This is a genomic window from Burkholderia sp. MSMB1835, assembly GCF_001526365.1.
Classification (GTDB): Bacteria; Pseudomonadota; Gammaproteobacteria; order Burkholderiales; family Burkholderiaceae; genus Burkholderia.
This window is the reverse complement of the sequence record NZ_LOYP01000045.1, coordinates 1-112153: the sequence shown is the minus strand read 5'-3', so window position 1 is coordinate 112153 and position 112153 is coordinate 1. Positions and strand designations below refer to the sequence as shown.

General features: G+C 68.3%; 110 protein-coding genes, 1 tRNA gene, 1 other RNA gene, 1 pseudogene and 1 riboswitch (1 of these 114 cut by a window edge). Of the genes and pseudogenes, 57 read left to right on the top strand and 56 right to left on the bottom strand.

From position 1 onward, the window contains the following. From nadB to radC, 4 genes are all read right to left on the bottom strand, one after another. Positions 1–27: the beginning of an L-aspartate oxidase gene (nadB, locus tag WS96_RS20700; protein WP_059782253.1), read on the bottom strand. It extends 1560 nt beyond the left edge of the window; the window shows 27 of its 1587 coding nt (coding positions 1–27); the start codon lies at positions 25–27; its stop codon lies beyond the left edge, outside the window. Between the two features lie 162 nt (positions 28–189). Continuing rightward, a complete protein-coding gene (gene rpmG, locus WS96_RS20695) occupies positions 190–357 on the bottom strand; it encodes a 50S ribosomal protein L33 (RefSeq protein WP_006478046.1) in 168 nt (55 codons plus the stop codon). Positions 358–374: 17 nt separating this feature from the next. Continuing rightward, positions 375–608, bottom strand: a complete 234-nt coding sequence (rpmB, locus tag WS96_RS20690; RefSeq protein ID WP_004186391.1) for a 50S ribosomal protein L28 — start codon at positions 606–608, stop codon at positions 375–377. A gap of 237 nt (positions 609–845) precedes the next feature. Next, a complete protein-coding gene (radC, locus tag WS96_RS20685) occupies positions 846–1619 on the bottom strand; it encodes a RadC family protein (RefSeq protein ID WP_059834981.1) in 774 nt (257 codons plus the stop codon). 135 nt (positions 1620–1754) lie between these two features. On the opposite strand from radC, the gene WS96_RS20680 reads away from it, so the two are divergent. From WS96_RS20680 to WS96_RS20645, 8 genes are all read left to right on the top strand, one after another. Beyond that, the gene (locus WS96_RS20680) at positions 1755–2210 is read left to right on the top strand and encodes an FKBP-type peptidyl-prolyl cis-trans isomerase (protein WP_034208176.1); all 456 of its coding nucleotides are present in this window, start codon (positions 1755–1757) and stop codon (positions 2208–2210) included. A gap of 2 nt (positions 2211–2212) precedes the next feature. Beyond that, the gene (ispH, locus tag WS96_RS20675) at positions 2213–3193 is read left to right on the top strand and encodes a 4-hydroxy-3-methylbut-2-enyl diphosphate reductase (protein WP_006488968.1); all 981 of its coding nucleotides are present in this window, start codon (positions 2213–2215) and stop codon (positions 3191–3193) included. Positions 3194–3396: 203 nt separating this feature from the next. Then, positions 3397–4107 (top strand): amino acid-binding protein, encoded by a 711-nt coding sequence (locus WS96_RS20670; RefSeq protein ID WP_179949965.1) that lies wholly within the window; start codon positions 3397–3399, stop codon positions 4105–4107. Between the two features lie 211 nt (positions 4108–4318). Further along, positions 4319–5269, top strand: coding sequence for a branched-chain amino acid ABC transporter permease (locus WS96_RS20665; RefSeq protein ID WP_034208173.1), 951 nt, complete (start codon positions 4319–4321; stop codon positions 5267–5269). A gap of 19 nt (positions 5270–5288) precedes the next feature. Further along, entirely contained in the window at positions 5289–6458 is a 1170-nt protein-coding gene (locus WS96_RS20660) for an ABC transporter permease subunit (protein ID WP_059834977.1), read from the top strand. A 23-nt stretch (positions 6459–6481) separates the two neighbouring features. Beyond that, positions 6482–7258 (top strand): ABC transporter ATP-binding protein, encoded by a 777-nt coding sequence (locus WS96_RS20655; RefSeq protein WP_034178806.1) that lies wholly within the window; start codon positions 6482–6484, stop codon positions 7256–7258. Then, positions 7258–7974 carry an ABC transporter ATP-binding protein gene (locus WS96_RS20650; protein ID WP_006750046.1) on the top strand — a complete coding sequence of 239 codons (717 nt, stop codon included), beginning with the start codon at positions 7258–7260 and terminating at the stop codon, positions 7972–7974. The genes WS96_RS20655 and WS96_RS20650 overlap by 1 nt, the downstream gene beginning before the upstream one ends. Positions 7975–8293: 319 nt before the next feature. Next, positions 8294–8965 (top strand): DUF2278 family protein, encoded by a 672-nt coding sequence (locus WS96_RS20645; RefSeq protein ID WP_059834975.1) that lies wholly within the window; start codon positions 8294–8296, stop codon positions 8963–8965. A gap of 28 nt (positions 8966–8993) precedes the next feature. Here WS96_RS20645 and WS96_RS20640 read toward each other — a convergent pair whose 3' ends face one another. The 3 genes from WS96_RS20640 to WS96_RS20630 all read right to left on the bottom strand — a co-directional run bounded on the left by WS96_RS20640 (position 8994) and on the right by WS96_RS20630 (position 11971). After that, on the bottom strand, positions 8994–9449 hold the full coding sequence (locus WS96_RS20640) for a GNAT family acetyltransferase (RefSeq protein WP_034208170.1): 456 nt from the start codon (positions 9447–9449) through the stop codon (positions 8994–8996). 13 nt (positions 9450–9462) lie between these two features. Next, on the bottom strand, positions 9463–10647 hold the full coding sequence (locus tag WS96_RS20635; protein WP_059834973.1) for an acetylornithine transaminase: 1185 nt from the start codon (positions 10645–10647) through the stop codon (positions 9463–9465). A 292-nt stretch (positions 10648–10939) separates the two neighbouring features. Further along, entirely contained in the window at positions 10940–11971 is a 1032-nt protein-coding gene (locus WS96_RS20630; protein ID WP_059504744.1) for a CDP-6-deoxy-delta-3,4-glucoseen reductase, read from the bottom strand. 107 nt (positions 11972–12078) lie between these two features. On the opposite strand from WS96_RS20630, the gene WS96_RS20625 reads away from it, so the two are divergent. Next, positions 12079–13116 carry an NAD-dependent epimerase/dehydratase family protein gene (locus WS96_RS20625; RefSeq protein ID WP_059834971.1) on the top strand — a complete coding sequence of 346 codons (1038 nt, stop codon included), beginning with the start codon at positions 12079–12081 and terminating at the stop codon, positions 13114–13116. On the opposite strand, the gene WS96_RS20620 is transcribed toward WS96_RS20625, so the two are convergent. Continuing rightward, positions 13099–13287 (bottom strand): hypothetical protein, encoded by a 189-nt coding sequence (locus WS96_RS20620; RefSeq protein ID WP_059834969.1) that lies wholly within the window; start codon positions 13285–13287, stop codon positions 13099–13101. The genes WS96_RS20625 and WS96_RS20620 overlap by 18 nt on opposite strands. A gap of 105 nt (positions 13288–13392) precedes the next feature. Beyond that, positions 13393–14109, bottom strand: a complete 717-nt coding sequence (locus WS96_RS20615) for a 16S rRNA pseudouridine(516) synthase (protein WP_059834967.1) — start codon at positions 14107–14109, stop codon at positions 13393–13395. 114 nt (positions 14110–14223) lie between these two features. On the opposite strand from WS96_RS20615, the gene copC reads away from it, so the two are divergent. From copC to WS96_RS20595, 4 genes are all read left to right on the top strand, one after another. Next, positions 14224–14598 (top strand): copper homeostasis periplasmic binding protein CopC, encoded by a 375-nt coding sequence (gene copC / locus WS96_RS20610; protein ID WP_059834965.1) that lies wholly within the window; start codon positions 14224–14226, stop codon positions 14596–14598. Between the two features lie 65 nt (positions 14599–14663). Further along, positions 14664–15164 (top strand): DinB family protein, encoded by a 501-nt coding sequence (locus WS96_RS20605; RefSeq protein ID WP_059834963.1) that lies wholly within the window; start codon positions 14664–14666, stop codon positions 15162–15164. Positions 15165–15343: 179 nt separating this feature from the next. Further along, positions 15344–16117, top strand: coding sequence for an SDR family oxidoreductase (locus WS96_RS20600; RefSeq protein ID WP_027785181.1), 774 nt, complete (start codon positions 15344–15346; stop codon positions 16115–16117). A gap of 199 nt (positions 16118–16316) precedes the next feature. Continuing rightward, on the top strand, positions 16317–17246 hold the full coding sequence (locus tag WS96_RS20595; RefSeq protein ID WP_059834961.1) for a LysR family transcriptional regulator: 930 nt from the start codon (positions 16317–16319) through the stop codon (positions 17244–17246). 108 nt (positions 17247–17354) lie between these two features. Here WS96_RS20595 and WS96_RS20590 read toward each other — a convergent pair whose 3' ends face one another. After that, on the bottom strand, positions 17355–18242 hold the full coding sequence (locus WS96_RS20590) for a LysR substrate-binding domain-containing protein (RefSeq protein ID WP_059834959.1): 888 nt from the start codon (positions 18240–18242) through the stop codon (positions 17355–17357). Between the two features lie 112 nt (positions 18243–18354). Between WS96_RS20590 and WS96_RS20585 the strand changes: the two genes are divergently transcribed. After that, positions 18355–19245 (top strand): alpha/beta fold hydrolase, encoded by an 891-nt coding sequence (locus tag WS96_RS20585; RefSeq protein ID WP_059834957.1) that lies wholly within the window; start codon positions 18355–18357, stop codon positions 19243–19245. A gap of 30 nt (positions 19246–19275) precedes the next feature. Here the strand turns inward: WS96_RS20585 and WS96_RS20580 are convergent, their stop codons facing one another. Together WS96_RS20580 and WS96_RS20575 are read right to left on the bottom strand one after the other, a co-directional pair. Further along, a complete protein-coding gene (locus tag WS96_RS20580; protein ID WP_059834955.1) occupies positions 19276–20175 on the bottom strand; it encodes an SDR family oxidoreductase in 900 nt (299 codons plus the stop codon). A 44-nt stretch (positions 20176–20219) separates the two neighbouring features. Further along, a complete protein-coding gene (locus WS96_RS20575; RefSeq protein WP_059834954.1) occupies positions 20220–20957 on the bottom strand; it encodes an SDR family oxidoreductase in 738 nt (245 codons plus the stop codon). A 121-nt stretch (positions 20958–21078) separates the two neighbouring features. On the opposite strand from WS96_RS20575, the gene WS96_RS20570 reads away from it, so the two are divergent. Continuing rightward, on the top strand, positions 21079–21981 hold the full coding sequence (locus WS96_RS20570; protein ID WP_034208157.1) for a LysR family transcriptional regulator: 903 nt from the start codon (positions 21079–21081) through the stop codon (positions 21979–21981). Between the two features lie 35 nt (positions 21982–22016). Here the strand turns inward: WS96_RS20570 and WS96_RS34105 are convergent, their stop codons facing one another. The 4 genes from WS96_RS34105 to WS96_RS20555 all read right to left on the bottom strand — a co-directional run bounded on the left by WS96_RS34105 (position 22017) and on the right by WS96_RS20555 (position 24681). Next, entirely contained in the window at positions 22017–22184 is a 168-nt protein-coding gene (locus WS96_RS34105) for a hypothetical protein (protein WP_179949964.1), read from the bottom strand. Between the two features lie 147 nt (positions 22185–22331). Beyond that, a tRNA-Leu gene (locus WS96_RS20565) sits at positions 22332–22416 on the bottom strand. Positions 22417–22511: 95 nt separating this feature from the next. Beyond that, positions 22512–23669 (bottom strand): ABC transporter substrate-binding protein, encoded by a 1158-nt coding sequence (locus tag WS96_RS20560; RefSeq protein ID WP_059834952.1) that lies wholly within the window; start codon positions 23667–23669, stop codon positions 22512–22514. A gap of 70 nt (positions 23670–23739) precedes the next feature. Continuing rightward, entirely contained in the window at positions 23740–24681 is a 942-nt protein-coding gene (locus WS96_RS20555) for a CysB family HTH-type transcriptional regulator (protein WP_006478072.1), read from the bottom strand. A 214-nt stretch (positions 24682–24895) separates the two neighbouring features. Here WS96_RS20555 and WS96_RS20550 point away from each other — a divergent pair, with 214 nt between their 5' ends. The 6 genes from WS96_RS20550 to cobA all read left to right on the top strand — a co-directional run bounded on the left by WS96_RS20550 (position 24896) and on the right by cobA (position 31079). Beyond that, positions 24896–26575 (top strand): nitrite/sulfite reductase, encoded by a 1680-nt coding sequence (locus WS96_RS20550; protein ID WP_059834950.1) that lies wholly within the window; start codon positions 24896–24898, stop codon positions 26573–26575. A 25-nt stretch (positions 26576–26600) separates the two neighbouring features. Further along, positions 26601–27143, top strand: a complete 543-nt coding sequence (locus WS96_RS20545; RefSeq protein WP_059834948.1) for a DUF934 domain-containing protein — start codon at positions 26601–26603, stop codon at positions 27141–27143. Continuing rightward, positions 27140–27892, top strand: coding sequence for a phosphoadenylyl-sulfate reductase (locus WS96_RS20540; protein WP_059834946.1), 753 nt, complete (start codon positions 27140–27142; stop codon positions 27890–27892). The genes WS96_RS20545 and WS96_RS20540 overlap by 4 nt, the downstream gene beginning before the upstream one ends. A 75-nt stretch (positions 27893–27967) precedes the next feature. Next, the gene (gene cysD, locus WS96_RS20535) at positions 27968–28930 is read left to right on the top strand and encodes a sulfate adenylyltransferase subunit CysD (RefSeq protein ID WP_006478076.1); all 963 of its coding nucleotides are present in this window, start codon (positions 27968–27970) and stop codon (positions 28928–28930) included. 22 nt (positions 28931–28952) lie between these two features. Continuing rightward, positions 28953–30269, top strand: coding sequence for a sulfate adenylyltransferase subunit 1 (locus WS96_RS20530; protein WP_034208152.1), 1317 nt, complete (start codon positions 28953–28955; stop codon positions 30267–30269). 60 nt (positions 30270–30329) lie between these two features. Further along, a complete protein-coding gene (gene cobA, locus WS96_RS20525; RefSeq protein WP_059504776.1) occupies positions 30330–31079 on the top strand; it encodes a uroporphyrinogen-III C-methyltransferase in 750 nt (249 codons plus the stop codon). Between the two features lie 81 nt (positions 31080–31160). Here the strand turns inward: cobA and WS96_RS20520 are convergent, their stop codons facing one another. From WS96_RS20520 to lptF, 3 genes are read right to left on the bottom strand one after another with little or no spacing between them, the layout of a single operon-like run. Continuing rightward, entirely contained in the window at positions 31161–31544 is a 384-nt protein-coding gene (locus tag WS96_RS20520; RefSeq protein WP_034208150.1) for a sirohydrochlorin chelatase, read from the bottom strand. A gap of 27 nt (positions 31545–31571) precedes the next feature. Further along, positions 31572–32720: an LPS export ABC transporter permease LptG gene (gene lptG / locus WS96_RS20515; protein ID WP_034208149.1), complete on the bottom strand. Its 1149-nt coding sequence runs from the start codon at positions 32718–32720 to the stop codon at positions 31572–31574. Between the two features lie 3 nt (positions 32721–32723). Further along, entirely contained in the window at positions 32724–33818 is a 1095-nt protein-coding gene (lptF, locus tag WS96_RS20510; RefSeq protein WP_059834944.1) for an LPS export ABC transporter permease LptF, read from the bottom strand. Positions 33819–33940: 122 nt separating this feature from the next. Here lptF and WS96_RS20505 point away from each other — a divergent pair, with 122 nt between their 5' ends. The 3 genes from WS96_RS20505 to WS96_RS20495 are packed head-to-tail and all read left to right on the top strand — an operon-like array spanning position 33941 to position 36681. Beyond that, entirely contained in the window at positions 33941–35452 is a 1512-nt protein-coding gene (locus tag WS96_RS20505) for a leucyl aminopeptidase (RefSeq protein ID WP_034208147.1), read from the top strand. A 34-nt stretch (positions 35453–35486) separates the two neighbouring features. Beyond that, positions 35487–35903, top strand: coding sequence for a DNA polymerase III subunit chi (locus WS96_RS20500; RefSeq protein WP_006484796.1), 417 nt, complete (start codon positions 35487–35489; stop codon positions 35901–35903). A gap of 25 nt (positions 35904–35928) precedes the next feature. After that, entirely contained in the window at positions 35929–36681 is a 753-nt protein-coding gene (locus WS96_RS20495) for a DUF2486 family protein (RefSeq protein WP_059834942.1), read from the top strand. 164 nt (positions 36682–36845) lie between these two features. On the opposite strand, the gene WS96_RS20490 is transcribed toward WS96_RS20495, so the two are convergent. Further along, positions 36846–37172: a c-type cytochrome gene (locus WS96_RS20490; protein WP_059834939.1), complete on the bottom strand. Its 327-nt coding sequence runs from the start codon at positions 37170–37172 to the stop codon at positions 36846–36848. A gap of 126 nt (positions 37173–37298) precedes the next feature. Continuing rightward, positions 37299–38972, bottom strand: coding sequence for a dihydroxy-acid dehydratase (ilvD, locus tag WS96_RS20485; RefSeq protein WP_059834937.1), 1674 nt, complete (start codon positions 38970–38972; stop codon positions 37299–37301). Between the two features lie 134 nt (positions 38973–39106). On the opposite strand from ilvD, the gene WS96_RS20480 reads away from it, so the two are divergent. Together WS96_RS20480 and lgt are read left to right on the top strand one after the other, a co-directional pair. Further along, positions 39107–40021: a LysR substrate-binding domain-containing protein gene (locus WS96_RS20480; protein ID WP_034208142.1), complete on the top strand. Its 915-nt coding sequence runs from the start codon at positions 39107–39109 to the stop codon at positions 40019–40021. An 89-nt stretch (positions 40022–40110) separates the two neighbouring features. Next, positions 40111–41007, top strand: a complete 897-nt coding sequence (gene lgt / locus WS96_RS20475) for a prolipoprotein diacylglyceryl transferase (RefSeq protein ID WP_034208141.1) — start codon at positions 40111–40113, stop codon at positions 41005–41007. Positions 41008–41131: 124 nt separating this feature from the next. Here lgt and WS96_RS20470 read toward each other — a convergent pair whose 3' ends face one another. The 5 genes from WS96_RS20470 to WS96_RS20450 form a co-directional block, all read right to left on the bottom strand. After that, positions 41132–41872 carry an SIMPL domain-containing protein gene (locus WS96_RS20470; RefSeq protein ID WP_011545975.1) on the bottom strand — a complete coding sequence of 247 codons (741 nt, stop codon included), beginning with the start codon at positions 41870–41872 and terminating at the stop codon, positions 41132–41134. 180 nt (positions 41873–42052) lie between these two features. Beyond that, positions 42053–42514, bottom strand: a complete 462-nt coding sequence (locus WS96_RS20465) for an EVE domain-containing protein (RefSeq protein ID WP_034208139.1) — start codon at positions 42512–42514, stop codon at positions 42053–42055. Positions 42515–42583: 69 nt separating this feature from the next. Continuing rightward, a non-coding RNA gene (ssrS, locus tag WS96_RS20460) (6S RNA) lies at positions 42584–42765 on the bottom strand. 81 nt (positions 42766–42846) lie between these two features. Further along, a complete protein-coding gene (locus tag WS96_RS20455; RefSeq protein ID WP_006478091.1) occupies positions 42847–43161 on the bottom strand; it encodes a cell division protein ZapA in 315 nt (104 codons plus the stop codon). Continuing rightward, a complete protein-coding gene (locus tag WS96_RS20450) occupies positions 43158–43508 on the bottom strand; it encodes an ATPase (protein ID WP_034208138.1) in 351 nt (116 codons plus the stop codon). Before WS96_RS20450 ends, WS96_RS20455 begins: the two co-directional genes overlap by 4 nt. A 154-nt stretch (positions 43509–43662) precedes the next feature. After that, positions 43663–43910, top strand: a riboswitch (cobalamin riboswitch). A 160-nt stretch (positions 43911–44070) separates the two neighbouring features. Between WS96_RS20450 and WS96_RS20445 the strand changes: the two genes are divergently transcribed. From WS96_RS20445 to cobC, 5 genes are all read left to right on the top strand, one after another. Then, the gene (locus WS96_RS20445) at positions 44071–45069 is read left to right on the top strand and encodes a FecCD family ABC transporter permease (RefSeq protein WP_059835001.1); all 999 of its coding nucleotides are present in this window, start codon (positions 44071–44073) and stop codon (positions 45067–45069) included. Continuing rightward, complete coding sequence (locus WS96_RS20440) at positions 45066–45884, top strand: ABC transporter ATP-binding protein (protein WP_059834935.1); 819 nt, start codon at positions 45066–45068, stop codon at positions 45882–45884. Before WS96_RS20445 ends, WS96_RS20440 begins: the two co-directional genes overlap by 4 nt. Before the next feature lie 61 nt (positions 45885–45945). Beyond that, complete coding sequence (gene cobT / locus WS96_RS20435) at positions 45946–47001, top strand: nicotinate-nucleotide--dimethylbenzimidazole phosphoribosyltransferase (RefSeq protein WP_059834933.1); 1056 nt, start codon at positions 45946–45948, stop codon at positions 46999–47001. A gap of 13 nt (positions 47002–47014) precedes the next feature. Further along, entirely contained in the window at positions 47015–47767 is a 753-nt protein-coding gene (locus tag WS96_RS20430) for an adenosylcobinamide-GDP ribazoletransferase (protein ID WP_059834931.1), read from the top strand. Further along, positions 47752–48336 carry an alpha-ribazole phosphatase gene (cobC, locus tag WS96_RS20425; RefSeq protein ID WP_059834929.1) on the top strand — a complete coding sequence of 195 codons (585 nt, stop codon included), beginning with the start codon at positions 47752–47754 and terminating at the stop codon, positions 48334–48336. The genes WS96_RS20430 and cobC overlap by 16 nt, the downstream gene beginning before the upstream one ends. Before the next feature lie 103 nt (positions 48337–48439). Here cobC and WS96_RS20420 read toward each other — a convergent pair whose 3' ends face one another. Genes WS96_RS20420 through cobU form a run of 4 tightly spaced genes read right to left on the bottom strand, consistent with a single transcriptional unit; the run spans position 48440 to position 51858 of the window. Continuing rightward, the gene (locus WS96_RS20420) at positions 48440–49357 is read right to left on the bottom strand and encodes a cobalamin-binding protein (protein WP_059834927.1); all 918 of its coding nucleotides are present in this window, start codon (positions 49355–49357) and stop codon (positions 48440–48442) included. Then, positions 49354–50373: a threonine-phosphate decarboxylase CobD gene (cobD, locus tag WS96_RS20415; protein WP_059834925.1), complete on the bottom strand. Its 1020-nt coding sequence runs from the start codon at positions 50371–50373 to the stop codon at positions 49354–49356. The genes WS96_RS20420 and cobD overlap by 4 nt, the downstream gene beginning before the upstream one ends. Next, a complete protein-coding gene (cbiB, locus tag WS96_RS20410) occupies positions 50366–51310 on the bottom strand; it encodes an adenosylcobinamide-phosphate synthase CbiB (protein WP_059834923.1) in 945 nt (314 codons plus the stop codon). The genes cobD and cbiB overlap by 8 nt, the downstream gene beginning before the upstream one ends. Beyond that, the gene (gene cobU / locus WS96_RS20405) at positions 51304–51858 is read right to left on the bottom strand and encodes a bifunctional adenosylcobinamide kinase/adenosylcobinamide-phosphate guanylyltransferase (RefSeq protein WP_059834922.1); all 555 of its coding nucleotides are present in this window, start codon (positions 51856–51858) and stop codon (positions 51304–51306) included. Before cobU ends, cbiB begins: the two co-directional genes overlap by 7 nt. A gap of 75 nt (positions 51859–51933) precedes the next feature. Here cobU and WS96_RS20400 point away from each other — a divergent pair, with 75 nt between their 5' ends. The 4 genes from WS96_RS20400 to WS96_RS20390 all read left to right on the top strand — a co-directional run bounded on the left by WS96_RS20400 (position 51934) and on the right by WS96_RS20390 (position 55025). Then, on the top strand, positions 51934–53436 hold the full coding sequence (locus WS96_RS20400) for a cobyric acid synthase (protein ID WP_059834920.1): 1503 nt from the start codon (positions 51934–51936) through the stop codon (positions 53434–53436). Between the two features lie 82 nt (positions 53437–53518). Then, the gene (locus tag WS96_RS34100; protein ID WP_162838115.1) at positions 53519–53656 is read left to right on the top strand and encodes a hypothetical protein; all 138 of its coding nucleotides are present in this window, start codon (positions 53519–53521) and stop codon (positions 53654–53656) included. Positions 53657–53804: 148 nt separating this feature from the next. Next, positions 53805–54218, top strand: coding sequence for a DoxX family protein (locus WS96_RS20395; protein WP_059834918.1), 414 nt, complete (start codon positions 53805–53807; stop codon positions 54216–54218). A gap of 147 nt (positions 54219–54365) precedes the next feature. Then, positions 54366–55025, top strand: coding sequence for a ParA family protein (locus WS96_RS20390; RefSeq protein WP_059834916.1), 660 nt, complete (start codon positions 54366–54368; stop codon positions 55023–55025). Between the two features lie 189 nt (positions 55026–55214). Here the strand turns inward: WS96_RS20390 and panD are convergent, their stop codons facing one another. The 4 genes from panD to WS96_RS20370 all read right to left on the bottom strand — a co-directional run bounded on the left by panD (position 55215) and on the right by WS96_RS20370 (position 57810). After that, positions 55215–55601: an aspartate 1-decarboxylase gene (gene panD / locus WS96_RS20385; RefSeq protein WP_059834914.1), complete on the bottom strand. Its 387-nt coding sequence runs from the start codon at positions 55599–55601 to the stop codon at positions 55215–55217. 44 nt (positions 55602–55645) lie between these two features. Continuing rightward, on the bottom strand, positions 55646–56485 hold the full coding sequence (gene panC, locus WS96_RS20380) for a pantoate--beta-alanine ligase (protein WP_059834913.1): 840 nt from the start codon (positions 56483–56485) through the stop codon (positions 55646–55648). Positions 56486–56744: 259 nt separating this feature from the next. Further along, positions 56745–57617, bottom strand: coding sequence for a segregation and condensation protein A (locus WS96_RS20375; RefSeq protein ID WP_012329011.1), 873 nt, complete (start codon positions 57615–57617; stop codon positions 56745–56747). 4 nt (positions 57618–57621) lie between these two features. Beyond that, positions 57622–57810, bottom strand: coding sequence for a DUF3460 family protein (locus WS96_RS20370; RefSeq protein ID WP_009692996.1), 189 nt, complete (start codon positions 57808–57810; stop codon positions 57622–57624). A gap of 255 nt (positions 57811–58065) precedes the next feature. Between WS96_RS20370 and WS96_RS20365 the strand changes: the two genes are divergently transcribed. Both WS96_RS20365 and WS96_RS20360 read left to right on the top strand, forming a co-directional pair. Beyond that, positions 58066–59880: an autotransporter assembly complex protein TamA gene (locus WS96_RS20365; protein WP_059834911.1), complete on the top strand. Its 1815-nt coding sequence runs from the start codon at positions 58066–58068 to the stop codon at positions 59878–59880. A gap of 40 nt (positions 59881–59920) precedes the next feature. Then, entirely contained in the window at positions 59921–63964 is a 4044-nt protein-coding gene (locus WS96_RS20360) for a translocation/assembly module TamB domain-containing protein (RefSeq protein ID WP_059834998.1), read from the top strand. Positions 63965–64055: 91 nt separating this feature from the next. Here WS96_RS20360 and metG read toward each other — a convergent pair whose 3' ends face one another. Continuing rightward, positions 64056–66212, bottom strand: a complete 2157-nt coding sequence (metG, locus tag WS96_RS20355) for a methionine--tRNA ligase (protein ID WP_059834909.1) — start codon at positions 66210–66212, stop codon at positions 64056–64058. 379 nt (positions 66213–66591) lie between these two features. Then, entirely contained in the window at positions 66592–67239 is a 648-nt protein-coding gene (locus WS96_RS20350) for an OmpA family protein (protein ID WP_006485420.1), read from the bottom strand. Between the two features lie 352 nt (positions 67240–67591). On the opposite strand from WS96_RS20350, the gene apbC reads away from it, so the two are divergent. From apbC to WS96_RS20325, 5 genes are all read left to right on the top strand, one after another. Beyond that, positions 67592–68683, top strand: coding sequence for an iron-sulfur cluster carrier protein ApbC (gene apbC, locus WS96_RS20345; RefSeq protein WP_059824954.1), 1092 nt, complete (start codon positions 67592–67594; stop codon positions 68681–68683). Between the two features lie 133 nt (positions 68684–68816). After that, complete coding sequence (gene sodC / locus WS96_RS20340) at positions 68817–69353, top strand: superoxide dismutase [Cu-Zn] (RefSeq protein ID WP_034208121.1); 537 nt, start codon at positions 68817–68819, stop codon at positions 69351–69353. Between the two features lie 195 nt (positions 69354–69548). Then, positions 69549–70118 (top strand): dCTP deaminase, encoded by a 570-nt coding sequence (gene dcd / locus WS96_RS20335; RefSeq protein WP_006398615.1) that lies wholly within the window; start codon positions 69549–69551, stop codon positions 70116–70118. A gap of 81 nt (positions 70119–70199) precedes the next feature. Next, a complete protein-coding gene (locus WS96_RS20330) occupies positions 70200–72479 on the top strand; it encodes an arginine/lysine/ornithine decarboxylase (protein WP_059782305.1) in 2280 nt (759 codons plus the stop codon). Further along, positions 72479–73291 (top strand): lysozyme inhibitor LprI family protein, encoded by an 813-nt coding sequence (locus WS96_RS20325; RefSeq protein ID WP_059834907.1) that lies wholly within the window; start codon positions 72479–72481, stop codon positions 73289–73291. The genes WS96_RS20330 and WS96_RS20325 overlap by 1 nt, the downstream gene beginning before the upstream one ends. 87 nt (positions 73292–73378) lie before the next feature. Here WS96_RS20325 and WS96_RS20320 read toward each other — a convergent pair whose 3' ends face one another. The 3 genes from WS96_RS20320 to WS96_RS20310 form a co-directional block, all read right to left on the bottom strand. Further along, on the bottom strand, positions 73379–74062 hold the full coding sequence (locus WS96_RS20320) for an HAD family hydrolase (RefSeq protein WP_059834905.1): 684 nt from the start codon (positions 74060–74062) through the stop codon (positions 73379–73381). Positions 74063–74157: 95 nt separating this feature from the next. After that, the gene (argH, locus tag WS96_RS20315) at positions 74158–75567 is read right to left on the bottom strand and encodes an argininosuccinate lyase (protein ID WP_059834904.1); all 1410 of its coding nucleotides are present in this window, start codon (positions 75565–75567) and stop codon (positions 74158–74160) included. A 105-nt stretch (positions 75568–75672) separates the two neighbouring features. After that, positions 75673–76482 (bottom strand): helix-turn-helix transcriptional regulator, encoded by an 810-nt coding sequence (locus tag WS96_RS20310; protein WP_059834902.1) that lies wholly within the window; start codon positions 76480–76482, stop codon positions 75673–75675. A 232-nt stretch (positions 76483–76714) separates the two neighbouring features. Here WS96_RS20310 and WS96_RS20305 point away from each other — a divergent pair, with 232 nt between their 5' ends. Then, positions 76715–77467 (top strand): class I SAM-dependent methyltransferase, encoded by a 753-nt coding sequence (locus WS96_RS20305; RefSeq protein ID WP_059834900.1) that lies wholly within the window; start codon positions 76715–76717, stop codon positions 77465–77467. A gap of 118 nt (positions 77468–77585) precedes the next feature. On the opposite strand, the gene ppc is transcribed toward WS96_RS20305, so the two are convergent. Further along, positions 77586–80615 carry a phosphoenolpyruvate carboxylase gene (gene ppc / locus WS96_RS20300; RefSeq protein WP_059834898.1) on the bottom strand — a complete coding sequence of 1010 codons (3030 nt, stop codon included), beginning with the start codon at positions 80613–80615 and terminating at the stop codon, positions 77586–77588. 207 nt (positions 80616–80822) lie between these two features. Here ppc and hemC point away from each other — a divergent pair, with 207 nt between their 5' ends. From hemC to WS96_RS20285, 3 genes are read left to right on the top strand one after another with little or no spacing between them, the layout of a single operon-like run. Next, positions 80823–81827, top strand: a complete 1005-nt coding sequence (hemC, locus tag WS96_RS20295) for a hydroxymethylbilane synthase (RefSeq protein WP_059834896.1) — start codon at positions 80823–80825, stop codon at positions 81825–81827. After that, on the top strand, positions 81827–83797 hold the full coding sequence (gene hemDX, locus WS96_RS20290) for a fused uroporphyrinogen-III synthase HemD/membrane protein HemX (RefSeq protein WP_059834894.1): 1971 nt from the start codon (positions 81827–81829) through the stop codon (positions 83795–83797). The genes hemC and hemDX overlap by 1 nt, the downstream gene beginning before the upstream one ends. Before the next feature lie 2 nt (positions 83798–83799). Then, entirely contained in the window at positions 83800–84987 is a 1188-nt protein-coding gene (locus WS96_RS20285) for a heme biosynthesis protein HemY (protein WP_059834892.1), read from the top strand. A gap of 94 nt (positions 84988–85081) precedes the next feature. Here the strand turns inward: WS96_RS20285 and WS96_RS20280 are convergent, their stop codons facing one another. From WS96_RS20280 to WS96_RS20260, 5 genes are all read right to left on the bottom strand, one after another. Next, entirely contained in the window at positions 85082–85447 is a 366-nt protein-coding gene (locus WS96_RS20280) for a DUF4180 domain-containing protein (protein ID WP_082720314.1), read from the bottom strand. Between the two features lie 130 nt (positions 85448–85577). Continuing rightward, positions 85578–85991, bottom strand: a complete 414-nt coding sequence (locus tag WS96_RS20275) for a helix-turn-helix domain-containing protein (protein ID WP_059834888.1) — start codon at positions 85989–85991, stop codon at positions 85578–85580. Positions 85992–86246: 255 nt separating this feature from the next. Beyond that, positions 86247–87551, bottom strand: a complete 1305-nt coding sequence (locus tag WS96_RS20270) for an MFS transporter (RefSeq protein WP_034208110.1) — start codon at positions 87549–87551, stop codon at positions 86247–86249. Positions 87552–87697: 146 nt separating this feature from the next. Next, a complete protein-coding gene (locus WS96_RS20265; protein WP_059834886.1) occupies positions 87698–88456 on the bottom strand; it encodes an SDR family oxidoreductase in 759 nt (252 codons plus the stop codon). A 204-nt stretch (positions 88457–88660) separates the two neighbouring features. Continuing rightward, the gene (locus WS96_RS20260) at positions 88661–90100 is read right to left on the bottom strand and encodes an aldehyde dehydrogenase family protein (RefSeq protein WP_059834884.1); all 1440 of its coding nucleotides are present in this window, start codon (positions 90098–90100) and stop codon (positions 88661–88663) included. A 291-nt stretch (positions 90101–90391) separates the two neighbouring features. On the opposite strand from WS96_RS20260, the gene ppa reads away from it, so the two are divergent. Continuing rightward, on the top strand, positions 90392–90919 hold the full coding sequence (ppa, locus tag WS96_RS20255) for an inorganic diphosphatase (protein ID WP_006489643.1): 528 nt from the start codon (positions 90392–90394) through the stop codon (positions 90917–90919). Between the two features lie 54 nt (positions 90920–90973). Here the strand turns inward: ppa and WS96_RS20250 are convergent, their stop codons facing one another. Both WS96_RS20250 and WS96_RS20245 read right to left on the bottom strand, forming a co-directional pair. Continuing rightward, positions 90974–91819 carry a GIY-YIG nuclease family protein gene (locus tag WS96_RS20250; RefSeq protein WP_059834882.1) on the bottom strand — a complete coding sequence of 282 codons (846 nt, stop codon included), beginning with the start codon at positions 91817–91819 and terminating at the stop codon, positions 90974–90976. A gap of 49 nt (positions 91820–91868) precedes the next feature. Next, a complete protein-coding gene (locus WS96_RS20245; protein ID WP_059834879.1) occupies positions 91869–92903 on the bottom strand; it encodes a helix-turn-helix transcriptional regulator in 1035 nt (344 codons plus the stop codon). A gap of 152 nt (positions 92904–93055) precedes the next feature. Here WS96_RS20245 and WS96_RS20240 point away from each other — a divergent pair, with 152 nt between their 5' ends. Next, positions 93056–95302, top strand: coding sequence for a glycoside hydrolase family 3 C-terminal domain-containing protein (locus WS96_RS20240; RefSeq protein ID WP_059834877.1), 2247 nt, complete (start codon positions 93056–93058; stop codon positions 95300–95302). Between the two features lie 71 nt (positions 95303–95373). On the opposite strand, the gene WS96_RS20235 is transcribed toward WS96_RS20240, so the two are convergent. Continuing rightward, positions 95374–96552, bottom strand: coding sequence for a GNAT family N-acetyltransferase (locus tag WS96_RS20235; protein ID WP_059834875.1), 1179 nt, complete (start codon positions 96550–96552; stop codon positions 95374–95376). A gap of 109 nt (positions 96553–96661) precedes the next feature. Here WS96_RS20235 and WS96_RS20230 point away from each other — a divergent pair, with 109 nt between their 5' ends. Continuing rightward, positions 96662–98383 (top strand): NAD+ synthase, encoded by a 1722-nt coding sequence (locus WS96_RS20230; RefSeq protein ID WP_059834873.1) that lies wholly within the window; start codon positions 96662–96664, stop codon positions 98381–98383. A gap of 83 nt (positions 98384–98466) precedes the next feature. Then, complete coding sequence (locus tag WS96_RS20225; RefSeq protein ID WP_006398637.1) at positions 98467–98805, top strand: P-II family nitrogen regulator; 339 nt, start codon at positions 98467–98469, stop codon at positions 98803–98805. A 176-nt stretch (positions 98806–98981) separates the two neighbouring features. Here the strand turns inward: WS96_RS20225 and WS96_RS20220 are convergent, their stop codons facing one another. Next, on the bottom strand, positions 98982–100061 hold the full coding sequence (locus tag WS96_RS20220) for a porin (protein ID WP_059834997.1): 1080 nt from the start codon (positions 100059–100061) through the stop codon (positions 98982–98984). A 362-nt stretch (positions 100062–100423) separates the two neighbouring features. Here WS96_RS20220 and WS96_RS34095 point away from each other — a divergent pair, with 362 nt between their 5' ends. Beyond that, entirely contained in the window at positions 100424–100573 is a 150-nt protein-coding gene (locus tag WS96_RS34095; RefSeq protein ID WP_179949963.1) for a hypothetical protein, read from the top strand. A 30-nt stretch (positions 100574–100603) separates the two neighbouring features. On the opposite strand, the gene WS96_RS20215 is transcribed toward WS96_RS34095, so the two are convergent. Then, entirely contained in the window at positions 100604–101530 is a 927-nt protein-coding gene (locus WS96_RS20215; protein WP_082720316.1) for a LysR family transcriptional regulator, read from the bottom strand. A 136-nt stretch (positions 101531–101666) separates the two neighbouring features. Here WS96_RS20215 and WS96_RS20210 point away from each other — a divergent pair, with 136 nt between their 5' ends. Further along, on the top strand, positions 101667–102164 hold the full coding sequence (locus WS96_RS20210) for a GNAT family N-acetyltransferase (protein ID WP_059834869.1): 498 nt from the start codon (positions 101667–101669) through the stop codon (positions 102162–102164). A gap of 66 nt (positions 102165–102230) precedes the next feature. Here the strand turns inward: WS96_RS20210 and WS96_RS20205 are convergent, their stop codons facing one another. The 4 genes from WS96_RS20205 to WS96_RS20190 all read right to left on the bottom strand — a co-directional run bounded on the left by WS96_RS20205 (position 102231) and on the right by WS96_RS20190 (position 105440). Continuing rightward, positions 102231–103010, bottom strand: a complete 780-nt coding sequence (locus WS96_RS20205) for an ABC transporter ATP-binding protein (RefSeq protein ID WP_034208098.1) — start codon at positions 103008–103010, stop codon at positions 102231–102233. A gap of 18 nt (positions 103011–103028) precedes the next feature. Then, on the bottom strand, positions 103029–103742 hold the full coding sequence (locus WS96_RS20200; protein WP_034208097.1) for an ABC transporter permease: 714 nt from the start codon (positions 103740–103742) through the stop codon (positions 103029–103031). Next, a complete protein-coding gene (locus tag WS96_RS20195; protein ID WP_034208096.1) occupies positions 103739–104428 on the bottom strand; it encodes an ABC transporter permease in 690 nt (229 codons plus the stop codon). Before WS96_RS20195 ends, WS96_RS20200 begins: the two co-directional genes overlap by 4 nt. A gap of 229 nt (positions 104429–104657) precedes the next feature. Further along, complete coding sequence (locus WS96_RS20190) at positions 104658–105440, bottom strand: ABC transporter substrate-binding protein (RefSeq protein WP_059834995.1); 783 nt, start codon at positions 105438–105440, stop codon at positions 104658–104660. 364 nt (positions 105441–105804) lie between these two features. Here WS96_RS20190 and WS96_RS20185 point away from each other — a divergent pair, with 364 nt between their 5' ends. Continuing rightward, a complete protein-coding gene (locus WS96_RS20185) occupies positions 105805–106515 on the top strand; it encodes a pirin family protein (RefSeq protein WP_059834867.1) in 711 nt (236 codons plus the stop codon). Between the two features lie 67 nt (positions 106516–106582). Here WS96_RS20185 and WS96_RS20180 read toward each other — a convergent pair whose 3' ends face one another. Continuing rightward, the gene (locus tag WS96_RS20180; RefSeq protein WP_034208093.1) at positions 106583–107137 is read right to left on the bottom strand and encodes a periplasmic heavy metal sensor; all 555 of its coding nucleotides are present in this window, start codon (positions 107135–107137) and stop codon (positions 106583–106585) included. 224 nt (positions 107138–107361) lie between these two features. Here WS96_RS20180 and WS96_RS20175 point away from each other — a divergent pair, with 224 nt between their 5' ends. Beyond that, positions 107362–108087: a response regulator gene (locus tag WS96_RS20175; RefSeq protein WP_006493394.1), complete on the top strand. Its 726-nt coding sequence runs from the start codon at positions 107362–107364 to the stop codon at positions 108085–108087. Further along, a complete protein-coding gene (locus WS96_RS20170) occupies positions 108071–109390 on the top strand; it encodes an ATP-binding protein (protein ID WP_059504872.1) in 1320 nt (439 codons plus the stop codon). The genes WS96_RS20175 and WS96_RS20170 overlap by 17 nt, the downstream gene beginning before the upstream one ends. Positions 109391–109432: 42 nt before the next feature. On the opposite strand, the gene WS96_RS20165 is transcribed toward WS96_RS20170, so the two are convergent. After that, positions 109433–109699: a double-stranded DNA-specific endonuclease gene (locus WS96_RS20165; RefSeq protein WP_011545926.1), complete on the bottom strand. Its 267-nt coding sequence runs from the start codon at positions 109697–109699 to the stop codon at positions 109433–109435. A gap of 508 nt (positions 109700–110207) precedes the next feature. Here WS96_RS20165 and WS96_RS20160 point away from each other — a divergent pair. Together WS96_RS20160 and WS96_RS33770 are read left to right on the top strand one after the other, a co-directional pair. Next, positions 110208–111965, top strand: coding sequence for an ABC transporter permease (locus WS96_RS20160; RefSeq protein ID WP_059504874.1), 1758 nt, complete (start codon positions 110208–110210; stop codon positions 111963–111965). 22 nt (positions 111966–111987) lie between these two features. Further along, positions 111988–112153, top strand: a pseudogene (locus WS96_RS33770) (nitrate/sulfonate/bicarbonate ABC transporter ATP-binding protein); the annotation flags it as partial.

The following is a 112153-nucleotide window of genomic DNA, read 5'->3' as shown; positions in this document are numbered from 1 at the left end:
GCCGACGATCGCCACGTCGAATTTCATGCTGCATCTCCATCGTTACGCTTTTGATCTTGTGCGTTCCGGCGGCCGTGGCCGCGGAAAGGGGAGAGCATACCGCGTCGGGAGCCTGAGCGTGCGCGCAAAACAAAAAGCCCCGCAGGTGCGGGGCTTTTCGGTCGCCGTCAGGCTGGCAGAAACCGGAGATTACTTGATCTTGGTTTCTTTGTATTCCACATGCTTGCGGACGACGGGATCGAACTTCTTGATCGCCATCTTTTCCGGCATGTTGCGCTTGTTCTTCGTGGTCGTGTAGAAGTGACCCGTACCAGCGGTCGACTCGAGCTTGATCTTGTCGCGGGCGCCTTTTGCCATGATTGTGCTCCTTGGGCTTAGGCTTCGCCGCGTGCGCGCAGGTCAGCGAGCACGGAATCGATGCCGTTCTTGTCGATCAGGCGCAGGCCGGCGTTCGAGACGCGCAGGCGCACCCAGCGGTTTTCGCTCTCTACCCAGAACCGGCGGTTTTGCAGGTTCGGCAGGAAGCGACGCTTCGTCTTGTTGTTGGCGTGGGAAACGTTGTTGCCGCTCATCGGCGCTTTCCCAGTTACTTGGCATACGCGTGCCATGAGAGCACTCCTAATACGCTAAATTCGGGGTTCGATCGCCGGTGAAGGTTCCATCGCACCGCCACGTGATCCATGGCTGCACTCAGAACGCCGTAGCCCTTACAGACAAGGCCCTTCGATGGCTAGAACTGGTTGGAAAAAAGACAGACGGCGATTCTAGCAGAAAAAGCTCAGAAAAATCAAACCTAATTTCGCTTCGCCGTTGCGGCGCCTCGGGACGGGCCGCCGCGCCACAGTCTACAGCCAACCGGCCCGCGCGAACGAAAAAGTATCGCTGACGCCGACGACGATGTGATCGAGCAGCCGCACGTCGACGAGTTCGAGCGCGTCTTTCAGCACGCGGGTCAGGCGGCGGTCTTCCGCGCTCGGCTGCACCGCGCCCGACGGATGGTTGTGCGCGACGATCAGCGCCGCGGCGTTCCGTTTCATCGCGCGGCGCACGATCTCGCGCGGATAGACGGCCATGCGCGTGAGCGAGCCGCGCGCGATTTCCTCCATGTCGATCAGGCCGTTGCGCGCGTCGAGATAGACCGCCATGAATACTTCGTACTGGCGCGTGCCGATCTTCAGTCGCAGGCAATCCTCGACGGCGCCGGGCGAGTCGATCTGCATCCGTTCTTCCGCTTTCTCCACCAGCATGCGCCGCGCGATCTCGGTGACCGCGACGAGGCGCGCGGAGCGTGCGGGGCCGATGCCGGGGTGCGCTTCGAAATCGTCGGTGGTCGCTTCGAGCAGCCCGTGCAACGTGCCGAACTGCTCGACCAGCCTGCGGGCGGTGACGAATACGTCGTGCCCGGGCTTGCCGGTGCCGAGCAGCAGCGCGATCAGCTCGTCGTCGGTCAGCGCGGCCGGCCCGCGTTCCACCAGCCGTTCGCGCGGCCGCTCCGGCCGCCAGTCGCCCGGGCGGCGCCTGCGCCGGTGGATCGGGATGACGCGGCCGGGCGGATCGGCCGGCGCGTCGGCGGTGTCGCGGCATTCGGCCGACGGCGCGATGAGGCGGGGTGACGGCATGATCGGAACTCCATTGGCGGCGGGCGGCGGGTGCAACGTCGTCGCACTTTCCGCCTTGCACGCTCAGGTGACTTACAATATTGGTTTTGCGCCGGGCCATTCGGCCGTATCGGGCGCCGACTGAACGAGTAATTCATGAGCCTCATCGATTTATCCGAAGTGAAGCCCGGTTCCCACGTCACGTTGCATTACCGGCTGGCACTGGCCGACGGCGCCGACATCGTCAACACCTTCTCGGACAAGCCGGCCACGCTGTTGCTGGGCGCGGGGCAACTGGCGCCGTCGCTGGAACAGATTCTGCTCGGGCTCCGGGTCGGCGACCACTCGACTTTTCAGCTAGCCCCCGATCAGGGGTTCGGCCCCCGCAATCCCGACATGCTCCAGCGCGTGACGCTGTCGACGCTGCGCGAGAACGGAATGGTCGGCGACGATTTCACGCCCGGCGAACTCATCGAGTTCAATGCACCGGATGGCGGTCGCTACGCGGGGGTGCTGAAGGAGGTCGGCGAGACCTCGGCGCTGTTCGACTTCAATCATCCGCTCGCGGGCCAGGCGCTCACGTTCGAAGTGAAAATCATCGGAATCCTGTAATCATGAGTACCACCGACACGCTGTCCGGACAGACCGTCGCCGCCGACGCCGAAATCCTGCTGGCCCAGCCGCGCGGCTTCTGCGCAGGCGTCGACCGCGCGATCGAGATCGTCGAGCGCGCCATCGCGATGCACGGCGCGCCGATCTACGTGCGTCACGAAATCGTCCACAACAAGTACGTGGTCGAGGATCTGAAGAAGAAGGGCGCGATCTTCGTCGAGGAACTCGAGGAAGTGCCGGCCGGCAACACCGTGATCTTCAGTGCGCACGGCGTGTCGAAAGCCGTGCGCGACGAGGCCGACGTGCGCGGACTGCGCATTTACGACGCCACCTGCCCGCTCGTCACGAAGGTGCACGTCGAGGTCGCGAAGATGCGCCAGGACGGCGTCGACATCGTCATGATCGGGCACAAGGGCCATCCCGAAGTCGAAGGCACGATGGGCCAGGTCGAGCGCGGCATGCACCTCGTCGAAAGCGTCGAGGACGTGCAGAAGCTCGAGCTCGCCGATCCCGAGCGCATCGCGCTCGTCACGCAGACCACGCTGTCCGTCGACGACGCGGCCGAGATCATCGGCGCGCTGAAGGCGAAGTATCCGAAGATCCGCGAACCGAAGAAGCAGGACATCTGCTACGCGACGCAGAACCGCCAGGACGCGGTGAAGTTCATGGCGCCGCAATGCGACGTCGTGATCGTGGTCGGCAGCCCGAACAGTTCGAACTCGAGCCGGCTGCGCGAAGTGGCGGAAAAGCGCGGCGTGGCCGCGTACATGGTCGATGCGCCCGACCAGATCGATCCGGCATGGGTCGCCGGCAAGCGCCGCATCGGCGTGACGGCCGGCGCGTCGGCGCCCGAGGTGCTCGCCCAGGCCGTGATCGCACGGCTGCGCGAACTCGGCGTGCGCAACGTCCGCGCACTCGACGGCATCGAGGAAAACGTGTCGTTTCCGCTGCCGCGCGGGTTGAACCTGCCGCCCGCCGCCTGATTGCCGCATCGCACCCGCGGAACACCGAAGCGCGCCTCCCGGCGCGCTTTTTTTCGTGCGTCGAAATTGCGATCGCAACCACGATTCCCGATCGTGGTGCAACCCGGTTGCTCCGGCCGCGTCCAATCGTGTCTCAAAATTGGTTGCAATGCAGGAAAACCCCATCGAATCAGGAATATTGGCGTCCTATAAATGGAGTTACAATGCGCCCGTTTTCAAGCCGGAATGGCTTTGAAATCGGGTTTTGGCAAGGCGCGGGAGACCATTCAATGCATGTGAAGTTGGCTTACGCCGTGTCCGTCGCCGCACCGGTTGCAATCCTTGCCGGCTGTAGCAAAAAGAGCGACGACGGGGCGAGCAGGGAGGCTGCGGGGTTCGCGGCACCATCGGCCAGCGGCGGGCGCGTCGCCGGAAGCGGACGGGGAGCGCCATCGGCGCGCCGTCTCGCGCAACTGGGCAGGGACACGGAATACGGGGCACGTTTGACGATCGATGAAATCCACGCGCCTGGCCCGACGAGCGGGCCGGCAGCGGGCATGCAGGCTGTGTCGCGGCAAGCGGCCGGTCGACGAATGCCGGGCGATCGCGGCGTTGCCGGCAGCGTGCCGAGGCCACTGTCCCCCCTTCGATTCGATTCGACGAAACGGCGTGCCGCCGCGACCGCCCGTGTCGGGGCGCGCCGCCTGGTTCGTACGATGGATTCCGATGCAGTCCTGACGGAAGTCGGGCGCGATTGCCGCAACGCCTTGCCGGGCGACGCGGCGCGGAATCCGCTCCGTCCGGGCGCGATGCTTGCGTGGCATCGGACGGGCCAAGGCACGGAGGCCGGGCAACCGGACGACGGCCGTCTCGGCATGCTGCCCCACGACTTCAAGGAGGCCACGAACACCGTCCTCGATGTCGTGACGATTTAGCGACGGGACTCATGACGGCACCGAAACAGTGCGGTGCCGTTTTTGTATCCGCTCCGGCGGCAGGCCCGGCCGTACAGGCCAGGCGGCGCGCGCCGGGACGATCCACCCTTACCGGTATCGACTAGTACCCGCAGTGTCGCCGAGAAGGCGCGATTCCTCGCTTACCCGCGGGGCGCAACGTCCTCCGGCAGCATGGGCCAAGGAGCTTTAAATGGATATTTTCGTCCAGCAGGTTCTCAACGGGCTGGTGCTCGGCAGTGTGTACGCCATCATCGCGTTGGGATACACGATGGTGTACGGCATTCTCGGCATCATCAACTTCGCGCACGGCGACGTGCTGATGATCGGCGCGATGGTTGCGCTGTCGGCCATCACCGTGCTGCAGAACCACTTTCCCGGACTCGGCAACGTCGCGACGCTGACGATCGGCCTGGGCATCGCCGCGGTCGTCTGTGCGTTCGTCGGCTTCACGATCGAGCGCGTCGCGTACCGGCCGCTGCGCCGCGCGCCGCGCCTCGCGCCGCTGATCACCGCGATCGGCGTGTCGATCCTGCTGCAGACGGCCGCGATGATCATCTGGTCGCGCAACCCGTTGCCGTTCCCGCAATTGCTGCCGACCGACCCGATCAACGTGATCAAGGCGACCGACACGACGCCCGGCGCCGTGATCTCGGTCACCGAAATCGTGATCATCGCTGTCGCGTTCATCGTGATGGGCGGCCTGCTGCTGCTCGTGCACAAGACCAAGCTCGGCCGCGCGATGCGTGCGATCGCGGAAAGCCCGAACACCGCGAGCCTGATGGGCGTGAACCCGAACTTCGTGATCTCGGCCACCTTCATGATCGGCTCCGCGCTCGCCGCGCTGGCCGGCGTGATGATCGCGTCCGAATACGGCAACGTGCACTTCTACATGGGCTTCATCCCCGGCATGAAGGCGTTCACCGCGGCGGTGCTCGGCGGGATCGGCAACCTCGGCGGCGCGATGGTCGGCGGCGTGCTGCTCGGCCTGATCGAGCAACTCGGGGCCGGCTACATCGGCAACCTCACGGGCGGCGTATTCGGCAGCAACTACCAGGACGTGTTCGCCTTCATCGTGCTGATCGTCGTGCTGGTGTTCCGTCCGTCGGGCCTGCTGGGCGAACGGGTCGCGGATCGCGCGTAACGGAAGGGGAGCAAACAACATGACATCCATTCAACCGATCGAATCGTCGACGTCGCTCGTCGAAGAGCGCAACACCGCCAAGACCGTCGTCATCGGCCTTCTCACCGCGGTCCTCGTGATCACCGCGCCGATCGTGATCGGCTCGGCCGGCGGCAACTACTGGGTCCGCGTGCTCGACTTCGCGATGCTGTACGTGATGCTCGCGCTGGGCCTGAACGTGGTGGTCGGCTTCGCCGGCCTGCTCGACCTCGGCTACATCGCGTTCTACGCGGTGGGCGCGTACACGGCGGCACTGCTGAGCTCGCCGCACCTGACCTCGCAATTCGAGTGGATCGCGGCGCTCGCGCCGAACGGCCTGCACGTGCCGTTCCTGATCATCGTGCCGATCGCGATGGCGCTCGCGGCGACCTTCGGGATCCTGCTCGGCGCGCCGACGCTGCGCCTGCGCGGCGACTATCTGGCGATCGTGACGCTCGGCTTCGGTGAAATCGTCCGGATCTTCATGAACAACCTCGACCGTCCGGTGAACATCACCAACGGCCCGAAGGGGATCACGGGCATCGACCCGGTGCACGTCGGCGGCTTCAACCTGTCGCAGACGCATACGCTGTTCGGCTTCCAGCTGCCGTCGGTCTACATGTACTACTACCTGTTCGTGCTCTGCTCGCTGCTGGTGATCTGGGTGTGTACGCGTCTGCAGCACTCGCGTATCGGCCGTGCGTGGGCAGCGATCCGCGAAGACGAGATCGCGGCGAAGGCGATGGGCATCAACACCCGTAACGTGAAGCTGCTCGCGTTCGCGATGGGCGCGTCGTTCGGCGGCCTGTCGGGCTCGATGTTCGGCGCGTTCCAGGGCTTCGTGTCGCCCGAGTCGTTCACGTTCTGGGAATCAATCGTCGTGCTCGCCTGCGTGGTGCTCGGCGGCATGGGCCATATCCCGGGCGTGATCCTGGGTGCGGTGCTGCTCGCGATCTTCCCGGAATTCCTGCGCTCGACGATGAGCCCGCTGCAGCACGCGCTGTTCGGTCATGACGTCGTCGATACCGAAGTGATCCGTCAGGCGCTGTACGGCCTCGCGATGGTGATCATCATGCTGTACCGCTCGGAAGGCCTGTGGCCCGCGCCGAAGCATGAGGACAAGATCGCGAAACTGGCGAAGCGCAACAGCAAGAAGCCGGTGCGCGCTTAACCGACGGACAAGGGGATACACACATGAGCGACAAGCAAATCCGACTGTCCGTACAGGGCGTGAACAAGCGTTTCGGCGGCCTGCAGGCGCTGTCCGACGTCGGCCTGCAGATCAAGGAAGGCGAGATCTACGGCCTGATCGGGCCGAACGGCGCCGGCAAGACGACGTTCTTCAACGTGATCACGGGCCTCTACACGCCGGACTCCGGCGACTTCAAGCTGGACGGCCAGAACTACACGCCGACGGCCGTGCACCAGGTGGCCAAGGCCGGCATCGCGCGCACGTTCCAGAACATCCGCCTGTTCGGCGGGATGACGGCGCTCGAGAACGTGATGGTGGGCCGCCACGTGCGCACCAAGCACGGGCTGCTCGGCGCGGTGTTCCAGACGCCGGCCGAACGCCAGGAAGAGCGCGAGATCAAGGAACGCGCGATCGAGCTGCTCGAATACGTCGGCGTGCTGCAGTACGCCGACTACACGTCGCGCAACCTGTCGTACGGTCACCAGCGTCGTCTGGAAATCGCACGGGCCCTCGCGACCGATCCGAAGCTGCTCGCGCTCGACGAGCCGGCCGCCGGGATGAACGCGACCGAGAAGGTCGAACTCACGCGCCTGCTCGACAAGATCCGCTCGGACGGCCGCACGATCCTGCTGATCGAGCACGACGTGAAGCTCGTGATGGGGCTGTGCAACCGGATGACGGTGCTCGATTACGGCAAGGTGATCGCCGAGGGTCTGCCGCAGGACGTGCAGAAGAATCCGAAGGTGATTGAGGCATATCTCGGCGCAGGGGTGCACTGATGGCAGCGGCAATGTTGAAAATCAAGGGCTTGCAGGTCAACTACGGCGGCATTCAGGCCGTCAAGGGCGTTGACATGGAAGTCCGTCAGGGCGAGCTCGTGACGCTGATCGGTGCGAACGGCGCCGGCAAGACCACGACGATGAAGGCGATCACCGGCCTGAAGCCGTACTCGGCGGGCGACATCGAGTACGACGGCAAGTCGATCAAGGGCGTGCCGTCGCACGAACTGCTCAAGCGGGGCCTCGCGATGGTGCCGGAAGGCCGCGGGATCTTCGCGCGGATGTCGATCATCGAGAACATGCAGATGGGCGCGTACCTGCGCAACGACAACGAGCAGATCAAGAAGGACGTCGACCGGATGTTCGGCTTCTTCCCGCGCCTGAAGGAACGGGCGACGCAGCTCGCGGGCACGCTGTCGGGCGGCGAGCAGCAGATGCTGGCGATGTCGCGCGCGATTCTCTCCAAGCCGAAGCTGCTGCTGCTCGACGAGCCGTCGATGGGCCTGTCGCCGATCATGGTCGAGAAGATCTTCGAAGTGGTGCGCGAGATCTCGAAGGAAGGCATCACGGTGCTGCTGGTCGAGCAGAACGCACGCCTCGCGCTGCAGGCGGCCGACCGCGGCTACGTGATGGATTCGGGCACGGTCACGATGGAAGGCGACGCGAAGCAGATGCTCGACGATCCGAAGGTGCGGGCTGCGTATCTCGGCGAATGAATGAGCGGGCCTGGCGCGGCGGCGGATGCCGGCGCGCCGCGCAAGGGCTGTCGAAAGGCTGTCACGGGTTGCCGTGACAGCCTTTTTTTCGTCCGGCGTGTCCGGCGGCGAACTGTGCATCGCGGATGCGACTCCATTCATCGGGTAGCGAGGCCGGCGACGCGGTGCGGGACACGGCAGCGTGTCGGTTTGCCGGCAGCCGTCCGCGACCGGCCATCCGCGACCGGCCGTCCGCCACCGGCCGTCCGCCATCGGCCGTCCGCAAACCGACACGCGGGCGGCGTAACATGGTCGATCCATCGCGATACGGAGAGCACGCATGAGTCTGGACTACGGTTTCGTGAAGGCGAAGGTGACGTCGGTGGCGCAGCTGAAGGGCTCGCCGCACGGCAGCGAGATCCAGTATCACATCCACCTGACGCTCGCGTTGCCGAGCGGCGACTGGGATGTCGCGATCAACGTCGGCACCAACGATGCGGACGACCTGCTGAACTACAAGCTCGTCTACGATTTCCATCATCCGATCACGGCGACGCTGGCGGCCGCGGCCGAAGGCTATACGGACCTCACCGGGCACACCGCGCTACCTGCGCTCGACTATCTGCGCAGCGACATCCTGAACGAGACGGGGGCATGGCGCGCGAGCGCCGTGATGGACGGCACCGAGCACGCGGAGCCGATTCCGTCGCTGCTGCGGCTCGTCAATGCCGCCCAGTCGCAAGGGCTCGACGTGGTCGTGTTCGGCCGCACGTATGCGCAAGGCAACGGCATCCACGACACGCACATGAACCAGGGCTCGACCGGCTCGAACTACCTGCACCGTGCGGGCAACGACCGCAACGACCACAACGACGTGTGGCAGGACGGCGCGCTGATCGTGCGCGTGAGCGACACGCAGTGGGCCGCGTATTTCGCGGCGTTCGAGCAGCAGGCCGTGCCGACCGACGCGCTCGGCAATCCGCTGCCGGGCGCGGGGTCGATCACGCGCTGAGCCAGCCGTGCCGCGGCCGGCGGCCGCGTTACGCGGCGGGCAGCGTCTTGCCGAACGAGATGCGTTCCTCGACGCGATAGCCGAGCGCCGCGTAGAAGCGGCATGCATCGTCGTTGCCGGGCAGTACCTGCAGGTTGATCTTCAGGCAGCCGCGCGCGGCGAGCGCGCGCTCCGCATGCGCGATCAGCGCGCGGCCGACGCCGAGCCGGCGTACGTCGTTCGCGACGCCGAACGAATAGAGCCAGCCGCGATGTCCGTCGAAACCGGCCATCAGCGTGCCGACGACGCGCGCCCCGCTGGTCGCGACGAAGAACAGCTCCGGCTGCGTCGCGAGCTTCAGCTCGATCGATCGTAGCGGATCGCGGTGCGGCGGCGCACCGGCTTCGTCGTACTGCGGGAACGCGTCGCGCCATACCGCGAGGACGGCATCGGTGTCGGCGCGTTCGAACGGGCGGATCACGACAGCATCGGCGGCGGCATCCATCGCGGCGGTCTCCTTACAGCGTGTCGAGGATCGACCGCAGCATCGCCATCATCCGGTCGATTTCTTCGGTCGTCACGTTCAGCGCGGGCATGAAGCGCAGCAGGTTCGGCCGCGCGGCATTCAGCAGCAGGCCGTCGGGCTGCATGTCGCGCGCCTTCTCGACGATCTGCGGGCCGATGTCCTTGCCGAGCAGCAGCGCGCGCAGCAGGCCTTCGCCGCGTTCGCCCTCAAAGCCGCGCTCCTCCGACAGCTCGAGCAGCTTGCGCTTCAGATATTCGCCGCGCTCGCGCACGCCTTCGAGGAAGCCGGGCGCGACGAGCTGCGAGATGACCGAATAACCGACCGCCGTCATCAGCGGGTTGCCGTTGTACGTGCCGCCCTGGTCGCCGGCCTCGAACACCGCGACATCGGCCTTCGACAGCAGCGCCGCGAGCGGCACGCCGCTGCCGATGCCCTTGCCGAGCGTCATGACGTCCGGCTCGATATCGGCGAGTTCGTACGCGAACAGCGTGCCCGCGCGACCGCAGCCGCTCTGCACTTCGTCGACGATCAGCAGCAGGTTGTGCTGTTTCGTCAGCGCGCGCAGCTCGCGCATGAATTCGCGCGTGGCCGGAATCACGCCGCCTTCGCCCTGGATCGGTTCGAGCATCACCGCGACGGTCTTGTCGGTGATCAGCTTCTCGACCGAGTTGATGTTGTTCAGTTCGGCCTTCGGGAAGCCCGGCACCTGCGGCGCGTAGATCGTGTCCCAGCCCGGCTTGCCGCTCGCCGACATCGTCGCGAGCGTGCGGCCGTGGAAGCTGTGATCGAACGTGATGATCTCGTACGCGCCGTTCCTGAACTTGCGGCCCCACTTGCGCGCGAGCTTGATCGCGCCTTCGTTCGCTTCCGCGCCGCTGTTCGTGAAGAACACCTTGTCGAACACGCTGTGCTGCGTGAGCAGCGCCGCGAGCTTCGCCATCGGCTCGTTGTAGAACGCCGGCGACGGGTTCAGCAGCTTGTCGGCCTGCGTTTTCAGTGCGTCGACGACACCGTCGTTGCAATGGCCGAGGCTGTTGACGGCCCAGCCCTGGATGAAGTCCAGATAGCGCTTGCCCGTGTGATCGTAGAGCCACGAACCCTTGCCGTGCGTAAACACGATGTCGGGGCGGTTCGTGATGTACATCAGCGAGTCGATCGGATAATCGTTCAGGGGCATGGCGGCAGACTCCAGCGGGCGTTGAAAGGAAACGGGCAATAAAAAAGCCACGGAAGGCCGTGGCTGGTGGGTCGAACAGCTTGTGCGTAACCGGTGAAGCGGAGGAGGGTTACGCGCGAGTCCGTGACGAGCCGGCGGCATCCGGGCGGAGCGGCGAGCGGCGACGTCGGAGAGCGGACAGGAAGCGGTTCATGTGCGCAAGCATAAGGCATCCCGCGCCCCACTGTAAACCGCCGCGATGCCACGAATGTGACACGGGCGGCGCGCAGCGGGGCGCGGGCGCGCCCGGCGCTCAGACCGGATGCGCGAGATCGGCGGCGCTCGTGAACGAGTCCGCGTAGAACTCGTCGGCCGGCAGCGCGTGGTGCTGCGTGAAGTCGCGCTGCGCGGATTCGACCATCACCGGCGCGCCGCACGCGTACACCTGGTGGCCCGACAGATCGGGCAGGTCCTCGATCACCGCGCGATGGACGAAGCCCGTGCGGCCCGTCCACTGGTCGGCATCGTCCGGCTCGGAGAGCACCGGCACGTACTTGAAGTTCGGGATGTCGCGCGCCCACTGCTCGGCGAGTTCGGCGAGGTAGATGTCCTTCTTGCGGCGCGCGCCCCAGTAGAGCGTCATCGGGCGCGTGATGCCCGAGTGCTTCACGTGCTCGATGATCGCCTTGATCGGCGCGAAGCCGGTGCCCGACGCGAGCAGCACGATCGGCTTGTCGGAATCCTCGCGCAGGAAGAACGTGCCGAGCGGGCCTTCGAAGCGCAGGATGTCGCGCTCCTTCATCGCACCGAACACGTGATCGGTGAACTTGCCGCCCGGCATGTGGCGGATGTGCAGCTCGATCGGGCCTTCCTCGTGCGGCGCGTTCGCCATCGAGTAGCTGCGGCGCGAGCCGTCCTTCAGGATGAATTCGACGTACTGGCCCGCGAGGTACTGCAGGCGTTCGTTGGCCGGCAACTGCAGCTTCACGACCATCACGTCGTCCGCCTTGCGTTCGAGCGCGGCGATCCGGCACGGCAGCTTCTTGACCTGCACGCCGTCGACGCCGGCGATCTCGCGCACGTCGATCTCGAGATCGCATTGCGCCTTCGAGCAGCACAGCAGCGCGAGGCCGCGCGTGCGTTCGTCGTTGGACAGCGCCGACGCGGCATGCGGGCCCTGTTCGATCTGGCCCGACACGATCTGGCCCTTGCAGGAGCCGCACGCGCCGTTCTTGCAGCCGTACGGCAGATGGACGTTCTGGCGTAGCGCGGCCGCCAGCACGGTTTCGTCCGACTCGACCTGGAATTGCCGGCCGCTTTGCTTGAGAGTGACGTTGAATGCCATAGAACCAAACTAGAACAAAATGGGGGGACCGTGCGTGTCGCGCACGGCAGCTACAATGCAAAACCGTTGCGCGTCGCGCAACGGCGGCTACTGATTTCGCAACCAACATGATCGCGACACGAATCCTGCGCCGGCCGCGCGTACTGATCGTCGGCTGCGGCGACGTCGGCATGCGCTGCGTCGCGCAATGGCGTGACGCGCGCCGCAATCTGCGCATCTTCGCGCTGACGAGCCACCCGGCCCGCCGCGACGAACTGCGCGCCGTGGGCGCGACGCCGATCGTCGGCGATCTCGATCGCCCGGCGACGCTCGGCCGCCTCGCGGGCCTCGCCCGCACGATCCTGCATCTCGCGCCGCCGCAATCCGACGGCCGCGACGACCGGCGCACGCGTGCGCTGATCGCCGCAACGTCCATGCCCGCGCGTCGGCCGGCGCCGCCGCCGGCACCGGCGGCCGGCCGGCTCCGAACGCTGCGCAGCGCGGCGCGACAGGCCGGCGCGCCCGTTCGGGCAGCGCGTATTGTACCCGACGGTCTTCGCGCGCCGAGGCTCGTCTACGCCAGTACGACGGGCGTCTACGGCGATTGCGGCGGCGCGCGCATCGACGAAACGCAACCCCTGCGCCCCGCGAACCCGCGCGCGTTCCGGCGCGTGTCGGCCGAGCGGCAACTGCGCGCGGCGACGGTGCGCGGCGCGTTGTCGGCGCGCATCGTGCGCATTCCCGGCATCTATGCGGCGAACCGCCTGCCGCTCGCGCGGCTCGAGCGCGGCACGCCAGCGCTCGAGCCGGCCGACGACGTGTACACGAACCACATCCACGCGGACGATCTCGCGGCGATCCTGCGCCGTGCGGCCGAGCGCGGCAAGCCGGCGCGCGTCGTGCACGCGTCGGACGACACCGAACTGCGGATGGGGGAGTATTTCGACCGGGTCGCGCAGGCGCTCGGCCTGCCGAGGCCGCCGCGCGTCAGCCGCGCGGACGCGGAGCGCCTGCTCGAGCCGACGCTGCTGTCGTTCATGCGCGAGTCGCGGCGCTTGTCCAACGCACGGCTCAAGGCCGAATTGTGCGTGACGTTGCGCTATCCGACCGTAGACGATTTCCTTCAAACGCTCGCGCCGGGCAGCGCGTCAGGTAAGCGCCGGTAACGCCTCGATCAGCAGGAAGCACAGCAGCGCACCGATCAGCGCGCCGATCAGGTTCGGATGATACTTGTGCTTCAGATGCATCGTGACCAGCAGGCCGCCGATCGCGATGACGCCGATGACCGCGAACGCGATCATCACCGACGACAGTTCGAAAGAATGGTTGATGTTCATGATGTCCCCCCTGCATCGCTGCTCTTGCAGCTTGTGATTTCAGTATAGCGGGGGAACCTGCGGCTCAGGGGCGGTCGGATGCCGAACGGTCGTGCGGATTTTCCCTTACAGGGTTTGGACGGGATTGCGCAGCGCGGCAAGGTCGGCTTCGGCGAGCCACCGCCATGCGCCGGGTGCGAGATCGCCCGGCAGCGCGAAGCCGCCGATGCTTTCGCGATGCAGCGACTCGACGCGGTTGCTCGCCGCCGCGACCATCCGCTTGACCTGGTGGTACTTGCCTTCGAGCACGGTCAGCGCGAGCGAGCGCGTGTCGCGGGCGGCGGCGGCGACGGCCGCGATCGGCTTCGGCTCGCCATGCAATTGCACGCCGGTGCGCAGCGCCTGCAGTTGCGTGTCGTCGAGCGGGTGGCGTACGGTCGCGACGTAGGTCTTCGGCACCTTGCGCTTCGGCGACGTGTACGCGTGCACGAACTGGCCGTCGTCGGACAGCAGCAGCAGGCCGGTCGTGTCCTGGTCGAGCCGGCCGACGCACTGCACGCCGCGTGCGACGAGCGGCGCGGGCAACAGGCTGAACACGCTCGCATGGTGCTGCGGATCGCGCGAACACTCGTAGCCGGCCGGCTTGTTGAGCGCGAGATACGCGCGCGCATGGAACGGCCATGCCGTATCGTCGACCTCGAACACGAGGCCGTCGGTATCGAAGCTGGCGTCCGGGTCGGTCGCGGCCGCGCCGGCGACGGCGACGCGGCCTGCTTCGATCAGGCCGCGGCACTGGCGGCGCGAGCCGAAGCCCTGGGTGTAGAGAATGCTTTCGAGATCCATAGCGCGCGCATTCTATCAAGCACCGGCGCAGGGCCGGCATGGACGCGCATGCGCTGGTAAGCTGCCGGAACGCTGCGCGGCGCGCGGCGCCCGTTCATTCTTCACGGAAAGCCCATGCCTTTCGATTCATTCCCGTTCGGCCGCCATGCTGCCGCCGTCATCGTCGCCGCGACCGTTTCGTCGACCGCGTTCGCGCATGCGCATCTCGCGAAGAGCGATCCGCCGGCGGGCGCCGCGCTGGCAGCCGCACCGGCGGCCGTCACGATCGACTTCACCGAGCCGCTGGAGCCGGCATTCAGTTCGATCGTCGTCGTCGACGGCGACGGCAAGACGGTGTCGAACGGCCGCGCGCGCATCGACGCGTCGAACCGCAAGCGGATGACGGTGCCGCTCGCGGCGCTCGGCACGGGCGCGTACACGGTGAAGTGGGCGGCCGTCGCGACCGACGGGCATCGCACGCAGGGCGAGTACGGCTTCGGCGTGAAGTGACGCAACGGCGGCGGCAAGCCCGTGCCAGGATTGCCCCCCGCCTTTATCCGACAGGAGTCTCCGGCATGAATCCGACGACGCTCGACGCACTCGCCGATTTTCCCCGCCAGCTCGAAGCGCATTTCGCGGCCGTCCCCGACGGCTATGCGCGCTGGACACCCGACGACTGGGCCGGCATTCCGAGCGAGCATTTCTCGCCGCTCGGGCAGCTCTGCCACGTGCGCGACATCGAGATCGACGGCTATCACGTGCGGCTGCGCCGCATGCTCGACGAAGACCGGCCGCGGCTCGTCTCGATCGACGGCGACGCGCTCGCGATCGAGCGGCGCTACAACGACGCGTATGCGTCCGACGTGCTCGCGGCGATTCGCGACGCGCGGCGCGAGACGCTGGAGTTGCTGTCGCGCCTCACGCCCGAACAGTTCGAGCGTACCGGCGAGTTCGACGGCTACGGTGCGCTGACCGTGCGTGGGCTCGTCCATTACCTGTGCAGCCACGATCAGCAGCATCTGGCCGGCATGCAGTGGCTGCTCGGCAAGATCGACGCGGCGCTGTACGCACGCTGAGCCGGCCGGCGGCCGTGCGATCGACCGCGCAATCCGGCGCGCTTGTCGGTGCGGCAGTCCGCCTTGGATTGCTTCGATTGGATCGTTTTTCTGGATAATCCATCCAGCCGCGGCCGGCTGACCGGCGGCTCGCGCATGCCTACACTCCAAGCTTCGTTCACCGAAAAAAGGAGTCAACCGTGGCAACGCATACGCTCGCAGACAAGGTCGTCCTGATCGCAGGCGGCGCAAAGAATCTCGGCGGCCTGATCGCCCGGGACCTGGCTGGCCACGGCGCGAAGGCGGTGGCGATTCACTACAACAGCGCGGCATCGCAGGCGCAGGCCGAGGAGACGGCCGCCGCGGTGCGCGCGGCCGGCGCGCAAGCCGCGACGTTCCAGGCGGACCTGACGACGGCTGCCGCGGTCGAGAAGCTGTTCGACGACGCGAAGCAGCGCTTCGGCAAGATCGACATCGCGATCAACACGGTCGGCAAGGTGCTGAAGAAGCCGTTCACCGAGATCAGCGAGGCCGAGTACGACGAGATGTTCGCGGTCAACAGCAAGTCGGCGTTCTTCTTCATCAAGGAAGCCGGGCGGCACCTCGAGGATCACGGCAAGCTCGTCACGCTCGTGACGTCGCTGCTCGGCGCGTTCACGCCGTTCTACGCGGCGTACGAAGGGTCGAAGGCGCCGGTCGAGCACTTCACGCGCGCGGCGTCGAAGGAATACGGCGCGCGCGGCATCTCGGTGACGGCCGTCGGGCCGGGCCCGATGGACACGCCGTTCTTCTATCCGGCCGAAGGCGCCGATGCGGTCGCGTACCACAAGACGGCCGCCGCGCTGTCGCCGTTCAGCAAGACGGGGCTGACCGACATCGAGGACGTCGTGCCGTTCATCCGCCATCTCGTGACCGACGGGTGGTGGATCACGGGCCAGACGATCCTGATCAACGGCGGCTATACGACCAAGTAACCGGGCCGCTCACGGGCCGCTCACGGGCCGCGCCGGCGGCCGTTGCGGCCGCGCGGCGCACCGCAATGGCGCGTTTGCGTGGACAATGGACGGGCGCGCGGTCACGAGGCCGCGCGCCCGTTTTCCCTGTGTCGCCGAAGCCGGCCGCGAATGCGCGGCAGCCGGCGGCCGCGACCGTTCGCACCCGGGTTTCCCACCGATGGACAAGCTGGATCAGGTCAGGATCTTCCTGCAGGTTGCCGAGATGGGCAGCTTCATCAAGGCCGCGCATGCGCTCGACGTGCCGCGCGCGACCGTGTCGGCGGCCGTCCAGCAGCTCGAGACGGCGCTCGGCACCCGCCTGTTGCATCGCACGACGCGCCAGGTGCAGTTGACCGCCGACGGCGCGCTGCTGCTCGAACGCGGCCGGCGCCTGCTCGCGGAAGCCGACGAACTCGACCGCCTGTTTCGGCGTCGCGACCGCGACGTGGTCGGGCGGCTGAACGTCGACGTGCCGAGCCGGATCGCGCGCCGCGTCGTGGCGCCCGCGCTGCCGTCGCTGTTTCGCCGCCACCCGAAGCTGCAACTGTCGCTCGGCTCGACGGACCGCACGATCGACCTCGTGCAGGAGGGGGTCGATTGCGCGATCCGCGTCGGGCGGCTCGCGGACAGCAGCCTCGTCGTGCGGCCGCTCGGGCAGTTCGCGCTGATCAACTGCGCGAGCCCCGACTACCTGCGCGAATGCGGCGTGCCCGAGCATCCGGATGCGCTCGCGCACGGGCACTGGGCGATCGGCTATGCGTCGCCGACGACGGGGCGCGAGCTCGGCTGGGAATACTGCGCGGACGGACAGCGGCACGAACTGACGCTGCCGAGCCGCGTGATCGTCAACAACGCCGAAACCTATATCGCCAGCTGCATCGCGGGAATGGGGCTGATCCAGATTCCGCGCTTCGACGTCGAGCATCTGCTGGCAAGCGGCGCACTCGTCGACGTGATGCCCGGCCACCGCGCCGAGCCGATGGACGTGGCGGCCGTGTATCCGCACCGCCGGCATCGCTCGAGGCGGCTCAACGCGTTCATCGAGTGGTTCGGCGAGTTGATGGCCGATGCGTTGAACGACGCGGGCGCGAGCGGCGGCGGCGACTGAAGGCGGCATCGTGCCGGTATCCGCGCGCCGTCCCGCCGTTCGCCGGCTCGGGACGCGGCCGATCGGCACCGGCGCGCGGCGGCCGTGCGGCGACCGCGCCGCGCATGCTCAAGCGGCGAACTGCCGGGTGCGCCCGGTGGCCCGTACCGCGTCGATCAGCGCGGCGCCGACGCCCGCGGGTTTCGACGCGAATGCGTAAAAGCGTGCGGCCGGCAGCGCCGGCAGGCCGTCGTGCGGCCCGCACTCGCGCAGGCCGTCGCGCAACTGGCTGCGCGCGAGCGCCGTGACCGCGAAACCGGCGAGCGCGGCCGACATGCAGCCGGCCATGCTCCCGCTTTCGAACAGCACGCGAAACGGCCGCAGCGCCGCGGCGAGCGCGGACACCGCGGCTTGCCGATACACGCACGGCTCCGGAAACAGCGCGAGTGGCACGCCTTCGTCGGCATCGAGCGCCGTATCGGCCGCGAATGCCCACACGAGCGGTTCCTCCCACAGCAGTTCGCCGGGCGTGTCGACCTGTCGGCACTGCTTGCCGAACACGACGTCGAGCCGGCCCAGCGATTGCTCCCGCAACAGCGACGCGGTGATGCCGACCTTCAGTTCGATCGAGGTGCGCGGATGGCGGTCGCGGAACGTGCGCAGCACCTGCGGCAGCCACGTGCCCGCGAAATCCTCCGACGCACCGACCCGCAGCGGCCCGTGCGCCGGCGCGCCGCGCAGCCGCGCGCGCACTTCGCTCTCCATGTCGACGATGTTGCGCGCGTACGCGTACAGCGTGTCGCCGGCCGGCGTCAGCGCGATACGGCGTGTCGTGCGCGCGAGCAGCACGGTGCCGGCCGCCTGTTCCAGCCGCTTGATGTGGCCGCTGACGGCCGACGGCGTCAGCGCGAGGCGCTCGGCGGCCGGCGCGAACCCACGACTGTCGACCACTTCGAGAAAGGTGCGCAGCAGCGCGATGTCGAGCGCGGACGATGCGGGGTCGGTCGGTGGTTCCATGGATCGATTCAACGCAATATTTGAAGAGTAATTCATGATACTCCGCGAATCGTGATGAAAGGCCGGCCTACCATCGTACGTTCATGCCGACCTTGACCTGCTGGAGGACCCGATGACGACCTATGCACATGCGACGACCGCGTCGCTCGACATTGCCTATCTCGAATGGAACCCGCGCGGCGAACGCGTCGCCGTGCTGCTGCACGGCTGGCCGGACAGCCCGGTCGGCTGGGAGGCGGTGGCTTCGGCACTCGCCACACACGGCTACCGCGTGCTCGCGCCCGCATTGCGCGGTTTTGCGCCGACGCGCTTTCGCGATGCGTCCGTGCCGCGCAGCGGTCAGCTCGCGGCGCTCGGGCGCGACCTGCTCGAATTCGTCGACGCGCTCGGTATCGAGCGGCCCGTGCTGGTCGGGCACGACTGGGGCGCCCGCGCGGCCGCGAACGCCTGCGGGCTGCGCGGCGGGGCCGCATCGCATCTGGTGATGCTGTCGGTCGGGTACGGCACCAACGATCCCGCTCAGCCGCTGTCGCTGCAGCAGGCGCGCAACTACTGGTATCACTGGTTCATGGCGACGCCGCGCGGCGAGCAGGCGCTGCGCGACGACCGCCGTGCGTTCGCGCGCCTGATGTGGGATACGTGGTCGCCGCCGGGCTGGTATCGCGACGGCGATTTCGACGCGGCGGCCGTCGCATTCGACGGACCCGACTGGATCGACGTCGTGCTGCATTCGTACCGGCAGCGCTGGGGCTTCGCGCCGGGCACGCCGGCCTATGCGGACGACGACGCGCGGCTGAACCCGGCGCCCGTGCTGGCGGTACCGACGCTCGTGCTGCATGGCGGCGCGGACGCCTGCAATCATCCGGACAGCTCGGCCGGGCGCGAGCGGTTCTTCGCCGGGCGTTACGAGCGGCAGGTGCTCGACGGCGTCGGGCACTTCCCGCAGCGCGAAGCCCCGGCGGCGGTCGCGGACGCGATTCTCGGGTTCTGCGAGCGGGGGTGATGCGCGCCGGCCGGCCCGGCGCGGGAAGGATCAGCCGTGCACGCGCGGCGCGAGCAGGTCGGCGAGCCCGATGTTCCTGAACATCTCGCGGCGGATGCGATCGCCGACGCGGAACACTTCCTCGGCGCCGTCCTGCGACGGGTCGACGAACACGCGGTAAGGGCGCTTGCCGGCCGGCGCCGCGACGAGCGCGGCAATCGCCGCGGCGACGGCGCCCGCATCGGCGTTAGCCGGCTCGAGCGCGGCGAGGCCCTTCAATGCCTGATCGGCGACGCCCGCGTACGGCCCGCTGTCGTACGCGGCCTGCACGGCGGTATCGGCCGGCTTGCCCGCATGGAGGAAGTGATTCGTGCCCCGGGTGAACGCGCCCGGCACGACGATCGACGTTTCGATGCCCCAGCGCGCGAGTTCGGCCGCGTAGGACACCGCGAGCGAGTCCATCGCGGCTTTCGCGGCGAAGTAGGGCGCGAGGAACGGCGGGGTGCCGCCGCGCGCCGACGAGGACGACACCCAGACGAGCAGGCCGCGGCCTTGGCCGCGCAGGTGCGGCAGCGCCGCGCGGTTCACGCGCTGGGTCGACACGACGTTGACGTCGTAGAGCTGCGCGAGCTGTTCGGGCGTGAACGCTTCGGCCGGCCCGAACACCATGTGGCCGGCGTTGTGGACGACGACGTCCAGACGGCCGTCGTCGGCGATCACGCGATCGATTGCGGCGTCGACCGACGCATCGTCGCCGACGTCGAGCTCGAGGCTGCGCAGGTCGACGCCGTGTTCTTGCGCATAGGCGGCGACGGCGGCGACGCGCGGCGCGTTGCGCCCAGCGCTCTCGCGCATCGATGCGTAGACCGTGTGACCGGCGCGGGCGAGCGCCTGGGCCGTCAGCAGGCCGAAGCCGCTGGACGCGCCGGTGACGAGGATGACTTCCTTCATGAGCGATCTCCTGGCGGAAAGACGAGTGGGTAGCGGGCGGTCCGTCAGCACATGCCGCCGTTGGCGCGCAGGATCTGGCCGTTGATCCACGCGCCGTCCGGGCCGGCGAGGAACGCGACGACGCGCGCGATGTCGTCGGGCTGGCCGAGCCGCTCGAGCGGGTTCAGCTTCGCGAGCCGCTCGACGAGTTCGGCGCTCTTGCCCTGCAGGAACAACTCGGTCGCGACCGGTCCCGGCGCGACGGCGTTCACGCGGACGCCGCGCCCGCGCATTTCCTGCGCGAGCACCTGCGTGAGGCTTTCGACCGCCGCCTTGCTTGCGACGTACACGCCGTAAGTCGGCATGCGCATGCCGATCACGCTGGTCGACAGGTTGATGATGCGTCCGCCGTCGCGCACCCGTTTTGCCGCTTCGCGGCATACGTTGAACGTGCCTTTCACGTTGATGGCGATCGTTTCGTCGAACAGCGCGTCGTCGCAGTCGGCGATCGCGGCCAGCTTCATCACGCCCGCCGAATTGACCACCACGTCGATGCCGCCGAATGCATCGCGGGCGGCGTCGAACAGCGCGGCCACGGCTGCCGGGTCGGCGACGTTCGCCTGCACCGCGACGGCATGGCCGCCGTCGGCGACGATCGCATCGACCACGTCGCGGGCCGGGCCGGCGCTGCCGGCATAGTTGACGACGACCCGGAAACCGTCCCGGGCGAGCTGGCGGGCGATTTCCGCGCCGATGCCGCGCGACGAACCCGTGACGAGGGCGACCTGTTCCGATGTGCTCATGTCCTGCTCCTTGGTGAAGGGATGAATGCCGTTCGATCCGGCGACAGGACTACTGTAGGCTTCCTCGATCAATAAAAATAATGAATAATGATCAGTCAATGAATGACCGAAAGTATGTCTCATGGGGTTCGACAGCAGGCTGCTCAGCGGTATCGGGGTGCTCTCCGCGGTGATCGAGGCCGGCACCTTCGCGCGCGCGGGCGAGGCGATGGGGCTGACTCAACCGGCGGTGAGCCGCGCCGTCGCCCGGCTGGAACAGCGGGTCGGCATCCGGATCTTCAACCGGACGGCGCGCGCGATCACGTTGACCGACGAAGGGCGGCGCTTTTACGAGGCGGTCGCGCCGCTGCTGGCCGGCATCGAGGAGGCGGCGCTCGACGCCGGCCAGTCGAAGGCGCGCGTGAGGGGGCGGCTGCGCGTGAACGTGGACGGCACGTTCGGTCACTACGTGCTCGCGCCGCGGATGGCGGAATTTCTCGACCGCTTTCCCGACCTGTCCGTCGAGATCAGCGTGCGCGACCGGATGGGCGACCTCGTCGCCGACGGCTTCGACGTGGCCGTGCGCTTCGGCATCCCGGAGCCGTCGTCATATCGTGCGCGCCTGCTGGTCGAGACGCGCGTGCTGACCTGCGCGTCGGCGGCCTATGTCGCGCGTCATGGCGAACCGCGGCACCCGCGGGACCTCGCGGACGGTCACCGGTGCGTGCTAATCCGCAATCCGGTGACGGGGCGGCCGTACGAATGGGAATTTCATCGCGGCAAGGAAGTCGTGCCGGTCGACGCCGCCGGCAGGCTGACGGTCAACGATACGGGCGGGCTGCTCGGCGCGTGCCTGGGCGGCGTCGGCATCGCGCAACTGCTGGAACTCTATGCGCGGGACGTCCTGGCCGACGGGCGGTTGGTGCAGTTGTTGCCCGAGTGGGCGGACGAGACTTTCCCGCTTTATGCGTATCACCACGCGTCGAATCTCGTGTCGGCGAAGGTGAGGGTGTTCCTCGACTTCGTCCGCGAGCTGATGGCCTGAGTCAAGTGGCTGCACGGTGAAGAGCTGCCGTCAGGTCATTCGGTGCGATGGGGAAGGTTGTCCGGGAACGGATAGGGCGCATGCGGCCCGGGCCAGTCGGGTACGGGCGGCGCGCTCAGTATGTCGCAACCGCCGAGCATCAGCGCCAGCACGGTGGCGAGCACGGCGCGGCAGATCCGGCATGAAATCCTGCGCATGGACATGGACGGCCTCCGTGGTCGGCATCTCCCTGATGCTTGGACTGCCGGGCGGGACGTCTGTCGCGGCGATGCGGCGCAAAAACAAAAAACCCGCGAAGCGGCGAGCTTGCGCGGGTTTCGAGCGTTGCAGCGGATGACGCTGCGAAAGACTGGTGCCCAGGGCCGGAATCGAACCGGCACGCCTTGCGGCGGGGGATTTTGAGTCCCCTGCGTCTACCAATTTCACCACCTGGGCGTCATTCTGGCCGCGCATGCGGTTGTGCGCGGCGAAACGCGGATTATGGCGGAAATCCGGGCGCCGGGCAAGCTACCCGGCATCCGGTGTACGAGTCACTGGCTCAGATAGACGAAGCGGCCCTGTTTCACGATCCCCATCACGCTCGCGCGCTGGTCGAGCCCCACGTGATCCTTGTCGCTCGTGTTGACGACGCCGTTCGGCACGACGAGCTCGTGCGCGCGTTCGAGTTCGCGCCGCAGCGCCGCGCGGAACGCGGGCGTGCCGGGCTGCGCGGCCTTCAGCGCGCGGCCGACCGCGTCGGCGAGGCGCGGATAGACGCCCGCCGCATCGCCCGCGAACTGCGTGACGGTGCCGACGCCGTATTTCGTTTCATACGCGTCGACGAATGCCAACGCGGCCTTGCGCGCTGGATGGTCGGCCGGCAGCGTGCGCGCGACGACCACCGGCTGGGTCGGGAACAGCGTGCCGTCGACGTCCTTGCCGCCGAGCTTGATGAATTCCGGCGTCGCGATGCCGTGCGTCTGGTAGATCGCGCCCTTGTAGCCGCGCTCGATCAGCGTGCGCTGCGGCAGCACGGCCGGCGTGCCCGAGCCCGCGATCAGGATCGCATCGGGTTTCGCCGCGATCAGCTTCAGCGCCTGGCCGGTGACGCTCGCGTCGGTGCGGTTGAAGCGCTCGGTCGCGACCACGCGGATCTTGCGCAGGTCCGCGAAGCGCGTGAATTCGTTGAGCCAGCTGTCGCCGTAGCTGTCCGCGAAGCCGATGAAGCCGACCGTCTTCACGCCGTGGTTGGCCATGTAGCGCGTCATCACGTCGGCCATCGCGCGGTCGCTCTGCGCCATCTTGAACGCCCAGGTCCGCGCGCCTTCCTGCGGCTCGACGATCGCGCCCGAGCCGACCAGCGTGATCATCGGCGTCTGCGCGGCGGCCACCGCGTCGAGCGCCGCGAGCGCGGCCGGCGTGATGTTCGGCCCGACCACGACGTCGACGTGATCCTCGTCCACCAGCTTGCGGATGTTGCGCACCGCGGTGCCCGGATCGGAGGCGTCGTCGAGCACCGTGACCTGCACGGGCTGCCCGGCGATCGTCTTCGGCCACATCAGGATCGCGTTCTTGCTCGTGATGCCGATCGCGGCGGCCGGGCCGGTCGACGACAGGTCGACGCCGACCTTCAGGTCGGCATGCGCGACCGCGCAGGCGAGCACGAGGGCGGCGCCGGCGGCGCGGCGCAACTGGGCGGGAAGCGTCATGCGGGAATCTCCATGTCCGTCGGGCAACGAAAAGGGGCGCAATGTGCGCCCCCGGTTCATACCTGTTCCGTCAAAGCTCGTACGATTCGGCTTCGCCCTTGAGCGCCTGCTCGATCAGCTTGCGGTTCAGCGTCGGCGACAGCAGTTCGACGAGCGTATACACATAGCTGCGCAGGTAGGCGCCCTGCTTGAGCGCGACGCGCGTCACGTTGCTGCCGAACAGATGGCCGACCGGGATCAGCCGCAAGCCGCGATCGCGCTCGGGATTGAACGCGATGTCGGCCATGATGCCGACGCCCAGGCCGAGTTCGACATAGGTCTTGATCACGTCGGCGTCGATCGCCTCGAGCACGATGTCCGGCGACAGTCCGCGCAGCGCGAACGCATGATTGATCTTCTTGCGGCCCGCGAACGCGTCGTCGTACGTGATCAGCGGGTATTGCGCGAGATCGTCCAGCGTGACCGGCTTGCGTTCGAGCAGCGGATGGTCGGCCGGCACGACGGCCGCGTGATGCCACTGGAAGCAGGGCAGCGACACGAGCTCCTTGTAGTCGGAGATCGCCTCGGTCGCGATCGCGAGATCGGCCTGGTCGTGGATCACCATCTCGGCTACCTGCGTCGGGCTGCCCTGCAGGATCGACAGGTGCACCTTCGGGAAGCGCTTCTTGAACTCGGCGATCGCGGCCGGCAGCGAGTAGCGGGCCTGCGTGTGAGTGGCCGCGATGGTCAGGTTGCCCTGATCCTGCGCCGCATAATCTTTCCCGACCCTCTTTAAGCTTTCGACTTCCTGAAGAATCCGCTCGACCGATGCGAGGATGATCCGGCCCGGCTCGGTGAGCGAGCGCACGCGCTTGCCGTGCCGCGTGAAGATCTCGACGCCCAGCTCGTCCTCGAGCTCGATGATCGCCTTCGATACCCCCGGTTGCGACGTGTAGAGCGCCTTGGCGGCCTCGGTGAGGTTGAAATTCTGCCGGACGGCCTCGCGCACGAAGCGAAATTGGTGCAGGTTCATTTATAACCCTTCCGCATATCAACAGAATTTTTTAGTCGTTTGAAATATAAGGCGAGTTTATTACGATTCACCGGAGTTTTTCAAATATGGATATCTGTTTTCGTCATTAGCAATCCAGCCGGCAGCGGATGGCGGCGGTGACGACGGAACGGAGATTCGGGCGCGACGTGGCTAGGACGTCGCGCGGTCAACACGAAAACCCTGGGGTCCCCGAATGTATCAGTACGACCAATACGACCAGACGATCGTCGACGAGCGAGTCGCGCAGTACCGCGATCAGGTGCGCCGCCGGCTGTCGGGCGAGTTGAGCGAAGACGAATTCCGTCCGCTGCGTCTGCAGAACGGCCTGTACATGCAGCGCCACGCGTACATGCACCGCATCGCGATTCCGTACGGCAACCTGCGCAGCGACCAGCTCCGGATGCTGGCGCGCATCGCCCGCGAACACGACCGCGGCTACGGTCACTTCTCGACGCGCTCGAACATCCAGTTCAACTGGATCGAACTGGAAGAGACGCCCGAGATCCTCGCGAAGCTCGCGTCGGTGCAGATGCATGGCATCCAGACGTCGGGCAACTGCATCCGCAACATCACGGCCGACCAGTTCGCCGGCGTCGCGCAGGACGAAGAGATCGATCCGCGCCCGTGGGCCGAGGTCCTGCGCCAGTGGTCGACGTTCCATCCCGAATTCGCGTGGCTGCCGCGCAAGTTCAAGATCGCGGTGTCGGGCTCGAAGCACGACCGCGCGGCCGTGCAGATCCACGACCTCGGCGTGTACCTGAAGAAGAACGCGCAGGGCGACGTGGTCGCGAGCATCCTCGCGGGCGGCGGCCTCGGCCGTACGCCGATCGTCGGAGCGGTGATCAAGGAAGACCTGCCGTGGCAGCACCTGCTCACGTACTGCGAGGCCGTGCTGCGCGTATACAACCGTTACGGCCGCCGCGACAACCTGTACAAGGCGCGGATCAAGATCCTCGTGAAGGCGCTGTCGCCGGCGAAGTTCGCGCAGCAGGTCGAGGAAGAATGGCAGCACCTGAAGGACGGCCCGTCGACGCTCACGCAGGCCGAAATCGACCGCGTGTCGCAGTACTTCCAGCCGCCGGTCTACGAGAAGCTTGCCGACACCGACGCGTCGTTCGAACAGCATCTGCTCGAGAACAAGGCATTCGCGCGCTGGGTCGAGCGTAACGTCGCGCCGCACAAGGTGCCCGGTTACGCCGCCGTCACGCTGTCGCTGAAGGATCACCGCGTGGCCCCGGGCGACGCGACCGACGCGCAGATGGATCTGGTCGCCGACTGGGCCGACGCCTACTCGCTCGGCGAGCTGCGCGTGTCGCACGAGCAGAACCTGATTCTCGCGAACGTGAAGAAGCGCGACCTGTTCGCGTTGTGGGAAAAGGCGAAGGCGGCCGGTTTCGCGACGCCGAACGTCGGCCTGCTGACCGACATCATCGCGTGCCCGGGCGGCGACTTCTGCTCGCTCGCGAACGCGAAGTCGATTCCGATCGCGCTGGCGATCCAGCAGCGTTTCGACGATCTGGACTACGTGTACGACCTCGGCGACCTGTCGCTGAACATTTCCGGTTGCATGAACTCGTGCGGCCATCACCACGTCGGCAACATCGGCATCCTCGGCGTCGACAAGGATGGCGCCGAGTGGTATCAGGTGTCGCTCGGCGGCGAGCAGGGCACGGGCCGCAACGGCGCGCGCCTCGGCCGCGTGATCGGGCCGTCGTTCTCCGCGCAAGAAGTGCCGGACGTGATCGCGAAGCTGATCGACACGTTCGTCGAAGCGCGCATCGACGGCGAACGCTTCATCGACACGTACGACCGCATCGGCATCGCGCCGTTCAAGGAGCGCGTGTATGCGGCGCGCCAGGCCGTGAACGCGTAACCAACCGGGTAGAAGGAATTTGCAGATGGCTTCGATTATCAAGAACCGCGCAGTGATCGACGACGCATGGCAGGTCGTGCGCGCGGCGGAAGACGGCACGCTGCCCGCGGTCGACGCGTTGCCGGCCGGCAAGGTGCTGGTGCCGTTCGCGTTGTGGCAGGCCGAGCGTGCGGCGCTCGTCGCCGCGAAGACGAAGGACGAACTCGGCGTGTGGCTCGCGCCGGACAGCGAACCGGCCGATCTCGTGGCCGATTTCGGCGCGATCTCGCTGGTCGCCGTCGATTTCCCGCGCTTCGCGGACGGCCGCGGCTACAGCATCGCGCGCCTGCTGCGCGAACGCCATGGCTGGACGGGCGAGCTGCGCGCGATCGGCGACGTGCTGCGCGATCAACTGCTGTACATGTCGCGCTGCGGCTTCGACGCGTTCGCGGTGCGCGCCGACAAGGACATCCACGACGCGCTGAATGCGTTCACGGAATTCACGCAGCGTTACCAGGGCGCGTTCGACGAGCCGGCGCCGCTGTTCCGCCGCCGCGAGGCCGCGGCCGACACCAAGGTGAGCGCATGAGCACCGCGACCGCCACCGAACTGACGCCGGAACTCGCCGCGAAGGTCGAGCGCCTCGACGCGCTGCTCGCGCGGATCGGCGCCCGTCACGACAGGGTGAAATTCGCGAGCAGCCTCGCCGCGGAAGACATGCTGCTCACGCACGCGATCCTGTCGAAGGGCGTGCCGATCGGCATCTTCTCGCTGAACACGGGCCGCCTGCATGCGGAAACGCTCGGCATGATCGACCGCGTGCGCGAGCGCTACGGCTACGAGATCGAGCAGTTCCACCCGCAGCAGGACGCGGTGGACCGGTACGTCGCCGAGCACGGCCTGAACGCGTTCTACGAGAGCGTCGAGCTGCGCAAGGCGTGCTGCCACATCCGCAAGGTCGAGCCGCTGAACCGCGCGCTGGCCGACGTCGGCGCGTGGGTGACGGGCCAGCGCCGCGAGCAGTCGGTCACGCGCGCGGAGCTGCACGAGGAAGAACAGGACGAAGCGCGCGGGATCGCGAAATACAACCCGCTCGCCGACTGGACGGAAGCCGACGTGTGGGCGTACCTTAACGCGTTCGACGTGCCGGTCAACCCGCTGCATGCGCGCGGCTACCCGAGCATCGGCTGCGAGCCGTGCACGCGCGCGATCCGTCCCGGCGAGGACAGCCGCGCGGGCCGCTGGTGGTGGGAGTCGCGCGACACGAAGGAATGCGGGCTGCACATCACGACGATTACGCCGATTCCCGCGAATGCCGACGCCGGCGCCGCGCACTGAAAGCCGACAAGAAACTGAATATTGCGCCGCCTGCGACAGCGGGCGGCACGAACCCGGAAGAGAAGGACTGAAATCATGAGCACGACGCTCGAGCAATCCGCCTTTGCCCCGCCCACCGGCGCCGACAGCCGCATGGGCCACCTCGACTGGCTCGAAGCCGAGTCGATCCACATCCTGCGCGAACTCGTCGCCGAATGCAGCAAGCCGGCGCTGTTGTTCTCGGGCGGCAAGGATTCGGTCGTCGTGCTGCATCTGGCGCTGAAGGCGTTCGGCCTCGGCGCGAACCGCAAGACGACGCTGCCGTTCCCGCTCGTGCACATCGACACGGGCCACAACTACGAGGAAGTGATCGACTTCCGCGACCGCCGTGCGCAAGAGCTCGGCGCCGAGCTGGTGGTCGGCCACGTCGAGGATTCGATCAAGCGCGGCACGGTCGTGCTGCGCCGCGAAACCGATTCGCGTAACGCCGCGCAGGCCGTCACGCTGCTCGAGACGATCGAACAGCACGGCTATACGGCGCTGATCGGCGGCGCGCGCCGCGACGAAGAGAAGGCGCGCGCGAAGGAGCGCATCTTCTCGTTCCGCGACGAATTCGGCCAGTGGGACCCGAAGGCGCAACGCCCGGAACTGTGGAGCCTGTACAACGCCCGCCTGCACAAGGGCGAGCATCTGCGCGTGTTCCCGATCTCGAACTGGACCGAGCTCGACGTGTGGCAGTACATCGCGCGCGAGAACCTCGAACTGCCGTCGATCTACTACGCGCACCAGCGCGAGATCGTGCGCCGCAACGGGCTGCTCGTGCCGGTCACGCCGCTCACGCCGATGCGTGACGGCGAGACGAGCGAGCTGGCGCAGGTGCGCTTCCGCACGGTCGGCGACATCAGCTGCACGTGCCCGGTCGAAAGCGACGCGGACGACGTCGAGAAGATCATCGCCGAGACGGCGGTGACCGAGATCACCGAGCGCGGCGCGACCCGGATGGACGACCAGGCGTCCGAAGCCGCGATGGAACAGCGCAAGAAGCAAGGTTATTTCTGAGGCACACGAGGACATTCACATCATGAGCATCATCGAGAACACCGAAGACCTCGGCGTGTTGCGCTTCATCACCGCGGGCAGCGTCGACGACGGCAAGAGCACGCTGATCGGCCGCCTGCTGTACGACAGCAAGGCCGTGCTGTCCGACCAGCTGTCCGCGCTGTCGCGCGCGAAGAACAAGCGCACGGTCGGCGACGAGCTCGATCTCGCGCTGCTGACGGACGGGCTGGAAGCCGAGCGCGAGCAGGGCATCACGATCGACGTCGCGTACCGCTATTTCGCGACCGCGAAGCGCAAGTTCATCATCGCCGACACGCCGGGCCACGAGCAGTACACGCGCAACATGGTGACGGGCGCGTCGACCGCGCACGCGGCGATCATCCTGATCGACGCGACGCGCATCACGGTCGAGAACGGCGTCGTGCAACTCCTGCCGCAGACCAAGCGCCACAGCGCGATCGTCAAGCTGCTCGGGCTGCAGCACGTGATCGTCGCGATCAACAAGATGGACCTCGTCGACTACAGCGAGGCGCGCTTCAACGAGATCCGCGACGCGTACGTCGCGCTCGCGAAGCAGCTCGGCCTGACCGACGTGCGCTTCGTGCCGGTGTCGGCGCTGAAGGGCGACAACATCGTCGGCGCGAGCGAGCGCATGCCGTGGTACGCGGGCGAGCCGCTGCTCGACGTGCTCGAGTCGCTGCCGGTCGAGACGCAGGCGCACGACGCGCTGCGCTTCCCGGTGCAGTGGGTCGCGCGCCAGGACGGCAGCTCGGCCGACGATTTCCGCGGCTACATGGGCCGGATCGAGTCGGGCGAAGTGAAGGTCGGCGACGCGATCGTCGTGCTGCCGTCGAACCGCACCGCGACGGTCGCCGAGATCGTCGCGCCGGTGCCGGGCGGCACCGCATCGGTCGCGCACGCGTTCGCGGGCCAGACGGTGACGATCCGTCTCGAAGAGGACGTCGACGTGTCGCGCGGCGACATGTTCGTCACGGCCGCCGAGCCGGTCGAGCCGGCGAAGAAGCTCGAGGCGGACCTGTGCTGGTTCGACGAGACGCCGCTGTCGCCGCAGCGCAAGTACCTGCTGAAGCAGACCACCAGCACGGTGTTCGCGAAGATCGGCGGCGTCAAGCAGGTGCTCGACGTGCATACGCTGTCGCACGCGACCGATCGCCAGGATCTGAAGATGAACGATATCGGCCGCGTGGCGCTGACGCTGCAGAAGCCGATCGTGTGCGACACGTACGATGCGCACCCCGGCACGGGCGCGTTCGTGCTGATCGACGAGGCGACGCACCACACGGTCGCCGCCGGGATGATCCGCGCGTTCTCGGCGTAATCGTCAATCTGCGCGGCGGCGAACCGGCCGCCGCGGCAGGACCCTAGCGAAGCGACAAACATGGGCAAGGTATATCTGATCGGAGCAGGACCGGGCGCCGCGGACCTCATCACGGTGCGCGGCATGCGACTGCTCGAGCAGGCCGACGTCGTGCTGCACGACGCGCTCGTCGAGCCCGCGATGCTCGACTATGCGCCGAACGCGCGGAAGATCGCGGTCGGCAAGCGCTGCGGGCAGCGCTCGACCGCGCAGCATTTCATCAACAAGCAGATCGTCGACGCGGCGCGCGAGCATGCGTGCGTCGTGCGGTTGAAGGGCGGCGATCCGATGCTGTTCGGTCGCGCCGAAGAGGAAATGCGCGCGCTCGACGCGGCCGGCATCGACTACGAGGTCGTGCCGGGCATCACCGCGGCGCTGGCCGGCGCGGCGACGCTGAAGCGTTCGCTCACGTTGCGCGGCGTATCGCGCAGCGTCGCGTTCGCGACGCACAGTCGCGCACCGGGCAGCGACGAGATTCGCGAAGCCGCACGCGCCGATTCGATCGTCTACTACATGGGTCGCGACAGCGCGCCCGGCATCGCGCAGGAATTGATCGACGCCGGCCGTGCGCCGGCGACGCCGGTGGCGATCGTCGAGGCATGCAGCACCGCGCGCGAACGCACGCTGACGCTGACGCTCGCCCGGATGGCGGCCGGCGACGCGCAGGCGTGGCTCGACCCCGCGGAACCGAGCCTGCTGATGATCGGCGACGCATTCGCCGAACGCACACGGCAGGCGCAGGCGGGCGATCCGGTGCGCAATGCCGCCTGAGCGCGGCTCGAGTGCGGTCCCGAACGCAAAAAGCGCCGGCAGATGCCGGCGCTTTTTCTTTGGGCGTCGCGAAGACGTGGCCTACGCGTCGTCGCCGAGCTGGTCGACGCAATAGCGCGCGACCGCGTCGAGCACGCCGTCGTCTTCGCCGACGGCCGTCGCGCAGCGGATCTCGACGCCCGGATGCGCGGCGCGGCATGCGTCGACGAGCTGCGGCAGGTCGCGGCGGACATGGCCGCCCTGGCCGAAGAATACGGGCACCACGGTGATGCGCGCGCAGCCGGCCGCGACTTGCGCGGCCACGGCCTCGGCGAGCGACGGCGGCATCAGTTCGAGGAACGCGAGCGACACCTGCGCGGCAGGGGAGCCGGCGCCGCGCAGCCGCGCGGCGAGCCGCTCGAACGGCTCGGCCCAGCGCGGGTCGCGGGCGCCGTGGCCGAACAGGACGATACCGTGCGAATGCATGTCGAAGCCTCCGTCGCGACGCGGCGCTCAGTGCCGGTCGACCCACTTGAGCGCGAACAGGCCGAGCGCGAGATAGATGAGACCCGGCGTCGCGGCGGTGAGCGGCGCGGGCCACGTGTTCAGCGTGCCGATGTGCGAGAACAGCGTGTTGAGCAGCTGGAAGCTCATGCCGAGCATGATGCCGCCGAACACCTTCACGCCGACCACGCCCGCCCGCGTGTGCAGGTAGGCGAACGGCAGCGACAGCACGAGCATCACGAATACCGCGAACGGATACAGCAGCTTGCGCCACAGCGCGATGTCGTAGCGCTGCGTGTCCTGCTGGTTCTCGCGCAAGTGCTGGATGTAGCGGAACAGGTTGATGATCGACATGCGCTCCGGCGACACGAGCAGCACCGACAGGATCTGCGGCGTCAGGTCGGAGCGCAGCCGGTATTCGGGCAGCGACACCTGCTGCGACCGGTACACGGGGTTCAGCGCATCGGCCGGCTGGCCGCTGACCGGCTTGATCGGCGTCAGCTCCGTTTCGGTGACGCCTTTCAGCAGCCAGTGGCCGGGTGGCTCGTAGCGGCCGGTTTGCGCGATCCGCACGTTCTGCAACTGGAATTTCGAATCGAACTCGTAGATGCGCACGTTGCTGATCGTCGAGTCGGGCGACAGGCTGCCGACGTTGACGAAGCGCGTGACCTGCTCGCCGTTCTCGCGGGCCGCGAGCGTGTCCTTCACCCACACGCCCGACTGGAAGTTCGACGACACCGATGCGCCGAGCGCCTGCAGCCGCACGCGTTCGGACAGCTGGTCGGCGTACGGGCCGACGAATTCGCCGATCAGATAGGTGACGATCACGAGCGGCACGCCGATCTTCAGCAGCGAACGCAGCGCCTGGTTGGTCGCGAGGCCCGACACGCGGAAGATCGTGAATTCCGAGTTCGCGGCCATCTGCGCGAACACGTAGATCGCGCTGATCAGCGCGGCGACCGGGATGATCTCGTAGAAGCGCGACGGCGTCTGCAGCGCGACGCGCAGCACCGCGTAGCCGAACTTGTAGTTGCCGTGCCCGACCGAGTTCAGCTCGCTGATCAGGTCGAAGAAGAAGAAGAGACCGGAGAACGCGAACAGGATGAAGATGAACGTGATGTAGATCTGCCGCGCGAAGTACTTTTCATAGAGCCGCATCGATCATGCTCCCGAGCGGCCGAACAGCGCGCGTGACAACAACGGACGATTGCGCACGCGCAACCAGAAAATGAACGCGACGATCGCCGCGACGAGCACGTGCAGCCCGACGAGACCGACGCCGAACGACATCTTGCCCTGCTCGATCTGCGCCTGCACGACGTTCAGCAGGTTCGAATACGTGAGGTAGATCAGCACGGCCATCACGAGGTTGATCGTGCGGCTGCGGCGCGGGTTCTGGTACGCGAGCGGGATGCCGAGCACCATCAGGTTCAGCGCGATCAGCGGCAGCCCCGCGCGCCACGCGAATTCCGCGAGATTGTCGCGCGTCGGGTTGCGCAGCAGGTCGGGCGTGGGCGTGCTGTTGGTGGTCTGCACGTTGACGACCGGCTTGCTGGTGATCTTCACGCCGTAGCGCTCGAATTCCATGATCTTGAAGTTCGGCTGGCCGGGCGTGCCGTCGTAGCGGCGGCCGTCTTCGAGGACGACGAAACGATCGCCGTCCTTCGCGGTTTCCGTATGGCCCGTCTGCGACACGACCACGTTGAGCTTGCCGTTTTCCGTCGACGTGACGAACACGTTCTGGACCTTGCTCTGGTCGGGCGACATCTTCTCGATGAAGAACACGCGATGGTTCGCGGCCGATTCGCGGAACTGGCCGGGCGCGAGCAGCGAGATTTCGTCGCGCTGCTGGAAGCGCGCGCGGATCATCTTGCTCTGCTGGTTCGACCACGGCCAGCCGACGAACGCGAAGAAGGCGATCAGCAGGATGATCGGCGTGGCGAACACGCCGATCGGCTTGATGAGGCGCGTGAGGCTCACGCCGGACGCGAGCCACACCACCATTTCGGAATCCCGGTACCACCGGGTCAGCACGAACAGGATCGACACGAACAGCGTGACGACGAGCATCACGGCGAGGTAGCCGATCACGGTCAGGCCGATCAGCACGAGCACGTCCCGCGGATCGATTTCGCCGGACGCGGCGTAGCCGACGATGCGAATCATCATCGTCGTGAGCATGATCGTGAGCAGCACCATGAACACGGCGCCAGCCGTATACGCAAGCTCGCGCTGGAGGGAGCGTTCGAAGATCATTCTTGATGAGAAGAGGGCGGGAGGCTGCGCACGCGTGGTGGGGCGCTCGCGCCGCCACGGGAAAAATAGCGGATAATTGCGGCTTTCATCCTTAGCCCAGATTTTATCCGAGGACAAGCGCGATGGACTTTAGCATAAAAGGCTGTGATTGGAGCAAAGGCGAGGCCAAGGGGTTCCTGACCGGGAAGTCCGACTGCATCGTGCTCGGCATCTTCGAGGCGCAGACCCTGTCGGGCGCGGCGCTCGACATCGACACGGCCACCAAGGGGCTGATCTCGCGCGTGGTGAAGGCCGGCGACATGGACGGCAAGCGCGGCAAGACGCTGTTCCTGCACGAAGTGTCGGGCATCGGCGCGTCGCGCGTGCTGCTCGTCGGGCTCGGCAAGCAGGATGCTTTCAATCAGAAAGCCTATAACGACGCGGTGACCGCCGCCTGGCGCGCGCTGCTGGCGACCAAGGTCGTCCAGGTCACGTTCTCGCTCGCGCAACTGCCGGTCGACGAGCGCAGCTCCGACTGGGGCGTGCGCGCCGCGATCCTCGCGCTGCGCAACGAGACCTACCGCTTCACGCAGATGAAGAGCAAGCCGGAACCGGCGTCGCACACGCTCAAGCGCGTCGTGTTCAGCGTCGATCCGGCGGACGAAAAGGCCGCGAAGGTCGCGATCAAGCAGGCCGTCGCGCTCGCGAACGGGATGGATCTGACCCGCGACCTCGGCAACCTGCCGGGCAACGTCTGCACGCCGACCTATCTCGGCAACACCGCGAAGAAGATCGCGAAGGATTGGGGCCTGAAGGCCGAGGTCCTCGGGCTCAAGCAGATCCAGGCGCTGAAGATGGGGTCGTTCCTGTCGGTCGCGCGCGCATCGGTCGAGCCGCCGCAGTTCATCGTGCTGCACTACCAGGGCGCCGCCGCGAAGGCCGCGCCGGTCGTGCTGGTCGGCAAGGGCATCACGTTCGATACGGGCGGCATCTCGCTGAAGCCGGGCGAAGGCATGGACGAGATGAAGTACGACATGTGCGGCGCGGGCTCGGTGCTCGGCACGATCCGCGCGGTCGCCGAGATGGGCCTGAAGATCAACGTCGTCGCGATCGTGCCGACCTGCGAGAACATGCCGGGCGGCAACGCGACGAAGCCGGGCGACATCGTCACCAGCATGAAGGGGCTGACGATCGAGGTGCTGAACACCGACGCCGAAGGCCGCCTGATCCTGTGCGATGCGCTCACGTATGCCGAGCGCTTCAAGCCGGCCGCCGTGATCGACGTCGCGACGTTGACGGGCGCGTGCGTGATCGCGCTGGGCGGCCACAACAGCGGGCTGTTCTCGACGAACGACGCGCTCGCGGGCGAGCTGCTCGACGCGTCGCGCGAGGCGAACGACCCGGCATGGCGCATGCCGCTCGACGACGAGTACCAGGAACAGCTGAAGTCGAATTTCGCGGATCTCGCGAACATCGGCGGGCGTCCGGCCGGCGCCGTGACGGCCGCGTGCTTCCTGTCGCGCTTCACCGAGAGCTATCCGTGGGCTCACCTCGACATCGCGGGCACCGCATGGAAGGGCGGTGCGGCGAAGGGCGCGACGGGCCGGCCGGTGCCGTTGCTCGCGCAGTTCCTGATCGACCGCGCCGGCCAGTGATGGCGGCGCCGACGACGCTGCGGGTGCGCGGGCAATGACGCGGATCGATTTCCACTCGAACGTCGGCGATTCGCTCGCGTACGCGTGCCGGCTGCTGCGCAAGGCCTATCAGGCCGGGCAGCCGGTCGTCGTGCTCGCCGAGCCCGCGCGCCTGCGCGCGCTCGACGAGCGGCTCTGGACGTTCTCGCCGCTCGATTTCATCCCGCATTGCGGCGTCGACAGCGAGCACGCCGCCGGCACGCCGATCGTGCTGGCCGCCGATCTCGACCGCGCGCCGCATCATCACGTGCTGCTGAACCTCGGCGCGACCGTGCCCGCGCAGTTCGCCCGCTTCGAACGCCTGCTCGAAGTGGTCGGCAACGCGCCGGACGAGCTGGCCGCAGGCCGCGACCGCTACCGGTTCTACCGCGACCGCGGCTATGCGCTGAACAACTACAAGCAGGGCGGCTAGCCGCAACCGTCGACGGAGTGTTCCCGTGACAGAAGCCGATTCATCCTCGATTCCGACGCTGACCGACGTGCTGGTGCCGGGCAAGCCGGCGCCGGCGCGTTCGCCCGCGTCCGCCGCTCCCCGGCCGCACGACGACGCGGCGATTCCGGTGCTCACCGACGTGATCGCGCCACCGGCCGCCGCGTCGGCCGAATCGCGTAAAACCGAGGCCGACCCCGATTCCGTCGTGGTCGAACCCGTGCCGACGCCGCACGTGCCGACGGTCGAGCTGCCGGGCGACGCGGCGACGGCCGCCGCCGTGGGCGAAACCGATGCGCCGGCCGAGCCTGGCGCCGCCGAGCATGTGGTCGCGGAGGATGCGGCGGCGATGACGGCGCCGCTGCGCTCGTCGCTCGTCGATGACGACCTGCCGAAACACACGTTCGCCGCGATGGCGCGCGACGCGGCCGCGCACGCGCCCGAATCGGCGACGCCGGAGGTGGCCCTACCGGGCGCGGTGCCGCCGCAGCCGGATGCGCAGGCCGCAGTCGCGCTGACGCCGGAAGATGCGCAGCACATCGCCGAACGGCTTCGCAATCGCCTGACGAACTATCTGACCGGGGCAGGGCGCGACGCCATCGAAGCGCGTTGTCGCGATGCGCTGCACGAGCATTCGGCCTGGCTGGTCGGCCAGGTCACGCGCGAAGTCGCACTCGCGCTGGAAACCGAGGTGATGGACTGGGTGCGCGATGCGGTCGATGAAGAGATCGCCCGTCGTCGCGCCGGTCATTCCGGCTGAACGGGCAATCGTTCGCGGCGGCGAAACAGAGAATGCGGGTTCAGTAAGCGCAGTAAACGCGTGCGAAGCCGCTGGGGAGGGGCCGGTCGGTCAGTACGCGGCCGTCCTCTCGCGACGTCCCGCGCACAAGCGCACAAGGTGGGTACCCGCGCGGGTATCCGCTTTCAGCGTACCGACAGCACCCACTGGGCGAGCGTATGGGCCTCGGTGCTCGTCAGTTGCGTATTGGCGGGCATCGGCACGCTGCCCCATACACCGATGCTGCCTTTCACGATCGATTGCGCCAGGTAGTCGACGCCGTCGCCGCGCACCGCGTACTTGCCGGCGATGTCGCGGAACGACGGACCCATCAGCGGCTTGCCGATCGCATGGCAGGCCATGCAGTTCTTGCGCTGCGCCAGCGCGAGCCCGTCGGCCTGGTCGGCACGTGCCGCCGCCGCGCCGCCGGTCAGCAGCAGGGCGAGCAGCACGCGCAATATCGTCTGTTTCATGCGGTTCTCCGCCGGCGGGGACGGCCGGCTTCATGGTCCGCGCATTATAGAAGCAAAGGGAACGCACGTTTTGCGCGTTCCCCGGGTGGCCCGTTTATCGGGGTCGCATGCGATGACGCCTCTGCATCAACCCGTGACCGCCCCCTGGTTCGCCGGCCGGGCAAGCGCCGCGAATTTGGCGAGCACGCCGCGCGTATAGCGGGGCGCCGGCTGCCGCCACGCAGCGCGGCGGCGCGCGAGTTCCGCGTCGTCGACGTTCAGTTGCAGCAGCAGCCGATGCGCGTCGATCGTGATCGAATCGCCTTCCTGCACCAGCGCAATCGTGCCGCCGACGAACGCCTCCGGCGCGACGTGGCCGACCACCATGCCCCAGGTGCCGCCCGAGAAGCGGCCGTCCGTGATGAAGCCGACCGATTCGCCGAGCCCCTTGCCGATGATCGCGGACGTCGGTGCGAGCATTTCCGGCATGCCGGGGCCGCCCTGCGGGCCGAGGTAGCGCAGCACGAGGATGTCGCCCGCGCGGATCCGGTCGCCGAGGATCGCATCCATCGCGCTCTGCTCGTCGTCGAACACGCGCGCCGGGCCCGTGATCACCGGGTTCTTCAGGCCGGTGATCTTCGCGACCGCGCCGTCCTGCGCGAGATTGCCCTTCAGGATCGCGAGATGGCCTTCCTGGTACAGCGCGCGCTCGATCGGGAAGATCACGTCCTGGTCCGCGCGCGGCACGCTCGGCACGTCCTTCAGCTCGTCGGCGAGCGTGCGGCCCGTGATCGTCAGGCAGTCGCCGTGCAGCAGCCCCGCGTCGAGCAGGATCTTCAGCACCTGCGGAATCCCGCCGGCCCGGTGCAGGTCGGTCGCGACGTACTTCCCCGACGGCTTCAGGTCGCAGATCACCGGGACGCGCTTGCGGATGCGCTCGAAATCGTCGATCGTCCAGTCGACCTCGGCCGCGTGCGCGATCGCGAGATAGTGCAGCACCGCATTGGTCGAGCCGCCGGTGGCCATGATCACCGACACCGCGTTCTCGATCGATTCCTTCGTGATGATGTCGCGCGGCTTCAGATCGCGCTTCACGGCCTCGACCAGCACACGCGCCGATTCGGCGGCCGAATCGACCTTCTCCTGATCGGGGTTCGCCATCGTCGACGAATACAGCAGCGACATGCCGAGCGCCTCGAACGATGAACTCATCGTGTTCGCGGTGTACATGCCGCCGCACGAACCGGACGTCGGGCACGCGTTTTTCTCGACGCCTTCGAAGTCCTCCTGCGACATCCGGCCCGCGGTGAATTCGCCGACGGCTTCGAACGACGACACGATCGTCAGGTCGCGGCCCTTCCAGTTGCCCGGGCGGATCGTGCCGCCGTAGACGTAGATGCCCGGCACGTTCAGGCGCGCGAGCGCGATCATGCCGCCGGGCATGTTCTTGTCGCAGCCGCCGACCACCACGACGCCGTCCATCCACTGGCCCTGCACGCAGGTCTCGATGCAGTCGGCGATTACTTCGCGCGACACGAGCGAGTACTTCATCCCTTCGGTGCCCATCGACATGCCGTCGGAAATCGTCGGCGTGCCGAAGATCTGCGGGTTCGCGCCGGCGGCCTTGACGGCGTCGACGGCCGCGTCCGACAGGCGCTGCAAGCCGGAATTGCACGGCGTGATCGTCGAATGACCGTTGGCAATGCCGATCATCGGCTTGTCGAAATCTTCCTTCTGGTAGCCGAGGGCGTAATACATCGAGCGGTTCGGCGAACGGGCCACGCCTTGCGTGATGTGCTTCGAGCGACGGTTGTACGACATGGGGGACTCCATCGTGGTATGGGCGTCGCTCGCGAGGGCGCGCCGGTTCGGATCGACCAAGCATGGAGTGTCCCGATTGGGATGTCCAATATATTATTTGTCGTCTATTAAGTCGTTTTGCGAATGAGTCGAACATGGCCGATCCGATCCCCGACCTGCGCCAGTGGCGCTATTTCGCGACCGTCGCCGACGAGCGCCATTTCGGCCGCGCGGCCGAGCGCCTGTCGATGACGCAGCCCCCGCTGTCGCAGGCGATCCGCGCGCTGGAGGACGCACTGGGTGTCGCGCTGTTCGTGCGCACCAAGCGCTCGGTGGCGCTGACGGCGGTCGGTGCGGCGCTGCTGCCCGACGTGCGCCGGCTGCTGGCGTCGGCCGATGCGCTGCCGCCGCTCGCGCGCCGGCTCGCGCGCGGCGAGGCCGGGTCGCTGTCGCTCGCGTTCGTGTCGACCGCCGATTACGGGCTGTTGCCGTCGTTGCTGCGTGCGTTCGGCGCGCGCTATCCGCAGGTGCGGCTGCAGCTCGCGGAAGCGACGAGCGACGTGCAGATCGACGAACTCGTCGCCGGGCGCATCGACGCCGGGCTCGTCATTCCGCCCGTGCCGCCGCGTCACGCGGCCGGGTTGTCGTACCTGCCCGTCGTGCGCGAGCCGCTGGTGGTCGCGATGCCGAGTACGGCTTCCGACGCGCCCGAGGACGAGCCGGTGCAGCTTGCCGACGTCGCCGCGTTGCCGCTCGTGATCTTTCCGCGTCGTTTGGCGCCCGGCTTTTATGACATCATTACGGGCTGCTACGGCGCGGCGGGGGAAACCCCGCGCATCGGTCAGGAGGCCATCCAGATGCAGACGATCGTCAGCCTCGTGTCGGCCGGCATGGGCGTCGCACTGGTGCCGCAATCGCTGCGTAACCTGCGGCGCACCGGCGTGGTCTACCGGCCGCTCGCCGGCCACGCGCCGCTCGTCGAGACGGGCCTCGTGTGGCGTACCGACGACGTGAGCCCCGTGCTTGCCGGGTTCATCGACGTCGTGCGTGCGCAGGGTCTTGCCGCATGACGTGAACGATGGCGTGCGGGCGCCGTCCAACGCGCGGTGCTGCACGCGTGCGACGGCCGTACCGTATTCGAAAACTTCTTCGCTAATCCATGATCATTCACCCGAATTTCGACCCCGTTGCGATCCATCTCGGGCCGCTGGCCGTGCGCTGGTACGGCCTCATGTATCTCGTCGGCTTCATCGCGGCGATCGTCGTCGGCCGGATCCGCCTGAAGCTGCCGCATGTCGCGGCGCAGGGCTGGACCGCGAAGGACATCGACGACATGATGTTCTACGGCGTGCTCGGCACCGTGCTCGGCGGCCGGCTCGGCTACGTGCTGTTCTACAAGGCCGGTTTCTACTTCTCGCATCCGCTCGACGTGTTCAAGGTGTGGGAAGGCGGCATGTCGTTTCACGGCGGCTTCCTCGGCGTGACGCTCGCGATGATGCTGTTCGCGTGGCAGCGCAAGCGGCACTGGCTCCAGGTCACCGATTTCGTCGCGCCGATGGTGCCGACGGGGCTGGCGGCCGGGCGTCTCGGCAACTTCATCAACGGCGAACTGTGGGGCCGCGTGACCGATCCGACGGCGCCTTGGGCGATGCTGTTCCCGGGCGCGATGCGCGACGACGCGGCCTGGTTGCCGAAACATCCGGAGCTCGTCGAGAAGTGGCATCTCGCCGACGTGTTCATGCAATACCAGATGCTGCCGCGCCATCCTTCGCAGCTCTATGAAATCGCGCTCGAGGGGATCGCGCTGTTCTTCGTGCTGTTCCTGTTCGCGCGCAAGCCGCGGCCGATGGGCGCGATATCCGCGCTGTTCCTGATCGGTTATGGCCTCGCACGTTTCACGGTCGAGTTTGCGCGCGAGCCGGACGACTTCCTCGGGCTGCTCGCGCTCGGCCTGTCGATGGGGCAGTGGCTGTCGCTGCCGATGATTCTCGCGGGGATCGCGCTGATGGTCTGGGCGTATCGCCGCCGCGCGGCGAACGCGAATGCGGCTGCGTGACGTGGCTGCATGACGCGGTATCGATGCATGCGCGATCGGCGCGTGCATCGATACCCGGACGCGCATAAAAAAACGCCGGCCCTCGGGCCGGCGTTTTTCGTTTCCGACAGCCGCGCGATGCGCGTTACTTCATCTGCACGGAGCCGTTGACGGTGACCGACACGGTGGCCTTGCCGCCTTCGACCGCGATCGGCGCGCTCATCTTCGCGCTGTCCATCGGCGCCGCGGCCATCGCCATCATGCGCGGGTACGGCTGCACGTTGCGGCCGCTGCCGACGTTCACGTCGCGGATCGTGTAGCTGCTGTAGCCGAACGCCTTCGCGGCTTCGTCCGCGCGGGCGCGGAACGATTTGATCGCTTCGGTCGTGAGCTTTTGCTCGGCCGTGCGCTGCGCTTCCGGCGACAGCGAGAACTCGACGTTCGCGACCTGCATCAGGTTCGACAACTGGCCCGCCAGCTTCGACGCCGCGGCGAAATCGCGCGATTCGAGCGCGACCTCGGTGCGGCCGCGCCATGCGGAGATCTTCCCGTCGCGATCGGTGCTCGGATACACGGAGAACGCGCCCGTGTGCGCGGTGACGCCCGATACGCCCTTCGCCTGCGACAGGGCCGCGTCCGCGCGCTGGTTCAGCTGCGCGGTGAGGCTGCCCGGATCCTTGGCCTGCTGCTCGTAGAACAGCGTGATGTGGATGATGTCCTGCGGCACGTCGGCACTGGCCTGCGACGACAGCGACAGCACGCCGGCCGGCTCCGGAAAGTGCGGGTTCGCCGCCTGGGCGTGCGCGGCGGGCGACGCGAGCGTCAGCGCGACGGGAACGGCGGCGGCGAGGGCGAGCGACAGCGCGAGTGCGGATTTCTTGGTCATTGTTGGATTCCTTGTGCGAGGGCGCGCACGCGGGTCACGCGTGCGCGACGCGGGCGTACCGCGCAACGAAAAAACGACGGCCGGCCCGTTCGGCCGGCAGTGGTTGCTTAGGCTGCGCGACAGTGCCGCGAGTTCCGTTACGGTCGCGCGTACTGACCGGATTTGACCTTTGGCGCGCGCCTACTTCATCAGCTTTTCGGTGATGAATCGCCATTCCGCACGCGTGACGGGCGTGATCGACAGCCGGTTGCCGCGGGCGAGCACGCGCATGTCGGCGAGTTCGTCGTGCTCGCGCAGCGTGGCGAGCGGCACGAGCGGCGACTTCTTCACGAAGCGCACGTCGACGAGCAGCCAGCGTGGCGCTTCCTGCGTCGATTTCGGGTCGTAATAGGGGCTTTTCGGATCGAACTGCGTGGGATCGGGGTAGGGCGTCGACGAGACTTCGGCGAGCCCGGCGATGCCCGGCTCGGGGCAGCTCGAGTGATAGAACAGCACGCCGTCGCCGATCTTCATCGTGTCGCGCATGAAATTGCGCGCCTGATAGTTGCGCACACCCGTCCACGGCAGCGAGCGCTGCGGTGCGTCGGCGAGATCGTCGATGCTTGCTTCGTCCGGTTCGGACTTCATCAGCCAGTATTGCATGGTCGTGGTCGACGCAGAAAAGGCTGCTACAAAAGAAAACGGCACCGGGACTTGCCCGATGCCGTTGGATAGGCCCCCACCTTGGCCGCTAGGCCGGCATCCTGAACCTGAGGTTCAGAATTGGTCGCAGTTAGCAGCACTTCGGGTACATCAGACAGAGTGACGCGCGCGCCCGTGCTACAAATTTCCGCAACCGTGCACATGGCATTGGTTCAAGGAATATATGACCTTGGCGAACCAGGCAGGGAAGCTGACTGAACTGTGATTCGATGCGCCAATTTGACCACCGTTGACCGTCGAGATCAAGGGGAATCGCCGCATCGTTTGAAACGTTACTGCGTCTCGTGCTGTGCGAGCACCGCGCCGAGCTGTTCGTTCATCTGGTGCATTGTACGACGGATTTCCTCCGCCGGAAATGCTTCACCATGCCGCACGCTCGTTTGCAGCCGCAGCAATTCCGATGCGAGCGACAGCGCCGCCATCACCGCGATGCGATCGGTGCCGCGCACCGAGCTGTTCGAGCGGATTTTCGACATTTCGGCGTCGACGCGCGCGACCGCTTCGAGCAGCGCCGCTTCGGTCTCGGCCGAACAGGCGAGCCGATAGGGCTGACCGAGAATCGAGACTTCGATCTGCTTGGTGCTCATGCATGTTCTCCGTGGCTGGCCGTGTCATCGCCATCCGTGCGCGCCTGCGCATCCAGCAGGTCGAGCTGGTTGTCGGCTTGCTCCGCGCCCTTCGAGCGCGGCAGCTTTTCGAGAATCGCGTTCAGTTTCACCTGGGCGTCGTCGATCTTCGCCGACAACGTGTCGCGCTCGGCCGCGAGCGCATTGCGTTCGTCGCGCAGCTGCGCGAGCTCCGCGCGGACCGTGTCCGCTTCCGCGCGCAATTGCGCGACCTGCTCCTCGAGCGCGAGCCGTTCCGAGTGATAGCGCTTGTTCAGCGAAATCAGACGGCCAATATTTTGAGATAGGGTTTCGAGTTCGTTGAGCATTTGCTGCGTCCTCTAAAGACCCAGCATTTTAGCGCGGAATAACGCGCAATCCGACATCTGTAACGTTTCCAGTCGTAACACCCCTGCTTCTTGCCGCGAATAGGCGCGTCCCGCGCGGGTCCGGACGCTTCCTTGACGCTCGCGCGACCGGCTCCTAAACTGGCGCCGCCTCGGTGCTCGCGCGCAGGACGCGCGGTTAAACGGGAAGCAGGGTGCGCGCTCCAGGAGCGCGCCGACCTGCGCTGCCCCCGCAACGGTAAGCGGCCGCGTCGCGTGACGCAGGCCGGCTCGGGCGCGTTTCGCATGCAGTCGCATGCGGGCGCGGGCCACTGCGCGTCATCGCGCGGGAAGGCGAGCCGGACCGCCGCCAGCCCGGATACCGGCCGAGACGGGGAGCCCGCACGGGCTCCATGACGCGCGGCCTGCGGGGAAGCGGGACGCGCAATGGTTCACGGAACGTTTCTTCGATGCCGACCCCAATCGTCCGCCACGCGCCGCTGTCGCGCCCGGCCGGCTCCCGCAAGCGGATGTGCCGCGCGTCGTGCGCGCGGCCGGGCGCGGCATGAGCGCCGCGCGCGCCGCCGCGATCTGGGCCGCGCTGGCCGCCGTGGTCGCGCTGCTGTTCGTCGCGTCGCTGTCGATCGGCAGCGTGCCGATGTCGCCGTGGCAGGCGCTCGCGTCGCTCGTGCCGCACGGCGGCGATACCCTGTTCGCCGATATCGTCCGGACGCTGCGCCTGCCGCGCGCGCTCGCGGGTTTCGCGTGCGGCGCGCTGCTCGCGCTGGCCGGCGCGCTGTTGCAGGTACTGCTGCGCAATCCGCTCGCGGAGCCGTACGTGCTGGGCGTGTCCGGCGGCGCGGCCGGCTTCGCGCTCGTCGCGATGATCGCGGGCGGCGCGTGGTGGCTCGTCGACGCGTCGGCGTTCGCCGGTTCGCTCGTCTCGGTCGCGCTCGTGCTCGGGCTCGCGAGGCGCGAGCTGTGGCGCGGCGAATCGCGCGACGCCTCGCCGCGGCTGCTGCTCACGGGCGTCGTGATCGCGGCGGGGTGGGGCGCGCTCGTCACGTTGTTGCTGTCGCTCGCGCCCGACGCGCGGCTGCGCGGCATCATCTTCTGGCTGACGGGCGACCTGAACGGCGCGACGGCGCCGTGGTTCGCGTGGGGCGCGCTGTTGCTGAGCGCATGCGTCGCGCTGCCGGCCGCGCCGCAACTGAACGTGCTGCTGCGCGGCGACGCGACCGCGCTCGCGCTCGGCGTGCCGGTCGCACGCCTGCGCGTGCGGATCTATCTCGTCGCGTCGCTGGCCGCCGCGGCCGCCGTGACGACGGCCGGTACGATCGGCTTCGTCGGGCTCGTCGTGCCGCATGGGTTGCGGCTCGCGTTCGGCAACGACCAGCGGATGCTGCTGCCGGCCGCGATGCTTGCGGGCGGCGGCGGCGTGATGGCGGCCGACCTGCTGGCGCGCACCGCGATCGCGCCCGCGCAATTGCCGGTGGGCGCGATGACCGCATTGATCGGCGTGCCGGTGTTCCTGTGGATGTTGCTGAGGAGACCGATGCGATGACGGGCGCCGCCGCACCGCACGCCGCTGCCGGCGACATGCGCTACAGGGCCGTCGAGCTGACGCTGAAGGCCGGCGCGCGCACGCTGCTCGAGCGCTTCACGCAGGCGTTCCGCCCCGGCGAGATCTGGTGCGTCGCCGGACCGAACGGCGCGGGCAAGACGACGCTGCTCGCCACGCTCGCGGGATTGCAGCCGCCGGCCGGCGGACACGTCGAGATCGACGGCCGGCCGCTTGCCGCGTGGCGTCCCGGGCAACTCGCGCAGCGCCGCGCGCTGATGCCGCAGCAATTGCACGATGCGTTCAGCGCGACCGTGTTCGACACGGTGCTGCTGAACCGCTTTCCGTATCTCGGCGGCTGGGGCTGGGAGCGCGACGGCGACCGCACGGCCGCGCGCGATGCGCTCGCGACGTTCGACCTGACCGCGCTCGCGTCGCGCGACGTGATGTCGCTGTCGGGCGGCGAGCGGCAGCGGGTCGCGCTGGCCGCGACGCTGTGCCAGGATGCGCCGCTGATGCTGCTCGACGAGCCGCTCGCGCATCTCGACCTGCATCACCAGATCGACTGCCTGACCGCGTTGGCCGCGTGGCTCGCGGCAGGCCCGCGCACGGTGATGTTTTCGTGTCACGACCTGAACCTCGCGCGGCGTTTCGCGACGCATGCGCTGTTGCTCGACGGCCGCGGCCATGCGTGGGCCGGCCCCGTGCACGACGTGCTGACGCCCGAGCGCGCGAGCGATGCGTTCGGCTATCCGCTCGTGCTGATCCGCGAGAACGGCCGCGATGCGCTGCTGCCGGCATGGCCTGCGCGACAATGACCCTTTCCGTTCCGATTTTTCCGATGCGCGGCGCCTGCCGCGCCCACGACACGGCTCCCCGATGACGACTCCGACCTGTTTCCCGCCCGCGATCGCGCCGCTCGACGACGCGCTGCGCACGCGCCTGCAACATGTGATCGACCACAAGACCAAGCCGCCCGGCAGCCTCGGCCAGCTCGAGGCGCTCGCGCTGCAGATCGGGTTGATCCAGCGCACCGAGCGGCCGGTCGTGCAGCGTCCCGTGACGATCGTGTTCGCGGGCGACCACGGCATCGCGGCCGAAGGCGTCAGTCCTTATCCGCAAGCGGTGACCGCGCAGATGGTCGCGAACTTCCTGGCCGGCGGTGCGGCGATCAACGCGTTCTCGGGCGTCGCGCAGAGCACGCTCGAGATCGTCGACGCGGGCGTCGCGTCGCCGCTGCCGCCGTCGGAGCGGCTGGTGTCGCTGCCGGTCGCGCGCGGTACGCGCAACTTCGCGACGGAACCGGCGATGACGCGCGAAGAAGCGATGACGGCGCTGGCCGCCGGCGCGGCGCGCGTGCGTCTGCACGCGTCGCTCGGCACGAACGCGATCGGCTTCGGCGAGATGGGAATTGCGAACACGTCGTCGGCCGCGTGCCTGATGAGCCGCCTGCTCGACGTGCCGATCGATGCATGCGTCGGTCGCGGCACGGGGCTCGACGATCAGGGCCTCGCGCACAAGCGCGCGGTGCTCGGCCGCGCGCTCGTCAAGCACGCGCACGCGATCGCGCCGCTCGACGTGCTCGCGACGTTCGGCGGCTTCGAGATCGCGATGATGACGGGCGCGTACCTCGCGGCCGCGAGCGAGCGGATGACGATCCTCGTCGACGGCTTCATCGCGACCGCCGCGCTGCTCGTCGCCGAGCGCATCGCGCCCGGCGTGCGCGACTACTGCGTGTTCTCGCATACGTCGCACGAGGCCGGCCACCGGCGCATGCTTGAGCATTTCGGCGCGAAGCCGCTGCTCGCGCTCGACCTGCGGCTCGGCGAAGGCACGGGCGCCGCGCTCGCGCTGCCGCTCGTGCGCGCGGCAGCCGCGTTCCTCGCCGAGATGGCGAGCTTCGAGTCCGCCGGCGTCGACGATCGTGACGCCTGAGCGTGCGCGCGGCATGCGGGCCGAACTGCGCTACTTCTTCGTCGCGCTCGGCTATTTCACGCGCGTGCCCGTGCCGCGCTCGATCGGCTATGCGGCCGGCGATCTCGACCAGGCCGCGCGTTATTTCCCGCTCGTCGGCGCGTGCGTGGGCGCATGGGGCGCGCTGGTCTATCTCGTCGCACTGCGCGCGCTGCCCGTGTCGATCGCGGTCGGGCTGTCGATGGCCGCGACGCTGCTCGCGACCGGCGCATTCCACGAAGACGGCCTGGCCGACAGTTGCGATGCGTTCGGCGGCGGTTACACGCGCGACGACGTGCTGCGCATCATGCACGATTCGCGGATCGGCACGTTCGGCGCGGTCGCGCTCGTGATCGCGCTCGGGCTGAAATGGCAGGCGCTGACGTCGATGCTGCCGTTGCGCGCCGCATGGACGATGATCGCCGCACATGCGGCGAGCCGCGCGATGGCCGTGAGCCTGCTGATGTCGCTCGACTACGTGCGGCCCGAAGGCAAGGCGAAGCCGGTTGCGCAACGCATGGGCGCACGCGCGGCGTGCATCGCGGCGGCGTTCGGGATGCCGTGGCTGTTCTGGCCGGACTGGCGCATGGGCGTCGCCGCGTGCGTGGTGCTCGTGCTCGTGCGTGCGTGGCTCGCGCGCTATTTCGTGAAGCGGATCGGCGGCTATACGGGCGACTGTCTCGGTTTCGCGCAGCAACTGGGCGAACTGTCGATCTATCTCGTGGTGCTCGGATGGACGTCGTCCTGATCCGTCATCCGGCCGTCGGCATCGAGCCGGGCATCTGCTACGGGCGTAGCGACGTACCGCTCGCCGAATCGGCCGACGGCGGCGCGCAGGCCGTGCGCGCGCATCTGTCGGCACTCGGCGCGCCGTCACCCGAACGGGTCTGGACGAGCCCGCTCGCACGTTGCGCGTCGATTGCCGAACGGCTCGCGCGGGCATTCGACGTGCCGCTGCGGTGCGATGCCGACTGGCAGGAAATGGATTTCGGCGCATGGGAAATGCAGCGCTGGGACGATATCGACCGCGCGGCCCTCGATGCGTGGGCGGCCGACCTGATGCATGCATGCGCGCACGGCGGAGAAAGCGTGGCGCGATTCGTCGCGCGGGTCGCGCGGCAGGCCGATACGATTGCGGCGCGCGACGGCGCGCAATGGGTCGTCACGCATGCGGGCGTGATCCGCGCGTTCGCGTCGCATGTGCTGCGCGTGCCGCTCGACACGCTGCTGTCGCGGCCCGTGCCGACGGGCGGGGTCGTCTGGCTGCGCACGAACGACGACGCGCAAGCATGGGAAGTCGTGCACTGGGACGCATAGGCGCACGTGCGTCGGCAGGCGAACGACGCCCGCACGATCGATTTGCCTCGGGTGCCGCACGCATCCGGCGTCGGTGCGCGACCAATGCGCCAGCCGCCGGCAATCAGCGCGCCGGCCGCCGCGCACGCGCGGCATCCAGGTCCTCGCACAGCGCGGCCGCGCCCTGCACGATCCGCGGCGACGGCCGCGTCAGCAGATCGCCGTCGATCGCGAACAGGTTGTGGCGCGCGACGGCCGTCAGCGCGGGCCACGAACGCCACCGCGCGAGGCTCGGCAGCGGTTCGGTCGAACGGGTCGCCCCCGCGCTCGTCGTCACGATCGCTTCCGGATTCGCCGCGAGCACGGCCTCATCGGTCACGGTCGGCGCGAGCGGCTTGAGCGACGCGAATACGTTGCGGCCGCCGCACAGTTCGAATACTTCGTCGATCAGGTGCGTGCCGTTGAGCGTCGTCAGCGGGCGGTCCCACACCTGGAAGAACAGCGTGACGGGCGGGCGTGCCGCGTAGCGGGCGCGTAGCGCCGCGAGGTCCCGCGTGAACGCAGCGGCGGCGGCATCGGCGGTCGGTTGCGTGCCGAGCAGCGTGCCGAGCCGGCGCAGCGACGACGACACGTCGTCGAGATGCTTCGGTTCGCTGAAGAACAGCGGGATGTGCAGCGCGCGCAGCGCATCGGTCTGCCGCTCGGCGTTGCCGTGCCGCCAGACGACGATCAGGTCGGGCTTCAGCGCGGCGATGCGTTCGAGATCGAGCGCCTTGTTGTCGCCGACGCGCGGCACCGCTTGCGCGGCGGCCGGATAGTCGCTGTACGTGACGGTGCCGACGAGCTTCGCGCCGCCGCCGGCCGCGTAGACGAGCTCGGTCGCGTGCGGCGCGAGGCTGATCACGCGCTGCGCGGGCGCGGGCAGCGTGACCGTGTTGCCGGCGTCGTCGCGCGTCGCGACATCGGCGTGGACGAGCGGCGCATGAGCGAGCGCCGCGAGCAGCGCGGCGGGCGCGAGCCGGCGGAACGGGCGCGGCCTCATGCCGAGACTCGCCGCAGCAACGGCACGCAATGCGCGAGCGCATCGCCGAGGCGCCGCCATTCGGCTTCGCTGCCCGGCAGGCCGACGCGCACGCTCGACGGGCTCGGGAAGTGCCGCGTCCAGATCCCGCGCGTCGCGAGCGCCGCATGCAGCGCCGCGGCCCGCGGGTCGTCGGTCCAACTGAAGAGCGGCGTCGCGCGAACCGCGAAGCCGTGCGCGCGCAGCAGCGCGGCCAGTCGTTCGCCGTCGGCCGCGAGCCGCTCGCGGGCGGCCGCTTGCCACGCGCGATCGGCGAATGCCGCGGCGACCGCGTGGCGTGCGGGGCCGCTGACCGTCCACGCGCCGAGCCGGTCGCGCAACGCGACGATGCGGTCGGGGCACGCGAGCACGAAGCCCGCGCGGATCCCGGCGAGCCCGAAGAACTTGCCGACCGAGCGCAGCACGACGAGGCCCGCACGATCGACCTGCGGCGCGAGCGATGGCGTGGCGCCCGTATCGGCGAACGCTTCGTCGACGATCAGCGTTCCGCCGCGTGCCGCCAGTTGCGCATGCCAGCCGAGCAGGCGCCCGGTCGGCACGAACTCGGCGGTCGGATTGTTCGGATTCCCGACGATGACGTGGCGCAGCGTCGCGGGCAGCGTATCGGCGCGGATGTCCAGCGCGACGACACGATGGCCGTGGCGCGCGAACGCGGGCGCATATTCGCCGTACGCGAGCGCCGCGACGCCGGCGTCGCCGGCCGGCAGCAAGCCGGGCAACGCGCGGATCGCGGCCTGGCTGCCGGCGACCGGCAGCACGTGCGCGGCATCGGGCGCGTGGTAGTACTGCGCGGCGCAGGCCGCGAGGCCGTCGCCGTCGTCGGGCAGCCGGCGCCATGCGTCGGCCGGGACGGGCGGCACCGGGAAGCCCGCCGGATTGATGCCGGTCGACAGGTCGAGCCACGCGTCGTACGGAATGCCGTGGCGGCGGGCGGCTTCATGCAGGTTGCCGCCGTGCGCGATGGATGAATCAGACATGATGGGTGGCCATGACGAGTGCGCCGCTCGCGACCAGCAGCGCGAGCCACAGGGCGAGCGTGCGCGTGACGAGCGACAGCGCGGCGACGATGTGGACGGCAGTTGCCGTGGCGCCGGTGCCGAGCGCCGGGCGATCCTCGATCTCGCCGTGATAGACGGCCGGGCCGCCGAGCTGCACGTTCAGGCTGCCGGCGCCCGCGGCCATCACGGGGCCCGCGTTCGGGCTGTCCCAGTGGCGCGCCTGCGTGCGCCAGCAGCGCCATGCGGCGGCCGTGTCGCCGAGCAGCGCGTAGCTCGCGGCGGTGAGGCGTGCGGGCATCCAGTTCAGCGCGTCGTCGATGCGTGCGGCGGCCCAGCCGAAGGTCAGGAAGCGCGGCGTGCGATAGCCCCACATCGCGTCGAGCGTGTTCGCGAGCCGGAACAGCAACGCGCCGGGACCGCCCGCGACGACGAACCAGAAGAGCGCGCCGAAGATCGCGTCGTTGCCGTTCTCGAGCGCCGATTCGACGGCCGCGCGCGACAGCGCGCCTTCGTCCGCGCTGCCGGTGTCGCGCGACACGATGCGTGCGGTCAGCGTGCGCGCCGCGTCGAGGTCGCGCCGCAGCAGCGCGGCGGCGATCGGCGCGACGTGGTCGGCGAGGCTCTTCGCGCCGAGCGCGAACCACAGCAGCGTGACGTGCAGCGCAGCCGCGAACGGCCACGGCAGCGCGCAGACGAGCCAGGCCGCGACGGCCACCGGCGGCACGACCGCCGCGAGCCATGCGGCGGCGCCGACCACGCGGCCGCGCCGGCCCGTGTTCAGCGCGGCTTCGATGCGCGCGGCGACGCGGCCGAACGCGACGAGCGGATGCCAGCCGGCCGGCTCGCCGATTGTGCGGTCGACGATCGCGGCCGCGACCGCGAGCATCGCGACGACGGGCAGCGACAGCATCAGCATGGCTGCGCGCCCGCCTTGAGATTGAGCGGCAGCCCGGCAACCAGCAGCGTGACGCGCGTCGCGAGCGCGGCGACGCGTTGGTTCAGGCGCCCGAGCTCATCGACGTAGCGGCGCGTGACCGACCCGAGCGGCACGACGCCGAGCCCGATCTCGTTGCTGACGACGATCACCTTCGCGCGCGCGCCGCGCAACGCGTGCTCGAGCCGCTCGACGTGCGTCGCGTACTGCGCGTCGTCGAGCGGGTCGCCTTCTGCGGGGCACAGCAGGTTCGTGAGCCACAGCGTCAGGCAGTCGACGAGCAGGCACGCGTGCGGATCGTCGAGCCGCGCGAGCGTGCCCGCGAGATCGACGGGCGCGTCGGCGAACCCCCAGGCGGCCGGCCGGCGCGCGCGATGATGCGCGATGCGCTGCGCGAATTCGGCATCGGCGGCGGTCGCGGTCGCGATGTAGGTGACGGGGCGGCCGCTGTCGGCGGCGAGCCGCTCGGCATGCGCGCTCTTGCCCGAGCGCGCGCCGCCGAGGACGAAGGTGAGGTCGTGCGGAATCATCGCGTGATTGTAACGGCGCGCGCGACCCGCCGCGGGCGATAATGCCGCCTTTGCTTCGCGACGATCTTTTACACGATGAATGCACCCGAGCCGCGGCCGCGCGGCACGCTGATGATCCAGGGCACGACGTCCGACGCGGGCAAGAGCACGCTCGTCGCGGGCCTGTGCCGCCTCGCGCGCCGCGGCGGCGCACGCGTGGCGCCGTTCAAGCCGCAGAACATGGCCCTCAACAGCGCGGTGACGGTCGACGGCGGCGAGATCGGCCGCGCGCAGGCGTTGCAGGCGCTGGCCGCCGGCGTCGCGCCGCATACGGATTTCAATCCGGTCCTGCTGAAGCCGACGAGCGACCGCGGCGCGCAGGTGATCATTCACGGCAAGGCGCGCACGAACCTCGACGCGCGGGCGTACCACGACTACAAGCCGGTCGCGTTCGATGCGGTACTCGAATCGTATGCGCGCCTGCGCGCCGGGTACGACACGGTGATCGTCGAAGGCGCCGGCAGCCCGGCCGAGATCAACCTGCGCGACGGCGACATCGCGAACATGGGGTTTGCCGAGCGCGTCGACTGCCCGGTCGTGCTCGTCGCCGACATCGATCGCGGCGGCGTGTTCGCGCATCTGGTCGGCACGCTCGCCTGCCTGTCGGACAGCGAGCGCGCGCGCGTGCGCGGCTTCGTGATCAACCGCTTTCGCGGCGACCTCGCGCTGCTCGAACCCGGGCTCGACTGGCTGCGCGCCCGGACGGGCAAGCCGGTGTTCGGCGTGCTGCCGTACCTGCACGGGCTGCTGCTCGACGCGGAGGACATGCTGCCCGCGCAGGCGCGCAGCGCCGCCGCACGCGGCGATGGCGGCGTGTTGCGCGTCGTCGTGCCCGCGCTGCCGCGCATCAGCAACCACACCGATTTCGACCCGCTGCGCGCGCATCCGCAGGTCGAATTCACGTACTGGAAGAGCGGCCCCGTGCCCGACGCCGACCTGCTGATCCTGCCCGGTTCGAAGAGTGTGCAGCGCGACCTCGCGTGGCTGCGCGACACGGGCTGGGAAGCGCTGATCCGGCGTCATCTGCGCTACGGCGGCAAGGTGATCGGCATCTGCGGCGGCATGCAGATGCTCGGCCGCACGCTCGATGATCCGCTCGGCCTCGAAGGCGCGCCCGGCAGCGTGCCGGGGTTCGGGCTGCTCGATTTCGACACGGCGCTGCAACCCGACAAGACGCTGAAGAACGTGACCGGACAACTCGCGCTGCCGGGCGAGGCGGCCGTGCGCGGTTACGAGATCCACATGGGCGACACGCGCGGGCCGGCGCTCGCGACGCCCGCGCTGACGCTGGCCGCCGATGCCGCGCAGGATGGCGTGCGTCCCGACGGCGCGATGTCGGCCGACGGCCAGATCCTCGCGACCTACGTGCACGGGCTGTTCGACGCGCCCGACGCGTGCGCGGCGCTGCTCGCGTGGGCGGGGCTCGATGGGGCGGCGCGCATCGACTACCCGGCGCTGCGCGAGGCTTCGCTCGAGCGGCTGGCCGACACGTTCGCCGCGCATCTCGACCTCGACGCGCTGTACGCCGAGTTTCGGTGACGGCGGGCCGGTCCGCCCTCGCTTTTTCCGCCCGATCGCGTACAACGAAGGAGGGCGGAGGTCCGCCCGAAGGAGGGCGACGATGAGGGCTCGATGGTGGTGGAGCGTGCTGCTTGCGGCGCTGCTGGGCGCGTCGGCGGCGGCGCATGCGTGCGATTCGTATGCGCCGGGCGGCGGCCAGTCCGGCGGCGACGCAACGCAGGGCAAGAGCGGTTACTGAGCGGATGGAGGGCATGATCGGGCATGCCCTTTTTTTTGCGTCAATTCGTTCCTGTCTGGAATCAATTTAAGCGGCATGGCGTGTTTATCGGCCGAATCGATTCGAATAGAGTGCGATCCATTCCCATCCACTCCCGAAGGAAGCCGTCATGAACGCCAACCGCCTGAACGATTTCGCCGCGACGCTGCTGCGCGTCGCCCTCGGCGTGCTGTACCTCGCGCACGTCGCGCAGAAAGTATTCGTCTTCACGCTGCCCGGCACCGCGCAGTTCTTCGCGTCGATCGGCTTGCCGGGCTGGCTTGCGTACCTGACCACGTTCGTCGAACTGGCGGGCGGGCTGGCGCTGCTCGCGGGATTCCGCGTGCGCATCGCGGCGCTGGTGCTGCTGCCGTTCATGCTCGGCGCGCTCGCCGCGCATCTGCCGAACGGCTGGAGCTTCTCGTCGCCGCACGGCGGCTGGGAATATCCGGCGTTCTGGGCCGTCACGCTGGCCGTGCAGGCCCTGCTGGGCGGCGGCGCGTTCGCGATCGGCGCGGCGGGGGCCGCGGCCGGGCGCGCGTAATGTGAACGAGCGCGCACGAAAGCGGCCCGCGGGTCGCCGCGACCGGTTCCGGTGACACCCCGTTTGCCGATATCATCGCTCCCTGTATCCGCAATCGAGCGGCGCCTGCCATGCGGCCGGCGCCGCGCGGCTTTATCGGGGGAATTCATGACGGTCATCGTGGTGGCGAATCCGAAGGGCGGCGTGGGGAAGAGCACGCTGTCCACCAATCTAGCCGGCTATTTCGCGGCGCAGGGCGCGTGGGTCGCGCTGGCCGACCTGGACCGGCAGCAGTCCGCGCATGCGTGGCTCGACCTGCGGCCGGCCGGCTTGCCGACGATCGAGGTGTGGGATCTCGATCCGGACGCGCCGTCGAAGCCGCCGCGCGGCCTCGAATATGCGGTGATCGATACGCCGGCCGGCCTGCACGGCACGCGGCTCAACGTCGCGCTGCAACTGGCCGACAAGGTCATCGTGCCGCTGCAGCCGTCGATGTTCGATATTCTCGCGACCCAGCAGTTTCTGGAGCGCCTCGCCGGCGAGAAGGCCGTGCGCAAGGGCGGCGTCGAGGTCGGGATCGTCGGGATGCGGGTCGATGCGCGCACGCGCTCGTCCGATCAACTGCACCGGTTCGTCGAAGGGCTCGGCCTGCCGGTGCTCGGCTACGTGCGCGACACGCAGAACTACGTGCAGATCGCCGCGCACGGCCTGACGCTGTGGGACGTCGCGAAAAGCCGCGTCGAGAAGGATCTCGAACAGTGGCGGCCGATCGTCGAATGGGCCGAGCGCCGCATGCCGAAGGCCGAGAAGGCCGCGAAAGCGTCCTGACCCGCTCGCGCGCGGGCCGTGCCGCAGACGACGAGCGCGCCGGATTCCGTCAAAAGGACAAAGGGCCCGATCCGGCATCGCGCCGAATCAGGCCCTCCGTCCGTATGTGGCGGCTCGGTGTTGGCCGCCGGGCGCCCGCCGCATCGCGGCGACACCCGGCGTGTCACGACACACCGGCGGCCGCGCGGATCAGCTCCAGCTCTGCGTCGGCACGTGGTCCCGGTGGCCCTTGATCTTGTTGCCTTCGTCGATGAACACGAGCTTCGGCTTCCAGCCGGCCTGCAGTTCGGCTTCGTCGACCATCGCGAACGCCGCGATGATCACGAGGTCGCCGAGCTGCGCGCGGCGCGCGGCCGAGCCGTTCAGCGAGATCATCCCGCTGCCGCGCTCGCCCTTGATCGCGTACGTCGAGAAGCGCTCGCCGTTGTTGATGTTCCAGATGTCGATCCGTTCGTTTTCGATCAGGCCCGCCGCGTCGAGCAGGTCTTCGTCGATCGCGCACGAACCTTCGTAGTGCAGTTCGCAGTGCGTGACCGCCGCACGGTGGATCTTCGATTTGAGCATGTGGCGCTGCATGGTGTCTCCGGTGAGGCGTCGTGAGAGGCGCGGGCGGGCGCCCGTCAGATTTCCAGGTTGTCGATGAGGCGCGTCGCGCCGAGCTTCGCGGCCGCGAGCACGACGAGCGGCTCGCCGGCTTCGAGTTCGGCGGCGCTCGGTGCGATCAGGTTCGCGCGGCGGCGGATCGCGATGTAGTCGGGCACCCAGCCGCGTTCGGCCAGGTGCGTGTGCGCGTGCCGCTCGAGCTTGCCGAGGTCGCGTTCGCCGCCGAGCACGCTGTCGCGCACGCGCTGCAGCGTTTTCGCCAGTTCGGGCGCTTCCTTGCGCTCGTCGGCCGTCAGGTAGCGGTTGCGCGACGACAGTGCGAGGCCGTCCTCGTCGCGCACGGTTTCGGCCGCGACGATGTCGACCGGCAGCGCGAGCTGCTGGCACATCCGGCGCACGATCATCAACTGCTGGTAGTCCTTCTTGCCGAACACGGCGACGCGCGGCTGCACGCAGGACATCAGCTTCGTGACCACCGTGCACACGCCGGCGAAGAAGCCCGGACGGAATTCGCCTTCGAGAATCCCGCCGAGATCGTCCGGCGGCAACACGCGGTATTCCTGCGGCTCGGGGTACATGTCGCGCTCGGTCGGCGCGAACAGCACGTACACGTTTTCCTGCTGCAGCTTCTCGATATCGTCCTGGAGCGTGCGCGGATACTTGTCGAAATCCTCGTTCGGGCCGAATTGCAGCCGGTTGACGAAGATGCTCGCCACGACCGGGTCGCCGTGCTGACGCGCGAGGCGCATCAGCGACAGGTGCCCTTCGTGCAGGTTGCCCATCGTCGGCACGAACGCCGTGCGGTTCTGTCCGCGCAGCTGGTCGCGCAGTTCCTGGATCGAGCTGATGACTTTCATGATCGGGTAACGGGTTCCTCGCGCAGGCGCGCGTTGACGCCGCGGCAGCGGCGTCGGGGTCGAAGCGGAGAACGCCGGCGCGCGGGCGGCGCATCGGGCGTCGGCGGATTGTAGAGGATTTGGCCGCGGCACGCACCGATAAAAGAACGATCGTTCACTTTTTATCGGGGCGTGCCGGACACCCGCCGGATGGCCACTCGCCGCGGCGCAGCGACGAGCGTCGGGACGAACCGGGAACGGGAAGCGGCGGGGGCGGCCCTTACGCGGGCAGGTACGCGAGGCGCACGTAGATCGGCGCGAACGGCTCGGCCTGCGTGATCTCGAGCAGCGATTCGCGCGCGAGTTCGAGCATCGCGATGAAGTTCACGACGACGACCGGCACGCCGCGCGACGTGTCGAATAGGTCGGCGAACTCCATGAAGCGTGCATTTTGCAGCCGGCGCAGGATCAGGCTCATGTGTTCGCGCACCGACAGCTCCTCGCGGGAGATCTTGTGATGCTGGACGAGCTTCGCGCGCTTGAGCACGTCGGCCCACGCGGCGCGCAGATCGTCCGAATTCACGTCGGGAAAGCGTGGCGTGACGCTTTGCTCGATATACACCTCGGCGCGCAGGAAATCGCGGCCGAGCTGCGGCAACTGGTCGAGCCGCTGCGCGGCGAGCTTCATCTGCTCGTACTCGAGCAGCCGGCGCACGAGTTCGGCGCGCGGATCCTCGGCTTCCTCGCCGGTGTCGGCCTTCTTGACCGGCAGCAGCATCCGCGACTTGATTTCGATCAGCATCGCGGCCATCAGCAGGTATTCGGCCGCCAGCTCGAGATTCGACGTGCGGATCTGGTCGACGTAGCCCAGATACTGCGCGGTGACCTGCGCCATCGGGATGTCGAGCACGTTGAAGTTCTGCTTGCGGATCAGGTACAGCAGCAGGTCGAGCGGGCCTTCGAACGTCTCGAGGAACACCTCGAGCGCGTCGGGCGGGATGTAGAGATCCTGCGGCAGCTTGAAGAGCGGCTCGCCGTACAGGCGAGCGAAGGCCGCGACACCGTCGACCGTGTCGGGCGTCGAATCGGCGCCCGCGGGCGCGGCGATCGCGTCGTCCTGCCGGGCGGCGCTGGCCTCGTCGGCGGCGCTCACGTCGTCAGAAGTTCTGGTAGTAGACGTACGGCGTTTGCTTCACGCGCGATTCCTGCTGCTCGGCGCGCTCGTCGAGATCGATCGGCTGCTTGTCCCACAACAGGGAACGGCCCTTGCGTTGCTCTTCCTCGAGCGTCGGCTTCTGCTGCTTGAGCTGGTTCAGGAACTGCGTGACGTCGGACTGGTACGGCATGGCTGGATCTTCCGTTTCGGGCGGCGCACGATGCGCCGGATTCGCGATGGCGGGATTTTACCGCATCGCGGGGAACAGCCGGCGCCAATCGCGCGTCGAAACCGCGGGCGGTGCCGGCGGGCCGACGGCCATTGGGCGGCGGCCCTGTCGGGCGCTGGCACTCTTTCACAATCGTTTGGCTGCGACGCCCGCGCCCTGTGGTCAAATACAGGGTTTTCCACGAAACCGTAACGATCCAGGACGGCGAGGTCATATTTGGCGGGGCAGTCGAACCAGCAAGCACACACGGCACATGACGCGGGCCCGCGCGCGGCACGCGATCGCGCCGGCGCCGCGGCCCGCGTCGCGCGGGCGGCCCTCGCGGGTTGCCTGGCCGCGTGCTTCGCGCTGCCGGCCCACGCGAAGTACGACGTCGACATCGACGCGCCGCGCTCGATCCGCAAGCTCCTCAAGACCCATCTCGATATCGCCCGCTTCGCCAAGCGCGACGACATCAGCGACGACCAGTTCGACTTCCTCGTGACCGCCACGCCGCAGCAGGTGCGCGACCTGGCCGCGACGGCCGGCTATTTCTCGCCGGTCGTGCGTACCGACGTGCGCACCCGCGACGGCAAGCGCGACGTGCGCATCGCGGTCGATCCGGGCAAGCAGACCGTCGTGTCGACGGTCGACCTGGCGTTCAAGGGGCCCGTCGAAACCGAGGATCCGGCGCAGGAGACGGCCACCCGTTTCGCGTTCTCGATGAAGCCGGGCGACCCGTTCACGCAGTCCGACTGGGACGACGCGAAGGGGGCGGCGCTCCGGCAGTTGCAGGCGCGCCGCTATCTCGGCGCGAAGATCGCGTCGTCCGAGGCGCGCATCGATCCGCGCACGCAGCGCGCGACGCTCGCGGTCACGTTCGACAGCGGCCCGACGTTCACGATCGGCAAGGTCGACGTCGACGGCGTGCGCCGTTATCCGGAAAAGATCGTCACGAACGTCAATCCGCTGTCGGAAGGCGAGATCTACGACGTGCGGCGGATCAACGAATTGCAGCGGCAGTTGCAGAACACGCCGTACTACGCGAGCGTCGCGATCGACGTCGGCGACGATACGTCGAAGCCCGAGCGCACGCCCGTGCACGTGAAGGTCAGCGAGTTCCCGTACAACAACATCCGCGGCGGCGTCGGCTTCGCCACCGATACCGGGCCGCACGTGCAAGGCTCCTATACGTATCTCGACACCTTCGGCGCCGCGTGGCCGCTGACCGTGTCGGGCCGGCTCGACCAGATCCAGCAGTACGGGCAGGTCCAGCTGTCGATGCCGCCGGGCGAGAAGGGCTGGACCAACAGCGTGCTCGCGTCGTACACGAACACCAACGTGTCCGACACGCGTATCTACAGCGCGCGGGTCGGCGTGCAGCGCACGCGCACCGGCCAGTTCATCGACTATTCGTATTCGCTGATGTATTACCAGGACCGGCTCGACCAGAACGGCGCGGGGCCGACCACGAGCCGCGCGCTCGTGCCGCAATGGGCGTGGACCCGCCGCAACGTCGACGATCCGCTGTTTCCGCGTTCGGGCAACCTGATTCACGCGGAGGCGGGCTTTGCGGTCAAGCACGTGCTGGCCGACGAAACCTTCATCCGCGGCTACGCGCGCGGGCAGCAGTACCTGCCGATCGGCAAGCGCGACCTGTTCGTGTTCCGCGCGGAGCTCGGCGGCGTGTTTACGAGCGGCAGCTCGACCGGCGTGCCGGCGTCGCTGCTGTTCCGCGCCGGCGGCTCGAATTCGGTGCGCGGCTACGGTTACCAGAGCATCGGCAACAGCGTCGACGGCTCCGTTCTGCCGACCAAGTATCTGATGACGGGCACGGCCGAGTACCAGCACTGGTTCAACCGCGACTGGGGCGCCGCGACGTTCTTCGACATCGGCACCGCGACCGATGCGTGGGGCGAGCGCGTGTTTTACCCGGGCGTGGGCGTCGGTGCGCGCTGGCGCAGCCCGGTCGGCCCGATCAACGTCGACGTCGCGTACGGGTTGCGCAATCACAGCGTGCGCCCGTACCTGACGCTCGGCATCGCTTTCTGAACCTGTCGCCCTATTGACGACGACCCGCACGACGAACCGCATGACGAAGGACCCGAACGACACGCCGCCGCCTCACGATCCGGATTCGCCCGACGGCGCGCCCGACACGCCGCCGCGCGCGCCGCGCCGCGGCCGCGCGTGGCGTGTCGTCGCGTGGACGCTCGCGACGGTCGTGCTGCTCGTCGTGCTGGCGGCGGGGCTCGTGCTGGGCGCGGTGACGACCGAGCGCGGGACGCGGCTCGCGTGGCAGGCGGCCGGCAAGGTGCTCGGCACGCGGCTCGCGGGCACGCTCGAAGGGGGCTCGCTCGCGACCGGCGTGCGCCTGCGCGGGTTCGCGTGGACCAGCCCCGACGGCACCGGCACCGAGGTGCGCATCGACCGCCTCGACGGCCGCTGGGCGCTGACGCGTGCGCCGTGGCGACTGTCCGTCGCATATCTGCGCGCCGGCACGATCGACGTGCGGATCGCGCCGGGGCCGTCGACGCCGAGTACGATGCCGCAGGACCTGAGCCTGCCGCTGCAGGTGCGGATCGACGACCTGCGCGTCGACCGCCTCGCCATTCACGAAGGCGGTTCGACGACGCAGCTCGACCATCTCGCGCTGAACGGCCGCAGCGACGGCCGTCACCATGAACTCGTGCTCGACGGCGTCGACACGCCGTACGGCGCGCTGACCGCGCGTGCGAAGCTCGACGGCGTGAAGCCGTTCGCGCTGACGGGCGAAGCCACCTATGCAGGCAAGCTGTCCGACGAAGCGGTCGACGCGCGGGCCCGCGTGTCGGGCTCGCTCGAGGCGCTCGTCGCCGAGGTCGATGCGAGCGGGATGAAGCTGAACGGGCGCGCGCACGTCGAGGCCGCGCCGTTCGGCGCCGTGCCGCTCACGCGCGCGACGCTCGCGTTCGATCACGTGAACCCGCAAGCGCTTTCGCCCGGCGCGCCGGCGGCCGATCTCGCGGTGCGCGCGGAACTCGCGCCGGTGACCGCGCCGGCAGGTTCGGCGTCGGCGAAGGGGTTCGCGGTGACGGGCCCGGTGTCGATCGTCAACGCGAAGCCGGGCACGCTCGGCGACCATCTACTGCCGCTGATCGACGCGCATGCGAACGTGCATCTCGACGCGCACGCGCAACGGATCGACGGCCTCGCGCTGAAGCTGATCCGCGACGGCAGCGTGACGGGCGGCGGCACGCTCGCGGGCGGCAAGGGCCGCTTCGACCTGAAGGTCGCGAACCTCGACCTGAACGCGTTCGTCGCCGAGCTGCGGCCGATGCGCCTCGGCGGCCCGCTCGGCGTCACGCTCGCGGGCGACGCGACGACCGTCGATTTCGACCTGAACGACCCGAAGCTCGCGCTCGGCGCGCGCGCCAAGGTCGCGCTGACGCAGAAGCAGACCGTGCTGACCGACGCGCGCGTGACTGCGGCCAAGGGGCGCATCGACCTGACCGGCGTATTCCGCCACGACGCGCATTCGAGCTACGACGCGAAGGCGACGCTCACCGCGTTCGATCCGCTGCTGCTCGCCGCGACGAGCGCACCGAAGGCGGGCGGCGGCAAGGCGCCAGCGAAGGCCGCCAGGGTGCCGGCCAAGCGCGGCGAGACGCGCGTGTCGGGCACGTTGACCGCGTCGGGCGCGTTCGCGCCGCAGGTCTCGACGAAGGCGACCTTCAAGCTCGCCGACAGCCTGTACGACGGCGTGCCGCTGACCGGCGCCGGCGTCGTGCAGCTCGCCGGCTCGCGGATCCTGCCGAGCAACGCGACCCTGTCGATCGCCGGCAACCACGTCGACCTGCGCGGCAGCTTCGGCGCGCCCGGCGACCGGCTGCGCTTCGTCGTCGACGCGCCGCAGCTCGACCGGCTCGGCTTCGGCGTCGAAGGGCTCGTGCAGGCGCAGGGCGACCTGACCGGCAGCTTCGCGCATCCGAACGTGATGGCCACCTACAAGGCCGAGCACGTCGTCGTCGGGTCGAACCGGATCGGCACCGCACAGGGCCGCGCGGACATCCGCGACGGCGCGCACGGCGCACTCGTGTTCACGGCCGACGCGGCCGACATCGCGCTCGGCTCGTTCAAGCTGAAGTCGTTGCGCGCGAACCTCGACGGCACGCGCGCGAAGCACACGTTGGACGCGTCGGCGCTCGGAGCGGCCGGCGGCCGCGTGATCGACCTGACACTCGCGGCGAACGGCGGCGTGGTCGAGAATCGCGACGGCATGCGCTGGGACGGCACCGTCACGCGTCTCGCGAATCGCGGCACGCCGGCGCTCGCGCTGCAGGCGCCGCTGACGATATCGGCCGGCGCCGGCCGCGTGACGCTCGGCGCGACGCGGCTCACGCTCGAAGGCGCGGCGATCGACCTGAAGTCGTTCGTGTTCGATCGCGGCCAGATGCGTTCGGCCGGTTCGGTGAGCGGCGCGTCGGTCGCGCGTTTCCTCGAAGTCCGCCAGGAACTGACGGGGCAGCGGCCGCCGGTGCGCACCGACGTCGTGCTCGATGCCGACTGGGATTTCTCGCTCGGCGCGAACGCGACGGGTTACGTGCAGGTGAAGCGCCGCGGCGGCGACGTGACGATCGAGACCGGGCGCGGCATCGCGTCGCTCGGCCTGACCGATCTGTCCGCACGCGCGAGCTTCGCGCCCGGCAACCGCCTCAACGTGACGGCGCTCGCGAAGGCGAGCCGGATCGGCACGCTCGATGCGAACGTCGCGGTGCCGTTCGCGCTGCGCGACGGCGTGTTCGGGGTCGTCGACGACGGTCCGCTGTCGGGCCGCATCGATGCCGACATCCCGGCGCTGAAGACCACCGGCAACCTGTTCGGGCCGAGCTATCTGCTCGGCGGACGCGCGGCGCTGAAGCTGACGGTCTCCGGCACGCCGGTGAAACCGAACCTGTCGGGGACGCTGACGGGCGACGAGCTCTCCGCGACGCTCATCGACCAGGGCGTGCAGCTGAAGGACGGCATCGTGCGCGTGAAGCTGTCGGACAACCTCGTCGAATTCCAGCAGGTCGAATTTCACGGCGGCGACGGCACGCTGCGCGCGCTCGGCCGCGTGCGCCTCGACGGCGAGGCGCCCGACCTGACCGCCAGCATCGTCGCGGACAAGCTCGAACTGTTCGCGGCGCCGGACCGCAAGCTGTCGCTGTCGGGCAAGGCCACCGTCGCGAACGACGGGCCGCGCGGCGCGTTGTCGATCGACGGCAAGTTCGTGGTCGACCGCGCGCTGTTCGACCTGCCGGAGCAATCGGCGCCGCACCTGTCCGACGACGTCGTGATCGTGCAGCCGGACGGCACGGTGCGCGGCGAGACGCCGACCGGCACCGCGGCCGCGAAGCCGAAGCCGGTCGAAAACAAGCCGGCGCCGTCGCTGGCGCCGCGCGCGAACATCGACGTCGGTCTCGGCAACAACTTCCGCTTCAAGGGGCACGGCGCCGACCTCGGGCTGCGCGGCACGATCACCGTGATGAGCGCACCGGGCGTGCCGCTGCGAGCGGTCGGCAACGTGCGCGTGACCGAAGGCTCGACGTACACGACGTTCGGCCGCAAGCTCGCGGTCGAGAACGGCTTCTTCACGTTCAACGGCCCCGTGTCGAACCCGGGCGTCAACATCCTCGCGATGCGGCGCAACCAGGAGGTCGAGGCCGGCGTGCAGGTGACGGGCACGATCCAGTCGCCGACGGCCAAGCTGGTGTCGGAGCCGAACGTCACGGACAACGAAAAGCTGTCGTGGCTGCTGTTCGGGCACGGCACCGACCAGGGCAACAACGTCGGCCAGCAGGGGGCGATGACGGCGGCGCTCGGGCTGCTCGGCAGCGTGACCGGCAAGCGGGTCGCGCAGACCTTCGGTCTCGACGAGGTCTCGGTCGGCCGCAGCGAAGTCGGCCTGACCGATCCGCAGGTCGTGCTGGTGTCGAAGGCGATCAACGAGCGGTTCGTGCTCGGCTTCGAGCAGGGGCTGCAATCGGCGAGCAACGCGTTCAAGGCGACGATCAACCTGACGCGCTTCTGGTCGGTGTCCGCGTACGGCGGCACGTTCCAGGGCGTCGACCTGAACTACACGCGGCGTTTCGATCGCTGGTTCGGGCAGCGCTGAGCGCGGGCGCGGCGTAGCGGGCGGCAATGAAAAAGCCCCGCACGATTCGACATCGTGCGGGGCTTTTTTTGCCGGCAGCAGCGCGTTCGGCTTACTTCACGCGCATGCCGGGCTTCGCGCCGCTGTGCGGCTCGAGGATGTAGAGGCCCGGTTCCGCCTTTTCGTCGGCGGCCGACGCGGCGAGCACCATCCCTTCGGACAGGCCGAACTTCATCTTGCGCGGCGCGAGGTTCGCGACCATCACCGTCAGCTTGCCGACGAGCTGCTCCGGCTGGTACGCGGACTTGATGCCCGAAAACACGTTGCGGGTCTTTTCCTCGCCGACGTCGAGCGTGAGCTGCAGCAGCTTGTCCGAGCCTTCGACGGCCTGGCACGCGACGATCTTCGCGATGCGCAGGTCGATCTTCGCGAAATCGTCGATCGAGATCGGCGCGTCGTCGGCGCCGTTCGCGGCGGCCGGCTTCGCGTTCGCGTTGGCATCGCGCTTCGCATGCTTCGCGGCGTTCGCGCTCGCGGCGGCTGCACCCGTCGCTTCAGCCTGCAGCGAATCGCGGTTCGCGGCGAGCAGCGCTTCGATCTGCTTCGCATCGACGCGCGTCATCAGGTGCTGGTACGCCTTGATCGGCTGCGCCGACGACAGCGGCTTCGCGGCATCGGCCCACACGAGCGGCGCGATCCCGAAGAACGCCTCGACCGCTTCGGCGACGCGCGGGATCACCGGCTTCAGCGCGAGCGACAGCAGGCGGAAGGCCTCGAGGCTCACGCTGCAGGTTTCGTGCAGCGCGACCGCGTTGGCCGGATCCTTCGCGAGATCCCACGGCTTCGCGCCGTCGACGTACGCGTTCACTTCGTCCGCGAGCTCCATCGTGTGGCGCAGCGCGCGGCCGTATTCGCGTGCTTCGTAGCTCGCGGCGATCTGCGCGATCGCATCGCGCAGCTTCGCGACGAGCGGATGATTCATCGCGCTGTCCTGCACGCGGCCGTCGAAACGCTTGATCAGGAAGCCGGCCGCGCGACTCGCGATGTTCACGTACTTGCCGACGAGATCGCTGTTCACGCGCGCCTGGAAGTCGTCGAGGTTCAGGTCGATGTCTTCCATCGTCGCGTTCAGCTTCGCGGCGAAGTAGTAGCGCAGCCACTCGGGGTTCAGGCCCGTGTCGATGTAGCTCCGCGCGGTGATGAACGTGCCGCGCGATTTCGACATCTTCGCGCCGTCGACCGTCAGGAAGCCGTGCGCGAACACGTTGGTCGGCGTGCGGTGGCCCGAGAACTCGAGCATCGCCGGCCAGAACAGCGTGTGGAAGTACAGGATGTCCTTGCCGATGAAGTGATATTGCTCGGCCTTCGAGCCCGGGCGGATCCACGCATCGAAATCGATGCCGTTGCGGTCGCACAGGTTCTTGAAGCTCGCGTAGTAGCCGACCGGCGCGTCGAGCCACACGTAGAAATACTTGCCGGGCGCGCCGGGGATCTCGAAGCCGAAGTACGGCGCGTCGCGCGAGATGTCCCAGTCGGCGAGCTTGGCTTCGCCGGCGTCGCCGAGCCATTCGCGCATCTTGTTGGTCGCTTCGGGCTGCGCGAGGCCGCTCACCCATTCGCGCAGGAACGATTCGCAGCGCGGGTCGGACAGGCGGAAGAAGTAGTGTTTCGAGGTCTTGCGCACCGGCGTCGCGCCCGACACGACCGAATACGGATTCAGCAGATCGGTCGGCAGGTACGTCGAGCCGCACACTTCGCAACTGTCGCCGTACTGGTCCTTCGCGTGGCACTTCGGGCACTCGCCCTTGATGAAGCGGTCCGGCAGGAACATTTCCTTGACCGGATCGTACGCTTGCTCGATTTCGCGTTCGGCGATCAGGCCGGCTTCCTGCAGCGCGAGATAGATCTTCTCGCTCAGCACGCGGTTCTCGTCCGAATCGGTCGAGTAGAAGTTGTCGAACGACACGCCGAAGCTGTCGAAGTCGCGCTTGTGCTCGGTCCACACGCGGGCGATCAGCTGCTTCGGGGTCAGGCCTTCCTGCTCCGCGCGCAGCATGATCGGCGTGCCGTGCGTATCGTCGGCGCCGATGTAGTAGACCTCGTGGCCATGCATTCGCAGCGCCCGCACCCAGATGTCGGTCTGGATGTACTCGACCAGGTGGCCGATGTGGATCTGCCCGTTGGCATAGGGCAGTGCGGACGTAACGAGGATCTGGCGGCCGCCTTGCGGCGCCGCAGCCTGCACGGAAGTGAGGTCGGATGCGGACATAGGGTCTGGAGAAGAACAGCGGGAAAAACGACGGGAAACCGCGATTCTAGCAGGGGCGCGGGCCAGCGCGGCGGGCACGCGCCGCGGACCGGGTGAAGGAAGGGACGAGGCCGCGCATGCGGCGCGCCCGACAGCGTCATGCTGCACTGCAGCACGAATTTCGCGGGCAAAAAAAACCGGGGCGGATACGGCCCCGGAGCAACAACGACAAGAGGAGAATGGTGACGCGCCGGCAACACCAGCCGCGTACCGTAAATACTGACCACGGCCTGCGACAGAAGTTCGAAAAATTTTTCGATTTGTTACCGGCCCCGCCGAAAGCCTTGTGAGGCGGGGCTGTGCGGGCAGGACGCCCGCACGTTTCCTCTCGTGGTCGCGCTTACTGATGCTGTTGCGGCGCGCGCAGGTAGATCTCGACGCGGCGGTTTTGTGCGCGGCCGGCTTCGGTCGCGTTGTCCGCGATCGGGTTCGATGCGCCCATGCCTTGCGCCGACAGACGGCCGCCGTTCACGCCGCGCTGCACGAGCGCGTTCACGACGCTTTGCGCGCGGTTCTGCGACAGCGTCTGGTTCAGCTGCGCCGAGCCCGTGCTGTCCGTGTAGCCGACGATCGACGCCGTCACTTGCGGGTTCTGGTTCAGCGTCGTCGCCAGGTCGTTCAGCAGCGGCGTGAACGCCGGCGTGATCGCGTACTGGTTCGTCGCGAACGTGACCGAGCTCGGCACGTTCAGCTTCAGCGAGCCGTCCGGCTGTTCGGTGACCTGCGTACCCGTCTGCGCGGCCGACGGCGCGAGCTTGTTCTTGATCGCTTGCCAGTTGTAACCCGTCACGCCGCCGACCAGTGCGCCGACGCCCGCGCCGATCGCCGCGCCCTTGCCGCCGCCGGCCAGTGCGCCGATCCCAGCGCCCAGCGCCGCGCCCGTGCCGGTGCCGACGGCCGTATTGTTGCCCTGCTGCGTGGCGCAGCCTGCCAGCAGCGCGCCGGCGAGTGCGAAGACGGACAGGCGAGTCGCGATTTTCATGTTCATGTTGGATTCCTCTCTTGGTTGAACGAGTCGACAACGACGACAAACAACAGCTACGGCTCCCTGCGCGGGCCGGCCGAAAAAGGAAGGCCGGCCTGCGCTCGCGGCAGCCGCCGAGGCGGTCGCATGCCCTGTCCGTCAGCGTGGCTGTTCGGACAGCGCGACGCGTCAGCCTCTACAATATAGGCGGTAAGTGGCCGATTTGGCCCTATAGCGTGCCGCACGCGAAGAGTGCGCCGGGTCGCGCGTTCGCGCAATGGCGTGCAACAGATTCTTTCACTTTTCCCGATTTTCGCAGCGTAATTTGATATTTTTTGACGTTTGCGTGCGAGAAAAACGTTTTCACGGAGTTTCGATGAGCATTGACCGGGCACAAGTCGACGCCGCACTGGCGGCAGTCGTCGACCCCAATACCGGCCGGCCGTACGCGGCGAACAAGGGCGTGCGCAACGTCGCGATCGACGGCGATGTCGTGGCGCTCGACGTGGTGCTCGGGTATCCGGCGCGCAGCCAGCACGACGACGTGCGCGCGCGCGTCGCCGCGGCGCTGCAGGCCGTGCCGGGCGTGCGCGATGCGCGCGTCGCCGTGTCGCAGGAGATCGTCGCGCATACGGTGCAGCGCGGCGTGAAGCTGTTGCCGAATGTGAAGAACATCGTCGCGGTCGCGTCGGGCAAGGGCGGCGTCGGCAAGAGCACGACGGCCGTGAACCTCGCGCTCGCGCTCGCCGCGGAAGGCGCGTCGGTCGGCATCCTCGACGCCGACATCTACGGCCCGTCGCTGCCGACGATGCTCGGCATCCATGGCCAGCGCCCCGAGTCGCCGGACAACCAGTCGATGAACCCGCTCGTCGGCCACGGGCTGCAGGCGAACTCGATCGGCTTCCTGATCGAGGAAGACAACCCGATGGTGTGGCGCGGCCCGATGGCGACGTCCGCGCTCGAGCAACTGCTGCGCCAGACCAACTGGCGCGAGCTCGACTATCTGATCGTCGACATGCCGCCCGGTACGGGCGACATCCAGCTCACGCTCGCGCAGCGCGTGCCCGTCACCGGCGCGGTGATCGTCACGACGCCGCAGGACATCGCGCTGCTCGACGCGAAGAAGGGGCTGAAGATGTTCGAGAAGGTCGGCATCCCGATCCTCGGCATCGTCGAGAACATGAGCATCCACATCTGCTCGAACTGCGGCCACGAGGAGCACATCTTCGGCGCGGGCGGCGCGGAGCGGATGGCGAAGGATTACGGCGTGAACGTGCTGGGCAGCCTGCCGCTCGACATCGCGATTCGCGAGCGCGCCGACGGCGGCACGCCGACGGTTGCGGCCGAGCCGGACGGCGCGCTGGCGCGGCGCTACCGCGATATCGCGCGCGGCGTCGCGCTGGCGATTGCCGAGCGATCGCGCGACATGACGTCGAAGTTCCCGTCGATCGTTGTTCAAAATACGTAAAACCCTTGCGGGGCGGGGCCTCACGCTGTTTACGGCGCCGCGAGGCGCGGTATCATGGCGACTTTTCCCGGGTCCCTTTACCCACCCGGCGCGGCCGTCGTCTCGGACGGCCGCCAGCCGGTATGAGGATCGAATGAAACAACGACATCACGGCGTGCGCGCCGGCCGCGCGCGGCGCGCGCTGCTGGCCGCCGCCGCGCTGGGCCTGCTGGCCGGCTGTACCTCCTTTTCCTCGTCGCACGAAAAACGGGCCGACGCGCAACTGCAGCCGACGGTCGGCTCGCAGGCGCGCGGCGCGGTGACGTTCGTCGAGCGCCCGGACGGCGTGCAGGTCACGTACAACCTGGTCGGCCTGCCGCCGAACAGCGATCACGCGCTGCAGGTGCACGAACGCGGCGACTGCAACGCGGGCGACGGCTCGAGCGCCGGCCAGGTGTTCGCGCCGGCCGCCGACCGGCTGCGCGCGGGCGCGCGCGTCGCCGGCGATCTCGGCAACATCCATGCGGATGCGAACGGCGTCGCGGCCGGCTTCATCGTCGCGCCCGATCTGGCCCTCGACGGTGTGCGCTCGGCGATGAACCGCGCGGCGCTGGTGCACCGCGATTCGAGCGACCCGGCGTTTCCGCAGCATGGTGCGGGGCCCGCGCTGGCTTGCGGCGTGATCCGTTGACGGCCGCCGCGTGCGTGAGCCGATGATCGCGTAAAATGTGCGCCTTTCCCGGCCGCCGCCTGGCGCGAGCGGCCCTTCCCGACTGTCACGCAGCGTTTCCTGGCGCCCCGATATGAAACGACCCCAACGCTCACTTCGTTCGCTGTCCCACGAGGGGACGGTCAGCCCCTCCGGGACGTCCCTGCGGAGGCCGGCATGAGCATCAAGTCCGACAAATGGATTCGGCGCATGGCCGAAGAGCACAAGATGATCGAGCCGTTCGTGCCCGATCAGGTCCGCGCGTCCGAGGACGGCCGCCGGATCGTCAGCTACGGCACGTCGAGCTACGGCTACGATATCCGCTGCGCGGACGAATTCAAGATCTTCACGAACATCAACTCGACGATCGTCGATCCGAAGAACTTCGACGAGGGCTCGTTTGTCGATTTCAAGGGCGACGTGTGCATCATCCCGCCGAATTCGTTCGCGCTGGCCCGCACCGTCGAGTATTTCCGCATCCCGCGCACCGTGCTGACGGTCTGCCTCGGCAAGTCGACCTACGCGCGCTGCGGGATCATCGTCAACGTGACGCCGTTCGAACCCGAGTGGGAAGGCTACGTCACGCTGGAATTCTCGAATACCACGCCGCTGCCCGCGAAGATCTACGCGAACGAAGGCGTCGCGCAGGTCTTGTTCTTCGAGAGCGACGAGGTGTGCGACGTGTCGTACGCCGATCGCGGCGGCAAGTATCAGGGTCAGCGCGGTGTCACGCTGCCGAAAACCTGATCTGGTTGCATAACGTCTCACCAGTTTCCGGGTGACCGCTGCGCGTGACGCGCCGCGGTCGTTCTTTTTGGAGAATCGCCCATGAAGTTTCGTTTTCCCGTCGTCATCATCGACGAAGATTTCCGCTCCGAGAACATCTCGGGCTCCGGCATCCGGGCGTTGGCCGAAGCGATCGAGAAGGAGGGCGTCGAAGTCCTCGGCCTCACGAGCTATGGCGATCTGACGTCGTTCGCGCAGCAATCGAGCCGCGCGTCGTGCTTCATCCTGTCGATCGACGACGACGAACTCATGCTCGGCGAAACCGGCGCGGACGGCGAGCTGCCCGAGCTCGCGACCGCGATCATCGAGCTGCGCGCGTTCGTCGCCGAAGTGCGCCGCCGCAACGCGGACATCCCGATCTTCCTGTACGGCGAGACGCGCACGTCGCGGCATCTGCCGAACGACATCCTGCGCGAACTGCACGGCTTCATCCACATGTTCGAGGACACGCCGGAGTTCGTCGCGCGCCACATCATCCGCGAAGCGAAGGTCTATCTCGATTCGCTCGCGCCGCCGTTCTTCAAGGAGCTCGTCAAGTACGCGGACGAAGGCTCGTACTCGTGGCACTGCCCCGGCCACTCGGGCGGCGTCGCGTTCCTGAAGAATCCGCTCGGCCAGATGTTCCATCAGTTCTTCGGCGAGAACATGCTGCGCGCGGACGTCTGCAACGCGGTCGACGAACTCGGCCAGCTGCTCGATCACACGGGCCCCGTCGCGGCGTCCGAGCGCAATGCGGCGCGCATCTTCAGCGCCGACCACCTGTTCTTCGTGACCAACGGCACGTCGACGTCGAACAAGATCGTCTGGCACGCGACGGTCGCGCCCGGCGACATCGTGCTGGTCGACCGCAACTGCCACAAGTCGATCCTGCACGCGATCACGATGACGGGCGCGATCCCGGTGTTCCTCACGCCGACGCGCAACCATTTCGGCATCATCGGGCCGATCCCGCGCGACGAATTCAAGCCGGAGAACATCCGCAAGAAGATCGAGGCGAACCCGTTCGCGCGCGAGGCGATGCGCCAGAACCCGGACATGAAGCCGCGGATCCTGACGATCACGCAGAGCACGTACGACGGCGTCGTCTACAACGTCGAGATGATCAAGGACCTGCTCGGCGACCTGCTCGACACGCTGCACTTCGACGAAGCATGGCTGCCGCACGCGACGTTCCACGATTTCTACCGCGACATGCACGCGATCGGCGACGGCCGTCCGCGCACGGGCGCGCTCGTGTTCGCGACGCACTCGACGCACAAGCTGCTCGCCGGCATCTCGCAGGCCTCGCAGATCGTCGTGCAGGATTCGGAGAACCGCACGTTCGACAAGCATCGCTTCAACGAGGCGTACCTGATGCACACGTCGACGAGCCCGCAGTACGCGATCATCGCGTCGTGCGACGTCGCGGCCGCGATGATGGAGCCGCCGGGCGGCACCGCGCTCGTCGAGGAATCGATCGCCGAGGCGATCGACTTCCGCCGCGCGATGCGCAAGGTCGACGCCGAATACGGCGACGACTGGTTCTTCAGCGTGTGGGGGCCGGACAACCTGTCCGAGGAAGGCATCGGTTCGCGCGAAGACTGGATGCTGAAGCCGAACGACCACTGGCACGGCTTCGGCCCGCTCGCCGAAGGCTTCAACATGCTCGACCCGATCAAGGCGACGATCATCACGCCGGGGCTCGACGTCGACGGCGAGTTCGGCGAGACCGGCATTCCGGCCGCGATCGTCACGAAGTACCTGGCCGAGCACGGGATCATCGTCGAGAAGACGGGCCTGTACTCGTTCTTCATCATGTTCACGATCGGCATCACGAAGGGCCGCTGGAACTCGATGGTGACCGAGCTGCAGCAGTTCAAGGACGACTACGACAACAACCAGCCGCTGTGGCGCGTGCTGCCGGAATTCGTCGCGCAGCATCCGCGCTACGAGCGCGTCGGCCTGCGCGACCTGTGCACGCAGATCCACGACGTGTACCGCGCGAACGACATCGCCCGCCTGACGACGGAGATGTACCTGTCGGACATGGAGCCGGCGATGAAGCCGTCGGACGCGTTCGCGAAGCTCGCGCACCGCAAGATCGACCGCGTGCCGCTCGACGAGCTCGAAGGCCGCGTGACGAGCATCCTGCTCACGCCGTACCCGCCGGGCATTCCGCTGCTGATCCCGGGCGAGCGCTTCAACAAGACGATCGTGAACTACCTGCGGTTCGCGCGCGACTTCAACGAGCGTTTCCCGGGCTTCCACACCGACATCCACGGCCTCGTCGCGGAAGAGGTGAACGGCCGCGTCGAGTACTTCGTCGACTGCGTGCGCGACTGATGGCGACGCACGAACGACTCCGGACGATGCGCGCGGCGCTGGCCGCGCTCGTCGTCTGGGCGGCAGGATTGATGGGGCTCGCAGGCGCGGGTGTCGTGCACGCGGAAGTCGCGGCGGCCGACCCGATCGACGTCGCGATGCGGCAGTGCCTTGCGCGGCGCGACCGGTCGTCGCCGGCCGGCCAGATCCAGTGCATGGGCGAAGCGCAGCAGCAGTGGCAGGCAGTGATGGACGGCGCGTATCAGCGCCTGTCGAAGGATGCGCCGGCCGACGCGAAGCGCGGCTGGCAGGAGAGCCAGCGCCGCTGGCTCACGTGGCGCAAGGACGAAGTGCAACTGCTGAAGGCCGTGTACGACACGACGCGCGGCACCGCGTATGCGATGTCGAGCGCCGACCTGCAACTGCAGCCGGTGCGCGATCGCGCGCTGGCGCTGCGCGGGGCGGCCGATCGCTATGCACCGCCGCCCGCCGCCGTGCCGGTCGCGGCGACGAGCGGTGCGCAGGGCAGTGCGGCTGCACCGGCCACCGCCAAGCCGGCGAACGCGCCGCGCGATCCGGCGATCCGCCGCGTGCGGCCGTGCGCGCAGGACGCCGCGTGCGAACACGCGCTGTTCGACCTGAACCGCTATTACCAGAAGCTGCGCCGCAAGATGCCCGCGCATTCGGCCGCGACGCTCGTGCGCGCGCAGCGCGCGTGGGTGGCGTTCCGCGATGCGACGGCGCCGCTCGTCGGCGAGGACGGCCGCGTCGACCTGATCGGTGCGCGCATCGCGACGATGAAGCGGCTGTCGGAGACGGCCGGCAACCGGTAGGCATCGCCGCGATGCCGATGATCCGGCACGGTAACGCAAACGGGCACCCGAGGGTGCCCGTTTGCGTTGGCGGCCCGTGTGCGTCGCCTACGCGCTCTGCTGCGTGTCCAGCCGGCCGAACCAGGTCGGCACGAGCGAGACCGCGTCGTCGAGCGATGCGAGCACGTGCAGGCTCAGCGCGACGATGTCGGGCGTCGGCGCCTTCAGGTCGGGCACGGTGACGACCGCGGCGCCCGCGCCGGCGGCCGACAGCGCGCCGAAGTCGCTGTCCTCGAACGCGACGCACGCGTGGGCCGGCACGCCGAGGCGCTCGGCCGCGAGCCGATAGACGGCCGGGTCGGGCTTGCCGCGCGCGACTTCGTCGCCGCCCGCGATCGCGCGGAAGAACGGCAGCACGCCGACGGCGTCGAGCCGCGCGCGGATCACGTCGCGCGCGGACGACGACGCGACCGCGCACGGAATGCCGGCCTGCGCGAGCGTGTCGAGCAGCGCACGCGCGCCCGACTTCAGCGGAAACTTCGGATGGGGCTCAGGTGCGGCGAGTTGCTCGCGCACGCGGATGCGCACCGCGTCGAACGTGTCGGCGTCGCCGATCAGCCGCGCGAGGATCACCTGGCCTTCGGCGAACGAGCGGCCGACGATCTGCAGATAATCGAGCTCGGTCAGCACGACGCCGTGCGCATTCGACACGTCGATCCACGTGTTCATGATGGTCCGCTCGGAATCGACGAGCAGGCCGTCCATGTCGAAGAGCGCGGCGGAAAAGGTCATCGGGGGCATCCGTGAAGCGGGGAAGGCGGCGGGCGGCGCGTCGGCCGCCCGAATGAAAAACGGACGCCGAAGGCGTCCGTCGGGGACTGCAGCCGTTACTTGCCCAGCGCGGCGCGGGCGGCGTTGACGGCCGCACGCACCTGGTCGGGCGCGGTGCCGCCCGGATGGTTGCGGCTTGCGACCGACCCTTCGAGCGTCAGGTAGCCGAACACGTCGTCGCCGATCAGGTGCGCGACGTTCGGCAGTTCCCGCTTCATCTCGTCGAGCGTCAGGTCGGCGAGGTCGATGCCGCGGTCGTCGCAGATCTTGACCGCGTGCGCGACGGCTTCGTGCGCGTCGCGGAACGGCAGGCCGCGCTTCACGAGGTAGTCGGCGAGGTCGGTGGCGGTCGAGAAGCCCTGCAGCGCGGCCGCGCGCATCGCGTCCGGCTTCACGGTGATGCCGGCGACCATCTCGGCGAAGATCCGCAGCGTGTCGGCGACGGTGTCGACCGTGTCGAACAGCGGTTCCTTGTCTTCCTGGTTGTCCTTGTTGTACGCGAGCGGCTGGCCCTTCATCAGCGTGAGCAGCGCCATCAGGTGGCCGTTCACGCGGCCGGTCTTGCCACGCGCGAGCTCGGGCACGTCCGGGTTCTTCTTCTGCGGCATGATCGAGCTGCCGGTGCAGAAGCGGTCGGCGATGTCGATGAAGCCGACGCGCGGGCTCATCCACAGCACGAGCTCTTCGGAGAAGCGCGACACGTGCGTCATCACGAGCGCGGCCGCGGCGGTGAATTCGATCGCGAAGTCGCGATCCGACACCGCGTCGAGCGAGTTCGCGCAGATGCCGTCGAAGCCGAGCGTCTTCGCGACCGCGTGACGATCGATCGGGTAGCTCGTGCCCGCGAGCGCGGCCGCGCCGAGCGGCAGGCGGTTCACGCGGGTGCGGCAGTCGCGCATGCGCTCGGCGTCGCGCGTGAACATCTCGACGTACGCGAGCAGGTGATGGCCGAACGTGACCGGCTGCGCGACCTGCAGATGCGTGAAGCCCGGCATGATCGTGTCGGCGTTCTGTTCCGCGAGGTCGATCAGCGCGCCGCGCAGGTCGTTCAGCAGGCCGCCGATGCGGTCGATCTCGCCGCGCAGCCACAGGCGGATGTCGGTCGCGACCTGGTCGTTGCGCGAGCGGCCCGTGTGCAGGCGCTTGCCGGCGTCGCCGATCAGTGCGGTCAGGCGCGCCTCGATGTTCAGGTGGACGTCTTCGAGGTCGAGCTGCCATTCGAATTCGCCGCGCTCGATCTCGCCCTTGATCTGCGCCATCCCGCGTTCGATCGCGGCCAGGTCGTCGGCGCTGATGATCTGCTGCGCGGCGAGCATGTTCGCGTGCGCGAGCGAGCCGGCGATGTCGACGAGCGCGAGGCGCTTGTCGAAAAACACCGACGACGTGTAGCGCTTGACCAGCTCCGACATCGGTTCCGAGAAGCGGGCCGACCAGGCCTCGCCCTTTTTGTGCAGTTGGGACGTCATGGCGATTCTTCGAAGGGGAGTTGGGCGGCCGTGCGCCGCCGAGGGAATCCCGCGATTCTAACATTCGCGGGCCGGCCTACCGGCCCTTGCGGGCGCGGCCGGTGCTCAGTCGCGCACCAGCACGACGAGCTTCAGGTCCTCGCGGTGCGCGGGCTTCAGCGTGATCTGCTGGTACACGAGGCGGCCGTCGGCCGGGTGGTCGAATTCGCGCAGCCCGCCTTCGCGCTCGAACACGTCCTGCGACGCCCAGTACTGCGCGAACGCGTCGCTGCCGGCCGTCAGCGCGTCGATCAGCGCGCGCGTCGGCGCATCGGTCAGGTGGCGGATCGCATCGGCGCGGAATTCGGCCGCGAGCCGCCGCGCGCGGGTTTCCCAGTCGACGATCAGCGCGCGGGCGGCCGGCGACATGAACGTGAAGCGCAGCAGGTTGCGGTCGTGCTCGCCGTCGAGCCAGCCGGAAAAGAGCGCGGCGGCCGGCGCGTTCCACGCGAGTGCGTTCCATTGGCGGTCGAGCACGTAGGCGGGCGTCGCGATCGCCGCGACGGTCGCGGCGAGCGTCGGCGGCAGGTCGCCGCCCGCGACGTCGGGCTCGGCCGGGTCGCGCTGCGCGGCCAGCTCGAACAGGTACGCGCGCTCGGCCTTCGACAGTTGCAGCGCGACGGCGATCCGGGCGAGCGCGTCGGCCGACGCCGATACGGGCCGGCCCTGCTCGATCCACGTGTACCAGGTCGGGCTGACGCCGCACAGCTGCGCGACTTCCTCGCGCCGCAGCCCCGGCGTGCGGCGGCGCGGGCCGGGCGGCAGGCCGACCGCCTGCGGCGACAGCCGCTCGCGATGGGCGCGGATGAATTCGCCGAGCGCGCGAGCGGGCGTGGCGTCGAGCGGCGGGACGGGAGCGGAGGACGGCTGGTTCATGCGGAAACGGCGAAATGGAGACGAAGGCGCGGCAACGATCCGGCAGCAACGATCAGACAGGTGGATCGAATACCAGAATAACTGCTTAACTTGTACTGGTACATGTGCGGGCCTATTGTAGCGGCTCGCGCGCCGGCAGGACACGGCGTGCGTCCCACGAGACGTTGCACGGGGCCGGATCGCGCGCGGGAGCGCCGGGTTCGGCCGGCTGCATCAAGAAAAGGAGCGAACGATGAAACACCACGACCAGGTCGCCGACGCATTCGGCACGACGGCGGCCGCCTATCTGACGAGCGCGGTTCATGCGACGGGCGCCGACCTGCAGACGCTCGCCGACGCGGTGCGTGCGACGCCCGATGCGGCGGTGCTCGATCTTGGTTGCGGCGCCGGCCACGCGAGTTTCGCGGTCGCGCCGCACGTGCGCGACGTGGTCGCGTACGATCTCGCCGCGCCGATGCTCGCGACCGTCGACGCGGCCGCGCGCGCGCGCGGGCTCGCGAACATCCGCACCCAGCAGGGCCCGGCCGAGCGGCTGCCGTTCGACGCCGCGACGTTCGACTGGGTCGTGAGCCGGATGAGCGCGCACCACTGGCACGACATGCGCGCGGCGCTCGCCGAGGTGCGCCGCGTGCTGAAGCCGGGCGGCCGCGTGTTGATGATCGACATCGCCGGCAACGACCACCCGCTCCTCGATACGTACCTGCAGGCCGCGGAAGTGCTGCGCGACGCGTCGCACGTGCGCGACTACCGCGCGGACGAATGGCTCGCGATGTTTCGCGCAGCCGGTTTCGACGCGCAGGTGCACAGCCGCTGGCGGTTGCCGATCGATTTCGACACGTGGGTCGCGCGCATCCGCACGCCGGCCGACAGCGTCGCCGGCATTCGCGCGCTGTGGGCGCATGCGCCGGACGAGGTGCGCGGCTATTACGCGGTGCAGCCCGACGGTTCGTTCGAGCACGATGCGTTGCTGATCGATGCGCGCTGAGCGTGCGGCGCGCGCCGCGCCGTTTCTCGTCGCATGAAAAAAGCCGCGATACGCATCGGCGCGTATCGCGGCTTTCGTTGTCCCGGGCGGCGCGGAATGCACCCGCGCCGCGCGCGGATCAGCCGGTGTTGCGCAGGCCGGCCGCGATCCCGTTGATCGTCAGGTGAATCCCGCGGCGCAGCCGCGCGTTCGTGTCGCCCGCGCGGTGACGCTTGATCAGTTCGACCTGCAGGTGGTTCAGCGGATCGAGATACGGGAAGCGGTTCTTGATCGAGCGCGCGAGCAGCGGGTTGGTCGCGAGGCGGCCTTCGTGCCCGGTGATTTCCGCGAGCGCCTGCGACGTGCGCTCCCATTCCGCGACGATCCGCTCGAACACGTGCTTGCGCAGCTTGCGGTCGGGCACGAGTTGCGCATAGCGCGACGCGACCGCGAGATCGGTCTTCGCGAGCACCATGTCCATGTTCGACAGCAGGTTCGAGAAGAACGGCCAGGTCTTGTTCATCTTCTTGAGCAGCGCGACGCGTTTCGCGCGTTCGGCGTCGTCGGACGCGCCGTCGAGATACGCGCTCACCGCGCTGCCGAAGCCGTACCAGCCGGTCAGCAGCAGCCGGCACTGACCCCACGAGAAGCCCCACGGAATCGCGCGCAGATCCTCGATCTTGCGCTGCTTCGGATCCTGCAGCTTGCGTGACGCCGGACGGCTGCCGATGTTCAGCTCGGCGATCTCGGTGATCGGCGTCGACGCGAAGAAGTAGTCGGTGAAGCCCGGGGTTTCGTAGACGAGCGCGCGATACGCGGCCATCGCCGCGTCGGACAGCGTCTGCATCGCGGCTTCGAACGCGGGCAACTGCGCCGGTGCGTTCGACTGCGGCAGCAGCGACGCCTCGAGCGTCGCGGCGACGACCGTCTCGAGGTTGCGCCGGCCGATCGACGGGTTCGAGAACTTGCTCGCGATCACCTCGCCCTGTTCGGTCAGGCGGATCTGGCCGTTCACGGTGCCCGGCGGCTGCGACAGGATCGCCTGGTAGGTCGGGCCGCCCCCGCGGCCGACCGTGCCGCCGCGGCCGTGGAACAGCCGCAGCGTGATCTTGCGCTCGCGGAACAGGTCGACGAGCGCGAGTTCCGCGCGATACAGCTCCCAGTTCGACGTGAGGAAGCCGCCGTCCTTGTTGCTGTCGGAGTAGCCGAGCATCACTTCCTGCTCCGCGCCCTGGTGCGCGATCAATGCGTCGATGCCCGGCAGCGCGAAGTATTCGCGCATGATGCGCGACGCGTCGCGCAGGTCGGGGATCGTCTCGAACAGCGGGATCACCATCAGGCTGTTGCGCGCGTCGCCGCCCGGCACGCCGAGCGTGCCTTCGAGCAGGCCCGTCTCCTTCTGCAGCAGCAATACCTCGACGAGGTCGCTGACCGTTTCCGTGTGCGAAATGATGTAGTTGCGCACCGCGCGCGCGCCGAATTGCGCGCGGACCTCGCGCGCCTTCTCGAACACGCCGAGCTCGCTCTGCGCGAGCGCCGAGTATTCGAGGTACGGCGAGCGCAGCGGGCGCGGATCGGCGAGCGCGGCGAGCAGCACGCGCAGCTTGTCTTCCTCGGCGAGCGCCGCATAGTCGGCCTCGACGCCCGCGCGCGCGAACAGCTCGGCGACTACCGCTTCGTGGATGTCGGAACTCTGGCGCAGGTCGATGCTCGCCAGATGGAAGCCGAACACTTCGGCCGCGCGCACGAGCGGCGCGAGGCGCGGCGCGGCGAGCGACGTGCCGTGGTGTTCGTCGAGCGACGCGGTCAGCACCTTCAGATCGGCGACGAACGCTTCGGAATCCTCGTACGGGATCGCGCGCACCGGCGGCGCGCCGCGGCCCGCGCTGCGCACGGGTACCGTGCCTTCGCCGACGCGCACGCGCGCGCTCGCGGCGAGCCGCGTGTAGATGCCGATCAGCGCGCGGCGATACGGTTCGTCGACACGGTGCGGCGATTGATCCGGCGACGCTGCGGCGAGCGCCTTCACCGCGTCGTTCGCGCCGACCAGCAGGTTCGACACCGACAGTTCGGCGCCGAGCTTGTGCACCTGTTCCAGATAGTGCTCGAGGATCACCGCGGCCTGGCGGTTGATCGCCTCGTCGAGCGTCGACGCGGTCACGTTCGGGTTGCCGTCGCGATCGCCGCCGATCCAGCTGCCCATCTGGAAGAACGCGGGCACGCGGGCCGACAGGCCGTGCTCGGCGAGCGCGGCCTCGATGTCGCCGTACAGCGCGGGCAGCTCGTCGAGGAAGGTCGCGCGGTAGTACGACAGTGCGTTCTCGATTTCGTCGCCGACCGTCAGGCGCGAGTCGCGCAGCATGCGCGTCTGCCACAGCGCGGTCACGCGCGCGCGCAGCATCGCTTCGTTGTACTGGCGCTCGCGCGCGGTCAGTTCCTGGTCGCGCTCGGCGAGCAGGCGCGCGATGTCGTGCTGCGCGTCGAGGATGCTCTTGCGCTGCACTTCGGTCGGGTGCGCGGTCAGCACCGGCACGATCAGCGCATCGTCGAAGAAGCGTTGCAGCAGGCGCTTCGACGCGTTGCCGGTGGTTTTCAATTGATCGAGCGCGTACGCGACCGTGCCGGGCTGCGGCGCGGAGCCGGCCAGCGCGTGGATGCGGCGGCGGCGGTTGTGATGGCGGTCTTCCGCGATGTTCGCGAGGTGCGAGAAATAGCTGAACGCGCGCACGACGCTCACCGTCTGCTCCGGCGTCAGCTTGCGCAGCTTCTTCTCGAGCGTCTGCGCGGCTTCGCTGTCGTCCTCGCGGCGGAACTTGACCGCGGTCTGGCGGATCGTCTCGACCACGTCGAACACGGTATCGCCTTCCTGTTCGCGCACGACGTCGCCGAGCAGGCGGCCGAGGAAGCGGATGTCTTCGAACAGCGGACGGTCCTTGTCGTCGCGCGCGCGGGTGCCGGCCTTCGTCGCGACGGCCTGGCGGGCGACTGCGCCGGCGGCTTTCGTCGCCGTTTTTGTCTGACGTATCGGGTCTTTCGGTTTCGTTGCCGTGGGTTTCGTCGCCGTTTTCGCACGGCCGTTCGCGGCGGTGGCGAGCGTGCCCGTCGGGGCGTCGGAGGAGGGCAAGGCAGCATTGCGGCGCGCCGTACGCGCCGATCCGGAAGACTTCACGATGGGTTTCCTTGGGAAAGCTCGAGTCAAAAGGAACTGCGGAAACTGCGGGAACTGCGGTCAAGCAACCAGCTACGTGCGGCACATCCGCACCACGGCGCCGCGACCCGCACGGAGGCAGGCCGGGCGCAGGCTCCGGGCTCGGGCGGCCGGGGCGTGCGTGCTACCATTGTTCGGTCTTCAATCCCGTCCTTCGATGTTCCAGCAATGAATTCCGAGACCCCCGCGGCCGGGCCGCACCAGGCACGGCTGCCCGCGACGTTGACGATCGCTTCGCGCGAGAGCCGCCTGGCGATGTGGCAAGCCGAACATGTGCGTGATGCGCTGCGCAAATTATATCCAGCTTGTGACGTGAAAATCCTCGGGATGACGACGCGCGGCGATCAGATTCTCGATCGCACGCTGTCGAAGGTCGGCGGCAAGGGCCTGTTCGTGAAGGAACTGGAGAGCGCGCTGGCCGACGGCCGCGCCGATCTCGCGGTGCACTCGCTGAAGGACGTGCCGATGGCGCTGCCCGACGGCTTCTCGCTCGCCGCGATCATGGAACGCGAAGACCCGCGCGACGCATTCGTGTCGAACGACTACGCGTCGCTCGACGCGCTGCCGGCCGGCGCGGTCGTTGGCACGTCGAGCCTGCGTCGCGAAGCGATGCTGCGTTCGCGTTATCCGCATCTCGAGGTCCTGCCGCTGCGCGGCAACCTCGACACGCGTCTCGCGAAACTCGACCGCGGCGACTACGCGGCGATCATCCTGGCGGCGGCCGGCCTGAAACGCCTCGGCCTCGAAGCGCGGATCCGCACGCTGCTCGACGTCGAGGCCAGCCCGCCGGCGGCTGGCCAGGGCGCGCTCGGCATCGAGATCGCCGCGCACCGCGACGACGTCGCCGCGTGGCTCGCGCCGCTGCACGACCCGCAGACCGCGCTCGCGGTCGAGGCCGAGCGGATGGTGTCGCGCGCGCTCGGCGGCAGTTGCGAGGTGCCGCTCGCCGCGCACGCGGTGTGGCGTGCGGGCGAGCTGTACCTGACGGGCCGCGTGTCGACCACCGACGGCAAGCGCGTGCTGACGGCCGAGGAGTGCGGGGCCGTCGTGACCGTCGCCGATGCGCTCGCGCTCGGCCGCGCGGTGTCCGACGAGCTCGAGGCGCAAGGCGCGCTCGACATCGTCCAGGCGCTGCTCGCGAGCGCGCAGGCCGCGGGCAAGGGCGACGCCTGATGGCGGGCGGCGCGCGCGCGTTCACCGCTGTCCTGACGCGTCCGGACGGCCAGTCCGACGCGCTTGCATCGCAACTGGCCGATGCCGGTTGCGACGTGCTCGAATTCCCGCTGATCGACATCGCGTCGGTCGACGATCCGGCGCCGCTCGACGCCGCGTTCGCGGCGCTGGCCGACTACGCGCTGGTGATTTTCGTGTCGCCGAACGCGATCGACCGCGCGCTCGCGCGGTACGGCGCGATCTGGCCGAACGCGCTGCCGGTCGGCGTGGTCGGGCCCGGCAGCGTCGCGGCGCTCGAACGTCACGGCATCGCGGCGCCCGCGCATCGCGTGATCGCGCCGCAGGCGCCGCCCGACGGCGGCGTACCCCATTACGATTCGGAAAGCCTGTTCGCGAGCATCGAGGCCGCGTTCGGCGGCGCGCAGGCGCTGGCGGGCAAGCACGTGCTGATCGTGCGCGGCGACGGCGGGCGCGAGTGGCTCGCCGACCGCCTGCGCGAGGCCGGTGCGGACGTCACGCTCGTCGCCGCGTACCGGCGCGTCGTGCCCGAGCCGCGCGTCGGCGCGTGGGAGCGCGTGCATGCGCTGCTCGACGGCCGGCCGCACGCGTGGCTCGTCACGAGCTCGGAAGGCGTGCGCAACCTGCACGAGCTCGCGCGCGCCCACCTGAACGACGCCGAGATCGACGCGCTGAAGCATGCGCCGCTCGTGACGCCGCACCCGCGGATCGAGCAGACCGCGCGCGCATTGGGTTTTGATAGGATTACGCTGACCGGCGCGGGCGATGAGCGCATCGTCCGCGCGTTTCGAACGATGGCCGACGAGGCCGTCCAACCGGCGACAGCCGCACCGGTGACTAAACGCATGACAGATACCAACGATTCCAAAAGCGTCGCTTCCCAGCCGGCCGCTGCATCCGCACCGCCGCCCAATCCTCCTTATCTCGCGCCCGAGCCGCGTGCGCGCCGCGGCGGCAGCGCGGTGCTGTGGTTCGTCGTCGTCGTGCTCGGCTGCGCGGCGGGTGTCGGCGGCTACGCGCTGAACCGCAAGATCGATCGGCTCGACGGTACGTTCGTCGCGCGCCAGAAGGCGCTCGACGCGCAAGCGGCCGAAACGCGGATGAAGACCGAGCAGGCGCTCGCCGGCACGCACCAGGTCGACACGCAGCTCGCGCAGCTCGACGGCAAGCTTGCCGATGCGCAGAGCGCGCAGCAGGCGCTGCAGCAGCAATACCAGGACCTGTCGCGCAACCGCGATGCGTGGATGCTCGAGGAAGTCGACCAGATGCTGTCGAGCGCGAGCCAGCAGCTTCAGCTGACCGGCAACACGCAGCTCGCGCTGATCGCGCTGCAGAACGCCGACGCGCGTCTCGCGACGTCGCAGAGCGCACAGGCCGTCACGGTGCGCAAGGCGCTCGCGCAGGACATCGAGAAGCTGAAGGCCGCGCCGACAGCCGATCTCACCGGCCTCGCGATCAAGCTCGACGACGCGATCGGCAAGATCGACGCGCTGCCGCTGTCGGGCGAGGCGATCGTGCCGCACGCGGCGCCGAAGGCCGCGCCGGCCGACGCCGCTTCGTCGGTCGCCGCCGGCGAGCCGCGCTGGAAGGTGTGGTGGCACGACTTCTCGGCCGGTCTCGGTCAGCAACTGAAGGGCCTCGTACAGGTGCGCCGGATCGACCACGCGGATGCGATGCTCGCGTCGCCCGACCAGGGCTACTTCGTGCGCGAGAACGTGAAGCTGCGTCTGCTCACAGCGCGGCTGTCGCTGCTGGCGCGCAACGACAGCGCGATGAAGGCCGACCTGCACGCCGCCCAGGCGTCGCTCGGCAAGTATTTCGATCAGGCGTCGAAGGACACGCAGACCGTCGAGGATCTGCTCAAGCAGGTCGACGGCGCGTCGCTGAGCGTCGCGGTGCCGAACCTGAACACGAGCCTGAACGCCGTTCAGCAGTTCAAGAGCCGGGGGTAACGATGACGCTTCGAGGAATCGTCTGGCTCGCGGTCCTGTTCGCGCTCGCCGCCGCGCTCGCCACCGTCGGCCGTTTCGACGCGGGGCAGGTGCTGCTCGTCTATCCGCCGTACCGGGTCGACGTGTCGCTGAACTTGTTCGTGATCGCCATCGTCGTGCTGTTCATCGTCGTGTATGCGCTGCTGCGCATCGTGCGCAACATCTGGCGCATGCCGCAGCGGGTCGCCGCCTATCGCGCGCGCTCGCGCAACGAGAAGGCGCAGGCGTCGCTGCGCGATGCGATCGCGAACCTGTACGCGGGCCGCTTCTCGCGCGCGGAGAAGGCCGCGCGCGAAGCGCTGTCGGTCGACGCGAACCTGGGCGCCGCGAGTCTCGTCGCGGCCACCGCCGCGCATCGGATGCACGAGTACACGCGCCGCGACGACTGGCTGTCGAAGATCGACGCGCCCGACTGGCAGGATGCACGGCTGCTCGCCGCCGCCGACATGCGCGCGGACGCCCGCGATGCCGACGGTGCGCTCGCCGCGCTGGCCGACATGCAGGCCGGCGGCAAGCGCATCCACGCGCAGCAGGTCGCGTTGCGTGCGCAGCAGCAACTGAAGAACTGGGCCGAGGTGCTGAAGCTCGCGAAGGCGCTCGAAAAGCGCGAGGCGCTGCATCCGGCCGCGGCCGTGCGGCTGCGCCAGCAGGCGGCGGAAAACCTGCTGCGCGAACGCCGGCACGACCCGGACGCGTTGCTCGAAGTGTGGCAGTCGCTGTCGCCGGTCGAGCGCCAGTCGCCGCGTCTGGCCGATCTCGCGGCCGAGTTGCTCGTGCCGCTCGAGCGCCGCAACGAAGCGCGCCGGATCGTCGAGGACGCGCTCGCGCACAACTGGGATGCGCGCCTGCTGCGCCGTTATCCGGACACGGCCGGCGCCGATGCGCTGCCGCTGATCCAGAAGGCCGAAGGCTGGAAGAAGGATCATCCGGAAGATGCCGACCTGCTGTTCGCACTCGGCCGCCTCTGCCAGCAGCAGCAGTTGTGGGGCAAGGCGCAGTCGTTCCTCGAAGCGGCGCTGAAGCTGGCCGACAACGAGGCGCTGAAAGTGCGGGCGCATCGTGCGCTCGCCCGTCTGTTCGAGCATCTCGGCGAAACCGACAAGGCCGCGAAGCACTACCGCGAAAGCGCGCTCGCGATCAGCGTGGTCTGACGCGGCGCTGCGCCGCGAGCGTAAAAGCCCCGAACGCCGAACGGCCTTCGGGGCTTTTTTTCGTCCGTCGCGACGCAGCGGCGCGTGCGGCGCATTATGCGCCGAGCCTGCGCAGCAGGTCGTCCTCGCTTGCGACGAACCAGACCGATTTCCCGCGATTGCACTCGCGAACGAGCGCGCGCAGCGCTTCGCTGTGCACGAGCCAGCGGTCGATGTCGCCGACGATGCCGAGCCGGACGCCGTAGTTGGCGAGCTTTTGCAGCACGGTGCCGGCCAGCCTGCTGTCGAGTCGGAAGAAGTCGTCGTGCAGCGTGTCGGCGGGAACGGCGATCCAGTCGGCTTCGTGCTCGTGGGCGAGCGCGACGAGATCGAGCGCGTCGCTTTCCCGCTGCACGAGGCCGGCGGACCGATCGCGGATCAGCACACGGCTGCCGGCTATCTGAACGATTCGATGGTGCATGTCTAGCGTTTCCGTCGATGAGAGAAAAGTGCGCACGGTGTTGCGCCGAGGCCCGGCCGGTCAGTGCGACAGCGCGGCCGCGCAAGCGGCGCGAATCGCGCGGGCATGGCGGGGGGCCTGAAGATTGCGCTCATGTGCCGCTTTGCTGGAGCAGCATGTCGAGCGACGACATCAGCGCGGCCGTGTCGGCCGGTGTCGCGGCCAGGATGATCTTGACCACGCTCGACGCGGGATCGAACGTGACGTCGATTCGCACGGGGTCGACATACGATGTGCGGCCGGACGCCATCGCGTGCAGCGACCGCGACAGGTACTGATGCAGCGACTGCGACGCATCGGGAATATCGACGATGCTGGTGACGCGCACCGCACGCGGCGCGGGCGAGGCCGGCTCCGTCCGAGCGAACGCGGCGAGGTCGGCATCGAGGATGCGGTACGCGCGGCCGACCCGCGTCGCGCGCAGCTTGCCGTCGCGAATGAACCGCAGGACGGTCTTCGGATGGACGCGCAGGCGGGCGGCAGTGTCTTCGACGGTATGGAACATGAGTTGTACGGGGTACCTTACTTGTCTTTATTGTTCCATATATAAAGGACTATAAGGGAATAATTTTGTAATTGAGGGGCCTCGTCGGATGGGCGAGACATTCGGCCGATCCGGGTGGGGCCTGTCCGGAATCGAAAACGCCCCGGCGATCGGCGATGCCGGACGGCGGGGCGTAACGGGGAGGAACGGGGAGGAACGGGCCGGAAATCGGCCGGTGTGTTCGATCAATTCGGGCGCGCCTTGACGCGCCGCGCGTCACTTGTCGACGAGCCGCTTCGGCACCGACAGCGCGAGCAGCCCGCCGAGCACGAGGAACCCGGCGAGCATGTACATGCCCGCATCGTTGGCGCCCGTCGCCTGCTTGAGCCAGCCCATCAGGTACGGGCTCAGGAAGCCGGCGAGGTTGCCGATCGAGTTGATCATCGCGATGCCGGCCGCGGCGGCCGTGCCGCCGAGGAACGCGGTCGGCAGGCTCCAGAACAGCGGCAGCGTCGTCAGGATGCCGATCGTCGCGAGCGTGAGGCCGAGCATCGCGAGCGCAGTCTGGTGCGCCCAGATCACCGACAGCACGAGGCCGAGGGCGCCGATCGCGGCCGGAATCGCGAGGTGCCAGCGGCGTTCGCGGCGCTTGTCCGCGCTGCGCGCGATCAGGATCATCGCGACCACCGCGGCCGCATACGGAATCGCCGACAGCAGGCCGATCACGATCGTATCGGTCACGCCCGTCGCCTTGATGATCGTCGGCAGCCAGAAGCCGACGCCGTAGAGCCCCATCACGAACGAGAAATAGATCAGCGCCATCAGCCACACGCGCGGGCTCGACATCACCGCGCCGAGCGGCAGGTCTTCCTTGGTGGCTTCCTCGGCGTCGACGTTGCGGGCGAGCAGCGCCTTTTCTTCATCGGTCAGCCACGTCGCCTTCGCGATCCGCTCGTCGAGCGTGAAGAACACGAGCACGCCGGCGAGCACCGACGGAATGCCTTCGAGCAGGAACAGCCATTGCCAGCCGTGCCAGCCGCTCACGCCGTCGAACGCCTTCAGGATGAAGCCCGAGATCGGCCCGCCGATCACGCCGGACAGCGCGACGGCCGTCATGAAGAACGTCGTCATCCGGCCGCGCCGGTGCGCGGGATACCAGTAGGTGAGGTAGAGGATCACGCCGGGAAAGAAGCCCGCTTCGGCGACGCCGAGCAGAAAGCGCATCACGTAGAACATCGCGGGCGTCGTGACGAACATCGTCAGGATCGAGATCACGCCCCACGTCGCCATGATGCGGGCGATCCATACGCGTGCGCCCACGCGGTGCAGGATGATGTTGCTCGGCACCTCGAACAGGAAATAGCCGAAGAAGAAGATCCCGGCGCCGAGCCCGTACACGGTATCGCTCAGGTTCAGGTCGCTCGCCATCTGCAGCTTCGCGAACCCGACGTTCACGCGGTCGAGATACGCGACCACGTAGCACAGCAGCAGGAGCGGCACGAGTCGCCACGACACCTTGCGGTAGGTTGCTTCCTCGAATGCGCCGGACGAGCCCGGCAGCGACTGCGTCGATGTTGCCATGTTGTCTCCTGTCGATCAGGGTGGGCGCTCGAGCGATTGTCCGGATCCCGTGCGCCACTGTCGTTGTCGTTGGCCGGAGCAGACGCAGCCGTGCGTCCGAGCCGGTTTCGTGCGAAGCAAGAGAATGATCGTGATGCCCGGTACGGCTAGATGCAGCGCCCGCCGTCGACTTCGAGGCAGACGCCGGTGATGAATTCGGCTTCGTCGGACGCGAGGTACAGCGCGGCGTTCGCGATGTCCTGCGGCGTCGAGAAGCGGCCGAGCGGGATCGTCGCGAGGAAGCGGCGGCGATTTTCCGGGGTGTCCTCGCAGCCCATGAACTCGGTCATCAGCGCGGTTTCGCCGAGTACCGGGTTGATGCAGTTCACGCGGATGCGGTCGGCGCCGAGCTCGGCCGCGAGCGACTTGCTCGCGGTGATCATCGCGCCCTTCGTGCTGTTGTACCAGACGAGGCCGGCGCGCGGCCGCACGCCGGCCGTCGACGCGACGTTCACGAACACGCCGCCGCCCTGGGCGCGGAAGTACGGCACGAAGGTCTGCACGCACCAGAACAGGCTCTTCATGTTGACCGCGTACACGCGGTCGAATTCGGCTTCCGTCACGTCGAGCACGGGCTTGTTGCGGTGCGTGGTGCCGGCGTTGTTCACGACGATCTGCACCGCATGGAAATCGTCGAGCGCCGCCTGCAGCAGCGCGCGCCAGTCGTCCTCTTTCGATACGTCGCCGGCCGCCGCGATCGCCTTGCCGCCCGCGAGCGCGATCTCGCTCGCGACACGCTCGGCCGCCGCGCCGTTCAGGTCGTTGACGACGACGTTCGCGCCTTCGCGCGCATACGTCTTCGCGATGCCTTCGCCGAACCCCGAGCCGCCGCCCGTGACGATGGCCGTCTTGCCGCTCAACCGCATGGTGTGTCTCCTCATATCTTCGATTTGCTTCGAACTTCAGTTGTAGCCCGCCGTGAGGCGGGCTGCCTGACCGGTTGACGGCCATGGCACGGCGTGTGTCTCATGCGAGCCATCGAGCTCGAATCACGGCTGTGCCGGTCACGAGAGACGTCGTGTGCCGGCAGGCGCCCGGGCGTTGCATGCCGGCTGTCGCGTGCGGTGCGCTCAGCCGTGCCGGATCGCGATCGTCTTGAGCGCGGTGAAGCCGTAAAGCGCCTCGAAGCCTTTCTCGCGGCCGTGGCCCGAATGGCCGACGCCGCCGAACGGCAGCTCGACGCCGCCGCCCGCGCCATAGTTGTTGATGAACACCTGGCCCGCGCGCAGGCGCCGCGCGAGCCGCATCTGGCGTGCGCCGTCGCGTGTCCAGATGCCCGCGACGAGGCCGTACGGCGTGCCGTTCGCGAGCGCGACGGCTTCGTCCTCGTCGACGAAACGCATCGCCGCGAGCACGGGGCCGAACACTTCCTCCTGCGCGAGCCGATGCGACGGCGGCACGTCGCGCAACAGCGCGGGCGCCTGGTAGAAGCCGCTTTCGGGCGCGTCGGCGACGACCTGCCCGTGCGCGGCCATCGGAATGCCGTCGTGCTGCGCGTCGGACAGGAAATCCCACACGCGTTGCTGCTGCTTCGCGTTGATCAGCGGGCCGCAGTCGAGGTCGGCGCGGCTCGGGCCGACGCGCAGCCCGTTGAACGCGGTGGCGAGGCGCTCGACGAGCGGCTCGTACACCGCGCGCTCGATCAGCACGCGGCTACCGGCCGAGCAGGTCTGCCCGCTGTTCTGCACGATCGCGGACACGAGTACGGGCAGCGCCGCGTCGAGATCGGCATCGGCGAACACGATCTGCGGCGACTTGCCGCCGAGTTCGAGCGTGACCGGCACGTGGTTCTCGGCCGCCATCTGCGTGACCAGCTTGCCGGTGGCCGGGGATCCGGTAAACGAGATGTGGTCGATGCCCGGATGGCGAGCGAGCGCGGCGCCCGCTTCATGGCCGTAGCCGGTGACGACGTTGAGCGCGCCGGCCGGCAGCCCGGCTTCGGCGGCCAGCTCGGCGACGCGCAGCACGGACAGGCACGCGTCCTCGGCCGGCTTGACCACGCAGGCGTTGCCGGCCGCGAGCGCCGCGCCGACACTGCGCCCGAAGATCTGCATCGGGTAGTTCCACGGCACGATATGGCCCGTGACGCCGTGCGGCTCGCGCACCGTCAGCACCGTGTAGCCGGCCTGATAGGGGAGGGTTGCGCCGTGCAGCTTGTCGGCGGCGCCCGCGTAGAACTCGAAGTAGCGCGCGAGCGCGGCGGCATCGGCGCGCGCCTGCTTGAGCGGCTTGCCGGTGTCGCGCGCCTCGATCGCGGCGAGTTCCTCGAGATGGTCGGCCACGCGGGCCGACAGCCGCATCAGCACGCGGCCGCGGTCGGCGGCGCTCGCGGCGCCCCACGGGCCTGCGAATGCGTCGCGGGCCGCGGCGACCGCGCGTTCGACGTCGGGCGCCGTGCCGCGCGCGATCGTCGCGAACGGCTGGCCGTCGGACGGATCGACGACCGAGATGGTTTCCAGTTGCGCGGGCAACGTCCATTCGCCCGCGATGAAGTGCTTCGCCTCTTCCATGCCTGCTCCTGTCGACCCAAGTTAGCGCTTCAGCGCTTACTTGGGTCCCATGCATCGCGGTCGACCCGAACTGGCGCTTTGGCGCTTGCCCGGATCCCGTGCTTTATCGTCGACGTGCAACGCCGCCGCCGGTTCGACGGCCGGACATCCGGAACGATTATCGCGCCGATCGTCATCCGGACGCCACCGGTCGATTGGCTATAATGGCGCATTCCTTTTGGGGGACGCCCGCGGCGGTGCATCGGCCGAGGCGCCCTGTCCCGAATTCCCATCGACCTACAGAGAGTGCTCATGAGCTTCAATCATGTTCCGGCCGGCAAGGACCTGCCGCAAGATTTCAACGTGATCATCGAGATTCCCGCGCAAAGCGATCCGGTGAAGTACGAGGCGGACAAGGAACTGGGCCTTCTCGTCGTCGACCGCTTCATCGGCACGGGCATGCGCTACCCGGTGAACTACGGCTACATCCCGCAGACGCTGTCGGGCGACGGCGATCCGGTCGACGTGCTGGTGATCACGCCGTTCCCGCTGCTGGCCGGCTCGATCGTGCGTTCGCGCGTGCTCGGCATGCTGCAGATGACGGACGAATCGGGCGTCGACGCGAAGCTGGTCGCGGTGCCGCACGACAAGATCTGCCCGATGACGGCGAACCTGAAGACGATCGACGACGTGCCCGAGTACCTGAAGGACCAGATCAAGCACTTCTTCGAGCAATACAAGGCGCTCGAGAAGGGCAAGTGGGTGAAGGTCGAAGGCTGGGCCGGCATCGAAGCCGCGCACAAGGAAATCACCGACGGCGCCGCGAACTACAAGAAGTAAGCGGCGTGCCGGCCGACGGCCGGCGCGTGCGAAACGCGAACCGCGCGTGTCTCCTCAGGAGGCCGCGCGGTTTTGTTTTGCGCGCGCGGTTTTCCGGCCGGCGGACGGGGAGACGGGCGGCAGCGGGGCGGCCGGTGCCGGCTTCGCGCGTTTCGCGCGGGGCGGGGCAATCGCCGGAGTGATCGCCCCGGCGGCGGCTTTCGTGGCCGTCGGACGGCGGCGGCCCGGTGCGGAAGCGGCTTCTTCGCGTACGTTCGCGGCCGCTGCGGCGGCAGCCGGGGCCATTCTTTTCGATTGCGTGGATGAGGGCGAGCGTGCCTTCTTTACCGATGTGCTACGCGACGCGGTCTTTTTTGCGGCTGCATCGCCGTCGGTTTTTGCACGTTTCGCGTCCGGTGCGGCCTTATTTGCCTTCGTCGACTTCGACGCTTGTTTGCCCTTCGCAGGCTTTGCAGGCTTCGCGGCCGTTGCGGATCCGGCACGTTTCCCGGTCTTCGCCTTTTTCGCGGTGGCCGCCTCCGTTGCGGCTGTCTTCCGCGCATCGTCGGCGCTTTCCGCCTTCCTTTTCTTCCGCCCGCGCGCCATCGCGTTCGTCCCGGCGGTGTCACCGCTTTCGTCGAGCGTGATCGCCACCGGCAACACCGATTCCAGCGTCCGCAAACCGGCCGCCAGCTCGCGCTTTTTCGCGGGCGTGAGCCGCTTCACCCAGTATTCGGCGCGCGACGCGCTCGACCGGTCGGGCAGCGGAAACGACGCGAGCACCGCGCGCGGCTTGCGCGAGCGCGTGTAGCGCGCGCCCTTGCCGGACGCGTGTTCGTCGAAGCGCGCGGCGACATCGGTCGTGATGCCCGTGTAGACGCTGTCGTCGGCGCATTCGATCAGATACAGAAACCAGGACATGGCAGGGCGGCGGGATGCGAAGCCGCCAGTGTCTCAGAAAAAATGCGCGTCAACGCCACCGGTCGCCATGCCCGTCGCGAAAGCGGCTCGGCGCCGCACCGAGTTCGCGCGTGAAGAAGCGCGTGAACGCGCTCGTCGAACGGAAGCCGACGCGCACGCCGATCTCGCCGATCGGCAACCGCGTGTTGAGCAGCAGGTCGCGTGCCTCGCCGAGCCGCGCCTGCGCGACGAGCGCGTGGAAACCGACCGCTTCGCGATGCAGGCGCCGGCGCAACGTCCAGCGCGACATCGCGAAGCGCGTGCATACGTGCTGCATCAGCGTATCGGTCGGCACGTCGGTGTCGTCGGACGTGCGCAGCCAGTCGCGCACGCATTGCTCGACCGACGAGCCGAACGTCGAACGTGCGCGCACGCGCTCGCGTGCGGCGTCGGCCGCATGACGCTGGATGCCGGCGAGCGGCGCGTTGTAGCGCTCGAACGGCGTGTCGAAGTGCGCGGAGCGCAGCACGATGCGGTTGTGCGCGGCATCGAACGACACCGGCGCGCCGAGCATGTCGCGCAGCGCGGCAACGGGCGCGAATGCGCGGCCGGCGAATGCGGCGGCGTCGACGTGCACGTGCGGATCGTACAGGCGCGCGAGCGCCGCGAGGATCGCGAGGTTCGCGAACGCGCTGCCCGCGTGCAGGCCGTCGCCTTCGTTCACATACTCGAGCGCGATCGCGTCGCCGTTCTCGTGCGCGAACACCCAGTCGACGTTGCCGATCAGGTCGCGATAGTGCAGGTAGCCGTGCAGCGCGTCGCGCAGCGTCGCCGCATTGCACGTGATGCCCGCGAGTTCGGGAAACGGCACGAGCCACGGCACGACCTGCGGCGGCGGGCGATGCCACGACAACGGCCAGCCGCTCGTCAGTTGCATCGCGGCCACGTGCCGGTCGCCCGCGATGCGGCGCGTGTCGTCGGCGAGCTCGGCCGGCCCGATGCCGAGCGTTTCGTAAAGCGGTGCGGGATCGATGCCGTTCGCACGCGCGTCTTCGCACAGCCAGCGGTAGATCCGGACGGATACCGATTTCTGTTGCAACTCCATGTCTGTCTCCCTGTCGTCATGCCGTTCGGGTTTGTCCCCGCTGCGAGAGGTCAACGCATGCTCCTGCCGGTCAAGCGTGGTGACCGGTCGATTTTTAGACTTGGACGCTGGAGTGAGACGACAAGTACTAACAGAACGATTCTGGAGGATCAATGAAAACTTCGCTGTTCCGGTATTCGACGATTGCGTGCGCATGCGCGCTCACGGTGTTGCTCGCATCGTGCGGCGGCGACGACATTCACGCCCCGACCGACCCCGACGCGGCAGCCGACCAGCGCGCGGCGGCCCTCGTGGCGCAACTGACGACCGACGAAAAGCTGCAGCTCGTGCATGGCACCGGCATGCCGGCGCTCGGCCTGGGCGGCCCGTTTCCGGCCGATGCGCTGAACGGCGCGAGCTACATCCCGGGCGTGCCGCGGCTCGGCATTCCGGCGGTCAGCAGCGCCGATTCGGCGGGCGGCGTGAACGTGAAGAACGCACGCGTCACCGCGCTGCCCGCGCCGGTCGCGCTTGCGGCGACGTGGGACCCGGCGCTCGCGGGCGCCTACGGCACGCGCATCGCGCTCGAGCTGCGTGCGCTCGGTTTCGCGGAGGGGCTCGGCGGGGGCGTGAACCTCGCGCGCGAGCCGCGCAACGGCCGCACCTTCGAATACATGGGCGAGGACCCGGTGCTCGCGGGCACGCTGAGCGCCGCGCGCACGCAGGCCACGCAGGCGCAGAAGGTGATCGCGACGATCAAGCATTTCGCGTTCAACGACCAGGAAACCAACCGGATGACGGTCGATTCGGTCGTCGACGAGCGAACCATGCGCGAGGCGGAACTGCTCGCGTTCGAGATCGGCGTGAAGGACGGCCAGCCGGGCAACGTGATGTGCTCGTACAACAAGCTGAACGGCGTATATGCGTGCGAGAACCCGTATTTGCTGACGACGGTGCTGAAGAACGAGTGGGGTTTCAAGGGCGTCGTGCAGTCCGACTGGGGCGCGACGCACTCGACGGTCGCGGCCGTGCAGGCCGGGCTCGACGAGGAACAGCCGGGCGCGGCCGACGACGGCAACGCGCCGCTCGGCTCGTACTTCAATTCGAAGCTGCGCGCGGCGCTGCAGGCCGGCAGCGTGTCGGTCGCGCGGCTGAACGACATGGTGCAGCGCAAGCTGCGCACGCTGATCCGCATCGGCGTGATGGACGCGCCGCCGAAGCCGGGCGGCGCGATCGACGAAGCCGCCGGCAATGCCGATGCGCTCGCGATCGCACGGCAAGCGGCGGTGCTGCTGAAGAACGCGGCCGCGCCGGGCGACACGCAGCCGGTGTTGCCGCTCGCCGCCGGCGCGCTCAAGTCGGTCGTCGTGATTGGCGGCCATGCGGATGCGGGCGTGCTGTCGGGCGGCGGCTCGGGGGCGGTGCCGGCGATCGACGGCAACGCGGTGACGTCCTGCCAGCAACCGGCCGGCATGCTGTTCGGCGGCTGCGCGACCTGGTACAAGTCCGCGCCGCTCGCGGCGATTCGCGCGAAGGCGCCGAGCGCGTCGGTCAGCTATCTCGACGGCACCGACGCGAATGCCGCGGCGAGCGCGGCCGCACAGGCCGATGTCGCGATCGTGTTCGCCACGCAGTGGCAGACGGAAGGGCTCGACCTCGCGAGCCTGTCGCTGCCCGATGCGAAGGCGGACCCGTACAACCAGCAATACGACCAGAACGCACTGATCGCCGCGGTCGCCGCGAAGGCCAGGCGCGTGATCGTCGTGCTCGAGAACGGCAGCCCGGTGCTGATGCCGTGGCTCGCGAACGTGCATGGCGTGCTGGACGTGTGGTATCCGGGCGCGCAAGGCGGCCAGGCGATCGCCGACCTGCTGTTCGGCGACGCGAATCCGTCGGGCCGGCTGCCGCTGACGTTCCCGAAGCAGGAGGCCGATCTGCCGCAGCCGACGATCGATCCGTCGAACCTGCAGAACGTCTATGCGGAAGGGCTCGCGTACGGCTATCGCTGGTTCGACGCGAAGGCGATCGAGCCGCTGTTCCCGTTCGGCTACGGCCTGTCGTACACGACGTATGCGTTGTCGGCGATGTCCGCGCAGGCCGACGCCGCCGGCAACGTGACGGTCGGCGTGACGGTGACGAATACCGGGGCGCGCGCCGGTACGCATACGGTGCAGATCTACGCGGCGCTGCCCGCGTCGCTCGGCGAGCCGCCGAAGCGGCTCGTCGGCTGGACCAGGGTCGCGCTGCAGCCGGGCGAGGCGCGCACGGTCAGCGTCGCGGTGCCGGCACAGCGCTTCGCGGTGTGGGATGCGAGCGCGCACGCATGGCGGATCGGCGCGGGCAGCTACGGGCTGTCGGCGGCCGCGTCGTCGCGCGACCCGCAGGCGCTGTCGCAGACGGTGACGCTCGCCGCGCACTGAGCCGGCGGCGGCCGTGCGGCATGCGGCGAGCCCATGCGTGGCTGCGCCGCATGCCGGTGCGCGGGATGACGCTAGCCGGCGCCGCGCCGAAACGGATCGTGCTCGCGCAGTTCGTCGACGTACGCGTGGATATGCTCGGTTTCGCGTTCGAGAAAGCGCGCGACCGCGTCGGAAAAAGCCGGATGCGCGAGCCAGTGCGCGGAGTGCGTGACGGTCGGCAGGAAACCGCGTGCGAGCTTGTGCTCGCCCTGCGCGCCGCCCTCGAACGTGTCGAGCCCGGCCTCGATGCAGAATTCGAGCAACTGGTAGTAGGCCGTTTCGAAGTGCAGGCAGGGCACGTGCTCGATCGCACCCCAGTAGCGGCCGTACAGCGTGCCGCCGCCGTGTTCGCCGCGCCGGTACACGGCGAGCGCGCTCGCGATCGGCCGGCCGTCGGCTTCCGCGATCACGAGCAGCAGGTTTTCCGGCATCGTCGCGCCGATCGTGCGGAAGAAGTCGAGGTTCAGATACGGGCTCGAATAGTGCTCGCGGTAGGTCTGCCGATAGCAGCGCGAGAAGAAGCGCCAGTCGGCGTCGGTGATTCGATCGCCGGTGAGCCGCCGGAAGGTTACGCCCGCGTCGTGCACCTTGCGCCGCTCCGCGCGGATGTTCTTGCGCTTCTTCTGCTCGAGCGTGCCGAGGAAATCGTCGAAGTGCCGGTAGCCGTCGTTGAGCCAGTGGAACTGCACGCCTTCGCGCAGCATCATCCCCATCGATTCGAGCAGCCGCGCTTCGTCGCCGGTCGGGAACAGCACGTGCAGCGACGACACGTCGCTCTGCTCGGCGAACGCGAGCAGCGTGGCCGCGAGCCGGCGGCGCGCGTCGTCGTCGGCCGCGAGCAGCCGCGTGCCCTGCACCGGCGTGAACGGCACCGCGCACAGCAGCTTCGGGTAATAGGGCAGGTCGTTGCGCTGGTACGCGTCGGCCCACGCCCAGTCGAACACGTATTCGCCGTACGAATGCTGTTTCGCGTAGACGGGGGCGGCGGCCGCGAGGCGGCCGGTGCGCGCGTCGGTCAGCGTGACGAAGTGCGGCGACCAGCCGGTGTCGTCCACCGCGCAGCGCGCGACGTGCAGTGCGTCGAGGAATTCGTGGCGCAGGAACGGCGTGGGCTGCGCGTCGCGCGCGAGCAGCGCGTTCCATTCGTCGGCCGGCACCTCGGCGGGGGACGACAGGATGCCCGTGCGATAATCGATGCGTTCGTGTTTCAAGCGTGAATCCGTACCGTTGGATGTTGCCGGGTGCGGGCCGCCATGGCCCGCGCCCGGGTCGATTTCGTCAGCCGCTCGAGGCGCGCCGCCGGGTTGCGCCGATCCCGCCATGAAGACCCGACTCGCTCTCGCCCAGATCAACGTCACCGTCGGCGATTTCGCCGGCAACGTCGCGCGCATCGTCGCGGCCGCGCGTGCCGCGCACAACGATGGTGCGCAGCTGATGGTCGCACCCGAACTCGTGCTGTCCGGCTATCCGCCCGAAGACCTGCTGCTGCGGCCCGCGTTCTACGCGGCCGCCGCCGCCGCGCTCGACGCGCTCGCCGACGCGCTGAAGGCGTTCGACGGGCTCGCGGTGCTGGTCGGCCATCCGATGCGGGGTGCGGGCAGGGGGCCGGGCGGCGGTGCGGACAGCGCGTCAGCCGTCGATGGTAATGCAAACCGCCCGATCGAGCGCGGCGTGCCGCCCACCGACACCTTCAACGCGGTGTCGCTGATCGTCGGCGGCGAGATCGTCGGCACCTACCGCAAGCAGGATCTGCCGAACGCCGAGGTGTTCGACGAGAAACGCTATTTCGCGACCGACACCGAGCCGCTCGTGTTCGAGCTGAACGGCGTGAAATACGGCGTGATCATCTGCGAGGACGCGTGGCATGCGTCGGCCGCGCAGATCGCGAAGGCGGCCGGCGCGCAGGTGCTGCTGATCCCGAACGGCTCGCCGTATCACATGAACAAGGAAGCGGTGCGCATCGACATCCTGCGTGCGCGGATTCGCGAGACCGGGCTGCCGATGGTGTACGTGAACCTCGTCGGCGGCCAGGACGAACTCGTGTTCGACGGCGGGTCGTTCGTGCTCGACGCGCAGGGTGCGCTCGTCGCGAAGATGCCGCAGTTCGACGAGGGGCACGCGATCGTCGAATTCGACGGTGCGCGGCCGCTGCCCGGTGCGATCGCGCCCGAGCTGTCGACCGACGCGCAGGTGTATCGCGCGCTCGTCACCGGCGTGCGCGACTACATCGGCAAGAACGGCTTTCCCGGCGTGCTGATCGGGCTGTCGGGCGGCGTCGATTCGGCGCTGGTGCTGGCCGTCGCGTGCGATGCGCTCGGGCCCGAGCGCGTGCGCGCGGTGATGATGCCGTCGCGCTTCACGGCCGACATCTCGACGACGGACGCGGCGGAAATGGCGCGGCGCGTCGGCGTGCGCTACGACGAGATCGCGATCGCGCCGATGTTCGATGCCTTCCGCGCCGCGCTCGCGGGCGAGTTCGCGGGCCGCGCGGAAGATGCGACGGAGGAGAACATCCAGGCACGCATCCGCGGCACGCTGCTGATGGCGCTGTCGAACAAGTTCGGCTCGATCGTGCTGACGACCGGCAACAAGAGCGAGATGGCGGTCGGCTACTGCACGCTGTACGGCGACATGGCCGGCGGGTTCGCGGTGATCAAGGACATCGCGAAGACGCTCGTGTACCGGCTGTGCCGCTATCGCAACGCAACGGCCGATTACGGGCTGCGCGACGTGATTCCCGAGCGGATCCTGACGCGCGCGCCGTCGGCCGAGCTGCGCGAGAACCAGACCGACCAGGACAGCCTGCCGCCGTACGACGTGCTCGACGCGATCATGCGGATGTACATGGAAGAAGACCGGCCGCTCGCCGAGATCGTCGCGGCCGGCTACGCGCGGGCCGACGTCGAGCGCGTGACGCGGCTCATCAAGATCAACGAATACAAGCGCCGCCAGGCGCCGATCGGCATCCGCGTCACGCATCGCGCCTTCGGGCGCGACTGGCGCTACCCGATCACGTCACGCTTTACCGAACGGCTCGATTGAGCGGCGCTGGGCCGGATGCGGCCCGCCGGCTTACAATCGGGAAAGCGATTTTTCATCCAAACGAGCATTGGGGGACAACCACCATGAAACGCATTACCGCCATCATCAAGCCGTTCAAGCTGGACGAAGTCCGCGAAGCGCTCGCCGAAGTGGGGCTCACGGGCCTGACCGTGACGGAAGTGAAGGGCTTCGGTCGCCAGAAGGGCCATACCGAGCTGTATCGCGGCGCCGAATACGTCGTCGACTTCCTGCCGAAGATGAAGATCGAGGTGGTCGTCGCGGAAGCGCAGGTCGATCAGGTGATCGACGCGGTGATCGGTGCGGCGCGCACCGGCAAGATCGGCGACGGCAAGATCTTCGTGTCGGACGTCGAGCGCGTGATCCGCATTCGCACCGGCGAAGAGAACGAAGCGGCCGTCTGAGCACCGCGTCCGCGCCGTTCGGTCACGCGCGGCCGCTTCGGCCGAGCGCGCGCCGGGTCGCACGAACCCGCCGCCCAAGAAAAAACGGTGCGGATACCCGGTTGGGTACCGCACCGATACGCGCCTCTCGCAGCAGCGTGGAAAGTGTTGTCGAATCGTTCTTTGACGGCGCCTGATCAGAACAGGTGCTGGATGCCGGCGTAGACGCCGGTCTGGCTGCCGCCCGGATTCGGGTTGCCCGTCGACACGGCCGTACCGGCGCCGTTCGCGTTCAGGCCGAAGTTCGCGTTCTTGCTGTTGCGCACCGTCGCGACCTGCAGGTCGAACAGCGTGCGCTTCGAGATGTTGTACGAGCCGCCGACCGTGTAGATGTTCGCGTTGCCGCCGCCGTGGTTCGCGTTCACGTGATACACGGCCGCGATCAGCGCCGCTGCCGGCGTTGCTTGCCACGTCACGCCGCCCCACACCTGTTGCGTACCCGTCACGCCGGCGTTCACTGCCGGGCCACCGCTGCCGTCGGCGCGCGATGCCTGGTAGGCCGCCTGAACCTTGAACTGGCCGAGGAACACGTTCACGCCCGCGAAGTATTCGCGCGAGTAGTTGAACACGTCCGAGAAGCGGCCGTTGCTGTCGCGCGTTTCGTCGTAGATGCCGCGCAACTGGAACAGCGAGTTCGTGTAGGTGACCTGACCGCCCATTGCACGGCCCGGTTGGCCGGCCGTCGTGTTGCCGTTGAAGCTGGTCGAGTTCGAGAACGAGAACTGGCCGTAGAAGTCGAGGCCGTAGAGCGACGGCGACTGGTACGACACGTTGTTGCTGGTCTTGTTCCAGTTGCGGCCGCGCACCAGCGAGGCCGTCGACCAGGCCGACTGGCCGAACGGGTCGAAGTCCCACACGCCGTTGGCGATCGCGAGTTCGCGACCCAGCAGCAGCGTACCGTAGCGGTCGTTGGAGATACCGACGGTCGCGAAACGATCCCAGATCGAGCCGCTGAAGCCGCCCGTCATCGTGTTGAACGCGCCTTCGAGGTGGAACAGGACCTTGTTGCCGCCGCCGATGTCCTCGCTACCCTTCAAGCCCCACAGGCTCGTGCCCCAGTCGCCGCTTTCCGCGCGCACTTGGTGGCCGTTTTGCAGGCCGTTCATGTACTCGATGCCTGCATCCAGGCGGCCATACAGCGTGACGCTGCTCTGCGCGTGCGCCGTCACCACCCCAGCAGCCATCAGCGCGGCCGCGACCAAAGCTTTCTTCATCATCTCCTCCATACCCTGTCAAAAAGTCAACCCAGACTGCACGAGATGCCCGGAGCGCGAGCGCCGGGCAAAAGCGGGATAACCAGGGAGACCTCGTGCAGGGCCGGTAAGCGCGGCACGCGGGCAAGCAGACGGAAAACCGTTGAGCGGTCCCGCGCAGCCGGGTCGGCCTGCGGGGTCTCCTTGTTGTGTCGTGAAGCTAAACTACATTTCACGAACTTCGTTTTGCTACTTTGGTTACTAATTTAGCAAAAATACAATTTTGTGGCGACGGAAATCGTTGTTTGACTAACCGCTGTCGCCAAATTGCCATGCAACACGCTGCGCAACAGGGGTCCCAAGGGTGCTCGATTGCCGGAAAACCCTTGTCCCGCAAGGCAGACATGGATTTCGCGGGCATGGGTCAAGGATTGCCACTATTGACGTTGCCGGGGCGCCGGCGTAAGCGCGAAAGTCGCGAAATTGGTAAGTATTTCGTAATGATTCGGGCGATTGCCGCCATCGTCGATCGATGACTGAAATGCCCGTCGCGCAACGCGTCGCGCTTAGTCCGGGCGCGGTCGTGCGTCGAGCAACTGGGCGCGAATCCAGCGATGCGCATCGGTGCGCGCGTGCTTCGCATGCGAGTAGACCTTCACCGTGTAGCGCGGGATCGCGAACGGCGCCGGGAAGATGCGGATCGGCGCCGCGTGGCGCAGCGCCTGCGCGGCGCGGTTCGGCACGGTCATCAGGAGCGCCGACTCCGCGATCACGAACGGCGCGGCCAGCACGGTCGGCAACTGCACGGCCACCTGCCGCGCGAGACCGAGCCGGTCGAGCACGTGATCGACGACGCCGCGCGCTTCGTTCCACGGCGTGACGACCACGTGGCGGGCGGCCAGATACTGGTCGAGCGTCAGCCGCCGACGGATGTCCGGGTGCGTGGCGCTCGCGATCACGACATAGTCGTCGGAGAACCAGTCGAAATCCTCGATGCCGGGCGCGTCGGCCGCCGATTCCTCGTGGTAGCCGAGCGCGAAGTCGATGCGGCCGGCCGCGAGTTCGTCGACGGAAATCTTGCGGTCCGAATGGATGACGCGGATCCGCAGGTGCGGCGCGACGTGCTGGATGCGGGCCAGGAACGCCGGCAGCACCGCGAACGCCGTGTAGTCGGTCGCGGCGAATACGAACGTCCGGTCGCTTTGCGCGGGATCGAAGCGGCGCGCGCGGGCGAGCCCCTTCGACATCGCGTCGAGCGCGTCGCCGGCCCACGTGGCGATGTCGTCGGCGCGCACGGTCGGCTGCATCTCGTTGCCGAGGCGCACGAACAGCGCATCGCCGATCGCGTCGCGCAGCCGCGCGAGCGCATGGCTCAACGCCGACGGGCTCAGCGCGAGCTCATGCGCGGCCGCCGCGACCGACCGGTGGCGGTACAACGCGTCGAACACGAGCAGCAGGTTCAGGTCGAGGCGGCGGAGGTCGGGATGCATCATGTTCAGGTCGGAATGAAAAGACTGCACTTCCTGCAGTTGTGCCGTGAACGTAGCATGTCGATCTGACCGGCGCCAGGTGTGACAGCGCCGGCGCCGTATTCCGTTTTCCGTCCGGGCCGAAGGAGGGCTCCCCACCGTGCAAATCGATATCCGTTCCGCCACCGTCGCCGACGCGCCACTGATCCTGCGCTTCATCACCGAACTGGCCGTCTACGAGAAGGCGCAACACGAAGTCGTCGCGACGCCCGAATCGCTCGAGCGCAGCCTGTTCGGCGAAGGCTCGCCGGCGCGTGCGCTGATCTGCGAGGTCGACGGCGAGCCGGCCGGCTTCGCCGTGTATTTCTTCTCGTATTCGACGTGGCTCGCGCGGCAGGGGCTGTATCTGGAGGATCTGTACGTATCGCCGCGTTTTCGCGGCGCCGGCGCGGGGCTGCGGCTGCTGAAGGCGCTCGCGCGGATCGCGGTCGAGTCGGGCTGCGGGCGTTTCGAATGGAGCGTGCTCGACTGGAACGAGCCGGCGATCCGCTTCTACGAGCGCGTCGGCGCGGCGCCGCAGAGCGAATGGGTGCGTTACCGGCTGGCGGGCGACGAACTGCGCGCGTTCGCCGACGGCGCGCCGGTGAGCGTCGCGTAAACGCAAAACGGGCGCCGCGCGGCGAACCGCGAGGCGCCCGTTCGGGCGTCGTGCGTGACGGACGCGTTACTTGAGGCTGCCCGACAGGAAGCCGCGCAGGCGTTCGCTCTTCGGGTTCGCGAACACCTCGGCCGGCACGCCTTCTTCCTCGACGCGGCCCTGGTGCAGGAACATCACGTGATTCGACACGTTGCGCGCGAAACCCATCTCGTGCGTGACGACGATCATCGTGCGGCCTTCCTCGGCCAGCTTCTGCATCACCTTCAGCACTTCGCCGACCAGTTCCGGATCGAGCGCGGAGGTCGGCTCGTCGAACAGCATCACGTCCGGATGCATCGCCAGCGCTCGCGCGATCGCGACACGCTGCTGCTGGCCGCCGGACAGATGCGACGGATACTGCTTCTCGACGCGCGGCGCGAGGCCGACCTTCTCGAGGTATTCGCGCGCACGGTCCTCGGCTTCCTTCTTCGGGATGCCGAGCACGTTCACCGGCGCTTCCATCACGTTCTCGAGTACGTTCATGTGCGACCAGAGGTTGAAGTGCTGGAACACCATCGACAGCTTGGTGCGCACGCGCTGAAGCTGCTTCGAATCGGCCGCGCGCAGCGCGCCCGTCTTGTCGAGCGCGGTGCGCACTTCCTCGCCGTCGACGAAGATGCGGCCCGCGTTCGGCTGCTCGAGGAAGTTGATACAGCGCAGCATCGTGCTCTTGCCGGAACCGGACGAGCCGATCACGCTGATCACGTCGCCCGAGTTCGCCTTCAGCGACACGCCCTTGAGCACCTCGTTGTCGCCGTACCGCTTGTGGAGATCGTCGACGAAAAGCTTTTGATTCTGGGAGTTCATCAGTATTCCTGCGGAAACTTACTTGCCTTGCGGGCGCAGATACGCGAGCCAGCGGCGCTCGGCCTGGCGGAACAGCCACACGAGCGTGAACGAGATCACGAGGTAGAGCAGGGCGGCGATGCCGAACGCGTGGAACGACATGTAGGTCGCCGAGTTCACGTCGCGCGCGATCTTCAGGATGTCCGGCACGGTCGCGGTGAACGCCACCGTCGTCGCGTGCAGCATCAGGATCACTTCGTTGCTGTACAGCGGCAGCGCGCGGCGCAGCGCCGACGGCAGGATCACGCGGCGGTACATCGTGAACGTGGACATCCCGTATGCGCGCGCGGCTTCGATTTCGCCGTACGACGTCGCCTTGATCGCGCCCGCGAAGATTTCGGTGGTGTATGCGCAGGTGTTCAGCGTGAACGCGAGCAGCGTGCAGTGCATCCCGTCGCGGAAGAACGCGTCGAGCATCGGCGTGCCGCGCACGACCTGCAGGCTGTAGAGGCCCGTGTAGCAGAGCAGCAACTGCACGTAGAGCGGCGTGCCGCGGAACACGTACGTGTACAGCCAAACGGCGCCCGACAGCCACTTCTTCTTCGACACGCGCGCCACGGCGAGCGGCACCGACAGGCAGAAGCCGAGGCCGATCGACACGACCAGCAGCCACAGCGTGATCGCGACGCCGGTGATGCGATAGCCGTCGGTGTAGAGATAGTTGCGCCAGTATTCTTGGATGAGTTCGATCATAGGTCAGCCTTGCGGACACCGGTCGAGTAGCGCTTTTCGAGCCACATCAGCACGAAGTTCGAGATCGTCGTGATGGCGAGGTAGACGGCACCCGCGATCAGCGTGAAGAAGAAGAACCGCAGCGTGCCCTTGCCGGCGTCCTGCGACGCCTTCACGACGTCGGCCAGGCCGATGATCGACACGAGCGCGGTCGACTTCACGAGCACCTGCCAGTTGTTGCCGATGCCCGGCAGCGCGAAGCGCATCATCTGCGGGAACATGATCCGCGTGAACACCTGCCAGTTCGTCATCCCGTACGCGCTGCCGGCCTCGAGCTGGCCGCGCGGCACCGACAGGAACGCGCCACGGAACGTCTCGGTGAAGTACGCGCCGTAGATGAAGCCGAGCACGAGCACGCCGGCGAGGAACGGATCGATGTCGATCTGGTCCCAGCCGAGCGCGTCGGTCGCCATGTTCAGCCAGATCTGCAGGCTGTAGAACAGCAGCAGCATCAGCACGAGATCGGGTACGCCGCGGATCAGCGTCGTGTAGAGGGTGCCGACGCCGTTCGTCACGCGATTGCGCGACAGTTTCGCGCCGGCGCCGAGCAGCCCCAGCAGGAACGACAGCGCAAGCGAAAGCACCGCCAGTTTGACGGTTTGCCAGGTGCCGGCGAGGATCAGCGGGCCGTAGCCTTGTAGAAACATATGGGGTCCCTGGTGTGGTCCCTGAGGGCGCACGCAGTGCGCCGCGAAAGACGCGCCCGCCAAGCTGCGCGGAACGCCCCGTGCGTATCATGACCGTCCGCCCCGGCAACGGGGCCGGGCCCGCCCGTCGCGCGAGCGGCGGGCAAGGGAGCGGGCGGCGCGTGGTTGACTGCCTGTACTGCCCGGACGCGGGGCCGCCCCCGCATCCGCTGCTGCTTCTCGTCGGCGCTCAGCGAGCCGACGCCGAATAGATGCTGAACGAGAAGTACTTGTGCGACAGCCGGTCGTACGTGCCGTCCTTGTGCATGTCGGCCAGCGCCTGGTTGATCTTGCGCTTCAGGTCGGTATCTTCCTTGCGCAGGCCGATCGCGGTGCCGTCGCCGATCGTCTTCGGATCCTTCACCTCCGGCCCGGCGAACGCGAAGCCCTTGCCGCGCGGCGTGCGCAGGAAGCCGTAATCGGCCTGCAGTTCGTCCTGCAGCGTCGCGTCGAGGCGGCCCGAGCCGAGATCGGTATAGACCTGGTCCTGATTCTGGTAAGGAACGATCGTCACGCCCTGCGGTTCCCAGTACGCCTTCGCGTAGGTTTCCTGCGTCGAGCCCTGCTCGACGCCGACGCGCTTGCCTTTCAGCGACGCGACCGTCGGCAGCAGCGGCGAGCCGGTCTTCGCGATCATTCGCGCGGGCGCGTCGTACACCTTGTCGGAGAAGTCGATCTGTTCGCGGCGCTTGTCCGTGACGGTCAGCGACGACACGATGACGTCGTACTTCTTCGCCTTCAGCGCCGGAATGATCCCGTCGAGATCCTGCGCCACCCACACGCATTTCACGTTGATCCGCTTGCAGATTTCCTTGGTGAGATCCACGTCGAAACCGACGATCTCGCCGCTCGGCGCGGTCGACTCGAACGGCGGGTAGCTGGCATCGACACCGATCCGCACGGTCTTCCACTCCTTCGCGAAGGCGCTGCCCGCCACGAGGGCGAGGGCGGCGCACAGGGCGGCCTTCTTCATTTCCATCCTTCTGTTGCTGACTTTCCGGGGGCGCTCGCGGCCGGTCGGACCGGGCGCCGCGGCGTATTCTAGACGGCCAAAAATCGCCGATCGGCGCTCTGGCGTTGGCGGCTGCCGGAACGGCGAACGCCAAAAGGGCGGTATTTTACCCGAACGCGATACCCGGAAAACGGCAATCCGGCACGGTCGACCGATTCCTCGATTCGGCTGTTGCGGTAATCGTGGCATTCGGGGCGGATATTCCGACAATTGATTGCACGAATGCAACGATGCGGTGCGCGGGCGACGGATTGTGGCGCGTTCGACCTCACCCTACAGTTGAGGTAAACCCGAACCAAGAATCTGCGTCCCGAGCGTTCACCCCATGTTCCAGATCCTGCGCGCCGAAGACCGCTGCCACACGCGCCACGGCTGGCTCGAATCGAGTCACAGTTTTTCGTCCGCGTGCCGCACCGCGCCTGCCCATGCGCCGGCGCGTCCGCCCGTCGGCGCGCTGTGCGTGCTGAGCGAGGACCTGATCGCGCCGACGCGCGGGTTCGGGATGCAGCCGCGCCGCGACGTGGAGATCGTCACTTACGTGCTGGACGGCGCGCTCGCGCACCGCGACAGCCTCGGCTGCGGCGCGATCGTCCGTGCCGGCGGCATCCAGCGGATGAGCGCCGGCACGGGGCTCGTGCATAGTGAAACCAACGCGTCGCGCGATCGGCCGCTGCACCTGTTGCAGATCTGGCTGCAGCCGGCCGAGCGGGGCGGGCGCCCCGGCTACGAGGAACGGCGTTTCGCCGACGACGAGAAGCGCGGCCGGTTGAGGCTCGTCGCGGCGCCCGACGGCGGCGACGGCGCGCTGTCGATGCGGGCGGACGCCCGCATCTTCGCGGGGCTGATCGACGGCGACGAGACGACCGCATTCGACGTGCCGGCCGGGCGCAGCGTCTACGTGCACGTGGCGCGCGGCGAGGTCGAGGTCAACGGCCGCGCGCTGGCCGTCGGCGACGGCGCGCGGATCGGCGGCGTGGACGCGGTGGCGTTCGCGCGCGGCCGCACGGCCGAGGTGCTGCTGTTCGACGTCGCCTGAAACGAAAAGGGGGCGCAGGCCGGTGCCTGCGCCCCCTTCCGCGCCGCTGCGAGAGCGGCCCGCCGGCTTACTGCGCCGGCGCCGACGCGCCCTTGGCGGCCGCGCGATGCTGCTCCCAGCGCTCCTTCATCTTCTCGTGGCGCTGCTCCATCTTCGCGAACTGCTGCTTGAGCGCCGTGCTGACCATCGTCTTCTGCGAGTCGTTCAGCCCGTTGTAGAACGTGAGCCACGCGGCGGACGTCTGCTCGCGCAGTTGCGCGTTTTGCGCCTCCGCCTGCTGGCGTGCCGAATGCATCGCGCTCAGGTCGAGGATCGGCTGGTTCTGCTGCGCCTTGAACTGCTCGCGCATCTGCTCGTGGCTCTTGCGCATCGCGTCACGGTTCTGCTTCATCGTGTTGACGGCCGCCTGCCATTGCTGCTCCTGCGACGCGTTGAGCTTCAACTGATCGTGCAGTTTCATGATCGCGCCGAACGGGCCGCCTTCGTGGCCGTCATGCATCCGGTGCATGCCGGGGCCGCCCGGCGGCGGCATGTCGTTGGGCTGCGCGGCATGCGCGGTGCCGAATGCGAGAGCGAGCACGGTGGCGGCCGCAATGGCCACGCGGGAAGTCTTCTTATACATTTCAGAAACTCCTTGTATCCAAAGGGTCCGGCGATGCGGTGCCGGGAAAGCCGGGTACCGCATCCGGTAAGACGCAGGTTAGCGATCCGGGCCCCGGCGGGTGTTACGCGGGGTGGCGGCCCGGTTACCGTGCATTACAGTTCCCTTGCGCGGTAACCCGCAGTAACCCTTTCGCCCCTTTGTTTCGTTCTTCCACTCCGCCCTCGCGCGATAAACTTCGAGCCATGACTACCCAGATCCTCATCGTCGACGACGACCAAGAACTCCGAGACCTGCTGCGCGACTATCTCGTGCGCCAGGGGATGGAAGTGTCCGTGCTGCACGACGCGGCGACGCTCGAGAAACGCCTCGAGCGCGAACGGCCCGACCTGATCGTGCTGGACCTGATGATGCCGGGCGTGGACGGCCTGACCGCGCTGCGCCAATTGCGCGCGGCCGGCGACGACATCCCCGTGATCATGCTGACCGCGCGGGCGGACGACGTCGACCGCATCGTCGGGCTCGAGCTCGGCGCGGACGACTACCTCGGCAAGCCGTTCAACCCGCGCGAGCTGCTCGCACGCGTGCAGGCCGTGTTGCGCCGCCGCCGCGCGACGCCGTCGGCGGCCGCGCCCGAGCAGCGCGAGCCGTTCGCGTTCGGCCGCTTCCTGCTCGACTTCCAGGCGCGCACGCTGTCGGTCGACGGCAAGCCGGCCACGCTGTCGAGCAGCGAATTCGCGCTGCTGAAGATCTTCGTGAACCACGCGCTGCGCACGCTCACGCGCGAGCGGCTGCTCGAGCTGCTGCACGGGCCCGAGTACGACGGCACCGACCGCGGCATCGACGTCCAGGTGTGGCGCCTGCGCCGCATCCTCGAAACGGATCCGTCGACGCCGCGCTTCATCCAGACGGTCCGCGGGCGCGGCTACGTGTTCGTGCCCGACGGCGAGGCCCATGCGCAAACCCATTGATTCGCTGTTCGGGCGGCTGGCGCTGCTCGTCGTCGGCGTCCTGCTCCTGTCGCACTTCGCGTGGTTCTTCGCGATGCGGCTCGAGCGCAACCAGATGCAGACGCGTTATGCGGTCGAGGAGGCCGCGTTCCTCGTCGATGCGGTGCGCCAGCACGTGGCGCGCACGCCCGACCAGCCGCTGCCGTCGCGCGTGCGGCTCGTGTCGCCGGACAGCGCCGACGTGCCGAAGGGCGGCGATGCGGGGCTGCCGCCGCCGCTGAAGCGGTTCCGCGACGACGTGAGCGACCGCATGCCGCCCGGCACGCAGGTCGAGATCGGCACGCCCGGCCATCCGCCGGTGCTGTGGGTGAAGGAGCCGGCCGACCGCAACTGGATCGTGGTGCCCGTGCAGCCGCTGCGGCCGCCGCGCTCGCTCGACCGGATGCTGCTGTGGCTTGGCACGATCTTCTCGGCCGGCGTGATCGCCGCGCTGTTCGCGGCCTGGCAGTTGCAGCAGCCGCTGCGCTCGCTCGCGCGCGCGGTCGCGCGTTTCGGCCGCGGGCAGCCGGTGCCGCCGCTGCGCGAACGCGGGCCGCGCGAGCTGCGCCAGCTCACGCGCGGCTTCAACCAGATGGTGGAGCAGGTGTCGCAGGCCGAGAGCGATCGCGCGGTGATGCTGGCCGGCGTCGCGCACGACCTGCGCACGCCGCTCGCCCGGATGCGCCTGCGGGCGGAAATGATGGACGACGCGCGGCTGCGCGACGGCGTCGTGCGCGACGTCGACTCGATGTCGCACATCGTCGACCAGTTCCTGGTATTTGCACATGGCGGGGCCGATCGCAGCGAGCCGGTGCCGGTCGACCAGGCGTGCGAGCGGATCGCGCGCAGCTACCGCGCGGTCGCGCCGAACGCGCCGACGGTCCAGACGCGGCTGGAGGCCGATCCCGGCTTCCGGCTGCCGACGGCGACGCTCGACCGGATCCTGTCGAACCTGCTGGACAACGCGCATGCGTACGGCGCACCGCCCGTGCTCGTCGAGACGGCGCGCACGCCGACCGGTTACGTGCTGTCGGTCAGCGACAGCGGCGGCGGCATCGCGCCGCGCGACCTCGCGGCCGCCACGCGGCCGTTCGTGCGGCTCGATCCCGCGCGCGGCGGGAACGGCCACAGCGGGCTCGGGCTCGCGATCGTCGAGCGGCTCGTGCTCAGGCTCGGGGGCGCGTGCGACATCGGCAATCGCCCCGAAGGCGGCCTGCGCGTGTCGATGACGTTCCCGTTCGAGGTCGTGCCGAAGGACGACGAACGTCACGCACAGGCCGCGTGAGCGGCTGCGGCGCCTGCCCTACCGGGCAGGCGCCGCGCGGCGTCATTCGCCGAACAGCGTGCCGAGCGTCTCGGCCGCGTTGCTGTCTATCGTGTTGTAGGTCACCGTGGTGGCCTCGAAGATGTAGACGGTCGTATACCGGCCGAGACGCTCCAGGATTTCCTCCTGCAGCGATTCCGGCACGACGTTCATGTTCAGGTACCACGCCGTGGACGACAGCCGCGTCTGGAACGACCCGTACTCCTGCATGAGTTCATAGAACGCATCGGCATCCTGATCGCGACAGACGATCACCAAGTTTCCTGCCATTCCCTTCCTCCCGCTCGTCGGTCGATCCCCGGGCCTGTCGACACAAAGTGCGTGCGCATTGCCGCGACACGGCCGAAACGACCCCCGGGGGCTAGCCCCGATCATACCTGCTTCGCCGTCTCCGGCTGCTGATGCCGGACACGGTTTGTGTCCGTGTGCGGGTGGCGGGTTCACGGCCGGCCCGGATCACGGCATAATTCGGGCCTGCGTGCCGGCCGCGGGATTGCGGCCAGGCCGTTCCGTACCGCGCGCCCGCCATCCGCCCACGCGCCGGGCACGATCCCTGCGCTGCCTGCGCCGTCCGGGGACGGTTGTACCTGAAATACAGGTTGGTGTAGTGTCGTGCCGTCGCGGCCCGGCTCGACCGGCCGCGGCTGCGCATGCGTGCGTGCACGGCGCGCCGCGCGTGCACGAGATCGCCAGTCAATCGAATTACCGCGCCCGTGCGCTTTGCCATGAATCAACATCGACTGCCGGCTTCGATCGGCCTTACCGGGGAGGGCGCCTGATGAACGTCGGATTCTTCAATCCGAACCGGACCGCCAACGCATCCGCGTGGCGCGTGCTGCCGAACCGGTGGGACTTCATCGCATTTCCGCTGATCATCTGCCTGATCGCGATGGCGGTGGTCGGCTTTCACGAAACGATGGCGCCGATCGGCGTGCTGCAGACGCAGAAGATCTCGCTCGATCCGTCGAACCTGCCCGAATATGCGCTGCGCACCACGCTGCGAATGCTCGCCGCGATGGTCGCGTCGCTCGTGTTCACGCTCGTCTACGGCACGCTCGCGGCCAAGAGCCGCCGCGCGGGCATGGTGCTGATCCCGATCCTCGACATCCTGCAGTCGGTGCCGGTGCTCGGCTTCATCTCGTTTACGGTCACGTTCTTTCTCGCGCTGTTCCCGAGCCGCGTGCTCGGCGCCGAGCTGGCCGCGATCTTCGCGATCTTCACGAGCCAGGCGTGGAACATGACGTTCAGCTTCTACCAGTCGCTGCGCACGGTGCCGCGCGATCTGGACGAAGTGTCGCGCGGCTTCCACCTGACGTCCTGGCAGCGCTTCTGGAAGCTCGAAGTGCCGTTCTCGATGCCGGGCCTGATCTGGAACATGATGATGTCGATGTCGGGCGGCTGGTTCTTCGTCGTCGCGTCGGAGGCGATCACGGTCGGCAACCAGACGATCACGCTGCCGGGCATCGGCGCGTATCTCGCGCAGGCGATCTCGGACAAGAACTTCGGCGCGATCGGCTGGGTGATCCTGACGATGACGGTCGTGATCCTCGCGTATGACCAGTTCCTGTTCCGCCCGCTCATCGCGTGGGCCGACAAGTTCCGGATGGAGAACACCGCGTCGGGCGACGCGCCGCAATCGTGGCTGCTCGACCTCGTGCGCCGCACGCGGCTGATCCATCAGCTGCTCGTACCGGCCGGCTGGTTTTTCGCGAAGGCCGCGCGGATCCCGCTGCGCCTGCCGCTGTCCGGTGCGATGCGCTTCACGTTGCCGAAAGTCGAGAAGAAGGCGTCGCGCACGGTCGACATCGCATGGGCGGGGCTCGTGCTGATCGGCACGGCCTATATCGTATGGCGCGTCGTCAGCTTCGTCGCGACCGGCGTGACGATGGCCGAGGTCGGCCACGTGCTCGTGCTCGGGCTCATCACGCTGCTGCGTGTGGTCGTGCTGATCTCGATCGCCTCCGTGATCTGGGTGCCGATCGGCGTGTGGGTCGGGCTGCGCCCGAAGCTGGCGGAGAAGCTGCAGCCGCTCGCGCAGTTCCTCGCCGCGTTCCCGGCGAACCTGCTGTTCCCGGTGTTCGTGATCGTGATCGCGCGCTTCCACCTGAACGCGGATATCTGGCTGTCGCCGCTGATCGTGCTCGGCACGCAGTGGTATATCCTGTTCAACGTGATCGCCGGCGCAACGTCCTACCCGAACGACTATCGCGAAGCGGCGACCAACTTCCGCATTCGCGGCTGGCAGTGGTGGCGCCAGGCGATTCTGCCCGGCATCTTCCCGTACTACGTGACGGGCGCGATCACCGCATCGGGCGGCGCGTGGAACGCGAGCATCGTGTCGGAAGCCGTGCAGTGGGGCAGCACCAGGATCGAGGCGCACGGCCTCGGCGCCTACATCGCGCAGACCACCGCCGCCGGCGATTTTCCGAAGATCATCCTGGGCATCGCCGTGATGTCCCTGTTCGTCACCTTGTTCAACCGCCTGCTGTGGCGCCCGCTGTATGCCTTCGCCGAAGCGAAGCTGCGGCTCGACTGAGACCGATTGAGAGCGAAACGCGATGCACAATCCGAATGCTGTAAACGCCCCCGTCCAGACGTCCCAGCCGCCGCGCCTCGGTGAAGAGATCCTGCGCGTCGATCACGTCTGCCGCGGCTTCAACAAGACGCAGGGCGAGCTGCTCGTGCTCGACGACGCGAACCTGTCGCTGCGCGAAGGCGAGATCG

Excerpts from the sequence above, each read along its gene's own strand:
- WS96_RS34100 (WP_162838115.1), top strand. The coding sequence starts at position 53,519 with ATGAGGGCTCGATGGTGGTGGAGCGTGCTGCTTGCGGCGCTGCTGGGC.
- ppa (WP_006489643.1), top strand. The coding sequence starts at position 90,392 with ATGAGCTTCAATCATGTTCCGGCCGGCAAGGACCTGCCGCAAGATTTC.
- WS96_RS20275 (WP_059834888.1), bottom strand. The coding sequence starts at position 85,991 with ATGTTCCATACCGTCGAAGACACTGCCGCCCGCCTGCGCGTCCATCCG.
- WS96_RS20225 (WP_006398637.1), top strand. The coding sequence starts at position 98,467 with ATGAAACGCATTACCGCCATCATCAAGCCGTTCAAGCTGGACGAAGTC.
- dcd (WP_006398615.1), top strand. The coding sequence starts at position 69,549 with ATGAGCATCAAGTCCGACAAATGGATTCGGCGCATGGCCGAAGAGCAC.
- radC (WP_059834981.1), bottom strand. The coding sequence starts at position 1,619 with ATGCCGTCACCCCGCCTCATCGCGCCGTCGGCCGAATGCCGCGACACC.
- WS96_RS20440 (WP_059834935.1), top strand. The coding sequence starts at position 45,066 with ATGACGGGCGCCGCCGCACCGCACGCCGCTGCCGGCGACATGCGCTAC.
- WS96_RS20330 (WP_059782305.1), top strand. The coding sequence starts at position 70,200 with ATGAAGTTTCGTTTTCCCGTCGTCATCATCGACGAAGATTTCCGCTCC.
- WS96_RS20590 (WP_059834959.1), bottom strand. The coding sequence starts at position 18,242 with ATGGAACCACCGACCGACCCCGCATCGTCCGCGCTCGACATCGCGCTG.
- WS96_RS20660 (WP_059834977.1), top strand. The coding sequence starts at position 5,289 with ATGACATCCATTCAACCGATCGAATCGTCGACGTCGCTCGTCGAAGAG.
- panD (WP_059834914.1), bottom strand. The coding sequence starts at position 55,601 with ATGCAGCGCCACATGCTCAAATCGAAGATCCACCGTGCGGCGGTCACG.
- WS96_RS20190 (WP_059834995.1), bottom strand. The coding sequence starts at position 105,440 with ATGAAGAAGGCCGCCCTGTGCGCCGCCCTCGCCCTCGTGGCGGGCAGC.
- WS96_RS20400 (WP_059834920.1), top strand. The coding sequence starts at position 51,934 with ATGAATGCACCCGAGCCGCGGCCGCGCGGCACGCTGATGATCCAGGGC.
- WS96_RS20325 (WP_059834907.1), top strand. The coding sequence starts at position 72,479 with ATGGCGACGCACGAACGACTCCGGACGATGCGCGCGGCGCTGGCCGCG.
- WS96_RS20260 (WP_059834884.1), bottom strand. The coding sequence starts at position 90,100 with ATGGAAGAGGCGAAGCACTTCATCGCGGGCGAATGGACGTTGCCCGCG.
- WS96_RS20445 (WP_059835001.1), top strand. The coding sequence starts at position 44,071 with ATGAGCGCCGCGCGCGCCGCCGCGATCTGGGCCGCGCTGGCCGCCGTG.
- WS96_RS20165 (WP_011545926.1), bottom strand. The coding sequence starts at position 109,699 with ATGGCAGGAAACTTGGTGATCGTCTGTCGCGATCAGGATGCCGATGCG.
- WS96_RS20550 (WP_059834950.1), top strand. The coding sequence starts at position 24,896 with ATGTATCAGTACGACCAATACGACCAGACGATCGTCGACGAGCGAGTC.
- WS96_RS20455 (WP_006478091.1), bottom strand. The coding sequence starts at position 43,161 with ATGAGCACCAAGCAGATCGAAGTCTCGATTCTCGGTCAGCCCTATCGG.
- WS96_RS20285 (WP_059834892.1), top strand. The coding sequence starts at position 83,800 with ATGACGCTTCGAGGAATCGTCTGGCTCGCGGTCCTGTTCGCGCTCGCC.
- WS96_RS20655 (WP_034178806.1), top strand. The coding sequence starts at position 6,482 with ATGAGCGACAAGCAAATCCGACTGTCCGTACAGGGCGTGAACAAGCGT.
- WS96_RS20200 (WP_034208097.1), bottom strand. The coding sequence starts at position 103,742 with ATGATCGAACTCATCCAAGAATACTGGCGCAACTATCTCTACACCGAC.
- cysD (WP_006478076.1), top strand. The coding sequence starts at position 27,968 with ATGAGCACGACGCTCGAGCAATCCGCCTTTGCCCCGCCCACCGGCGCC.
- WS96_RS20500 (WP_006484796.1), top strand. The coding sequence starts at position 35,487 with ATGACGCGGATCGATTTCCACTCGAACGTCGGCGATTCGCTCGCGTAC.
- WS96_RS20245 (WP_059834879.1), bottom strand. The coding sequence starts at position 92,903 with ATGGAGTTGCAACAGAAATCGGTATCCGTCCGGATCTACCGCTGGCTG.
- WS96_RS20560 (WP_059834952.1), bottom strand. The coding sequence starts at position 23,669 with ATGACGCTTCCCGCCCAGTTGCGCCGCGCCGCCGGCGCCGCCCTCGTG.
- WS96_RS20320 (WP_059834905.1), bottom strand. The coding sequence starts at position 74,062 with ATGACCTTTTCCGCCGCGCTCTTCGACATGGACGGCCTGCTCGTCGAT.
- WS96_RS20605 (WP_059834963.1), top strand. The coding sequence starts at position 14,664 with ATGAATCCGACGACGCTCGACGCACTCGCCGATTTTCCCCGCCAGCTC.
- WS96_RS20545 (WP_059834948.1), top strand. The coding sequence starts at position 26,601 with ATGGCTTCGATTATCAAGAACCGCGCAGTGATCGACGACGCATGGCAG.
- lgt (WP_034208141.1), top strand. The coding sequence starts at position 40,111 with ATGATCATTCACCCGAATTTCGACCCCGTTGCGATCCATCTCGGGCCG.
- cobA (WP_059504776.1), top strand. The coding sequence starts at position 30,330 with ATGGGCAAGGTATATCTGATCGGAGCAGGACCGGGCGCCGCGGACCTC.
- sodC (WP_034208121.1), top strand. The coding sequence starts at position 68,817 with ATGAAACAACGACATCACGGCGTGCGCGCCGGCCGCGCGCGGCGCGCG.
- WS96_RS20555 (WP_006478072.1), bottom strand. The coding sequence starts at position 24,681 with ATGAACCTGCACCAATTTCGCTTCGTGCGCGAGGCCGTCCGGCAGAAT.
- WS96_RS20250 (WP_059834882.1), bottom strand. The coding sequence starts at position 91,819 with ATGTCCTGGTTTCTGTATCTGATCGAATGCGCCGACGACAGCGTCTAC.
- WS96_RS20220 (WP_059834997.1), bottom strand. The coding sequence starts at position 100,061 with ATGATGAAGAAAGCTTTGGTCGCGGCCGCGCTGATGGCTGCTGGGGTG.
- WS96_RS20465 (WP_034208139.1), bottom strand. The coding sequence starts at position 42,514 with ATGCAATACTGGCTGATGAAGTCCGAACCGGACGAAGCAAGCATCGAC.
- cbiB (WP_059834923.1), bottom strand. The coding sequence starts at position 51,310 with ATGCTGATGCTGTCGCTGCCCGTCGTCGCGATGCTCGCGGTCGCGGCC.
- WS96_RS20575 (WP_059834954.1), bottom strand. The coding sequence starts at position 20,957 with ATGAGCACATCGGAACAGGTCGCCCTCGTCACGGGTTCGTCGCGCGGC.
- WS96_RS20615 (WP_059834967.1), bottom strand. The coding sequence starts at position 14,109 with ATGGATCTCGAAAGCATTCTCTACACCCAGGGCTTCGGCTCGCGCCGC.
- WS96_RS20175 (WP_006493394.1), top strand. The coding sequence starts at position 107,362 with ATGACTACCCAGATCCTCATCGTCGACGACGACCAAGAACTCCGAGAC.
- WS96_RS34105 (WP_179949964.1), bottom strand. The coding sequence starts at position 22,184 with ATGTCCATGCGCAGGATTTCATGCCGGATCTGCCGCGCCGTGCTCGCC.
- WS96_RS20595 (WP_059834961.1), top strand. The coding sequence starts at position 16,317 with ATGGACAAGCTGGATCAGGTCAGGATCTTCCTGCAGGTTGCCGAGATG.
- WS96_RS20480 (WP_034208142.1), top strand. The coding sequence starts at position 39,107 with ATGGCCGATCCGATCCCCGACCTGCGCCAGTGGCGCTATTTCGCGACC.
- WS96_RS20170 (WP_059504872.1), top strand. The coding sequence starts at position 108,071 with ATGCGCAAACCCATTGATTCGCTGTTCGGGCGGCTGGCGCTGCTCGTC.
- WS96_RS20265 (WP_059834886.1), bottom strand. The coding sequence starts at position 88,456 with ATGCGGTTGAGCGGCAAGACGGCCATCGTCACGGGCGGCGGCTCGGGG.
- WS96_RS20230 (WP_059834873.1), top strand. The coding sequence starts at position 96,662 with ATGAAGACCCGACTCGCTCTCGCCCAGATCAACGTCACCGTCGGCGAT.
- WS96_RS20310 (WP_059834902.1), bottom strand. The coding sequence starts at position 76,482 with ATGAACCAGCCGTCCTCCGCTCCCGTCCCGCCGCTCGACGCCACGCCC.
- WS96_RS20280 (WP_082720314.1), bottom strand. The coding sequence starts at position 85,447 with ATGCACCATCGAATCGTTCAGATAGCCGGCAGCCGTGTGCTGATCCGC.
- argH (WP_059834904.1), bottom strand. The coding sequence starts at position 75,567 with ATGACGTCCCAACTGCACAAAAAGGGCGAGGCCTGGTCGGCCCGCTTC.
- copC (WP_059834965.1), top strand. The coding sequence starts at position 14,224 with ATGCCTTTCGATTCATTCCCGTTCGGCCGCCATGCTGCCGCCGTCATC.
- WS96_RS20470 (WP_011545975.1), bottom strand. The coding sequence starts at position 41,872 with ATGACCAAGAAATCCGCACTCGCGCTGTCGCTCGCCCTCGCCGCCGCC.
- WS96_RS20635 (WP_059834973.1), bottom strand. The coding sequence starts at position 10,647 with ATGCCCCTGAACGATTATCCGATCGACTCGCTGATGTACATCACGAAC.
- apbC (WP_059824954.1), top strand. The coding sequence starts at position 67,592 with ATGAGCATTGACCGGGCACAAGTCGACGCCGCACTGGCGGCAGTCGTC.
- panC (WP_059834913.1), bottom strand. The coding sequence starts at position 56,485 with ATGAAAGTCATCAGCTCGATCCAGGAACTGCGCGACCAGCTGCGCGGA.
- WS96_RS20580 (WP_059834955.1), bottom strand. The coding sequence starts at position 20,175 with ATGAAGGAAGTCATCCTCGTCACCGGCGCGTCCAGCGGCTTCGGCCTG.
- WS96_RS20395 (WP_059834918.1), top strand. The coding sequence starts at position 53,805 with ATGAACGCCAACCGCCTGAACGATTTCGCCGCGACGCTGCTGCGCGTC.
- ilvD (WP_059834937.1), bottom strand. The coding sequence starts at position 38,972 with ATGTCGTACAACCGTCGCTCGAAGCACATCACGCAAGGCGTGGCCCGT.
- WS96_RS20390 (WP_059834916.1), top strand. The coding sequence starts at position 54,366 with ATGACGGTCATCGTGGTGGCGAATCCGAAGGGCGGCGTGGGGAAGAGC.
- WS96_RS20160 (WP_059504874.1), top strand. The coding sequence starts at position 110,208 with ATGAACGTCGGATTCTTCAATCCGAACCGGACCGCCAACGCATCCGCG.
- WS96_RS20665 (WP_034208173.1), top strand. The coding sequence starts at position 4,319 with ATGGATATTTTCGTCCAGCAGGTTCTCAACGGGCTGGTGCTCGGCAGT.
- WS96_RS20630 (WP_059504744.1), bottom strand. The coding sequence starts at position 11,971 with ATGGCATTCAACGTCACTCTCAAGCAAAGCGGCCGGCAATTCCAGGTC.
- rpmB (WP_004186391.1), bottom strand. The coding sequence starts at position 608 with ATGGCACGCGTATGCCAAGTAACTGGGAAAGCGCCGATGAGCGGCAAC.
- WS96_RS20360 (WP_059834998.1), top strand. The coding sequence starts at position 59,921 with ATGACGAAGGACCCGAACGACACGCCGCCGCCTCACGATCCGGATTCG.
- lptG (WP_034208149.1), bottom strand. The coding sequence starts at position 32,720 with ATGCGGCTCTATGAAAAGTACTTCGCGCGGCAGATCTACATCACGTTC.
- WS96_RS20530 (WP_034208152.1), top strand. The coding sequence starts at position 28,953 with ATGAGCATCATCGAGAACACCGAAGACCTCGGCGTGTTGCGCTTCATC.
- WS96_RS20625 (WP_059834971.1), top strand. The coding sequence starts at position 12,079 with ATGATCGCGACACGAATCCTGCGCCGGCCGCGCGTACTGATCGTCGGC.
- rpmG (WP_006478046.1), bottom strand. The coding sequence starts at position 357 with ATGGCAAAAGGCGCCCGCGACAAGATCAAGCTCGAGTCGACCGCTGGT.
- WS96_RS20650 (WP_006750046.1), top strand. The coding sequence starts at position 7,258 with ATGGCAGCGGCAATGTTGAAAATCAAGGGCTTGCAGGTCAACTACGGC.
- WS96_RS20305 (WP_059834900.1), top strand. The coding sequence starts at position 76,715 with ATGAAACACCACGACCAGGTCGCCGACGCATTCGGCACGACGGCGGCC.
- WS96_RS20270 (WP_034208110.1), bottom strand. The coding sequence starts at position 87,551 with ATGGCAACATCGACGCAGTCGCTGCCGGGCTCGTCCGGCGCATTCGAG.
- metG (WP_059834909.1), bottom strand. The coding sequence starts at position 66,212 with ATGTCCGCATCCGACCTCACTTCCGTGCAGGCTGCGGCGCCGCAAGGC.
- hemDX (WP_059834894.1), top strand. The coding sequence starts at position 81,827 with ATGGCGGGCGGCGCGCGCGCGTTCACCGCTGTCCTGACGCGTCCGGAC.
- WS96_RS20670 (WP_179949965.1), top strand. The coding sequence starts at position 3,397 with ATGCGCCCGTTTTCAAGCCGGAATGGCTTTGAAATCGGGTTTTGGCAA.
- WS96_RS20195 (WP_034208096.1), bottom strand. The coding sequence starts at position 104,428 with ATGTTTCTACAAGGCTACGGCCCGCTGATCCTCGCCGGCACCTGGCAA.
- lptF (WP_059834944.1), bottom strand. The coding sequence starts at position 33,818 with ATGATCTTCGAACGCTCCCTCCAGCGCGAGCTTGCGTATACGGCTGGC.
- WS96_RS20240 (WP_059834877.1), top strand. The coding sequence starts at position 93,056 with ATGAAAACTTCGCTGTTCCGGTATTCGACGATTGCGTGCGCATGCGCG.
- cobC (WP_059834929.1), top strand. The coding sequence starts at position 47,752 with ATGGACGTCGTCCTGATCCGTCATCCGGCCGTCGGCATCGAGCCGGGC.
- WS96_RS20420 (WP_059834927.1), bottom strand. The coding sequence starts at position 49,357 with ATGAGGCCGCGCCCGTTCCGCCGGCTCGCGCCCGCCGCGCTGCTCGCG.
- WS96_RS20570 (WP_034208157.1), top strand. The coding sequence starts at position 21,079 with ATGGGGTTCGACAGCAGGCTGCTCAGCGGTATCGGGGTGCTCTCCGCG.
- WS96_RS20205 (WP_034208098.1), bottom strand. The coding sequence starts at position 103,010 with ATGAACTCCCAGAATCAAAAGCTTTTCGTCGACGATCTCCACAAGCGG.
- cobD (WP_059834925.1), bottom strand. The coding sequence starts at position 50,373 with ATGTCTGATTCATCCATCGCGCACGGCGGCAACCTGCATGAAGCCGCC.
- WS96_RS20680 (WP_034208176.1), top strand. The coding sequence starts at position 1,755 with ATGAGCCTCATCGATTTATCCGAAGTGAAGCCCGGTTCCCACGTCACG.
- WS96_RS20215 (WP_082720316.1), bottom strand. The coding sequence starts at position 101,530 with ATGATGCATCCCGACCTCCGCCGCCTCGACCTGAACCTGCTGCTCGTG.
- WS96_RS20430 (WP_059834931.1), top strand. The coding sequence starts at position 47,015 with ATGCGGGCCGAACTGCGCTACTTCTTCGTCGCGCTCGGCTATTTCACG.
- WS96_RS20640 (WP_034208170.1), bottom strand. The coding sequence starts at position 9,449 with ATGGATGCCGCCGCCGATGCTGTCGTGATCCGCCCGTTCGAACGCGCC.
- WS96_RS20620 (WP_059834969.1), bottom strand. The coding sequence starts at position 13,287 with ATGAACATCAACCATTCTTTCGAACTGTCGTCGGTGATGATCGCGTTC.
- WS96_RS20350 (WP_006485420.1), bottom strand. The coding sequence starts at position 67,239 with ATGAACATGAAAATCGCGACTCGCCTGTCCGTCTTCGCACTCGCCGGC.
- WS96_RS20645 (WP_059834975.1), top strand. The coding sequence starts at position 8,294 with ATGAGTCTGGACTACGGTTTCGTGAAGGCGAAGGTGACGTCGGTGGCG.
- WS96_RS20185 (WP_059834867.1), top strand. The coding sequence starts at position 105,805 with ATGTTCCAGATCCTGCGCGCCGAAGACCGCTGCCACACGCGCCACGGC.
- hemC (WP_059834896.1), top strand. The coding sequence starts at position 80,823 with ATGAATTCCGAGACCCCCGCGGCCGGGCCGCACCAGGCACGGCTGCCC.
- cobT (WP_059834933.1), top strand. The coding sequence starts at position 45,946 with ATGACGACTCCGACCTGTTTCCCGCCCGCGATCGCGCCGCTCGACGAC.
- WS96_RS20490 (WP_059834939.1), bottom strand. The coding sequence starts at position 37,172 with ATGAAACAGACGATATTGCGCGTGCTGCTCGCCCTGCTGCTGACCGGC.
- WS96_RS20540 (WP_059834946.1), top strand. The coding sequence starts at position 27,140 with ATGAGCACCGCGACCGCCACCGAACTGACGCCGGAACTCGCCGCGAAG.
- WS96_RS20370 (WP_009692996.1), bottom strand. The coding sequence starts at position 57,810 with ATGCCGTACCAGTCCGACGTCACGCAGTTCCTGAACCAGCTCAAGCAG.
- ispH (WP_006488968.1), top strand. The coding sequence starts at position 2,213 with ATGAGTACCACCGACACGCTGTCCGGACAGACCGTCGCCGCCGACGCC.
- WS96_RS20585 (WP_059834957.1), top strand. The coding sequence starts at position 18,355 with ATGACGACCTATGCACATGCGACGACCGCGTCGCTCGACATTGCCTAT.
- cobU (WP_059834922.1), bottom strand. The coding sequence starts at position 51,858 with ATGATTCCGCACGACCTCACCTTCGTCCTCGGCGGCGCGCGCTCGGGC.
- WS96_RS20450 (WP_034208138.1), bottom strand. The coding sequence starts at position 43,508 with ATGCTCAACGAACTCGAAACCCTATCTCAAAATATTGGCCGTCTGATT.
- WS96_RS20180 (WP_034208093.1), bottom strand. The coding sequence starts at position 107,137 with ATGTATAAGAAGACTTCCCGCGTGGCCATTGCGGCCGCCACCGTGCTC.
- WS96_RS20505 (WP_034208147.1), top strand. The coding sequence starts at position 33,941 with ATGGACTTTAGCATAAAAGGCTGTGATTGGAGCAAAGGCGAGGCCAAG.
- WS96_RS20520 (WP_034208150.1), bottom strand. The coding sequence starts at position 31,544 with ATGCATTCGCACGGTATCGTCCTGTTCGGCCACGGCGCCCGCGACCCG.